This is a genomic window from Vibrio sp. ED004 (assembly GCF_023206395.1).
Lineage (GTDB): Bacteria > Pseudomonadota > Gammaproteobacteria > Enterobacterales > Vibrionaceae > Vibrio.
The window spans coordinates 1,787,638-1,902,980 of sequence record NZ_CP066149.1 but is presented as its reverse complement, the minus strand read 5'-3'; the positions used below and the strand labels follow the sequence as shown (position 1 = coordinate 1,902,980).

General features: G+C 45.0%; 93 protein-coding genes, 3 pseudogenes and 1 riboswitch (2 of these 97 only partly in view). Of the genes and pseudogenes, 37 read left to right on the top strand and 59 right to left on the bottom strand.

Features of this window, described 5'->3' with window-relative positions; genetic code table 11:
• Window positions 1–590: the 3' portion of a YicC/YloC family endoribonuclease gene (locus tag ITG10_RS08590; RefSeq protein WP_017629498.1), read on the top strand. The gene continues 277 nt to the left of window position 1, outside the view; the window shows 590 of its 867 coding nt (coding positions 278–867); its start codon lies off the left edge, out of view; its stop codon occupies window positions 588–590.
• Window positions 591–856: 266 nt separating this feature from the next.
• Here the strand turns inward: ITG10_RS08590 and ITG10_RS08585 are convergent, their stop codons facing one another.
• The 3 genes from ITG10_RS08585 to ITG10_RS08575 form a co-directional block, all read right to left on the bottom strand.
• A complete protein-coding gene (locus tag ITG10_RS08585) occupies window positions 857–1,069 on the bottom strand; it encodes a cold-shock protein (protein WP_017071067.1) in 213 nt (70 codons plus the stop codon).
• Window positions 1,070–1,382: 313 nt separating this feature from the next.
• Complete coding sequence (locus ITG10_RS08580; RefSeq protein ID WP_026084101.1) at window positions 1,383–1,808, bottom strand: phosphate-starvation-inducible PsiE family protein; 426 nt, start codon at window positions 1,806–1,808, stop codon at window positions 1,383–1,385.
• A 211-nt stretch (window positions 1,809–2,019) separates the two neighbouring features.
• Window positions 2,020–3,390 carry an NCS2 family permease gene (locus ITG10_RS08575; protein WP_017629496.1) on the bottom strand — a complete coding sequence of 457 codons (1,371 nt, stop codon included), beginning with the start codon at window positions 3,388–3,390 and terminating at the stop codon, window positions 2,020–2,022.
• Between the two features lie 58 nt (window positions 3,391–3,448).
• Window positions 3,449–3,548, bottom strand: a riboswitch (purine riboswitch).
• Between the two features lie 324 nt (window positions 3,549–3,872).
• On the opposite strand from ITG10_RS08575, the gene gmk reads away from it, so the two are divergent.
• From gmk to recG, 4 genes are all read left to right on the top strand, one after another.
• Window positions 3,873–4,496 (top strand): guanylate kinase, encoded by a 624-nt coding sequence (gene gmk / locus ITG10_RS08570; protein ID WP_017629495.1) that lies wholly within the window; start codon window positions 3,873–3,875, stop codon window positions 4,494–4,496.
• A gap of 279 nt (window positions 4,497–4,775) precedes the next feature.
• Window positions 4,776–5,048: a DNA-directed RNA polymerase subunit omega gene (rpoZ, locus tag ITG10_RS08565; RefSeq protein ID WP_009848003.1), complete on the top strand. Its 273-nt coding sequence runs from the start codon at window positions 4,776–4,778 to the stop codon at window positions 5,046–5,048.
• Between the two features lie 39 nt (window positions 5,049–5,087).
• Window positions 5,088–7,214, top strand: coding sequence for a bifunctional GTP diphosphokinase/guanosine-3',5'-bis pyrophosphate 3'-pyrophosphohydrolase (gene spoT, locus ITG10_RS08560; protein ID WP_017629494.1), 2,127 nt, complete (start codon window positions 5,088–5,090; stop codon window positions 7,212–7,214).
• Window positions 7,215–7,490: 276 nt separating this feature from the next.
• A complete protein-coding gene (recG, locus tag ITG10_RS08555) occupies window positions 7,491–9,569 on the top strand; it encodes an ATP-dependent DNA helicase RecG (RefSeq protein ID WP_017629493.1) in 2,079 nt (692 codons plus the stop codon).
• A 251-nt stretch (window positions 9,570–9,820) separates the two neighbouring features.
• On the opposite strand, the gene envZ is transcribed toward recG, so the two are convergent.
• Both envZ and ompR read right to left on the bottom strand, forming a co-directional pair.
• Window positions 9,821–11,119: a two-component system sensor histidine kinase EnvZ gene (gene envZ, locus ITG10_RS08550; RefSeq protein ID WP_026084100.1), complete on the bottom strand. Its 1,299-nt coding sequence runs from the start codon at window positions 11,117–11,119 to the stop codon at window positions 9,821–9,823.
• Window positions 11,120–11,287: 168 nt separating this feature from the next.
• Entirely contained in the window at window positions 11,288–12,007 is a 720-nt protein-coding gene (gene ompR / locus ITG10_RS08545; protein WP_008218409.1) for a two-component system response regulator OmpR, read from the bottom strand.
• 442 nt (window positions 12,008–12,449) lie between these two features.
• Here ompR and greB point away from each other — a divergent pair, with 442 nt between their 5' ends.
• Both greB and ITG10_RS08535 read left to right on the top strand, forming a co-directional pair.
• The gene (gene greB, locus ITG10_RS08540; protein ID WP_017629491.1) at window positions 12,450–12,932 is read left to right on the top strand and encodes a transcription elongation factor GreB; all 483 of its coding nucleotides are present in this window, start codon (window positions 12,450–12,452) and stop codon (window positions 12,930–12,932) included.
• A 664-nt stretch (window positions 12,933–13,596) separates the two neighbouring features.
• Window positions 13,597–15,927: a Tex family protein gene (locus ITG10_RS08535; protein ID WP_017629490.1), complete on the top strand. Its 2,331-nt coding sequence runs from the start codon at window positions 13,597–13,599 to the stop codon at window positions 15,925–15,927.
• A gap of 252 nt (window positions 15,928–16,179) precedes the next feature.
• Here the strand turns inward: ITG10_RS08535 and ITG10_RS08530 are convergent, their stop codons facing one another.
• Window positions 16,180–16,653 (bottom strand): hypothetical protein, encoded by a 474-nt coding sequence (locus tag ITG10_RS08530; protein ID WP_017063078.1) that lies wholly within the window; start codon window positions 16,651–16,653, stop codon window positions 16,180–16,182.
• A 339-nt stretch (window positions 16,654–16,992) separates the two neighbouring features.
• Window positions 16,993–17,769 carry a pimeloyl-ACP methyl ester esterase BioH gene (gene bioH, locus ITG10_RS08525; RefSeq protein ID WP_017629489.1) on the bottom strand — a complete coding sequence of 259 codons (777 nt, stop codon included), beginning with the start codon at window positions 17,767–17,769 and terminating at the stop codon, window positions 16,993–16,995.
• Between the two features lie 93 nt (window positions 17,770–17,862).
• Between bioH and ITG10_RS08520 the strand changes: the two genes are divergently transcribed.
• From ITG10_RS08520 to cysQ, 4 genes are all read left to right on the top strand, one after another.
• Window positions 17,863–18,576, top strand: a complete 714-nt coding sequence (locus ITG10_RS08520; protein ID WP_017629488.1) for a ComF family protein — start codon at window positions 17,863–17,865, stop codon at window positions 18,574–18,576.
• A 109-nt stretch (window positions 18,577–18,685) separates the two neighbouring features.
• A complete protein-coding gene (gene nfuA, locus ITG10_RS08515; protein WP_026084098.1) occupies window positions 18,686–19,270 on the top strand; it encodes a Fe-S biogenesis protein NfuA in 585 nt (194 codons plus the stop codon).
• Between the two features lie 298 nt (window positions 19,271–19,568).
• Window positions 19,569–20,120: an ADP compounds hydrolase NudE gene (gene nudE, locus ITG10_RS08510; protein WP_017629486.1), complete on the top strand. Its 552-nt coding sequence runs from the start codon at window positions 19,569–19,571 to the stop codon at window positions 20,118–20,120.
• Between the two features lie 34 nt (window positions 20,121–20,154).
• A complete protein-coding gene (cysQ, locus tag ITG10_RS08505; protein ID WP_017629485.1) occupies window positions 20,155–20,982 on the top strand; it encodes a 3'(2'),5'-bisphosphate nucleotidase CysQ in 828 nt (275 codons plus the stop codon).
• 130 nt (window positions 20,983–21,112) lie between these two features.
• On the opposite strand, the gene ITG10_RS08500 is transcribed toward cysQ, so the two are convergent.
• The 12 genes from ITG10_RS08500 to gspC form a co-directional block, all read right to left on the bottom strand.
• Window positions 21,113–21,892, bottom strand: a complete 780-nt coding sequence (locus ITG10_RS08500) for a type II secretion system protein N (protein ID WP_017629484.1) — start codon at window positions 21,890–21,892, stop codon at window positions 21,113–21,115.
• A 1-nt stretch (window position 21,893) separates the two neighbouring features.
• Window positions 21,894–22,382 carry a type II secretion system protein M gene (locus ITG10_RS08495; RefSeq protein WP_017629483.1) on the bottom strand — a complete coding sequence of 163 codons (489 nt, stop codon included), beginning with the start codon at window positions 22,380–22,382 and terminating at the stop codon, window positions 21,894–21,896.
• Window positions 22,383–22,402: 20 nt separating this feature from the next.
• Window positions 22,403–23,632, bottom strand: a complete 1,230-nt coding sequence (gspL, locus tag ITG10_RS08490) for a type II secretion system protein GspL (protein ID WP_017629482.1) — start codon at window positions 23,630–23,632, stop codon at window positions 22,403–22,405.
• Window positions 23,601–24,650: a type II secretion system minor pseudopilin GspK gene (gene gspK / locus ITG10_RS08485; protein WP_017629481.1), complete on the bottom strand. Its 1,050-nt coding sequence runs from the start codon at window positions 24,648–24,650 to the stop codon at window positions 23,601–23,603. Before gspK ends, gspL begins: the two co-directional genes overlap by 32 nt.
• Complete coding sequence (gene gspJ / locus ITG10_RS08480; RefSeq protein WP_017629480.1) at window positions 24,634–25,383, bottom strand: type II secretion system minor pseudopilin GspJ; 750 nt, start codon at window positions 25,381–25,383, stop codon at window positions 24,634–24,636. Before gspJ ends, gspK begins: the two co-directional genes overlap by 17 nt.
• Window positions 25,370–25,765, bottom strand: coding sequence for a type II secretion system minor pseudopilin GspI (gene gspI, locus ITG10_RS08475; RefSeq protein ID WP_017629479.1), 396 nt, complete (start codon window positions 25,763–25,765; stop codon window positions 25,370–25,372). Before gspI ends, gspJ begins: the two co-directional genes overlap by 14 nt.
• Window positions 25,752–26,345, bottom strand: coding sequence for a type II secretion system minor pseudopilin GspH (gspH, locus tag ITG10_RS08470; RefSeq protein WP_017629478.1), 594 nt, complete (start codon window positions 26,343–26,345; stop codon window positions 25,752–25,754). The genes gspI and gspH overlap by 14 nt, the downstream gene beginning before the upstream one ends.
• A 78-nt stretch (window positions 26,346–26,423) precedes the next feature.
• Window positions 26,424–26,867 carry a type II secretion system major pseudopilin GspG gene (gene gspG, locus ITG10_RS08465; protein WP_004741459.1) on the bottom strand — a complete coding sequence of 148 codons (444 nt, stop codon included), beginning with the start codon at window positions 26,865–26,867 and terminating at the stop codon, window positions 26,424–26,426.
• A gap of 88 nt (window positions 26,868–26,955) precedes the next feature.
• Window positions 26,956–28,176 carry a type II secretion system inner membrane protein GspF gene (gene gspF / locus ITG10_RS08460; protein WP_017629477.1) on the bottom strand — a complete coding sequence of 407 codons (1,221 nt, stop codon included), beginning with the start codon at window positions 28,174–28,176 and terminating at the stop codon, window positions 26,956–26,958.
• Between the two features lies 1 nt (window position 28,177).
• The gene (gene gspE, locus ITG10_RS08455) at window positions 28,178–29,680 is read right to left on the bottom strand and encodes a type II secretion system ATPase GspE (RefSeq protein WP_017629476.1); all 1,503 of its coding nucleotides are present in this window, start codon (window positions 29,678–29,680) and stop codon (window positions 28,178–28,180) included.
• Complete coding sequence (gspD, locus tag ITG10_RS08450; RefSeq protein ID WP_017629475.1) at window positions 29,680–31,704, bottom strand: type II secretion system secretin GspD; 2,025 nt, start codon at window positions 31,702–31,704, stop codon at window positions 29,680–29,682. The genes gspE and gspD overlap by 1 nt, the downstream gene beginning before the upstream one ends.
• Window positions 31,705–31,745: 41 nt before the next feature.
• Entirely contained in the window at window positions 31,746–32,669 is a 924-nt protein-coding gene (gene gspC, locus ITG10_RS08445; RefSeq protein WP_128644319.1) for a type II secretion system protein GspC, read from the bottom strand.
• A gap of 288 nt (window positions 32,670–32,957) precedes the next feature.
• Here gspC and hslR point away from each other — a divergent pair, with 288 nt between their 5' ends.
• The 4 genes from hslR (at window position 32,958) to ITG10_RS08425 (ending at window position 38,332) form a co-directional block, all read left to right on the top strand.
• Window positions 32,958–33,344: a ribosome-associated heat shock protein Hsp15 gene (gene hslR / locus ITG10_RS08440; protein ID WP_017629473.1), complete on the top strand. Its 387-nt coding sequence runs from the start codon at window positions 32,958–32,960 to the stop codon at window positions 33,342–33,344.
• Window positions 33,345–33,362: 18 nt separating this feature from the next.
• Entirely contained in the window at window positions 33,363–34,256 is an 894-nt protein-coding gene (gene hslO / locus ITG10_RS08435; RefSeq protein WP_017629472.1) for an Hsp33 family molecular chaperone HslO, read from the top strand.
• Window positions 34,257–34,593: 337 nt separating this feature from the next.
• On the top strand, window positions 34,594–36,219 hold the full coding sequence (pckA, locus tag ITG10_RS08430; RefSeq protein ID WP_017629471.1) for a phosphoenolpyruvate carboxykinase (ATP): 1,626 nt from the start codon (window positions 34,594–34,596) through the stop codon (window positions 36,217–36,219).
• Between the two features lie 169 nt (window positions 36,220–36,388).
• A complete protein-coding gene (locus tag ITG10_RS08425; RefSeq protein WP_248386826.1) occupies window positions 36,389–38,332 on the top strand; it encodes an AsmA family protein in 1,944 nt (647 codons plus the stop codon).
• A gap of 55 nt (window positions 38,333–38,387) precedes the next feature.
• Here ITG10_RS08425 and ltrA read toward each other — a convergent pair.
• The 4 genes and pseudogenes from ltrA to ITG10_RS08400 form a co-directional block, all read right to left on the bottom strand.
• Window positions 38,388–39,667: pseudogene (gene ltrA / locus ITG10_RS26465) on the bottom strand (group II intron reverse transcriptase/maturase).
• Window positions 39,668–40,493: 826 nt separating this feature from the next.
• Window positions 40,494–41,429, bottom strand: a complete 936-nt coding sequence (locus ITG10_RS08410) for a bifunctional GNAT family N-acetyltransferase/hotdog fold thioesterase (RefSeq protein ID WP_017633229.1) — start codon at window positions 41,427–41,429, stop codon at window positions 40,494–40,496.
• A gap of 16 nt (window positions 41,430–41,445) precedes the next feature.
• A complete protein-coding gene (dtd, locus tag ITG10_RS08405; RefSeq protein WP_017633228.1) occupies window positions 41,446–41,880 on the bottom strand; it encodes a D-aminoacyl-tRNA deacylase in 435 nt (144 codons plus the stop codon).
• Window positions 41,852–42,793 carry a virulence factor BrkB family protein gene (locus ITG10_RS08400; protein WP_128644449.1) on the bottom strand — a complete coding sequence of 314 codons (942 nt, stop codon included), beginning with the start codon at window positions 42,791–42,793 and terminating at the stop codon, window positions 41,852–41,854. Before ITG10_RS08400 ends, dtd begins: the two co-directional genes overlap by 29 nt.
• Window positions 42,794–43,014: 221 nt before the next feature.
• Between ITG10_RS08400 and ITG10_RS08395 the strand changes: the two genes are divergently transcribed.
• Complete coding sequence (locus ITG10_RS08395; protein ID WP_026084486.1) at window positions 43,015–43,656, top strand: DUF2959 domain-containing protein; 642 nt, start codon at window positions 43,015–43,017, stop codon at window positions 43,654–43,656.
• Between the two features lie 30 nt (window positions 43,657–43,686).
• Entirely contained in the window at window positions 43,687–44,217 is a 531-nt protein-coding gene (locus ITG10_RS08390) for an AAA family ATPase (protein WP_017633225.1), read from the top strand.
• A gap of 736 nt (window positions 44,218–44,953) precedes the next feature.
• Here the strand turns inward: ITG10_RS08390 and ITG10_RS08385 are convergent.
• The 3 genes and pseudogenes from ITG10_RS08385 to typA all read right to left on the bottom strand — a co-directional run bounded on the left by ITG10_RS08385 (window position 44,954) and on the right by typA (window position 49,692).
• Window positions 44,954–46,379, bottom strand: a pseudogene (locus ITG10_RS08385) (IS66 family transposase).
• Window positions 46,380–46,441: 62 nt separating this feature from the next.
• Window positions 46,442–47,035: a transposase gene (locus tag ITG10_RS08380; protein ID WP_248386808.1), complete on the bottom strand. Its 594-nt coding sequence runs from the start codon at window positions 47,033–47,035 to the stop codon at window positions 46,442–46,444.
• 821 nt (window positions 47,036–47,856) lie between these two features.
• Entirely contained in the window at window positions 47,857–49,692 is a 1,836-nt protein-coding gene (typA, locus tag ITG10_RS08375) for a translational GTPase TypA (RefSeq protein WP_017059220.1), read from the bottom strand.
• A gap of 563 nt (window positions 49,693–50,255) precedes the next feature.
• Here typA and glnA point away from each other — a divergent pair.
• The 5 genes from glnA (at window position 50,256) to ITG10_RS08350 (ending at window position 57,908) form a co-directional block, all read left to right on the top strand.
• Window positions 50,256–51,665, top strand: coding sequence for a glutamate--ammonia ligase (glnA, locus tag ITG10_RS08370; RefSeq protein WP_017631962.1), 1,410 nt, complete (start codon window positions 50,256–50,258; stop codon window positions 51,663–51,665).
• Between the two features lie 229 nt (window positions 51,666–51,894).
• A complete protein-coding gene (locus ITG10_RS08365) occupies window positions 51,895–52,452 on the top strand; it encodes a DUF4124 domain-containing protein (RefSeq protein WP_017631963.1) in 558 nt (185 codons plus the stop codon).
• Between the two features lie 168 nt (window positions 52,453–52,620).
• Window positions 52,621–53,697 (top strand): nitrogen regulation protein NR(II), encoded by a 1,077-nt coding sequence (glnL, locus tag ITG10_RS08360; RefSeq protein WP_017095622.1) that lies wholly within the window; start codon window positions 52,621–52,623, stop codon window positions 53,695–53,697.
• 110 nt (window positions 53,698–53,807) lie between these two features.
• On the top strand, window positions 53,808–55,211 hold the full coding sequence (gene glnG / locus ITG10_RS08355; RefSeq protein WP_017631965.1) for a nitrogen regulation protein NR(I): 1,404 nt from the start codon (window positions 53,808–53,810) through the stop codon (window positions 55,209–55,211).
• A gap of 108 nt (window positions 55,212–55,319) precedes the next feature.
• A complete protein-coding gene (locus tag ITG10_RS08350; protein ID WP_017631966.1) occupies window positions 55,320–57,908 on the top strand; it encodes an EAL domain-containing protein in 2,589 nt (862 codons plus the stop codon).
• 92 nt (window positions 57,909–58,000) lie between these two features.
• Here the strand turns inward: ITG10_RS08350 and hemN are convergent, their stop codons facing one another.
• The 5 genes from hemN to ITG10_RS08325 form a co-directional block, all read right to left on the bottom strand.
• Window positions 58,001–59,392, bottom strand: coding sequence for an oxygen-independent coproporphyrinogen III oxidase (gene hemN, locus ITG10_RS08345; RefSeq protein WP_017631967.1), 1,392 nt, complete (start codon window positions 59,390–59,392; stop codon window positions 58,001–58,003).
• Window positions 59,393–59,675: 283 nt separating this feature from the next.
• Complete coding sequence (locus ITG10_RS08340) at window positions 59,676–60,164, bottom strand: DUF2489 domain-containing protein (protein WP_017631968.1); 489 nt, start codon at window positions 60,162–60,164, stop codon at window positions 59,676–59,678.
• A gap of 6 nt (window positions 60,165–60,170) precedes the next feature.
• Window positions 60,171–60,728, bottom strand: a complete 558-nt coding sequence (gene yihI / locus ITG10_RS08335; RefSeq protein WP_017631969.1) for a Der GTPase-activating protein YihI — start codon at window positions 60,726–60,728, stop codon at window positions 60,171–60,173.
• Window positions 60,728–61,366: a class I SAM-dependent methyltransferase gene (locus ITG10_RS08330; RefSeq protein ID WP_086050285.1), complete on the bottom strand. Its 639-nt coding sequence runs from the start codon at window positions 61,364–61,366 to the stop codon at window positions 60,728–60,730. The genes yihI and ITG10_RS08330 overlap by 1 nt, the downstream gene beginning before the upstream one ends.
• A 571-nt stretch (window positions 61,367–61,937) precedes the next feature.
• Window positions 61,938–62,555, bottom strand: a complete 618-nt coding sequence (locus tag ITG10_RS08325; RefSeq protein WP_017631971.1) for a c-type cytochrome — start codon at window positions 62,553–62,555, stop codon at window positions 61,938–61,940.
• 148 nt (window positions 62,556–62,703) lie between these two features.
• Here ITG10_RS08325 and yihA point away from each other — a divergent pair, with 148 nt between their 5' ends.
• Together yihA and ITG10_RS08315 are read left to right on the top strand one after the other, a co-directional pair.
• Window positions 62,704–63,363, top strand: coding sequence for a ribosome biogenesis GTP-binding protein YihA/YsxC (gene yihA / locus ITG10_RS08320; protein WP_017631972.1), 660 nt, complete (start codon window positions 62,704–62,706; stop codon window positions 63,361–63,363).
• A gap of 212 nt (window positions 63,364–63,575) precedes the next feature.
• Window positions 63,576–64,185: pseudogene (locus ITG10_RS08315) on the top strand (GTP-binding protein).
• A 507-nt stretch (window positions 64,186–64,692) separates the two neighbouring features.
• Here ITG10_RS08315 and polA read toward each other — a convergent pair.
• The 3 genes from polA to hemB all read right to left on the bottom strand — a co-directional run bounded on the left by polA (window position 64,693) and on the right by hemB (window position 69,725).
• The gene (gene polA, locus ITG10_RS08310) at window positions 64,693–67,491 is read right to left on the bottom strand and encodes a DNA polymerase I (RefSeq protein ID WP_248386807.1); all 2,799 of its coding nucleotides are present in this window, start codon (window positions 67,489–67,491) and stop codon (window positions 64,693–64,695) included.
• 679 nt (window positions 67,492–68,170) lie between these two features.
• Complete coding sequence (locus tag ITG10_RS08305) at window positions 68,171–68,605, bottom strand: GNAT family N-acetyltransferase (RefSeq protein WP_017631973.1); 435 nt, start codon at window positions 68,603–68,605, stop codon at window positions 68,171–68,173.
• Window positions 68,606–68,681: 76 nt separating this feature from the next.
• On the bottom strand, window positions 68,682–69,725 hold the full coding sequence (gene hemB, locus ITG10_RS08300; RefSeq protein WP_017060158.1) for a porphobilinogen synthase: 1,044 nt from the start codon (window positions 69,723–69,725) through the stop codon (window positions 68,682–68,684).
• Window positions 69,726–69,933: 208 nt separating this feature from the next.
• On the opposite strand from hemB, the gene ITG10_RS08295 reads away from it, so the two are divergent.
• Window positions 69,934–70,695 carry a TatD family hydrolase gene (locus ITG10_RS08295; protein ID WP_017631974.1) on the top strand — a complete coding sequence of 254 codons (762 nt, stop codon included), beginning with the start codon at window positions 69,934–69,936 and terminating at the stop codon, window positions 70,693–70,695.
• 315 nt (window positions 70,696–71,010) lie between these two features.
• Here the strand turns inward: ITG10_RS08295 and tatC are convergent, their stop codons facing one another.
• From tatC to rmuC, 7 genes are all read right to left on the bottom strand, one after another.
• Window positions 71,011–71,763: a twin-arginine translocase subunit TatC gene (tatC, locus tag ITG10_RS08290; protein WP_017631975.1), complete on the bottom strand. Its 753-nt coding sequence runs from the start codon at window positions 71,761–71,763 to the stop codon at window positions 71,011–71,013.
• A gap of 148 nt (window positions 71,764–71,911) precedes the next feature.
• A complete protein-coding gene (gene tatB, locus ITG10_RS08285) occupies window positions 71,912–72,319 on the bottom strand; it encodes a Sec-independent protein translocase protein TatB (RefSeq protein ID WP_017631976.1) in 408 nt (135 codons plus the stop codon).
• Window positions 72,320–72,322: 3 nt separating this feature from the next.
• Window positions 72,323–72,565: a Sec-independent protein translocase subunit TatA gene (gene tatA / locus ITG10_RS08280; RefSeq protein WP_017631977.1), complete on the bottom strand. Its 243-nt coding sequence runs from the start codon at window positions 72,563–72,565 to the stop codon at window positions 72,323–72,325.
• A 54-nt stretch (window positions 72,566–72,619) separates the two neighbouring features.
• Window positions 72,620–74,254 carry a ubiquinone biosynthesis regulatory protein kinase UbiB gene (ubiB, locus tag ITG10_RS08275; protein WP_017631978.1) on the bottom strand — a complete coding sequence of 545 codons (1,635 nt, stop codon included), beginning with the start codon at window positions 74,252–74,254 and terminating at the stop codon, window positions 72,620–72,622.
• On the bottom strand, window positions 74,251–74,856 hold the full coding sequence (locus tag ITG10_RS08270; RefSeq protein WP_017631979.1) for an SCP2 domain-containing protein: 606 nt from the start codon (window positions 74,854–74,856) through the stop codon (window positions 74,251–74,253). The genes ubiB and ITG10_RS08270 overlap by 4 nt, the downstream gene beginning before the upstream one ends.
• Window positions 74,857–74,954: 98 nt before the next feature.
• Window positions 74,955–75,734: a bifunctional demethylmenaquinone methyltransferase/2-methoxy-6-polyprenyl-1,4-benzoquinol methylase UbiE gene (gene ubiE, locus ITG10_RS08265; RefSeq protein ID WP_026012235.1), complete on the bottom strand. Its 780-nt coding sequence runs from the start codon at window positions 75,732–75,734 to the stop codon at window positions 74,955–74,957.
• Window positions 75,735–75,799: 65 nt separating this feature from the next.
• A complete protein-coding gene (gene rmuC / locus ITG10_RS08260; protein ID WP_017631980.1) occupies window positions 75,800–77,332 on the bottom strand; it encodes a DNA recombination protein RmuC in 1,533 nt (510 codons plus the stop codon).
• Window positions 77,333–77,470: 138 nt separating this feature from the next.
• On the opposite strand from rmuC, the gene ITG10_RS08255 reads away from it, so the two are divergent.
• Entirely contained in the window at window positions 77,471–78,376 is a 906-nt protein-coding gene (locus ITG10_RS08255; RefSeq protein WP_017631981.1) for a DMT family transporter, read from the top strand.
• A 123-nt stretch (window positions 78,377–78,499) separates the two neighbouring features.
• Here ITG10_RS08255 and ITG10_RS08250 read toward each other — a convergent pair whose 3' ends face one another.
• The 3 genes from ITG10_RS08250 to ftnA all read right to left on the bottom strand — a co-directional run bounded on the left by ITG10_RS08250 (window position 78,500) and on the right by ftnA (window position 80,844).
• Entirely contained in the window at window positions 78,500–79,693 is a 1,194-nt protein-coding gene (locus ITG10_RS08250; RefSeq protein WP_239847927.1) for an NAD(P)/FAD-dependent oxidoreductase, read from the bottom strand.
• Between the two features lie 231 nt (window positions 79,694–79,924).
• Window positions 79,925–80,248 carry a universal stress protein UspB gene (gene uspB, locus ITG10_RS08245; protein WP_009848060.1) on the bottom strand — a complete coding sequence of 108 codons (324 nt, stop codon included), beginning with the start codon at window positions 80,246–80,248 and terminating at the stop codon, window positions 79,925–79,927.
• Window positions 80,249–80,316: 68 nt separating this feature from the next.
• Window positions 80,317–80,844, bottom strand: coding sequence for a non-heme ferritin (ftnA, locus tag ITG10_RS08240; RefSeq protein WP_017066029.1), 528 nt, complete (start codon window positions 80,842–80,844; stop codon window positions 80,317–80,319).
• 187 nt (window positions 80,845–81,031) lie between these two features.
• Here ftnA and uspA point away from each other — a divergent pair, with 187 nt between their 5' ends.
• Window positions 81,032–81,466: a universal stress protein UspA gene (gene uspA / locus ITG10_RS08235; protein ID WP_017631982.1), complete on the top strand. Its 435-nt coding sequence runs from the start codon at window positions 81,032–81,034 to the stop codon at window positions 81,464–81,466.
• Window positions 81,467–81,518: 52 nt separating this feature from the next.
• On the top strand, window positions 81,519–82,397 hold the full coding sequence (locus ITG10_RS08230; protein ID WP_017631983.1) for a carboxylate/amino acid/amine transporter: 879 nt from the start codon (window positions 81,519–81,521) through the stop codon (window positions 82,395–82,397).
• 88 nt (window positions 82,398–82,485) lie between these two features.
• Here the strand turns inward: ITG10_RS08230 and ITG10_RS08225 are convergent, their stop codons facing one another.
• The 3 genes from ITG10_RS08225 to ITG10_RS08215 all read right to left on the bottom strand — a co-directional run bounded on the left by ITG10_RS08225 (window position 82,486) and on the right by ITG10_RS08215 (window position 87,252).
• Window positions 82,486–83,049, bottom strand: a complete 564-nt coding sequence (locus ITG10_RS08225) for a hypothetical protein (protein ID WP_017631984.1) — start codon at window positions 83,047–83,049, stop codon at window positions 82,486–82,488.
• A gap of 141 nt (window positions 83,050–83,190) precedes the next feature.
• Window positions 83,191–83,970 (bottom strand): class I SAM-dependent methyltransferase, encoded by a 780-nt coding sequence (locus ITG10_RS08220; RefSeq protein WP_017631985.1) that lies wholly within the window; start codon window positions 83,968–83,970, stop codon window positions 83,191–83,193.
• A 156-nt stretch (window positions 83,971–84,126) separates the two neighbouring features.
• A complete protein-coding gene (locus ITG10_RS08215; protein WP_248386823.1) occupies window positions 84,127–87,252 on the bottom strand; it encodes an EAL domain-containing protein in 3,126 nt (1,041 codons plus the stop codon).
• 125 nt (window positions 87,253–87,377) lie between these two features.
• Between ITG10_RS08215 and asnC the strand changes: the two genes are divergently transcribed.
• Window positions 87,378–87,842, top strand: coding sequence for a transcriptional regulator AsnC (asnC, locus tag ITG10_RS08210; RefSeq protein ID WP_008218581.1), 465 nt, complete (start codon window positions 87,378–87,380; stop codon window positions 87,840–87,842).
• Window positions 87,843–87,910: 68 nt separating this feature from the next.
• Here the strand turns inward: asnC and prlC are convergent, their stop codons facing one another.
• On the bottom strand, window positions 87,911–89,953 hold the full coding sequence (gene prlC / locus ITG10_RS08205; protein WP_017631987.1) for an oligopeptidase A: 2,043 nt from the start codon (window positions 89,951–89,953) through the stop codon (window positions 87,911–87,913).
• A gap of 280 nt (window positions 89,954–90,233) precedes the next feature.
• Between prlC and ITG10_RS08200 the strand changes: the two genes are divergently transcribed.
• From ITG10_RS08200 to ITG10_RS08175, 6 genes are all read left to right on the top strand, one after another.
• The gene (locus ITG10_RS08200; protein WP_017631988.1) at window positions 90,234–91,073 is read left to right on the top strand and encodes a 23S rRNA (adenine(2030)-N(6))-methyltransferase RlmJ; all 840 of its coding nucleotides are present in this window, start codon (window positions 90,234–90,236) and stop codon (window positions 91,071–91,073) included.
• 187 nt (window positions 91,074–91,260) lie between these two features.
• The gene (gene gorA / locus ITG10_RS08195; protein ID WP_248386806.1) at window positions 91,261–92,619 is read left to right on the top strand and encodes a glutathione-disulfide reductase; all 1,359 of its coding nucleotides are present in this window, start codon (window positions 91,261–91,263) and stop codon (window positions 92,617–92,619) included.
• Window positions 92,620–92,716: 97 nt separating this feature from the next.
• On the top strand, window positions 92,717–94,042 hold the full coding sequence (locus ITG10_RS08190; RefSeq protein WP_248386804.1) for a site-specific integrase: 1,326 nt from the start codon (window positions 92,717–92,719) through the stop codon (window positions 94,040–94,042).
• Entirely contained in the window at window positions 94,035–95,780 is a 1,746-nt protein-coding gene (locus ITG10_RS08185) for a phage integrase N-terminal SAM-like domain-containing protein (protein ID WP_248386802.1), read from the top strand. The genes ITG10_RS08190 and ITG10_RS08185 overlap by 8 nt, the downstream gene beginning before the upstream one ends.
• Complete coding sequence (locus tag ITG10_RS08180) at window positions 95,780–97,825, top strand: hypothetical protein (protein WP_248386801.1); 2,046 nt, start codon at window positions 95,780–95,782, stop codon at window positions 97,823–97,825. The genes ITG10_RS08185 and ITG10_RS08180 overlap by 1 nt, the downstream gene beginning before the upstream one ends.
• 2 nt (window positions 97,826–97,827) lie before the next feature.
• A complete protein-coding gene (locus ITG10_RS08175) occupies window positions 97,828–98,286 on the top strand; it encodes a hypothetical protein (RefSeq protein WP_248386800.1) in 459 nt (152 codons plus the stop codon).
• Between the two features lie 189 nt (window positions 98,287–98,475).
• On the opposite strand, the gene ITG10_RS08170 is transcribed toward ITG10_RS08175, so the two are convergent.
• The 7 genes from ITG10_RS08170 to ITG10_RS08140 all read right to left on the bottom strand — a co-directional run bounded on the left by ITG10_RS08170 (window position 98,476) and on the right by ITG10_RS08140 (window position 110,065).
• Window positions 98,476–99,867 (bottom strand): hypothetical protein, encoded by a 1,392-nt coding sequence (locus ITG10_RS08170; protein WP_248386799.1) that lies wholly within the window; start codon window positions 99,865–99,867, stop codon window positions 98,476–98,478.
• A gap of 2 nt (window positions 99,868–99,869) precedes the next feature.
• Entirely contained in the window at window positions 99,870–102,758 is a 2,889-nt protein-coding gene (locus ITG10_RS08165; RefSeq protein ID WP_248386798.1) for a type I restriction endonuclease subunit R, read from the bottom strand.
• A gap of 67 nt (window positions 102,759–102,825) precedes the next feature.
• Window positions 102,826–104,019, bottom strand: a complete 1,194-nt coding sequence (locus ITG10_RS08160; protein ID WP_248386797.1) for a restriction endonuclease subunit S — start codon at window positions 104,017–104,019, stop codon at window positions 102,826–102,828.
• A complete protein-coding gene (locus tag ITG10_RS08155; RefSeq protein ID WP_248386796.1) occupies window positions 104,016–105,587 on the bottom strand; it encodes a type I restriction-modification system subunit M in 1,572 nt (523 codons plus the stop codon). Before ITG10_RS08155 ends, ITG10_RS08160 begins: the two co-directional genes overlap by 4 nt.
• An 11-nt stretch (window positions 105,588–105,598) precedes the next feature.
• Window positions 105,599–108,076: a type I restriction-modification system subunit M gene (locus ITG10_RS08150; RefSeq protein ID WP_248386795.1), complete on the bottom strand. Its 2,478-nt coding sequence runs from the start codon at window positions 108,074–108,076 to the stop codon at window positions 105,599–105,601.
• An 82-nt stretch (window positions 108,077–108,158) separates the two neighbouring features.
• A complete protein-coding gene (locus ITG10_RS08145) occupies window positions 108,159–109,541 on the bottom strand; it encodes a DEAD/DEAH box helicase family protein (RefSeq protein ID WP_248386794.1) in 1,383 nt (460 codons plus the stop codon).
• Window positions 109,535–110,065 (bottom strand): hypothetical protein, encoded by a 531-nt coding sequence (locus ITG10_RS08140; protein ID WP_248386793.1) that lies wholly within the window; start codon window positions 110,063–110,065, stop codon window positions 109,535–109,537. Before ITG10_RS08140 ends, ITG10_RS08145 begins: the two co-directional genes overlap by 7 nt.
• A gap of 103 nt (window positions 110,066–110,168) precedes the next feature.
• On the opposite strand from ITG10_RS08140, the gene ITG10_RS08135 reads away from it, so the two are divergent.
• Both ITG10_RS08135 and ITG10_RS08130 read left to right on the top strand, forming a co-directional pair.
• A complete protein-coding gene (locus tag ITG10_RS08135) occupies window positions 110,169–110,498 on the top strand; it encodes a helix-turn-helix transcriptional regulator (RefSeq protein WP_248386792.1) in 330 nt (109 codons plus the stop codon).
• 304 nt (window positions 110,499–110,802) lie between these two features.
• Window positions 110,803–111,054: a DUF6482 family protein gene (locus ITG10_RS08130; protein ID WP_017631990.1), complete on the top strand. Its 252-nt coding sequence runs from the start codon at window positions 110,803–110,805 to the stop codon at window positions 111,052–111,054.
• Between the two features lie 76 nt (window positions 111,055–111,130).
• On the opposite strand, the gene ITG10_RS08125 is transcribed toward ITG10_RS08130, so the two are convergent.
• From ITG10_RS08125 to ITG10_RS08110, 4 genes are all read right to left on the bottom strand, one after another.
• A complete protein-coding gene (locus tag ITG10_RS08125; protein ID WP_017631991.1) occupies window positions 111,131–112,372 on the bottom strand; it encodes an NADH:ubiquinone reductase (Na(+)-transporting) subunit B in 1,242 nt (413 codons plus the stop codon).
• 200 nt (window positions 112,373–112,572) lie between these two features.
• Window positions 112,573–113,550, bottom strand: coding sequence for an SPOR domain-containing protein (locus ITG10_RS08120; protein WP_017631992.1), 978 nt, complete (start codon window positions 113,548–113,550; stop codon window positions 112,573–112,575).
• Between the two features lie 187 nt (window positions 113,551–113,737).
• Window positions 113,738–114,676, bottom strand: a complete 939-nt coding sequence (locus ITG10_RS08115; RefSeq protein ID WP_017060135.1) for an ABC transporter permease — start codon at window positions 114,674–114,676, stop codon at window positions 113,738–113,740.
• A 2-nt stretch (window positions 114,677–114,678) separates the two neighbouring features.
• A protein-coding gene (locus tag ITG10_RS08110; protein ID WP_008218600.1) for an ABC transporter permease crosses the window boundary here: on the bottom strand, window positions 114,679–115,343 show its 3' portion. 313 nt of this gene lie beyond the right edge of the window; 665 of the gene's 978 nt are visible here — the last part of the coding sequence; the start codon falls outside the window, past its right edge; the stop codon is at window positions 114,679–114,681.

The following is a 115,343-nucleotide window of genomic DNA, read 5'->3' as shown; positions in this document are numbered from 1 at the left end:
ACCAAGTAATGACCATGACTGGCGAAGAAAGCCGTTTGAACCCATTCCAAGTGATGAACTGGCCTGGTGTGATGGAAACTCCAGAGCAAGACATGGATGCCATCAACAAAGACCTGCTAGACGCATTCAACGATGCGATTGCCGAGTTCATTGATGCTCGTGCTCGTGAAGGTGAAAACATGAAGGCGCTAATCGTACAGCGCTTGGATGCGATCACTGAAGAAGTAGTGAAAGTTCGTGCACGCATGCCTGAAATCCTAGAATGGCAACGTGAGCGTCTGCTTAACAAGTTTGAAGAAGCGAAAATTGAGCTAGAAGGTTCTCGCGTTGAGCAAGAGCTTATCCTGCTAGCACAGAAGTCAGACGTAGCAGAAGAGCTAGACCGCCTAGACTCTCACGTGAAAGAAGCCAATGCAGTATTGAAGAAAGGTGGCGCATGCGGCCGTAAGCTGGACTTCATGATGCAAGAGTTCAACCGTGAATCAAACACGCTAGCGTCTAAATCTATCAGCACAGACATCACAGCTTCTGGTGTAGAGCTGAAGGTTCTTATCGAACAGATGCGTGAGCAAATTCAGAACATTGAATAACAGTCTTAGTGAATTAAAAATGAGCTCCTAGTTTTAGGGGCTTTTTTATGGATACAACAATGACAATCACGGTAAGCCAGTGAGCAAGTAATTACGCTGGAGATTGTTTAGAGCAAAAGATAGATACAGCTATAGATAGAACAGAGCGGGTGTAACAAAAGGATTTAAGCGTTTTTTGAAGGGGGTGTTACGGTGGAACTGAGGGGGATACTGATTTGAGAGAAAGTGACGCAAGTTGCTGTTGCAACCTGCGCCGACTTAAAATCTTATAGAGCTACAACGTTTGCAGCTTGAAGACCTTTTTGGCCTTGCTCTACTTCGAAAGACACTTGTTGGCCTTCTTTAAGAGTTTTGAAACCTTCAGAAGCGATAGCACGGAAGTGTACGAATACGTCAGCGCCGCCGTTGTCTTGAGTTAGGAAACCGAAACCTTTCTCTTCGTTAAACCATTTTACTACGCCGTTTACTTTGTTAGACATGATGTGTCCCTTATATAAAAATAAAAAATTAATCGCCAAAAAGTGCGATGCGCTGAAAGCTTGAATTATTTAATGTATCTATGAAGCTAAGGGAAACACTGAGAATAACAATGAAGCAATACTAAGGGTTTTACTTTACAACTGGATGTTTCATTTAATAACCCTGAAAACAGAGCGAGGACATTCTTGGTGATCCTAGCTAGGTTGTAAAGCGTTATTTAAAGAAAACGACGTTTTTTCGCTCAAGCTCCCCTTATTAAAAAACCCAGCGCTATCGCTGGGCTTCATTTATAAAGTCTTAACCTTCAAAGTTTTACTCATCTGGCTGTTTGGTTCGAAGATCCACATACGGCCAGTAATGGTGTCCAACACGAATTAATAGCGTTGCTGCGGCCAAAATAAATGCAGCTAAAGACAACCAAACGATCAATACCGCATCGAGTTCTTTCATGCCTAAAGTGATGTAACGAGCAATCGCCATCATAGCAATGTAGATAGGATACCTAACCGGGATCTTACCGTTCACCACAAACTGCTGAACCATGGCCAACACTTCGAGATAGATAAACATCAGCAGAATATCGGTCAGTTGCACTCGACGTTCAGCGAATACATGCATGAACTCTTCGACCATCGCGAACAGGGTCGCCAGCGTGATCGCCACCAGCAGCACCGCTTCCATAATGTGGAATACTTTTAAAAACGGCTTACTAAAAGATTTAGGTAAGTGAGAAGGCATAGTCACTCTTCAAAAAATAATTAATCCAGTCTCTACAATAGCATGCATCAATATAAGTCGCGTACTCTCAAAACATCGACTTTAGGATAACGCCACCAGTTACACGTCTAGAGACGGCAGATACAAAAATGGCTCCACATTCACTGTAGAGCCACCTATTAGTCTTTTACTTAACATCTGTTACTTAACAAACGCTACTTACCGAGCTGCCTTATAGCAGAATCAGATAAGTTAAGAACACCACACACAGTCCGTAGATAAGTGGGTGAACTTCTTTACGCTTGCCCGCGACAACCATGGTGAATGCGTAGCTGATGAAGCCCATCGCCATACCGTTCGCTGGTGAGAAACTGAGTACTGTGAACATGATGGTGAAGAAGGCTGCAATGCGTGACTCTTTCTTCTCCCAGTTGATCTGACCAAGACGGCCTACCATGTAGATGCCCACCACTACCATCGCAGGCGCAACCATAGCTGCCGAGAAGATAGAGAAGATTGGGTATAGGAATAGCGAGATTAGGAACAAGCCTGCAACCATCACTGCCGCTAAGCCCGTCTTCGCACCTTGAGAAGAAGCGATACCCGACTCAGAGAAAGCGGTGATTGATGTTGTACCAAGAATCGAACCAATCACGGTACCACCCGCATCCGCCACTAGAGCCGATTTTGCGTTTGGCACCTTACCGTCTTTATCGATGATACCCGCATCGCGGCCAACACCAACAATCGTGCTCAAGCCATCGAAGAAGTCGACAATCAGGAAGATAAGCACGATGAACAATAGGTCGAACATTTTCTCAGGTGTGAAAGCAGAGAAATCAAAAATAGCGCCGAAGCTGCCAGCCATGCTCGGTGGCATCGCAACTAGCTGCTCTGGGATTGGCGCGTTTGATGTACCCATGAATACGTCAGCAAGAATGGTCAACACGATAGCAGAAACGAACGAGATAAACGTCGCTAACTTAATGTCACGAACCATACAGCCAAGTGCGATAAAGATACTCACGTAAGCGATGATCACTTTTGGATCGGAAATGTCACCCAAGCCAACCAATACGAATGGGTTAGAAACGATGATGCCTGCATTCTTAAGACCCAAGAAAGCAATGAACAAACCGAGAGAAACGGTAATCGCCAACTTCAAATCTTCAGGAATCGACTCAATCATCGATTTGCGAATATTGGTTAACGAGAATGCGAGGTAAAGGATACCCGAAAGGAAAATACCAAATAGCGCTTCATTCCAAAGCACAGCTACCGAACCACTCAGCAACAAGCCTTTGAAGAAGCCGTTCATGCTCATGCCTGGCGCAAGCATTACTGGGTAGTTACCCCAAATACCCATGATTAGGGTTGCGATAGCCGCTGACAGAGCTGTCGCAGTAAACACGGCACCTTTGTCCATACCTGGAATATCACCCAGAATCGCTGGGTTAACCGCCAGAATGTAGCTCATTGCCAAGAAAGTAATGAAACCCGCGTACAGCTCAGTGCCAATCGTGGTTTTTCTTTCAGTGATTTTAAACATCGAATCAAGCGAGCCAGAGGTGTTCTGGGCTTTCAGGGTGGAATCGGTACTCACAACAAAACCTTTGCAATAAATTAAGAATTTGGTGATTCAAATGCTGTGAGAATAGAGAGGTCTCTACACTAAAAACTGTAGTCACCAAGGTAGGCTCGGTAGTAGAAACATCTAGTCCATATCACTAGATATATACAGCATTTAATCGTTTGCGCGGATTGTAAGGATTGAGATTAAAACTTCAACAAATTTTGTCCAGATCACATAAAAAAGTACCGATGACCAGTCATTACATTTCTACAAAGATCATCGAGAAGATCATTCCCTAATAAATAACGATCAAGCCAGTTGTTCTCAATCATCTAAATATGCTACTCTTCGCCTCCATTTTTCTGACCTAAATTTCACCAGTTGCTTCTATTAGTTTTACTCGTTATCCCTTTATAGACGTAACCATCGGTACAACAGTTAAGGTCAGTGCTATCTTTTATAGTGTCGGTTTATCGCCTTCACTCAATCCAACCAACAGTGGAAATATACAGATGGGCAAAGGTACTCTTTACATCGTATCTGCACCTAGTGGCGCAGGTAAGTCGAGCTTGATCTCAGCAATGCTAGAAACCAATCCAACCTACGCAATGAAGGTATCTGTTTCACACACCACTCGCGGTATGCGCCCTGGTGAAGAAAATGGTGTTCACTACCACTTCGTAGAGAAGCACCACTTCGAAGACCTGATCAATAAAGGTGAGTTCCTAGAGTACGCTGAAGTATTCGGCAACTACTACGGTACTTCACGCGTTTGGATTGAAGAAAACCTAGACCGCGGTATCGATGTATTCCTAGATATCGACTGGCAAGGTGCTCGTCAGATCCGTGAACAGATGCCTCAAGCGAAGAGTGTATTCATTCTTCCACCATCAAATGGTGAGCTAGAGCGTCGTCTAAACGTTCGCGGTCAAGACAGCGACGAAGTTATTGCGAAACGCATGAGCGAAGCAAAGTCTGAAATTTCTCACTACAGTGAGTATGACTATGTGATCGTGAATGATGACTTTGATGCAGCCCTAATGGACTTCAGAGCAATCATTCGTGCGGAACGTTTGAAAGAAGATAAGCAAGCAGCTAAATACAGCGGCATGCTTACAGCACTACTGGCGGAATAATCTCTGATACTAATCGTAGTAAACAACTGGTCATTCTAGCTTGTGAAAAAGCCTGATAACGTCGTTAGAATTTTTGATTGTAGGGTCACTACTTATCGAAAAATTCTTCCTTGTTCTCAAACTTTTTTCCGGCGCTATCTCTGAGCACTTATTTACTGTGATTGGTATAACTGGATTTTCCATTGAGATAAGTATACGGTGATCTAGAAAGTCTCTAGTTAAACTTGTATACTTTCTCGTCATCAAAAATTTATTAGTTAATTACTATTTGGAGTCCTCATGGCACGCGTAACTGTTCAAGACGCTGTTGAAAAAGTTGGCAACCGTTTCGACCTAGTTCTTATTGCGGCTCGCCGCGCACGTCAAATGCAAACTGGCGGTAAAGATTCACTAGTGCCTGAAGAAAACGATAAGCCAACGGTTATCGCTCTTCGCGAAATCGAAGAAGGTCTTATCACTAAAGACGTACTAGATGCTCGTGAACGTCAAGAGCAACAAGAGCAAGAAGCGGCTGAACTTGCAGCAGTAAGCAGCATCGCTCACACTCGTTAAGAACGTCATTCGAACTAATTAACCTTCCGGGCCTTTAATTTGTATCTATTCGATAGCCTCAAAGACGTTGCCCAAGAATACCTAACAGAGCCTCAAATTGAGGCTCTGCGTCAATCTTATGTGGTAGCGAGAGACGCCCATGAAGGGCAAACCCGCTCAAGCGGTGAACCATACATTATCCACCCTGTAGCTGTTTCAAGAATCCTGGCAGAAATGCGTCTGGATATCGAAACCCTACAAGCTGCTCTACTTCATGATGTGATTGAAGACTGTGATGTCACTAAAGAAGATCTAGAGGAAAAATTTGGCAATACCGTTGCTGAATTGGTTGATGGTGTATCTAAGCTGGATAAGCTTAAATTTCGTGATCGCAAAGAAGCGCAAGCAGAGAACTTCCGTAAGATGGTTCTCGCCATGGTGCAAGACATCCGCGTTATCTTGATCAAATTAGCTGACCGTACTCACAACATGCGCACGCTTGGGGCACTTCGTCCTGACAAAAAGCGTCGTATTGCTCGTGAAACCCTAGAGATCTATTCTCCACTAGCTCACCGTCTTGGTATTCATAACATCAAGACCGAACTAGAAGAGCTGGGCTTCGAAGCCCTCTACCCTAACCGTTATCGCGTACTGAAAAACGTAGTGAAAGCTGCGCGTGGTAACCGTAAGGAAATGATCCAACGTATCCATAGCGAAATCGAAGGCCGCCTTGAAGAAGTCGGTTTGCCTGCTCGCGTACTTGGTCGTGAAAAGAACCTATTCTCCATCTATAACAAGATGAAAACCAAAGAGCAGCGCTTCCACACCATTATGGACATCTACGCTTTCCGCGTAGTGGTTGATACCCCAGATACTTGTTATCGCGTACTTGGTCAGGCTCACAGCCTGTACAAGCCTCGTCCTGGCCGCATGAAAGATTACATTGCGGTACCAAAAGCCAACGGCTACCAATCTCTGCACACATCAATGATCGGCCCTCACGGGGTACCAGTTGAGGTTCAGATCCGTACTGAAGATATGGATCAAATGGCAGACAAAGGTGTCGCGGCGCACTGGTCTTACAAAGGCAATGGTTCACGCAGCAGTAATGGCACAACCGCTCAGGTTAAAGCACAACGTTGGATGCAGAGCTTACTTGAGCTACAACAAAGCGCAGGTAACTCATTCGAATTCATTGAAAACGTTAAGTCTGATCTGTTCCCAGATGAGATCTTCGTGTTCACGCCGAAGGGTCGCATTGTCGAACTTCCTGCTGGCGCAACAGCGGTCGATTTTGCTTACGCGGTGCATACCGATGTCGGCAACATGTGTGTAGGTGCTCGTGTCGACATGAACCCTTACCCACTCAGCAAATCGCTGAAGAACGGCCAAACCATTGAGATCATCAGTGCTCCGGGCGCACGTCCGAACGCAGCATGGCTCAACTACGTAGTGACATCTCGTGCGCGTACTAAGATCCGTCAGGTTCTGAAAACGATGCGCCGTGAAGAGTCGATTACGCTAGGTCGTCGTCTACTGAATCACGCACTTGGTGAACACTCTATTGCCGATATCGGCCAAGAGAACCTTGAGCATGTATTGTCAGACTTACGCCTAGATAACGTTGAAGACTTGCTCGCATCGATTGGTCTTGGTGAGCTGATGAGTATCGTTATTGCTCGTCGTCTACTTGGTGATGCTGACGAACTGACTGAAGTCGAAAACAACAGCGACACACCTAGGAAGAAACTTCCGATCCGTGGTGCTGAAGGTCTACTACTAACGTTCGCTAACTGTTGTCACCCGATTCCTGATGATCACATCATTGCCCATGTATCTCCAGGTCGTGGCCTTGTGGTTCACCGTGAAACGTGTCCAAACGTTCGTGGTTACCAAAAAGAACCAGACAAGTACATGGCGGTTGAATGGTCTGACGATTACGACCAAGAATTCACAGCTGAGCTTCAGGTTGATCTGCAGAACCACCAAGGTGCACTGGCTGAGTTAACTAACGTTATCTCAAAAACAGGCTCTAACATTCACGGTATTTCTACCGAAGAGCGTGATGGACGCTTGTACACAGTGACAATCTTGCTGACCACCAAAGATCGTGTTCACCTTGCGAGCATTATGAAGAAGCTACGTGTGATGCCACACGCGCTAAAAGTAAGACGTCGTAAGAACTAGATCTAAAAGAAGATAGATAAAGCAGATGAGAGATACGAGTCTCGAGATGCGAAGAGCAAAAGCTTTTCACTACTCACCCTTTCGTATTTCGAGTCTGCTTTAATTTTTTGTACTGCCCTGTTCTTTCATCCCCCGATAACTCCAAACTCCTATTTGCTCTTGATCTCTTCGAATCTCGTTTACCCGTATCCCGTATCTGCTTCTAAGCTTTATCCTGTACAAAAATCCAGTAAAATGCTTGAATAGATTATCTCTCTTACGTTTATGAGCCTTGTTATGTCACAGCTTTTATCTGCTATCCCTCTCAACTCTTTATCTGGAGTCGGCGCTAAAGTCGCAGAGAAACTGCAAAAGGTTGGGCTTAACAACGTACAAGATCTGCTATTTCACCTTCCTTTGCGCTACGAAGATCGAACACGTATCTACCCAATCGTAAAGCTGCACGCCGGCCTTTGGGCTGCTGTACAGGGCAAAGTAATGCACGTCGATACCATTTTCGGTAAACGTAAGATGCTTACAGTAAAGATCAGCGATGGTAACGGTACGATTACGCTGCGCTTTTTCAACTTTACTGCAGGAATGAAGAATAACTTTGCTGAAGGCAAACAAGTGCACGCCTACGGCGAGATCAAACGCGGTAATATGGGACTTGAGATCGTCCACCCTGACTACAAGTTCTTTGCCCCAAGGCAGCAGCCAGATGTTGAAGCTAACCTGACCCCGGTGTACCCAACCACTGAAGGGCTAAGACAAGTCACACTGCGCAACCTCACTGACCAAGCTCTAGAGCTAATCGACAAAGCTGCCGTCAATGAGCTGCTACCGTCTGGCCTATACGACCACCAAATCACCCTAACACAAGCACTGCATACCATTCACAGGCCTCCTCCAGGCATTGACCTAGAGCTGTTTGATGAAGGTAAACACCCTGCTCAACTGCGTCTGATTATGGAAGAGCTACTGGCTCAAAACCTGTCGATGTTGTCGGTTCGTAGCAAAGGACAACAAGACAAAGCGATGCCATTCCCTCCAGTGAACACCCTCAAAGATAAGCTGTTGGCTCAGTTGCCTTTTTCTCCGACCAATGCGCAAGCACGAGTGACCAAGGAGATCGAAGCTGACTTAGAAAAGCCACACCCTATGATGCGTTTAGTACAAGGGGATGTAGGTTCAGGTAAAACCTTGGTTGCTGCACTGGCGGCGGTTCGCGCATTAGAGCATGGCCAACAAGTCGCCTTGATGGCACCAACAGAACTATTGGCCGAGCAGCACGCTATTAATTTTGCTAACTGGTTTGAAGCAATGGGCATTCAAGTCGGTTGGCTGGCAGGTAAACTCAAAGGCAAAGCCCGTGAAACCGAACTGGCACGCATTGCTAGCGGCGAAGCGCAAATGGTTGTCGGAACTCATGCCTTGTTCCAAGAACATGTCGAATTCAAAAACCTTGGCTTAGTGATCATTGATGAGCAGCACCGATTTGGTGTCCACCAGCGTTTGGAGCTGCGTGAAAAAGGGGCAAAACAAGGCTATTACCCGCACCAGCTGGTGATGACAGCAACGCCAATTCCACGAACACTGGCCATGACGGCCTATGCCGATCTCGAAACCTCGATTATCGATGAACTGCCACCGGGTCGAACACCGATTCAAACCGTGGCGATTCCTGATACCAAACGGGATGATATCGTTGAGCGGGTGCGTAATGCGTGTCTTAATGAAGGAAAACAGGCCTACTGGGTATGTACGCTGATTGATGAATCCGAAGTATTGGAAGCGCAAGCCGCTGCTGATACCGCAGAAAAGCTGCAACGTAAGCTGCCAGATGTGAAAATTGGTCTGGTACACGGCCGAATGAAACCCGCCGAGAAACAAGCGGTGATGCAAGAATTCAAAGAGAACAAACTGCACCTATTGGTTGCGACTACGGTAATTGAAGTAGGTGTGGATGTACCAAACTCGAGCTTAATGATCATCGAGAACCCAGAACGTCTTGGCCTAGCACAACTGCACCAACTACGAGGCCGTGTCGGCCGTGGTTCGGTCGCAAGTCATTGTGTACTGCTGTATCATTCGCCGCTATCTAAAACCGCTCAGAAACGTTTAGGTGTACTTCGTGAAAGTAACGATGGCTTTGTGATTGCTCAGCGAGACTTAGAGATCCGTGGCCCAGGAGAACTGCTTGGTACCAAACAAACTGGCCTAGCCGATTTTAAGATTGCTGACTTGGTACGAGACCAACGTTTAATCCCTGAAGTACAGCGTATCGCACGTCATATTCACGATAGCTACCCAGAGAATGCTAAGGCGATCATCAACCGCTGGTTGGGTGAGCGTGATGTTTATTCTAAGGCGTAACTAGCAAAACTAACGTAATCCAAAACGCAAAAGGCTTCCCTCAAGGAAGCCTTTTTCGTGTGTGTTACTTCCATCAATCAAGAACGAGATTCCCTATTCGCTCGTTCCTCACGATAGAGAATGACGATCAAAGTAAACTGTCATCGTCAAAGTCCATGGTTAGCAATGCGTCATCCCCGAGAGGGAAGAATGACCGAGTCGGGGATCTCGAAACAGAAACCCAACCGACTCGCCAAACAATGAAACTTAGCTTACGGCTTCACAGGGAAACTGATCTGCGCTTTCAAACCGCCTTCACTGCGGTTATTCACTACCACCGCACCTTGATGCTGGCTGACGATACGTTTCACAATTGCCAAGCCTAAGCCCGTACCCTCACTTCCTCGAGCCGTATCACCACGAGTGAACGGTTCAAACAACTTACCGACTTGGTCTTGTGGGATGCCCGGACCATTATCTTCTACCGTCACCCAAGCTAACTTATTATCTGCAGTCATGCCGGTCGATACCTTGACCCAACCATTACCATAGCGCAGCGCGTTCACCACCAAGTTACTCACTGCACGCTTCATCGCGATCGGGTTGCCCAACGCAGGTTTCATGGTTTCTGGAATATCGGTTTCAATCTGGACCTCATAGCCACCTTCAGAGCTAGAGACCTCGCGCGCAATATCATCGACAAACACCGCTTGGAATGAATCACGATCGACTGGCTTTAAGTAATCCATGAACTGGCTGATAATCTCGTTACACTCTTCGGTATCACTGATTATCCCTTCGGCTAAGTAGGCATCCTCTGGGGACATCATCTCAGTCGCTAAGCGAATACGCGTTAACGGAGTACGCAAATCATGACTGATACCTGCCATCAACAATGCGCGGTCTTCTTCTAACTCTTGGATGCCTTTCGACATCTGGTTAAAGGCTCGAGTTACCGAGCGAATCTCTTGTGCACCTTGCACTGGCAATGGCGGTGGTATATCACCGCGCCCAACACCTTGCGCCGCTTTCTCTAGTTCTATCAACGGCCGGTTTTGCAAGCGAATAAACAACCAACCACCCGCGACAATCAACAACGCCATAATCAGGCTGTTACGAAATAGTGGTGCAAAGTCTTCTTCTTGCAACTCAGACAGAGGTATACGAATCAACGAGTTAGGAAGCTGAGCAATGTCCATCCACAGCACATAGCTCTCTTTACCTAGAATCAACCGCACTTCGGTTTCAGAGCCCAGCTCTTTGGTCATCTCCTCACTCATTAGGTCAATTGCGACCGCATGATAATACTCACCCGCAGCCTCGCTATCCTTGGCGTGAACCGTCACTCCGAGTTGCTCAAGCACACGCTGACGCAATGGTGCATCAATCTCGATATCACTACTGCCTTGGTCCAATACCAGGTTTAACTCGTGAGCCAAGATCTTATTAAACTGCTGCAAGCTCGGCATCAATGCGTAGTTAAACACGGCGTAATATGAAAAGATCTGGCTAGCAACCAACAGGGTTAAAAAGAGCACTATCGACTGAGTAAAGGAGCTACGTATGCGCATAGAAGACCTAAAGTGAAAGGTGGAGAAACAGAGACATAATAGAAACTATAACTCTAAACCATTGTGCTGAATACAAAACGGGCCATCACATATCAATGAGATGGCCCGTAAATAGAGAATTCTGAATTACAGAATCGATAAAGCGGCTTTTGAGCTTATAAAGCTAGATTACACAGCTTTACCATCTGGAACGAATACATAACCCAAGCCCCACACCGTTTGGATATAACGGGGTTTGCTTGGATCTTCTTCAACGAGACGACGCAGACGTGAAATCTGAACATCGATAGAACGTTCCATTGCTGAATACTCACGGCCACGAGCCATGTTCATCAGCTTATCGCGAGACATTGGCTCACGCGCGTTAGTGACTAGCGACTTAAGTACCGCAAATTCACCCGAAGTAAGCGGCATAGGCTCTTCACCGCGGAACATTTCACGCGTACCTAAGTTCAAACGGAACTCACCAAACTCAACCACAGACTCTTCTGTGCTTGGTGCGCCCGGAGCTTCAATCACTTGGCGACGCAGTACCGCTTTGATACGAGCAAGCAGTTCACGCGGGTTAAATGGTTTTGGCAGGTAATCATCGGCACCTACTTCCAAGCCCACAATGCGATCCACTTCGTCACCCTTTGCAGTCAGCATCAGGATAGGCAGCGAGTTGTTTGCGTTTCTTAGACGACGACAGATCGATAGACCATCTTCGCCCGGTAACATTAAATCCAATACCATCAAGTGAAAATTTTCACGGGTTAACAGGCGGTCCATCTGCTCACTGTTTGCCACGCTACGCACTTGAAAGCCTTGCTCTGACAGATAGCGCTCTAACAGTGCACGTAAACGAGCATCGTCATCGACCACTAAAATTTTGTAGTTTTCTTGCATGTAATGGTTCCACCTATTAAAGCTTAAACCTAAGGTTAAGCATTCTTGGTAAATGTGTATTAGGGCGTGTTGACCTTTCGTGGTTAAATTTTGTTCGAGATAAAAGCGTTTTAATCGCGGCGAGGGGGAAGTAGCCTAGTCATTCTAAACAAATCTCCCTCAACAACGAGTAAAACGCTTTTAGCCGAACCCTTCGGGCAACGTTTGCTGGTCATTTCTACTGCGTTATCGGCTTCTCATGTAGGCTAGCTACACATCAAAGCCTCTGCCTTGTATAAATACCCAGCAATTCGTTGCAAAATCAGCTCGAAAGATCAACACGCCCTAGTATAAGACATTAAAAATGTAACATTATTGGAGAAAAAGTCGCCTAAATAATTGTTAACGTATGTTGCCTTTCTATATATTCTATCTTAGATCATCATTTCATTAAGTCAGATTTATGAAAACCAAACTTATCACCCGAGAAGGTTATAACAAGCTCAAAGCAGAGCATGACCACTTATGGCACGAGAAGCGTCCTGAAATTACTAAGATAGTCACTTGGGCTGCAAGCCTTGGAGATCGTTCAGAAAACGCAGATTACACCTTCAATAAGCGTTTACTTCGTCAGATCGATCGCCGAGTACGTTTCTTAAGAAAGTTCCTACCTGATGTCACGATCGTTGATTACTCGCCACAACAAGAAGGTAAGGTATTTTTCGGGGCTTGGGTCGAAATTGAGAATGATGATGGGGAAATTAAGAAGTTTCGAATTGTCGGCCCAGAAGAGATCTACGGCGATGCTAAAGGCTATATCTCTATCGACTCACCAATGGCTAGAGCTCTGCTCAAGAAAGAAGTGGATGATGAATTTACGGTAAAAGCACCGGAAGGCGACAAAGAGTGGTTCATTAACTCGATTCGCTACGCAGACAACGAATAACCAAACTTAATAAATACTTAGCGATGAGCTGAGTGTTCAAGCAAACCCAAACTCCAGACAAAAGAAAACCCCGCTAGGCTTTCGCCTAGCGGGGTTAAGTCTCTATCGCAGCAATCCGGCTACTGTTTATCTCTTCGAGATAAGGTGCTCCCTGCATCTTTCCTTGATAGTGGCTAAATCCTTTAACCAATTTCCTTTTTGTTCATCGCCATCCTAGCGGTGTCCATTCTAGCCTGTCATCCTGACTGGCGAATCTCATCCAGAGATTATCACTTCCTTGCTGACCACTCATCCTAAGTAATCAAATCTTCATCCTGAAGATACCTAGTCCATTAGGCTTTTTCCTGTTCCTGCCAACTCCCTGTCGACAAGTTAAATATTACGGGAAATGGCGCTATTTCCTAGGTAGTCCCAAAAAACATTTCAGGTGAGAAATATGCCCTCAAACACCAAACTCAATAAAATCAGCACCTTGGGTATATTTCAAGACAATTTCATCGGTTTAAAGTGACTTAGTCGCACATCACTTGTAAGAGATCTCGCACAAAGTGGGTGTCACAAACGGAAATTCGACTTCTGACAGGATAATTACACAGCCAAAGCTAGAAAAAGCGTACGCTCACCCCCATGTAATTGTCACGATATTAAATAAGAGATTCATCGGATGAGCCAAGCTATCTGTCGACTGATTGCTGAAGAACTGAATGTTCGTTCAGAGCAAGTCACCGCCGCAGTAAACCTAATTGACGACGGTAACACCGTTCCCTTTATTGCCCGCTACCGTAAAGAGGTCACGGATGGCTTAGACGATACCCAACTACGTAACCTTGATAGTCGCCTTTCTTACCTTCGCGAACTTGATGATCGTCGCCAAACGATTCTTAAGTCGATTCAAGACCAAGGGAAACTCACGCCAGAACTTGAGCGTGATATCACTCAGGCTGACAGCAAGACTCGCCTAGAAGATTTATACCTGCCTTACAAACCAAAGCGCCGCACCAAAGGTCAGATAGCAATTGAAGCAGGCCTAGAACCACTGGCCGATACGCTATGGACTGAACCACAGCACGATCCTGAAACCGAAGCGGCCAACTTCGTTAGCAACGACAAAGGCATTGCCGATACCAAAGCCGCACTCGATGGCGCACGTGCGATCATCATGGAGCGCATTGCGGAAGACGCTAACCTGCTGGAAAAGATCCGCCAGCACCTAAACCGCAATGCAGAGCTTGGTGCTCGTGTTGTGGCTGGCAAAGAGAACGAAGGTGAGAAGTTCAAAGACTACTTCGAGCACAACGAAGCTCTGAGCAAAGTACCGTCTCACCGTGCGCTTGCAATGCTACGAGGCCGAAATGAAGGCTTCCTAACACTGGCAATGAACGCAGACCCTGAACAAGAAGAAGGTGTACGTGGTTCATACTGCGAGAACATCATCTCTGATCACTACGGCATTACCCTAAGCAGCGCACCAGCAGATGCATGGCGCAAGCAAGTGATCAGCTGGGCATGGCGCATCAAGGTTTCTATGCACATGGAAACCGAGTTAATGGGCGCAATGAAAGAGCGTGCTGAAATCGAAGCGATTGAAGTGTTCGCGACCAACCTTAAAGACCTGCTAATGGCTGCACCTGCTGGCCCTCGTGCAACATTAGGCTTGGATCCAGGTTTACGTACCGGTTCGAAAATCGCCGTTGTGGATTCAACCGGCAAGGTTCTAGCGACAGAAACTATTTACCCTCACCCACCACAAAAGCAATACGACAAATCGGCACACGTTGTTGAGCAGATGGTTCGTCAGTTCAACGTTGACCTGATTGCGATTGGTAATGGTACGGCTTCACGCGAAACCGATAGCTTTGTGGCTGATGTGATTAAGCGCGGCAACCTAAAAGCACAAAAAATTATTGTTAGCGAAGCAGGTGCTTCCGTTTATTCAGCGTCTGAGTTGGCGGCGAAAGAATTCCCGAACATGGACGTATCGATTCGTGGTGCGGTATCTATCGCTCGTCGTCTACAAGATCCATTGGCAGAGCTTGTGAAGATTGACCCTAAATCGATCGGTGTGGGCCAATACCAACATGACGTTAGCCAAACCATGCTTGCTAAGCGCCTAGATGCGATTGTCGAAGACTGTGTAAACGCCGTAGGTGTTGATGTGAATACCGCGTCTGCCGCACTACTGACTCGCGTAGCTGGCCTGTCTAGCACCATCGCTCAGAACATCGTGGACTTCCGTGATGAGAATGGTCGCTTCGAAGCTCGTACTACGCTGAAGAAAGTCGCTCGCTTGGGGCCAAAAGCCTTTGAACAGTGTGCTGGTTTCTTACGTATTATGGATGGTAAAAACCCGTTAGATGCATCATCGGTTCACCCGGAAGCTTACCCTGTGGTGAAAACCATCGCTGAGAAAAACCAGAAAGACATCAAGTCTCTGGTAGGTAACACCGACTTCTTACGTGGTTTGCACGCGGTTGATTACACCAATGAAAACTTTGGTGTACCAACGGTCACCGACATCATCAAGGAGCTGGATAAGCCGGGACGCGACCCTCGCCCTGAGTTCAAGACTGCAACCTTCGCTGATGGCGTAAACAGCGTTTCAGACCTAGAACCAGGTATGATTCTAGAAGGTGTGGTGTCGAACGTGGCTAACTTTGGTGCCTTCGTTGATATTGGTGTTCACCAAGATGGCTTAGTGCACATTTCAGCGCTGACCGATCGCTTTGTCTCTGACCCACGTGAAGTGGTTAAAGCTGGTGACATCGTGAAAGTAAAAGTGATGGAAGTAGATGTTCAGCGCAAACGTATTGCACTAAGCATGCGTATGAAAGACGAACCGGGACAAGACAACCGCGCTCAACGTTCAAGTGCACCTCGCACGCAAAACCGCTCGAATCAAAACTCACAAGGTGGCCAACGCCGTCGTGAGGAGCAACAACAAAATGCCGCAATGGGTGGTGCATTCGCTGCCGCTTTTGCAAAAGCGAAAAAGTAATCCATTAGCTCATCTAAAAAACGGATTAGCTTAAAAACAGAAAACCTGCATCCCTTAGGGTATGCAGGTTTTTTTATTATGTGTTCAAAAAAGACATCGAAGTTTGGTTGTATCCTTCATCTTTATACTCAAAATAATTGTAGCTGCAGCTAGGCAACAAGTAAGTTCAGCCCTATGAGCATAGGGGTTCTATGTGATTAGGGTGAACTTACGCAGTTAACAACGCTGCGGCTTCAAGTATGAAGAGTATAATCATAATACGACTAACATCTCTGATGGAGCATGAGGCGCAACAGCATGACCATAATGATACTTTATGACCTTACGTCGTTTCTCCATCTGTCCTTCCTGAATCGCCGCATCTAAAACATGCTTTGGCAGGCGGAAACGCATGGTATAGCCTTTGCCTTGATCAGCACTGTATGTTTTCAGTGCCAATAAGCTGAACAGCCTATCAAAAGGGTCTTGTGGCTCTTCTTGGCTAACCGAATTGGCCTCTGACTCGTTCTCCATTTCATAACCTGGATGGTCTGAAGGATCCCAAGCCGACTGCTGCCTTCGTTTATCGTCTGATTTTACCTTACGCTCTGCATTGGTTCTCGCCAATGCTACTGCGGGAGCAACAGGTTCTCGGACTCTATTATCACGCGCAACTTGCTCTGTTTGCACATTAACGGACGGGGCGATTAGTGGCACACTCACTGCAGTTGCAGGTGACACAATCATCGCGAACTCTCCTCAAGAATCGCCCATCACTATTGCCATAACACTGTTGTACCGAGAACGCACAACAGGCATAGCCCAACTTACCGCAATCAGCTCTGGAGAGAGTTAGGTCTGAGTATCATGCAACGCGTTGGTGTTATACCAATCGTAGTAAATAACTGCTCATCCTAGCTTGTTAAAACGCTCGATAACGGCGTTAGAACTTTTGATTGTAGAATAACTACTTATCAAAAAGCTCTGCCTTGTTCTCAAGCCTTTTTCCTACGCTATTTTTGAACACTTACTTACTGTGATTGGTATTAGGTTATATATCGACCAAGCCGGATATAAATTTAGCAATTATTTTTGTGCGAAGCTGACAAGCTCACTGCAAAAGGCATCCGCTTCGGTCATAAACGGTGCATGTGAAGACTGAGTGAAGATGTATTGCTCAGTATGAGGCAGAGCATTGCCCAAATCTTTAGCGACCTTGATTGGCACAAGCCCATCTAATCGGCCATACAAGCGAAGCATAGGCACTGAGATCTCAGGTAGCTGTTCACGCAGGTCAACATCAGACAGCATCTTTAAACCAGCCAATAACGAATCAGGATTTGGCAGTGGGCGAGACAACACCGCTTGCTTGAGCTGTTTTACATCTTGCCTTGCTGACGGGCTGCCCATGGCTTGCAATGCCATAAAGCGTTCGATGGTGGTTTGGAAATCTTCCACCAGCTGTTCGGTGAATGCGGTTAATACATTAGGTTGGATACCTCGCCATAATACTGGCTCTTTTGCGGCAGCAAATTTCGGCGAACTCGCAACCGTCACCAGTTTGCTCACGTAGTCTGAATGATGGAGCGCCATGTGCGTCGCCACCAAACCACCGAGTGACCAACCGACCCAAATCGCCTGCTTTGGCGCTTCGGCCAACAGTTGCTGAGCTATCTCTTCAAGATCTTGAGCGTGACAGTGAGAACTGTGTCCATACCCTGGCAAATCGACAACGTGTACTCGGAAATCGGCCTCTAATGCATTCACGGTTTGTTGCCATACCGCACCGTTCATTCCCCAGCCGTGAACCAGAACCAAATCGGGTCCCTGCCCTGAAACATGCCAATATAACGCGTCACTCATTCTCAATATTCCCTACTTTTTCCATCAGCGATAAACTGCGCTTTTCAGTATGGTGAGCAAAAGGAACACCATAACCCAAAAGCATCACGAGCTATGTTATCCGATTGGCTACAAAAACACACACCACGTCTGGTCACACCTCAATGCCACCTGTGTAAGCTAGATAAATGTCCTAGTGATACACATCCTCGATGGTGCAATCCTTGTCTCAAACTCTTTGAGCCAGTACCTCGCTGCCAACGATGTGGCTTAAAAACTGTCACCACCGTTGAGCAGTGTGGTGAGTGTTTATCAAAGCCACCACCTTGGCATCGCCTCTATTGTGTTGGCGATTACACCTTTCCAACCGCTGGTTATATTCAACAAATGAAGTACGCGGATAAGTTCTGGTTTGCTCGCGACTTGTCGAAAATATTAGCCTCACGTATTGAAGAGCCCGCGTCGTTGCTCACGAGTGTTCCACTGCATTGGCAAAGGTACATTGATCGTGGTTTTAATCAGAGCCAGTTATTAGCACGTTACACCGCTCATGAGCTCAACATCAAAAATGCCGTTTTATTTAGACGAACCCGCTCAACGATTTCCCAACAAGGGCTCACCAAGTCGGCAAGAAAAAGTAATCTGAAAGGCGCTTTCGTTCTGAAAAATTTAAACTTTTCAGCGACGGATTATTCGCACGTCGCGATAATTGATGATGTTGTAACCACAGGCAGTACTGTGTATCAATTATGCCAATTACTACTTGAAGTAGGGGTGAAAAGGATTGATATTTACTGCATCTGCCGCACTCCTGAGCCCTCTGGATAACTGGTGTGAGTCGCTACTTGTACAGCAATCCAACAAAAAAGGGCTGAATTACAAATCTGACAGGAGTAGAATGGCGCTAATAGCCTACAAATTTACTCAGGTATTCGTCGTGTCAAATATTACTATTACAGAAACAGCTCAAACTCATTTTGCCAATCTGCTGTCACAGCAGCCTGAAGGTACAAACATTCGTGTGTTCGTGGTAAACCCAGGTACACAAAACGCTGAGTGTGGTGTTTCTTACTGCCCAACAGATGCGATTGAAGCATCTGACACAGAGCTTAAGTTCGAAGCTTTCTCTGCATACGTAGATGAGCTAAGCCTACCGTTCCTAGACGAAGCTGAAATCGACTTCGTTACAGACAAAATGGGCTCTCAACTAACACTTAAAGCACCAAACGCTAAGATGCGTAAAGTATCAGACGATGCGCCGCTTCTAGAACGTGTTGAGTACGCAATTCAAACACAAGTTAACCCACAACTTGCTGGTCACGGCGGTCACGTTAGCTTAGTAGAAATCACTGAAGACGGTGCTGCTATCGTAGCATTCGGCGGCGGTTGTAACGGTTGTTCTATGGTTGATGTGACTCTAAAAGAAGGCATCGAGAAAGAACTTCTTCAACAATTCGAAGGTGAACTGACTGCTGTTCGTGATGCAACTGAGCACGATCGTGGTGAGCACTCTTACTACTAGTCACTGATTTAGTGTTAGTCGTTATTTGAAAGGTTGATGCGCAAGCATCAACCTTTTTTGTTTTCGGGCTGAGCATACACACTATAATCCAGGCTTCCTATGCGCTTGTATTCCTTATACTCCTCGCCGATATTCTCGCCTCGTTACCATCTTGAGTAAGGTATTCAAGTGATCGCAATCGGTTCCTGCTTCAATAATTCTCGGATATGAAAACTCGGATCTAGGAACTCAACGTCATTTCCCCTATATTAGAATGACTTTATAAGAAAGAATTCCAATGAGCTAAGGAGCGAGCGCAATGACAAAAAGGACCAAGCCAGAAATTTTGGCTCAGCAAACTGTCGCTCAATCAAAACTATTCTCTATCGAGTCTCTCGACTTACGCTTTTCAAACGGTGAAGAGCGCACTTACGAACGCATGAAGCCTAGCGGGCGCAACGCAGTAATGATGGTTCCTATTACTGAACAGGGCGATATTCTATTAGTGCGTGAATACGCAGCGGGTACTGAGCACTATGAGCTCGGCTTTCCGAAAGGACTGATTGATCCAGGTGAACAACCGAGTGAAGCCGCAGTTCGTGAACTCAAAGAAGAGATTGGCTTTGGTGCCAACAAGCTTACTCCATTAAAGGAAGTGATCCTCGCTCCCTCTTACTTTTCTAGCAAAATGACACTGTTTATCGCAGAAGACCTCTACCCAGAGAAGCTAGAAGGTGATGAACCTGAACCACTGGACATTGTGCGCTGGCCGCTTGCTCAAGCCGAAGAGCTATTAACGCATCTCGACTTCTGTGAGGCTCGCAGTATTACCGCCCTACTATTGACCCTTCGATCACTCAATAATAATTAAAGCCAAAGCGCACTCGAAGAGTAAGAGAATATTTATGCCAACAACAAAAGATTTGTCTCATCTCCTACCCTCTGTGATTGAGGTTGCTCGCTCTGCAGGCCAACTCATCTTAGAGATCTACGAAAAGAAAGATTACGAAGAGTTCACCAAGAGTGACGACACACCAGTCACCAGTGCCGATCTGGCAGCGCATAAGCTGATCTCGAAAAAGCTCAGTGAGCTAACCCCAGATATCCCGGTGTTATCTGAAGAAGCCGCTGACATTAGCCTAGAAAAACGCGCGCAATGGGATCGTTACTGGTTGGTAGACCCATTAGATGGAACGCAGGAGTTCATCGCAAGAAGTGGTGACTTCGCGACAATTATCGCCCTAATCGAGCATAACAAGCCAGTCATGGGTGTGGTGTATGCGCCTGTTTCTGGTGTGAGCTATTACGCTTACAGCGGCAAAGGGGCTTGGAAGATCCCAGACCTTAATGACAGCGTTAAAATCAAAACGCATCGTCATGAATTACCAAACCAATCTATTGCAATGGCGATCAGCCGCCGCCAAGACATCAACCGCATCACGAGCCGCATGAGCTCGGCTTGGAACTATGATTTGGTGCCTCTTGGCTCTGCCGCACTGAAAGCCTGTTTAGTCGCAGAAGGTGCAGTGGATTGTTATCTACGCCTTGGACCTACTGGCGAGTGGGATACCGCAGCAACCCAGTGCATTGTTGAGGAAGCTGGCGGTCGTATCTTGAGCACGCAATTAGAACCGCTCTCTTACAACGAAAGAGAGACGCTTGAGAACCCGAACTTCATTGTACTTGGTGACGCGGACTTACCTTGGGCAGAGATATTACAGAGTAAAGACTAGAGCCACTTAGTCTCATAACAAGTTGATATTCCAATAAAATGGGCACCTCAGTGAGGTGCCCATTTTTTTATCTTGCTCTCGGATAACTAGCGGATAACCAACGGATACCAACTCAGAAGTAGATACTGGGCTAGAAACGTCCTTGGTAGCTAAACTGGTACTTACCTTGGCTATCTGGGTTACCTAACCACTTAAGCTGACTCTGCATGGCTGGCGGGAACTCAGCCCCCGGTTTAAACCATGCTGCTGAGGTGTAGCTTTGATTAGGCGTAACACTCGCAGAGAACTCGCTATCTACTTGGTCACTCTTCTGAGTACCTTTGGCTTCAATAGTATTGTCTTCACAGGTAATATCGGCAATCACAGGGCCTAGGTCTAACGAACCCACTGGTGAGTCAACGGCTGCACCAGACCAAGCAAGCGTACCTTCTCCCGATTGACACCAAGGCTGAGTATGAACCGCATGTTTGATTGTCAGTTCAACTTGCCCACCAATTGAAATCGGAACAGGAATCGCTGGCGCATATTTCATCACGTTCATAGCAGGCATTGAAACCACTAAGTTCTCTGCATACGCGCCGCTCATGCTGTACCCAACACGCCCTTTTCCTGACAAGTTCATGTCGCTATTGCGACCAAAACGAACCGCTAGCTCTGCTTTGGCTTGGAACAGTTTAGATAACTGGAAGTCCCACTGTACTGAACCGTAATTGACACGCTGCCACACGACATTGTTGGCGCGACCTTGCCAAACCGTCCCTTCAACGCCTTCAATGTTCAAACCACGAACAACAGGTGCATGCTTAAGAGCAAACGAGGCCGGTAAGTGCAACAACAAGCTAACCGAGAAAAAGACAATAAAGATGCCACCAAAGAGCAAACCTAACTTCAAAGATAAACCGCGTTTCACATTAACCTCGTTTAAACTGTAGTCGGTTGACGTCAATAACCCCGGGGCTATCAGAACGATCAATGTCCATGAACTCAACCTCAACACCCTGCTTTTCTTTCAGGTATGTTAGCCAATCTACGAACTGATTAAAGGGGACAGGTTTAACCCATACTTGCAGCATCTCGCCACGTGGCTGTACGCGAATCAGCTCAATCTTAAAGCGACGCATAGAAGCAGGTACGGATTGGTTCAAAGGCTGGCTAGCACTGATGCCGCCACTGCCTCGTAGTTCAACTACTTCATTGGCTTTATTGGTTACCCAAGCCAGCAGTTGCTTCTCACTCTGAATGCGGCTTTGTGCGAGTTCAGCTCGCTGACTGAGTGGCTGTATTAGCCCCCAATAAACCACACCTACCACCAATAAAATTGAGCAGCCGACAACTAATCGCTGCTCCCTTTGACTTATTGAAGTCCACCACGCTTGGAGTGGCTCAATCATATTTCTCATCACTGATCTCCTTGCGCAGGTTACTGACGGGGTTTAAGAGTAAAACTACCAAACACAGCATCGCCATTACGATTCAATGGCCCTTGCTCAACGGTAAACTTCTCTTCGAGCTTCACTCTCGCGGTCTCAAAATGTTGGAAGTCAGAACTTTTAGCCTGTAGTCGAACCTCAGAACGGTTGCCATCGTAGCGAATGCTTTCGACTTCAATCGATTTCACCTGCCCTAAAGTTTCTGGCAACAAGGCTAGCCAACCAAGTAAGGAATCACCATCGCCTGAACCGCCATACTTCTTGGCTTCATCGTTCATCTGACGCTTAAGGTAGCTCACCGTTGGAATACGCTGTTTACCTGGCAATACCGTTCTAAAGATGCGCTCACTTTCCATTCTGTAAGCTTCGGCTTGCTCTTCATATTGTTGAACCTTCAACACCTGTTGAGTCACAATTACGGCCACCAGCAAACAAGCCGCAATCGCCACTTTTTGCCAAACACGCCAATATTTACTGAATGAAGATTTGGTTTTAAAGGTGCCAGTCAGTAAATTCACGCTGCTTGTGATCGCTTGTTGGCTCAGTAAAGACATCACCAACTCAGCCGGCTTAGCTTGCCACTCCATTCCACTTTGCTGCTGAACGTCGTCGCTCGGCATTGAGGTGTAACTGAAGATCGTCGCAGGCTTTTCTTCGTCATCAACGACAACCCAATCACTTTGCAAAAACATTGGAAGCCATGCTTCACTGATTGATACCGCCTGATAGTTGCCTTGGCGCAATAGCCAATGCTGGCCTATCTGCAACGCACTGATGCCTTGCTCTTCCAAAGGCACAGCTAGCGTGTCTGGTAATACCTTACGGAAGACAATATTGGCTTCGCGGAACTGATCTAAAGCTTGTTTTAGCCATTCACGTTCAACACCACACACGGTCGCATGAGTGGCGTCTTTATCTAAAATAGTCAGATGTAAGTCTTCGATATCTTGTGCAACTTCGTCTTCTAACAAAAACGGCAGCATAGAATCGAACTGGCGAGCAGCACCTTTCGGGATCTCAACACGCTTAATTAAGCATTCATTTCCCGGCAATAAAGCGATGCAGCTGCGCTTTTCAGCGTAAGGCGTTAACTCGTCAAGCTGCTCCCAGCTAGACAATTCGCCACTTGCTATCACTTCTTGTTGGCTTGTCGACCAAACTAACCACTGCACAGGGCTTTGTGGTTCGCTACTCAGTCGAACGGTCAGAAACTCGCTCACTGATTCCTCCAAAACGACGGCGTACAACCGTCACTGTTTCTCGATTACTACTATAGAAAAGCGTCCGTATACGTACACGTGACTGCTCAACTAATACCTCTGCATCTAGCTCAAAATAGGCGCTATCTACAGTTAAATATGCTTTGGCTTTTTTGCTAACTTCGCCACTGACACCAGCAATGGCAGACTCTTGCATAAAAGCATCCACCGTATCCCAACCATCAAATGGACGTTTGTCTATCAGCTGTTTCGCATCCGATTCACTTAAGCCCGGTGCGAACATCGCTTCCAATAGAGGCGCTTGCTTTTCCGTTAGTGTATTCACGTTCAAGCGGAAATCATCGCTAGGTAGAGCGCAAACAAATGGGCGAACCTTATTCATCACCTCACCCGTGACCTGATAAACCGCTCGTAACTCTGATTCGTCAGCCATTAGGCCATTAGCTGCCAAATAAGATGGCTTCATCGCCTCATAGGTACTGTCTTCTACGCCAGCTGAAGAGGTCGCTCGAGTGTCGCTATCAACAAACTCCCAGCTTGAATGCGCGATAACCTCAGCTTGATAGGGCTCTACGTCTTGGTTTTCCAATAAGGTCTGCCAAACTGTCACTAAATAAGGTGTCTGGTTGCTTGAAGTCGTCGCAACGCCAGCTAGCGCATTGAGATTAAAACACGCTTGAGCATCAACGATACGCCCCTTCACTTGGCCATAATCAAGTGGGTACACTTGTTCTTCTAACGCCCACGGTTGACTTAAGTTTACGGTATCACTGTCTTTGTAGCTTTGCCTAATACCGTCTTGCACAAGCGCTTCTACACCAATACTGTACCAATAAGCCTGTTGGTAGTTAAGCTGGTTACCAACGCGTTTAAACTGAGTAAACAGGCGCTCAGACATACTGCCAGCAATGGTTGCCATGATCGCCAGTAGCATCAAAATAATGATCAGCGCGACACCACGTTGTTTGCGGCCAAAAGCCGACCTTGTCGCTACAAGCTTGTTAGGTCGATGAGTCATTATTCCCCTCACTACCGCCTGAAGAGTCACTGCTTGAAGAATCATCAGCCTGATCTAGGGTCCCACCGGGAGTAAGATAAACACGTTCTATCTCACCATAGTCTTTCAGTGTCAGCTTGAGTCTCACCGCTTTAGGCAGTGACTTGTCGGTTTGCCACTCTTTGCCCCAGCGACTCCCATCATAAAACTCGATCTCAAAGCCTTCTACATCATCTAGCAGCGGAGTAATCACTCCTTCTTGGCCTGCAGGAGTATCGGGATAACGCCACCATACACGCTCAAGCGTCTCTTCTTTGATGCGGTAGCCAACCTTAGTGACTTCTCCGCGAGGAAACTGCTGTTGTGGATTATGCCAACCAAGACGAGTAAACATGATGCCAACACTGTCGGAATCGAGTAGATACTCTTTCACTAATATCAGCTTAGATGATGCTTCTTCACCATTGGTACGAAATTGTCGCACTGCCATCTGGCGAAAATCATTATCTAAAATGACTAAACTACGTTGTAGCTGATTCAAACGGGCACTGCGCTCGATTGATAGCTCGTTACTTCGTTGAACCTGATTCACTACCTGATAAGCCGCCATGCTCAATGTGGCAAAGATAGCGATCGAGACCAAGACTTCAATTAAGGTAAAACCTCTCCCTTTTGAAGATAGACCTTGTTTACGAGGCACACGTTTATTAAAGAACATGCTCTTAGTTGACCACACGCTTTTAGTTAACCACATAGCTTCGCACCGTAACGACTGGAGACGCTTGCTTACTGGTTGCTGCACTCACATCAAACGCCTTTAATAAATCATCGCTGGTATCAATCGGTGTGACCTTCCAGAACCACTCTCTTCCCGCTAGCTCTTGTGTACCCTGCGTTTTTTTAAGTTTCTCAGGATGCAGCATCACCAAGGCCATTTGATTATCAACAACCATAGCGGCGAAGGTTTTTTCTTCGAGATAACTGAGTGTATTAATGTGCTGGGTTACGGCACGAATCACACTGATCGCTGCGGTCGCAAAAATAGCGAGTGCAACCAATACCTCAAGCAGAGTCATTCCTCGAGAACCAAGAGTCATACCACGAGAGCGATAAGGAGAACGGTTATTCCTCTTCATCTTCTTCTCCCGGTTCAAGCAATCGAATGACACCATTATCTAACACGCGAATACGCCAACCATCTTGTACTGTGTCACCCGTATTTGGGTAGAAAGAGAGCGTAAAAGGTGTTGTTTCAGCACTCGACAAGATGTAGATCTGCGGTGGCTTCGGCTTCTTTTCCTCTTCAAGATCAGCAAACATATCTTCATCAAATAAGCTTCCCGGATTAAAAAGGCGATCGTCGTCTTCCCAAGCACCGCCACCAAGTGTCAGCGTCAGTGCGAGGTCTTCTGATAATTCAGTGGAAGAAGGGATCTTTTCGAACTCGGTTTCTTGCCAACCATCAGACTTCAAAGTCATCAGAACGTAAGTCGATTTCTTTTCATCAACACGAACGCCAAAATCCAAACCGCTCAAAATAGCTTCTTCATTGAGTAGCTGAACTCGTTGATAAAAACTTTGAGCGTATTTTTTGGCAACATCTTTACTATTGGTAGGAATGGTCGCGATCACCGCAACCGCCGTTACTGACAGTAATACCAGTACCAAAAGAATCTCAATCAAGGTGAAACCTGGCTGTGTTTGCTTAGTTTTCACCTTTAGACTCCATTTGTTTACGTCCTACCATCAATAACGAATCAAACAACAATAACGCATCAAGCAACAAGCTGAGGCTTATTGAAAGTCTTGCATGTTCCAGTTGCCGATATCCGCAGCAATACCTTCACCACCTTCTTGGCCGTCAGCACCAAGCGTAAAGATATCGATAGTGCCGTTATCGCCAGGGCTTAGGTATTGGTACTCGTTACCCCATGGGTCATTTGGCAGACGCTTGATGTAGCCACCGTCACGGTAGTTACGAGGCTCTGGGCTGCTTGGCTTAGAAACCAATGCATCAAGACCTTGATCCGTTGTTGGGTAAACGCTGTTGTCCAGTTTGTACATATCCAGCGCGTTCTCTAGCGCCACGATATCAGTGATGGCTTTTTGTTGGTCAGCCTTCTCTTTGTTACCTAATAGGTTAGGTACAACAAAGCTCGCCAATACGCCAAGGATAACCACAACAACCATCACTTCTAATAGGGTAAAGCCTGATTGTTTCTTCATTTTATTTTTCATTATTTTCTCCAAATTACAGACCGCGAGTTGAAGGTAATGATGTCCTTCTTCTCGATAATCCAAAAACTAACGTTTGATGAGCAATACGTTAACCGCTCATTAAATTGTTCATTTCAAGCATCGGCATCAGAGTCGCCATCACAATGAACAGCACTAAGCCTGCCATCAAAGCGATAAGAGCTGGGGTAAAGATACCCAAGGCAATGTTCACGGTCGACTCAAAGCTTTGGTCTTGGTTATCTGCCGCTCTTGTCAGCATCTGTTCCAATTGACCACTCTGCTCACCACTGGCAATCATATGCAGCATCATCGGTGGGAAGAGTTTGGTTTGATCTAAGGCTTTACGTAGGCTCGCCCCCTCTCTAACGCTATCCGATGCTTGTAATACTTGTTGTTTCACATGGTGATTCGACATCACGTCAACCGCGACCTTCATCCCTTCAAGGATAGGAATCGCACTCGAGGTACAAATAGAAAGTGTTCGTGCAAAACGAGAGGTATTGATCCCTTTTGCTATCTTGCCGATAAGCGGAATGCTCAATAATTTGCGATCCCAACTCATGCGAACGCCCGGCTTTTTCAGTGCGGTCTTAACCAGAACAATCACACCAATGATCAACAACAGTAATTGGATGCCCCAATTCTGGATAAATTCACTCGATGCCAATAAAAATTGTGTCGATTGAGGAAGCTCTTGGCCCATTTGGATGATCGGCTCGACGATTTTAGGTACCACGGTTGCCAACAGGAACGAAACAATCGTCACCGCAAACACCACCAGCACCACTGGATAGATCATCGCTTGTAGGAGTTTAGATCGCATTTTCTGACGGTTTTCCGCGTAATCAGCTAATCGTTCCAATACCGCATCTAAGTGCCCCGATTTCTCACCTGCCGCAACCATGGCTCTAAACAGCTCATCGAAGATATGTGGGTAATCAGACAGGCTGTCAGCTAGCGAGTAGCCCTCAGTAACTTTAGAGCGAACCGCCAATAGCATAGTTCGAATACGTGGCTTTTCAGATTGCTCAGCAACTGCCTTCAAGCACTCTTCTAGAGGCATACCCGATTGAACAAGCGTTGATATTTGACGAGTAATCAAGGCAAGGTCAGGCGTGCTGATACCTCGCTTAAAGCTAGTCGAAGGCTGTGACCCCTTCGCCGTTTTTGCTTTGGCTTCGGTCATTTCGACCGGCATCAAGCCTTGCTCTTTTAAGCGCTGGCGAGCCTGACGAGCGTTATCCGCCTCAATCGAGCCCTTTTTGCTTTTACCTTTAGCATCCAGCGCTTTGTATTCAAATGCCGCCATACTAGACTTCCTTGGTCACGCGCATCACTTCTTCTAGGGACGTTACCCCTTTCAGAACTTTGCTCAAGCCATCCTCTCGAATACTTGGGGTTGTGCCACGAATTGCTTTCTCAATCGCTTGTTCGCCCGCCTCGCTATGAATCAGCTCTTGAACCGACTCATCAACCATCAGAAGCTCATGAATGCCGGTACGGCCTCGGTAACCTTTATGGCTACAGTGCTCACACCCTTTGGCATGGTAAAGCGTCAGGCTGTCTTTTTTCTTCAGTCCAAACAGCTTCTTCTGCTCTTTGTCCGCTTCATAAGGTTCTTTACAGTCGTTACACAAGGTACGAACTAGGCGCTGTGCCAGAACACCAAGCAGTGAAGAAGATATAAGGAAGGGTTCGATGCCCATATCACGCAGACGCGTAATCGCACCTACCGCGGTATTGGTATGGAGAGTCGACATCACCAAGTGACCCGTCAAAGAGGCTTGAACGGCAATTTCTGCGGTTTCTAAATCACGGATCTCACCAATCATAACCACATCGGGATCTTGACGAAGAATGGCACGTAAACCACGAGCAAAGGTCATATCAACCTTAGGGTTCACTTGTGTTTGACCAATACCATCAATATCGAATTCGATTGGGTCTTCAACGGTAAGGATGTTGCGCTCGTTGCTGTTGAGCTCTTGTAGGCCGGCGTATAAGGTCGTGGATTTACCCGAACCTGTAGGGCCCGTTACCAAGATAATACCGTGCGGGCGTTGAATCAGTTTACGGAAGTTTTCGTGGTTCTCTGCCGTCATACCCAAACTGTGCAAGTCTAGACGAGTCGCGTTCTTATCCAACAGACGCATTACCACGCGCTCACCGTGTGATGAAGGCATCGTAGACACACGAACATCGACCGCTCGGCCACCAATACGCAAAGAAATACGACCATCTTGTGGCACGCGTTTTTCCGCAATATCTAACTTAGCCATAACCTTCACACGAGATACCAATAGCGGAGCCAGTTTACGGCTCGGCGCTAAAACATCACGCAACACACCATCAATACGGAAACGGATAGAAAGTGACTTCTCGAAGGTTTCGATATGAATATCCGAAGCACCTTCTTTGATCGCCTCACCCAACATCGCATTGATTAACTTGATGATTGGCGCATCGTCTTCTGACTCAAGCAAGTCTTCATCTTGCGGCAACTCTTCTGCCAACGAGAAGAAGTCGTCGTTGTCGGCACCAATGTCTTCCATTAGCTGACGCGCTTCCGACGAGTCACGCTGATACGCATCGGTCAGTTTTTTATCAAATTCGTCTGCGCTGATCGCTTGTGGCGTGAAGCCGTTTTTCACAACACGGCTGACTTCAATGATCGCCGCTGATTTCAGAGGCTCTACATAATAAAGTACCGGCGCACGCTCTGGGTGTTGATATTCCAACACCATCTTGTAGCGATTTGCAAAGCTAAACGGCAAGCGCTGATAAGTACGTGCCGCCCCTACCAATTCAGCCATTATTCTGTTTCCATTTGATCGATGAAGGCTTGGATTTCAGCCGGGTGATTCATATCAGCACCAAATTTAGGCAGTACTGGGATGTTATCGTCATCAAGCAATTTCAAACCTTGCTCTGCCTTGTACAACTGCTCAGCTCGAATGAAGTTGTATTTACGCTGAGTGATACCATCCGCCGTCATGCCATCACGAATGATGGTTGGCTTAATGAATACCATTAGGTTCTTTTTCTCAACCTGAGTACTGGTTGATTTAAACAGGTGCCCAAGTACTGGAATATCACCTAAGAATGGCACCTTAGACTCACTCTCTAATGCACGCTCGTCAATCAAGCCACCAAGTACCAGCATTTGACCATCTTGAACAATCACCGACGTATTCAATTGACGCTTAGCAAAACGCACATCAACCGCACCATTCGCGCCTAGTACGTTTGATACTTCTTGTTCAATATTGAGCTGAACTGAGTCGCCTTCGTTGATTTGTGGAACAACCTTCAGCTTGATACCCACTTCTTTACGTTCAACTGTTTGGAATGGATTATCGTTGCTTGAACCTGCGGTTGAACCTGTTAGAACAGGCACCTCTTCGCCCACAATGAATGACGCTTCGCCATTGTCCATTACCGTAATACTTGGAGAAGAGAGGATGTTTGAGTTTGAATCGGTCGCTACCGCACTAATAAGTGCAGTCCAGTCACCCATCACCACGCTCATAGCCGCGCCATTAACACCAGAAAGAGCTGACGCTAGTGTTGAATAGTCGCCCTGTTCGGTTGTCGTTTCATTACGCACAAACGCGCCATTATCATCATATACCGCAGTGGTCGTTTCAGTGTCTTTAGCCTCTTCCAGACCAACCATGACGCCACCGATCGATGCGCCTGTGTTTCCGTACTGAATCACAGCACCTGTATCAAGGTTACCCCATTGCACACCAAGGTTGATGCCGTCACCCTCTGCCATCTCGACAATCAAGGCTTCAATCAATACTTGAGCACGACGAATATCAAGCTGAGCGATCACATCTTGTAGCGCATTCATGATGTCAGGCTGTGCTGTGATAACTAAAGAGTTGGTATCACTGTGTGCAGAGATCATCACTTGGTTACGTTGCGATGAGCTACCTTTGGTTGATGACTGCTTCTCTGATTGCAGGTTGTCCGACACACCTTTCAGCACATCAACTAAATCTTCAGCTTTTGCATACTTAAGGTAAATAACTTGGTTGTTACCCTTAGTAGCCATTTCAACATCAAGTTGTTCGATAAGCTTTCTTAGACGACTGCGAACCTTAGGGTCACCCGAGATAAGGATTGCATTGGTGCGCTCATCAGCAACCAGTTTAGGTTGAAGGAAGGCAGGTGTATTCTTTGCGTCTGTGGTTTTATTCAGCGCATCAACAATGCGCACCATCTCGGCTGCTGAAGCATTCTTTAGCTCAACAACTTCAATTTCTTTGTCACCAGCTTGGTCAACACGCTTGATGATTTCCGCTAAGCGATTTACTACCGCCGCTCGGCCTGTAATAAGGATGATGTTGGCTGGGTCGTAGTGCACAACGTTACCCGCGCCTGCGTTGTCGTTCAATTGACGAAGCAAAGGAGAAAGTTCACGAACCGACACATTACGCACCGTCACAACTCGTGTCACGACGCTGTCGCCGTTGATTGAGTCACGGTCACCGACTACTGGAATTGCCGATGTTTTAGAGTCTTTGGCTTTGATGATCTTCAGAACACCCGAATCCATTTCAACGACCGCGTAGCCGTACACCTCTAAAACATTTAAGAAGAAGCTGTAATATTGCTCTTCATTAAGGACGTCGTAGCTACGTACATCGATTTTCCCGCGCACCGATGGGTCAACGATGATCGTCTTCTCAAGGTTACGACCAACGATATTAATAAACTCTTGAATATCAGTGCCCTTAAAGCTGGCACTAAAATCACTAGCGATGGCTGCGGGTGTGCAGATTAAGCTTCCTGCCAGTAACCATGCACTTTTCTTAAACCAATGCTTCACGTACTTCTCCTACACTTTCGTCCTTCATTAGACGCAAAGTTTTAAAATTCAATAAACACTTCATGTTGTTGCCCATCTCGCTCAACGACCAGGTTTAGCTCTGTCAGCTCTGAGATGGAACGGAATATGTTGCCCATAGCGGCGGGGTCTGTCAGGTCTTGCCCATTTAACTGAGTGGCAATATCTCCGTTTTGGAGCCCAACAGAGTTAAAAAGTTCTGAATCTTTGCCAGGGCTCACACGATAACCAATAACACTATCGTCGCGCTTCACCTGAGACAGGCGAACATATTGGAAGATTTGTTGCGGATCTTTCATTATCTTCGCTTTAATTTCATCCAACTTCTCTTCTGCAGAAGCGGGGTTATTACCACGAACAGATGAAGAAGCGCGAGGTGGCGCAGGGGCTGATACCGCTAGACGCTTGTACTCGATACCTTCAAGCATCAAGGTTTCATCACGACCTGAGTTATCAATGATCACGCGATCCACTAACACGGCTTTGAGCTTGGCTCTGGTGCCTTCTATCTCTTCGTTAATTCCGTAGGTTGCTTGCGTGCCGCGATTAGCAATCACAGCTAAACTTAATTTAGAATTCGAACTGGCAACTGCGCCCACCAACACCAGGTTCAATCGCGTCTTTGGTGCATCTTGGATCACTTGTTGCTCAACCACTGGAGCCGCAGTTGGGTTATAGGCACCAAAAAGGTTACTCTTCTGCAAAGATGAGATATCAAGGGTCGATTGAGGTGCAGAAGACGATGAAGCCGTTGCTTTCCAAGGCACGACTGTTTGCTCGGCAGGTTCAATAAACCACGCAAGCTGTCCTAAAATCCATGCAGAAGCTGCGATCAACACACAACACGTAGCTAGGCTCAGTTTCTGCTGAAGTACAAATCCATTCTCTAATAAGCGGCTCAACACAGGAGAATTTCCTATGCTATTTTTGAGCTCTAAAAAGTTCACTTTCCTTGCCCCTTTTCATGACGACAAACGCTGCAAATCATTAAACTTTCAGCTTTTTTATTCATTCGTTCGATACCGAGCTTATTTAAGCATAAGATCCTGAACTATATCATAGCAAATCTATAAATCGGCATAACATGGCTATTTTGTAATATGACTTGAAAAAAATGCCAACCGCCTCCACTTAAAGCTTCTACTTAATGTGATAAGCATCATCAAAAACATGTTGCGCACTGTTCATTACAGTTAAACCGCATTCATTTCTCACTTAATAAGGCACAGCCCTATATGAAAACTGCTAATGAAGCTGTCAGACTCGATAAATGGTTGTGGGCAGCACGCTTTTACAAAACCCGGTCGATTGCTCGCAACATGGTCGATGGTGGCAAAGTCCACTATAATGGTCAGCGCAGCAAGCCAAGTAAAATTGTCGAACTTGGGGCAGTGATTACACTGCGTCAAGGTAATGAAGAAAAGACGGTGACTATCGAGAAAATCTCTGCCCATCGCGGTGGAGCTCCGATCGCTCAAACCCTCTATGAAGAAACCACCGAGAGCTTGGCAAAAAGAGAAGAGTTTGCAAAACAGCGCAAACTGAATGCTCATAACCCAGCTCCAGAGCGTCGCCCTGATAAGAAGCAACGTCGTGACATCATCAAGTTCAAGCATCAATAAGCTAGAAGGAATAGCCAAATGGCAGACCCAATGTCTACAAGTAATGTTTTAAATCGCTACCTATTTGAAGATCTATCAGTACGTGGTGAATTGGTACAAATGGATGAAGCGTACCAACAAATTATTTCTAGCAAGGAATACCCAGCACCCGTGCAAAAACTACTGGGTGAGCTATTGGTTTCAACAACGCTACTAACTGCGACCCTAAAGTTTGAAGGTTCGATCACTATGCAATTGCAAGGTGACGGCCCAGTATCTCTAGCAGTTATTAATGGCGATCACGATCAGAAGATCCGCGGTGTTGCTCGCTTTGAAGGCGATATCGCTGACGACGCTGGTCTGCACGACCTGATGGGTAAAGGCCACCTAGTGATCACTATCGATCCTAAGAAAGGTGAGCGTTACCAAGGTATTGTTGGTCTTGAAGGCGACACTCTTGCTGAAGTACTTGAAGGTTACTTCGCTAACTCTGAGCAACTTAAAACTCGTCTATGGCTACGTACTGGCGAGCACGAAGGTAAAGCGCACGCTGCAGGTATGTTGCTGCAAGTTATGCCTGACGGCACTGGCACACCAGACGACTTCGAGCACCTAGAGCAGCTAACAGACACAGTGAAAAACGAAGAGCTATTCACTCTAGAAGCGAACGAACTGCTTTACCGTTTGTACAACCAAGAGAAAGTACAGCTGTTCACACCGCAACCGGTTGAGTTCTTCTGTGGTTGTTCTCGTGATCGCAGCGCGGCGGCTATCATTACCGTTGCTCAAGAAGAGATCTACGACATCCTAAGCACCGAAGGTAGCGTTGCTCTGCACTGTGATTACTGTGGCACAAACTACTCGTTCGACAAGAACGATGTTGATGCTTTGTACGCAGAAGCAGCAGATAAAGGCAGCAATACGGTTCATTAATTTACGGCGTACCAAAAACACGTAATTTACCCCAAAAAGGTCAGCACTCAGCTGGCCTTTTTTGTGATCAAAATAGCGCAAACTCCTTAACATTTCGTAATAAAATCACCGCTTAATTTTAATCAATTAATAATGTTCTCGCCCCTAGCGCAAAGGTTTGCGTACAGGATAGACTAGTTGGGCCAATATGTGACGAGACGCTTAAAACCCTAAGGTTAATATGGATATTTTTTGAGCTGTATCCCTGTTTCCCCCGAGTCTCGTTGCTAGCATGGTGAGCAGATAACAATAAAAAATTAATACAAAATCCCTACAAAATATCCTACAAGGAGCACCTATGACCGTTATGGAACATACTAAGGCTGCACAAATTGATCTAACTAAGCACGGACTGACTGGCGTTACTGAAGTTCTTCGTAATCCTAGCTACGAGCAGTTATTCGTTGAAGAAACACTGCCAGGTTTAGAAGGCTACGAAAAAGGCGTAGTAACGGAACTAGGCTCTGTTGCGGTTGACACTGGTATCTTTACTGGCCGCTCACCAAAAGATAAGTACATTGTTAAAGATGACACGACCCGCGATACCATGTGGTGGTCAGATCAAGGCAAAAATGACAACAAACCGATTACAACTGAAGTATGGAATGAGCTGAAAGAGCTTGTGACAACTCAGCTATCTGGCAAGCGCCTGTTTGTCATTGACGGTTATTGTGGTGCTAACCCAGATACGCGCTTAAGTGTACGTATTATCACTGAAGTAGCGTGGCAAGCGCACTTCGTTAAGAACATGTTCATTCGTCCAACTGACGAAGAACTAGCAACGTTCGAACCTGATTTCGTGGTAATGAACGGTGCTAAAACAACCAACCCTAACTGGGAAAAACAGGGGCTAAACTCTGAAAACTTCGTTGCTTTCAACCTAACAGAGCGTGTTCAAATCATCGGTGGTACTTGGTACGGCGGTGAGATGAAGAAAGGTATGTTCGCAATGATGAACTACCTACTGCCTCTACAAGGCATCGCTTCAATGCACTGTAGTGCAAACGTAGGCGAGAAAGGCGATGTAGCCATCTTCTTCGGCCTATCTGGTACAGGTAAAACAACGCTATCTACCGATCCTAAGCGTGAGCTAATCGGTGATGATGAGCACGGTTGGGACGACGACGGTATCTTCAACTTTGAAGGTGGCTGTTACGCGAAGACCATTCGTCTATCTAAAGAAGCAGAACCAGAAATCTACAATGCTATCCGCCGTGATGCACTACTAGAAAACGTAACGGTTCGTGGCGATGGTTCTATCGATTTTGATGACGGTTCTAAAACAGAAAACACTCGAGTTTCTTACCCGATTCACCACATCGACAACATCGTTAAGCCAGTATCAAAAGCAGGTCACGCTCAAAAGGTTATCTTCCTGACTGCTGATGCATTTGGTGTGCTACCACCAGTTTCTAAGTTGACTCCAGAGCAAACGAAGTACCACTTCCTATCTGGCTTCACAGCGAAGCTAGCAGGTACAGAGCGTGGTATTACTGAACCAACGCCAACGTTCTCTGCGGCATTTGGTGCGGCGTTCCTTACTCTTCACCCAACTCAGTACGCTGAAGTGCTTGTGAAACGTATGGAAGCAGCTGGCGCAGAAGCTTACCTAGTAAACACAGGTTGGAACGGCACAGGTAAACGTATCTCTATCCAAGATACGCGTGGCATCATCGACGCAATCCTAGATGGCTCTATCGACGAGGCTGATACTAAGGTTATCCCTATGTTCAACCTAGAAGTGCCACTAGCGCTACACGATGTTGACCCAGCGATTCTTGACCCACGCGACACGTACACTGACCCACTACAATGGGAAAGCAAAGCGAAAGATCTAGCAGAACGCTTCATCAACAACTTTGATAAGTACACAGACAACGCTGAAGGTAAGTCACTGGTTGCTGCAGGTCCTCAACTAGACTAACCCAACCATCTGCTCGGGCTTAGCCAAAAGCGAACGCCCAATTTAAAATGATATTTTTGTAGCAAGCCCCTCTTTTGAGGGGCTTTTTTGTTGATGCTTGACCCTTTTTGTTCCACTCTGTTTTAAGACTATTGAGATTTGAGGCTTTCAGGGAATGAAAAAGGTATTCATGGTGTTCGGCATTGTGTTGGCTATCGCCGTTGCGGTTATCGCAGCGTTGCTATTAAGCCTACAAACTCAATACCGCGCCGATGTTGCTAACTTTTTTATCAAGCATACGATTGAACAACCAGTGCTCATTGAAGATGTTGAGTATCAGGCGCCTTATCACATCACCTTAATGGGCATCGCCCAAAGCCAATCTGAAAAACAACCCCCTCTGTATATCGACAAGATCGATATCTGGTTCAGCCCAGACTCTGTTCTTGAAGCTAAGCTAGTGTTGGACTCCGTATTGATCAGCGGCCTGCAGTTAGAAGCCGACGATCTGGACACACTCAAACAGTTATTCACTCACCCAAACCTCAAGCTCCGTCAGCTAGCGATCAATAACCTAGATTTCTCGACTCCAGACTTTAATGCACGAGGCATCGACCTGCAGATCGCCGAACCCGAGTGGGATAACCAAAACTCACTGCTACCCTATGGCAAAACCCAACTTTCAGCCTCGCAGTTATATTGGCAAGGCGAAGCCTTCGATAACCTGTTGATTGACCTAGACCTCAAACCGAGTGACAGCACCCTTTATGGCGCTTCATTTGATTGGCGTGGTGCCAAGATTTCTGGGCAAGCTGAACAATATCAACATGACTGGTCATTGGTGAATGTGACGATTGATGGTTTGCGATTAAATGAAGAACAAACTCAAAGTCTATTGAACAAAGAATGGGATGTGGCAGGTATTCAGATTAACCACATCAACAGCTTAGATATGCTGCGTAGCGACGTAGAGTGGAAGGATGGTCACCTTGCAGCCTTTGATGCCTCACTAGAAAACATCCAACTGCCTTTTGAACTGTGGAAGCAACAGAAAGCCATTTTCTCTCTGCAAGCTGAAGGCGTCACCTTAGACAATGATCAATTCATCGACCCAAGCCTCAAGCTGAATCTAAACCCCAACCAAATTTTGGTTGAAGACTTCTATACACAATTCCTGCAAGGCAGTATTCAGCTAAATGGCAAAGTTACCCCTGACGCCATTGATTTGGCACAGCTTGATATTCAAGGCATCAAGTGGATTACCGAAAGCCAAGACAATCATCTACCCGCCGCACGCTTAATACCTTGGCTTTCAGAGCTTCAACAAGCCTCTATAAACCGACTGAATGTAGAACGCACCCAACTCATCCAACTTGCAGATAAACCTTACTGGCAGGTATCAGGGCTGCATGTCGAAGGGCATCACGTTCAACTGCTGCAAGATAGAAAGCTGGGTCTATGGCAAGGCAAATTGATGGCCAGCGCCAATGATGCCAGCTACCAAAATATCCTCAGCGCTCAACCTGTAGTTGAAATGAATAGCGAACAAGGAAAATGGACGCTGACACGTCTGTTTATGCCATTAAAGAATGGTTATGTTGAAGCCAATGCAACACTCGACTTTAACCAAATCAGCAAGCCGTGGAATATAGATATATCTGCCGATGGCTTGCCTATCTCGCCAATGCTGCAACAACTGGAATTACCGCTTGATGCAACCGGTTATGGCGAATTCGAACTTCAAGCCGCGGGTTTGTATGGTGACTCACTGATGCTTGGCTATTCAACCACAGGTCAACTCACTGGTAGCGTTCGCCAAGGCGTGATGACCTTTAACGACACGCTTTCTGAAACCTCAAACGATAACGTCTTCGAGATCCCAGAGCTCAATGCCAATTTTGACCGTGGCCGTTTCACACTCGAACCGATGCACATTATTGGTGCATCCGCAGCCGAGGAAGGTTCGCAAAGGGTTCAAACGTTAAATGGTGAAGTAACGGGAGAGCTCGACTTGCTTAAAACCGAGTTACACACGCTTTCTATTACTCTGTCCGATCCATGCCATCAAATCTCAGGAAAGCTCGACCAAGCTGAATATGCAGAGATTAATGACTGCCAACATCGAGTAGGGTGAGGCGTTACCGCCTCATCCCTCTCACAGAACCGTACGTACGGACCTCGTATACGGCTCATGCACACTTCCATTCAGCATATTGGCTGAACACATGCCCTGTCCTTATTGTTCCAAGATTTACCAACCCTTGGTCATTAAACCATTGATTTGGCATCGCATAGCTTGATAGGGGACTCGCTGCACTGACCCAACTTGTCATTGAGATATGTTGGAACGGCGGCTTATACCTAACTGTTTTAACCTTCGGTGTAACCGTTGAGGCTTCTTCCAAAGTTTCAACTGGATACTACGAAGTCTTCTTCGTAGCCACCCTGCTAACCTTGAGAACTCTCTGCTGCTATTGGTGATCCTGAAGTATTGACTGAACCCTCTTAACACTGGGTTTAAAGCTTTTATGACTTGCTCAAGTGGCTTACCGCACCTCGCTTTGTCAGTCGCTTTAACTTACTTTTGAACCCTTTCAGTTTCTTAGTTTGAATGCGGGTAAATTGACTCCCGATTTCTACACCTAAGAACTTCACGCCATCACGGCTGTGCGCTATATGTGATTTCGTCTGATTCACTGTGAGTTTAAGCTCTCCTTCTAGGATCTTCGTCGCTTGTGCAAGGGCATTCTCTGCTCCTGCCTTGCTACGACAAAAGATGAGTATGTCATCCGCATAACGAACGAGCCTATGGTCACGCTTTCGCATTTCCTGATCGAAACCATCAAGGTAGATATTGGCAATCAAAGGACTGATAACACCACCTTGTGGACTTCCTAGCTCTGTCTCCTGCCAACTACCGTCTATCATCACGCCACTTTTCAGAAACTGTTTTATCAGCTCTAACACGCTGCTATCTGTGACTCGCCTTCTGATGCTCTTGAGGATCAACTCATGGTCGAGTTTGTCAAAGCACTTCGACAAGTCCATATCTACGACGTGCTGTAATCCGTATCGGCGGATAAACATCGTGGATTTGTTGATTGCATCGTGACAACTTCGATTCGGTCTATACCCAAAACTTGATGGGTGAAATTGCTCTTCGAAGATGGGGTGAGGATATCATTGAGTGCTTGTTGGACAACTCTGTCCCTAACGGTTGGGATCCCAAGCAATCGTACCCCTCCGTCTTCTTTGGGTATCTCTACTCGTTTGACTGGCTGAGGTTTGTATTGCTTGGTTTTGAGTTCAGAGAGGAGTTGATCGAGGTTATCACTCAGATTTTCGGCGTAGTCGCTCAGGCTCTGCTCATCTATTCCAGCCGCGCCTTTCGCTTTCTTTACCTTTTAAACCCTTTATACAGCCTCTCTTTGTTGAGCAGATGACCATATAAACTGTAATAAACTCGCACTTTCTCTCCTTGGGTTGTGTGCTGTGTGGGGACAAGTGTTTCATGTCCAGTGTGGGTGTTATTTCTCTCTGCTATTCAGCCTTCTAGCTCAATGGCAATTTACTGAAGTGTGTCAGAGTTACTCCCCTATACGGTTTCTTAGCTCAGTATCTTGCTTCCACAATCAACCAAACTAGGAATACCCCGATAGCGATTCGGTTTGGGTATCACTGAAAAAAAAAAAACATCTGTTCATCACAGACTTAAAGTGTACTTCCTCCCTTCGCAGCACTGAGTGCTTTTGGCATTTCAGTGCTCCATCAGACTTGATGCTGATGGTCAGCTAAGTTTTCTCCTCCACACCATTACTGGGCTTCTCGGGCTTAGCCTTACTCACTACTACGGATTCATCTGCCACCTCGCACCAACACAGCTCTTAGCTTTCGCTTCGAGTTTGTGCTTCCAGACTTTTGGATGTGGTGTCAGGCTTCCCCAGTTACTGCACTGGCTCCCTGTTAACAATGCCACCCTCAAGCACAGCATAGGTCTGACTGAGTATAGGGCTTCGCGCTATTTCGGACGCTTACCCACCTATACTGCCGAAGCAGGTTTACTTGCGTTGTGTACTGTTAACTTCCTATCGCTTCCTTCAGACCCTGCCGTTAGCCAGCAACGCCCTTGCGATTCGGATTATCTTCCCCTCAGTCGGGGTGATTCAGGTTTCTTTCAACCTAACGGGTTTGCCAGCTTCGCTGGGCAAACAAAAAAGCGCCACTCCACAGGAGTAGCGCTTTCAATCGATAACTCAATCTACAATCAAGTAAGCGTTCATCAAGCAATAGTGACGTTATTCACTCACCTTGCTATCAGTCGATAGGATTTTCTTGTAGTCAGGGATCAGCATATAGGTTCCGGTAAACTCTACCGCTTCCACATCGCCACTATGAATGGTCACGTGAATAATAATGCGAGCCTTTCTTCCTGATGCGAGGCGGTCCAAATCACCACTGATACCGTCTAAAGAAGTAGAAGCGACAGGGTTTTGCTCGACCGGGTGACGGTAACGAATGTTACTGTCCGCTAGAACGATATCACCGGTTAGGCCACGTTCTTTCATCAGTAACCATGTCATCCCCCAACCCGTTAAGGTCGCCAGCGTAAAGGCAGAACCAGCAAACATGGTGTTGTGCGGGTTCAGGTTTGGATTCAGTTGGGCACTACACTCAAATTGGTAACCCGTATATTGGTTAATCTTGATACCCATCTTGTCGCTGATAGGGATCTGATGCTCCCAGCGTTGCTGCAGTTCATTACACCATTCAGGTTTGCGCAGTACGTCTGCCATTGGGTCAAGATGCTTAACCATCTGTTGGTGACGCACAGGGCCGCGTTGGTCGTTAATCTCACCGCGACGTTCAAAATCATTCTTCTCGTAGAATGAGATCGCATCTTCGCGTGCATTACACACCAAACGCTTAGCACCTTCTTGACGCGCCAGTGACTCTAGCGCGACTAAAATCAGTGAGCCCATGCCTTTGCTACGACGAGAGTTCTTCACCGCCATGTAGCGGATCTGACCTTCGAGATCGGGAGTGATATAAAGACGGCCGATCGCCATTGGACGACCTCGACCATCGACAATCATGCGATGGTGACTCATGCCATCATATTCATCACGCTCTGAACCTACAGGCATTCGCCATGGTTCGCGCAACATTTGCCAACGAAAATGGTAATACTTGTTTAGTTGATTTTCGGTGGTTGGAGTTATGAGTTTAAACATGCTTATTCCTTTAAGCCTAAACCTGCAGCCAGAATGTTACTGGGCCATCATTGACCAAAGACACTTTCATGTCGGCTGCGAATCGGCCACGTTCCGTTGGCAACACTGATTCACATTGGTCAGAGAAATAGTTGTAAAGACGTTCTGCATCTTCTGGGTGAGCACCGCGAGAAAAGCCTGCTCGTGTGCCTTTCTTGGTATCGGCTGGCAGAGTGAATTGAGATACCACTAATACCTTACCTTCTACCTGCTTCACGTTGAGGTTCATCTTATCGTCTTCATCTCCAAAGACACGATAAGTGGTCACTCGTTCCATCAAACGTTTGGCTTTGGCTTCGTCATCACCTTTTTCTACGCCTAACAGAACTAATAAGCCTTGCTCAATCTCACCAACTACTTCGCCATCAACACGGACGGTAGCTTCACTTACTCTCTGGATCAGTGCTATCACTGTTGTTTCCTTGCTCTGTGATTTTGTCGTTATCCGAAGAGTGTACCATTTCTTGCGTGTCACTCCACTGTTCGTGCTCACCGAGCGCCGCCGTCACCTCAGCACCAACCAACACGATCAGCCAACACAAATACACCCAGACAAAAAGAATCGGAATCGCCGCCAAAGCGCCATAGATCAGCTGATAAGAAGGGAATTGAGTAATGTAGGCCGCAAAGCCTTTCTTACTGAGTTCGAACAACAGAGCCGCAACCAGAGAACCTGCCGCTGCGTGAGAAAAATGTATCTTTTTGTTGGGAACCAACAAGTACAAACCGAAGAACGCAAAGAAAGAGAGAATCAAAGGCAGTTTGCGAATTACGGTATTAAAGGCGCCAGATACGACTTCATTTTGTAGCAGGCTTAACGATGTCACATACGAAGTGGCAGCAATGCTCGCCCCAACCAAGATAGGCCCAAGTGTTAGCACCATCCAGTACATAGAGAAAGACAACACTGCACGTCGCTTCTCATTGACACGCCAGATGTAGTTTAAGTTCTTATCGATGTTAGAGATCAGCATCAGTGCCGCTATAAACAAGAACACACTACCGACCGCCGTCATCTTACCCGTGTTAGCAACAAACTCGAGCAAGGCACCGTGCACTGCATCTCCTGACGCTGGGACAAAGTTGGTAATGACGAAGTTTTGAATCACGATCCCAACATCAGTAAAGATAGAGAATGACGAGAGGATAGAGAGCAAAACCGTCAACATCGGTACGATTGAGAGCAAAGTAATGTACGCCAAGTAACCCGCATTCACGTTGACTCTATCATGCGTCATTCGCGCCAAAAGATAGCGAGAAAAATGAATGCTGAGTGTGCCGACCTTTTTTATCTTCAACTTGTAACTCCCTTGTAACTCGTTCATAGTCCTAATTATTATTCCGACATATCAATCACAGTGAATAGATGTTCAATAATAGCGTAGGAAAAAGGCTTGAGAACAAGGCAGCCCTTATCCGCAAAGAATAGTTTTGATAAGTAGTTATTCTACAATCAAAAATTCTAACGCCGTTATCGAGGATTTTAACAAGCTAGGTTGAGCGGTTATTTACTACGATTGATATTATTTAACTATAGGAAACTAGGATGCCTTATTTAATAGTTATAGTCCTCTCTATTTTTACTCTTACTGGATGCCAGTCAGCTTATTACTCCGCAATGGAGCAAGTGGGTTACCACAAACGTGACATTATGGTCGACAGAGTAGAAGACGCGAAAGAGTCACAGCAGGATGCTCAGGAAGAGTTTACTAGCGCACTTGAAGCACTCAGCAGCCTGACTAACTTCAGTGGCGGCGACCTAGAAGACATGTACAACCAAATCAACGATAAATACCAAGACAGCGAAAAAGCCGCTCAAAATGTCAGTGATCGAATCGCGGCAATTGAAGATGTTTCGGATGCATTGTTTGAAGAGTGGCAGGGAGAGTTAGACCTCTACACCAGTGACTCACTGCGTCGCTCAAGCGAGCAAAAACTGCGCGAGACTGAGTCCTCTTACAAGACCATGTTGTCCGCAATGAAGCGTGCAGAAAAGAAAATGGATCCTGTGCTCAATACCCTTCGAGATAACACGCTTTACTTAAAGCATAACCTCAATGCGAGCGCGGTTGGTTCACTGCAAGGCGAGTTCATGAGCTTAGAAAAAGACATCGCCTACGCGATTAAGCAGATGAATGCTGCCATCGCAGAATCGGATAAATTCCTAGCTCAACTGAACCAGAAATAACATCATTAGAAACGCATTATATAAGCCCGTATGAACCCAATCATAATTACTGGCGGCCCTGGCGCCGGAAAGACAACACTAATTAATGCCTTGGGAGATTCGGGTTACCCAACCTTCGCCGAATCCTCTCGTCAGTTAATCGAGCAGCAAAGTCAGCTAGAAAACGGTATCTTACCTTGGCTAGACCTTCCGGGCTTTGCTGAGCTATGTTTGGATGTGATGGACGAGCAAAAAGACCAAGCCAATCAATATCCGATTGCCTTTCTCGATCGCGCCATTCCCGACATTTGTGGCTATTTAGCTCAGGCGAAACTAGATATAGATGCGACTTACCGAGAAGCAAGCCAAGGCTATCACTCACAAGTCTTGTTCTGCCGCCCAGAGGCTTCGATTTATGTGCAAGATGAAGTGCGCCCTTACCCATTTGAAGAAGCGTTAGAGATTCACCACACGCTAGTCGGCGTCTATCAAGCGCTAGGTTATGAGGTGGTTGAAGTGCCATTTATGTCGGTAGCAGAGCGAGTGCAGTTCGTTGAAAGCCAGCTAAGCATCAAAAGCTAGATTCCAGATATCTCGTCCCTCGATTCTGGAATGACGATTCGATGACAGGAAATGGATAAAGAGAACAGGCGACGAAGACACCCACCCTCTTAGTATCTGGCTACCTCCAGTCTAAACAAGCTTTTCGTATCCCGCACCTCGCTTATTCGTAACCACCAAACAAACACCTGTCATTCCCTACAGCGAGGCACGTATATGGACTCCCCTAGTATTGCAAGGAAACGAGTAAAGGTACGCAAGTGCACGTATATTCGGTTTCTTTATAGGGAGCTACCCCGAACCTCTATGGCTTAATCCACTCAGCAAAAGTTCTTATCGAGCGTGTGGTGTATTATCACCTTCGTCCCTCTCAGAGTTTCTCTTGCTTGCTATGCTCACTCTTTACCATAATTTACTTGCTTACATGGGGGATTGATGTCTCCCTTAACCTTATAAAATCAATTGTTAAGCGAGTAACGTTTCATTATAAGATCGATTGCTCTTCAGCATGGCACAAGCCATTCTGATCGTTTTGTTAGCAAGGGCGACAACTACTTGGTTAAACGACTTTCTTTCTAACAAGTTTCGTATCCAGCAACTTAAGCGATCTTCTTTATCTCGGATATTCGCTACCACTGCTCTTGCTCCATGAACGACAAGAGAGCGTAAGGTTTTATCACCTGATTTACTTATTCCGTGGTTTTTGTGTAACCGTTCACCAAGGCAACTTGACTTCTCATGACTGAGAGGAACGATACTACAGATTAAAAACGTTCGGGTACGGTTTCTTCTCAACAACAGAAGTGATGATTTCACTCAGAACTGACATTGCTGATAGACCGCGCTTTTTGCAGGTTTCGATAAGTGTATGAATACGGCTACGGAATTTATCGCCTGCATCTGAGGTCGTTCCGAAGCTGATTTTCCTTTGAATGACAAAACCTCTAATACATCGTTCAGCTTCATTATTGGTTAAGGGGATTGATGTTTTCTTGAGAAAAACCCACAAGCTCTCTCTATGTTTGAGCAGTAACTTGCATCGGCCCCGATACCGCTTGACCATGACATCTGTCCCTTTGCTCAACCAATGATCGAACGATTTTTGTAGCCTGTGCATTCGCCGCAAGTACAGTGAATAATCCAATTCACCTTGCTCATAACGATGCCGAGTATGGAAAATGGCGTTCGTTAACAAACAAAGATGTTTACCAATATAAGCAGTGTGGCCACCGCCACTATAATCCGCCATTTGCTGAAGGTTGCGCTTCACATGTGCCCAACATAACTGATGACGGTCTGCGGCTATCCAGTTATAGCTTGGACACTGGTCGCTCACCACAATGCCTGCATAGTCTTCATCAATGACCTTTTTCGCTGAGGAGGTCGAGCGCGAATAGAGTATTTGTTCATAGACAAGGTCATCACTTGCCACTAACCAACACCAACGCAGGCTCGTTTCATCATTTCGGTGATGAGAGGTTTCGTCAGCATGAATCAAAGGCGCTTTCTTTAACGCCTTTTTATCGCTTGATGCAATGGCGTTAACATTGAAGCGACTTTCGTTTGCGCTTCACTAATCGCGCCGACCGAAAAGGTTGTGCCAAGCTGTTCTTTGAGCAGTGATTGGATTTTCCGAACACTGAGGTGATATTGCCCCGCAAGAACCCCAATGTAACTTAATAAGTTCGGCCCTATAATCCCTTGAGATGCATCGTCAGGCTTTTGAGCCTTTACGGTTTCTTTGCAGTGCCGACATTGACCTGAAAACAAACGGTATTCGGTGATATCGACAGTGGGTTTTGGAATATCGAAGACCTGATGGCGATAGTATGGCCCACCTTGTACCTCAATGTCAGATTGAGCGCAGCAAGGACAAGTTTCAGGGAAACAGTCAATAATGACATCCGTTTTCTTTAACGGTGAGAGCTTTCGTTGATGCCCTGTGTGGCCTTGTTTAGCTCCTCTCGAATTGCGACCACCAGAGCTTTCAACTTTTTCCGGTCATGGCGATCTTTAGGATTGTCTGATGAAGGAGATTTTGAAGAGTTTTTGGAGCTAGTGGTTAGCTTATCTTCATAATGTCGGAGCTGTTCCCACAGCTCATCAATAAGCACCTTAGCCTCATTCAAATCCGAGACTTCAGGTGGTGCTTCTTGGTATTTAGGTGCTTTTTTTCTAGTCATGAAACTATGATGGCTTCCTAGAAGGATCACTCAATACTAAAAGTGGGATCAAGTGCGTAATGTCACACTTTTTGTGTCAATAGGGTTTGGTGAACACTTACGTTTTTGTTCTTACCACCACTGCCAGTATGAGCCGGAACTAAACCTAAGCTCGCACTAGCCCCTCGCCCATTTCTATAGGCCGAAGCGTCACCTAGGCGGGAAAAAATGGCACTTGCAATCACCCAACGTACACCTCGTAAAGTGATTAATAACTGGCAAGCGGGTATTTGCTTTGCAAAGTCTATAAGTTGCAATTCAACTCTCTCGATAGGCTCATCAAGACTTAGTAGCTGAGCATGTAATTCTCGGAGAACGAATCGAGTTGTCAGTGTTAATTCATTCTCTGCATCTTCGATAACGAGAGGGAGCGGTTCTCGCAGTTTATTGGCTCCTTGTGGGAAGGTAATTCCACATTCCGCTGCATAGCCACGGATCCGTAGACTTACTGCTGTGCGTTGTTTTATATAGCTTTGTCTTAAACTCAGCAGCATAGCGATATCTTGCTGCTCAGGTGTTTTTACTGGTACCGCATGAATATCGGAGCGTAAGGAAGCTTCGTAAATCGCGATAGCATCATTAGCATCGTTCTTATTACCACAGCGATATGGCTTCACTTTTTGGGAGGTATCATTTTGACGGTATGACCACGGCTTTGAAACGTTCGTCCCCAATAATGAGATGCCGCACAGGCCTCTATGCAAATGGTCGCGCCAGGGTGTTGGCTGATGACCGTTAGCATTTTCTTTTAGACATAGCTTGGTTCAACTTACGCTTTCCATGGCGGTTAAATACCGCGACTTGAAAGACGGATTTGGCTAAATCAATCAAGATTGTGTTAAATTTATTCATAGTATGGGCTCCTGTTTTGGTTCGCACCTGTAACTTTAGCTGACACTGTCAGTTAAGGTGGGGAGTCCATACCATTGAGCGTGATAGGAAATCTCTTCCACACTATAAAAAGATTCCTGATATCTCGTTCCTCGATTCTGGAATGACGATTCGATAAGTGGAAATAGATGAAAGACAACGGGTATCGAAGATATTCACCATCTTAGTATCTAGTTATCTCCAATTTAAACACGCTCTTCGTATCACGCATCTCGCTTATTCGTAACCTACCAAATAAACTTCCGTCATTCCCTACAGTGAGGCACGAGCGTGATAGGGAATCTCTTCCATGCCGTAAAAAGATTCCAGATATTTCGTTCCTCAATTCTGGAATGACGGTTTGATCACAGGAGATGGATAAAAGAGAACAGGCACCGAAAATAGTCACCCTCTTAGTACTTGGCTATCTCCAGTCTAAAGACGCTCTTCGAATCTCGCATCTCGTTTACCCGTATCCATCCTAATGCCATATAAAACAAAAGCCCTGAGCAGCTTGGCTACTCAGGGCTTTCTTATTTTACTTAGCTAAAAGCTAATCAGCTGGCAATTAAGCCTTAGCTGGACGTGCTGCACGCTTACGTTCGTTTTCAGTAAGAAGCTTCTTACGGATACGAATGCTTACAGGAGTTACTTCTACTAGTTCGTCTTCGTCGATGAACTCAAGAGCTTGCTCTAGAGTGTGACGGATAGGTGGCGAAAGAACCTGTGCTTCATCAGTACCAGATGCACGAACGTTCGTTAGCTGCTTACCTTTCAGACAGTTTACTGTTAGGTCGTTTGAACGGTTGTGAATACCGATGATTTGACCTTCGTATACTTCATCCGCGTGCTCAGCAAATAGACGACCACGTTCTTGTAGGTTGAATAGTGCGTAAGTCAGAGCTTTACCAGTAGCGTTCGAGATTAGAACACCGTTGTTACGTTGACCGATTACGCCGCCTTTGTGAGGACCGTAGTGATCAAATGAGTGGTAAAGAAGACCAGAACCAGACGTTAGAGTTAGGAACTCAGTTTGGAAACCGATAAGACCACGAGAAGGCATCATGAAGTCCATGCGAACACGGCCTTTGCCATCTGGAGACATATCAGTTAGCTCACCTTTACGTAGACCGATGTTTTCCATGATGCCACCTTGGTGCTCTTCAAGCACGTCGATAGTCACAGTTTCAAACGGTTCAGTTAGGTTGCCATCTTCGTCTTTCTTGATGATAACTTCTGGACGAGATACAGCTAGCTCGAAACCTTCACGACGCATGTTTTCGATCAGGATAGATAGGTGAAGCTCACCACGACCTGAAACACGGAAGCGATCTGGGTTATCAGTTTCTTCAACACGTAGTGCAACGTTGTGTACTAGTTCTTTCTCTAGACGCTCAAGGATGTTACGTGAAGTAACGAACTTACCTTCTTTACCCGCGAACGGAGAAGTGTTTACTTGGAACGTCATTGTTACTGTTGGTTCATCAACAGAAAGCGGAGTCATTGCTTCAACATTGTTTACGTCACAGATAGTGTCTGAAATTTTCAGCTCACCAAGACCAGTGATTGCAATGATGTCGCCAGCGTTAGCTTGCTCAACTTCGTGACGGTCAAGACCTAGGTAACCAAGAACTGTACCTACTTTACCGTTACGTTTTTTGCCTTCTGCATTGACAATAGTTACTTGTTGGTTTGGTTTAACAGAACCACGAGTAACACGAGCAACACCGATAACACCTACGTAAGAGCTGTAATCAAGTTGCGAAATTTGCATTTGTAGTGGACCGTCAAGGTCAACTGCAGGCGCGTCTACTGTATCAACAACAGCTTGGAACAATGGTTCCATGTTCTCGCCAGTTTCGCCTTCAGTCATTGTTGCCCAACCGTTTAGAGCTGAAGCGTAAACAACTGTGAAGTCTAGTTGCTCATCAGTAGCACCTAGGTTGTCGAAAAGGTCGAATACTTGATCCATAACCCAATCAGGACGAGCGCCTGGGCGGTCAATCTTGTTGATTACAACGATTGGCTTAAGACCGTGTGCGAATGCTTTTTGCGTTACGAAACGAGTTTGAGGCATTGGGCCATCAACTGCGTCAACGATAAGCAGAACAGAGTCAACCATAGACATGATACGCTCAACTTCACCACCGAAGTCCGCGTGTCCCGGGGTATCTACGATGTTGATGCGGTAATCATTCCAGTTGATTGCTGTGTTCTTAGCAAGAATGGTAATGCCACGCTCTTTTTCGATGTCATTCGAATCCATGACACGCTCTTCAGCTTCACCACGAGACTCAAGAGTGCCTGACTGTTGTAGCAGTTTATCAACCAAAGTCGTTTTACCGTGGTCAACGTGCGCGATGATCGCGATATTTCTTAACTTATCAATCTGTGGAGTAGACATGGATTCTCGATTCACTCATAAAAGTAGCCGTCACTTATCTCAAAAGTTTGGATAATAACCGCTAGCTTGATTTAAAAAACGGTCAATAATATACCAGATTCTAGACAAAAACCCAGAAATATGTGATCTGAACCAAGGCTTTTTTCTTAGTTAGCGATTCATATCCTCTTAACTTTGATTCAGTACAGTGTTGGGTAGCCCGATTCGTAGGATTCTAAAAAAGCATCACGCGCGAGTCACAAGCCAAATCTCCGGCAAAATGACAAAAGTGGATTGACAACTTAGGCAATTCATTGCTGAATGGTGTTCGCTTATTGTCTCATATTGGTGCACAGACAAACGATTGCACCAATAAAGTGCAACCAGAGATCATTTTGGTGCAAAAAGTAGATTAAGCAAAACTTAAAAACAGTTAAATCATTGAAATTAATGGAATAATTTTTTTGGCACGTTTTTGGCTATAGATAAATCAGCATCGATTAATGCACTTATAGACATTAATCAATGCTAGTTTCAACCGAATCGAGCTAATACCGAATTAATAACACTGGAGGTTATCCAAGATGTCAGTAGAAAATGTACTATCCCTGATCCAAGAGAACGAAGTTAAATTTATCGACTTACGTTTTACTGATACAAAAGGTAAAGAGCAGCATATCTCTATTCCTTCTCACCAAGTTGATGCAGACTTCTTCGAAGAAGGCAAAATGTTTGACGGCTCTTCAGTAGCTGGTTGGAAAGGCATTAACGAATCTGACATGGTAATGATGCCAGACGCAGCATCTGCTGTACTGGACCCATTCACAGAAGACGCAACGCTAAACATCCGTTGTGACATTCTTGAGCCTGCAACAATGCAAGGCTACGACCGTGACCCACGCTCTATCGCTAAACGTTCTGAAGAGTACCTACGTTCTACAGGTATCGCAGACACAGTTCTAGTTGGTCCAGAGCCAGAGTTCTTCCTATTTGATGACGTTAAGTTCTCAAACGACATGTCTGGTTCTTTCTTCAAGATCGACGACGTAGAAGCAGCTTGGAACACAGGTACTGACTTCGAAGGCGGTAACAAAGGTCACCGTCCTGGCGTTAAAGGCGGTTACTTCCCAGTAGCTCCTGTAGATTCATCTCAAGACATCCGTTCAGCAATGTGTCTAGTAATGGAAGAGATGGGCCTAGTAGTTGAAGCTCACCACCACGAAGTAGCAACTGCGGGTCAAAACGAAATCGCTACTCGCTTCAACACGCTAACAGCGAAAGCTGATGAAACTCAAATCTACAAGTACGTTGTACACAACGTTGCTCACGCATTTGGTAAAACAGCGACATTCATGCCTAAGCCACTAGTTGGTGATAACGGTTCTGGTATGCACGTTCACCAATCTCTAGCAAAAGACGGCGTTAACCTGTTTGCTGGTGATAAGTACGGCGGCCTATCTGAAATGGCGCTTTACTACATCGGTGGTGTAATCAAGCACGCTCGTGCAATCAACGCGTTTGCTAACCCATCAACTAACTCGTACAAGCGTCTTGTACCTGGTTTCGAAGCACCTGTAATGCTTGCTTACTCAGCACGTAACCGTTCTGCTTCTATCCGTATCCCAGTAGTACCAAGCCCTAAAGCACGTCGTATCGAGCTACGTTTTGGTGACCCAGCAGCTAACCCATACCTATGCTACTCAGCAATGCTTATGGCTGGCCTTGACGGCATCAAGAACAAGATTCACCCAGGCGAAGCTATGGATAAAGATCTATACGACCTTCCTGCAGAAGAAGCCGCTGAAATCCCAACAGTTGCTGAATCTCTACAAGAAGCTCTAGCAGCGCTTAGCGAAGACCGTGAATTCCTAACAGCTGGCGGCGTATTCTCTGACGACTTCATCGATTCTTACATCGCTCTGAAATCTGACGACGTACAACGCGTAAACATGGCTACACACCCACTTGAGTTTGAACTGTACTACTCAGTTTAATCTCTGGTAGAGATAAGCCATTTCTTACTGCAACCTTGTAAGAATCGCTAACTAAATATTAGGCTCGCCTCGCAGGCGGGCCTTTTTTATATTCTCCCTCCCCTAGCTTCCTCGTACCATATCTTAGCCAAAAGCCCTCAGAGGCTGTCGCGCTAAATACAACAAAATCAAAACCAATAAAACCAATGCCAAACGTGAAATCACCTAACGGTGGAAAGAGGCTAAAGATATGAAAAACATACTGTTCCTAATCGGGTTAACAGTCGCGTTCTCGTGCTCTGCTCAAACTGTGTATACCTGGGTCGATGAGGATGGCGTACTCCACTTTAGTGACACCCCGACAGATCAAAGCGCTAAGTCTCTTCGCCTGCCTGATGTACAAGCATCCGCACCCGCCCCTAAATTTGAGGCCTCGACTCCCGTTGACGCTGCAGCTTCAACAGCAACGCCCGCTCAAGCTCAACCACAAACCCAAACCAAAGAACGCGAGGCTCCAGCTCAGTTAACTCTCACCATGCTGACACCCATTCATGATCAAACCATCCGTAGCAACCGCGGTTTAATTCCAATACAAATCGAGCTTAACCGCAAACTCGGTATTGGGGAGCAGTTGCAATTGATGCTCGATGGCCGTCGTTACGGGGCTCCTCAAACCCAAGCTAACTGGGAATTAAAAGGTATCGATCGAGGTACTCACACCATTGCAATTCAAGCACATAGAAGCGGCAAGCTTATTGCATCTACTAGTCCAGTCACCGTGTATTTACATCGAGCGACGCTCAAGTAGGCCAATGTGTTAAAAGAGACTGAATTACCTCTACTTTTCACCTAATCGAAGCAGCTTTCAGCGACTCTAATGAATTATCTTTAGCTTCTGGTTGATATGCGCCATACTTGAACTTAGCTACGCACCAATTTGGTGCAGTGAGAAAAACACCAGTTCAAGGACGAAATAGTGAATCGATCAGCCAAAAGCGACAGCATAGATACACATCATCTTTCCAGCGCCATTCTCGACAATATGGTGACTTCGACATTGATGCTCGATGAGCAACTCTATGTGCGATACGCCAATCCGGCGGCTGAACAACTCTTTTCACAAAGCGCGCGACGCATTGTTGATCATCCACTGAGTCAGCTTATCCAACACGCCTCTCTTGACTTGGCACTGCTGACCCAACCGCTACAAAGTGGCCAAAGCATTACCGATAGCGATGTGACCTTCGTTGTTGATAACCGCCCTCTGATGCTTGAGGTAACGGTTAGCCCAATCTCGTGGCAACGTGAGACGCTGCTATTGGTTGAGATGCGCAAGATAGACCAGCAAAGAAGGCTCAGCCAAGAGCTTAACCAACACGCACAACAGCAAGCGGCTAAGCTGCTGGTGCGTGGATTAGCCCATGAAATTAAGAACCCATTGGGTGGTTTAAGAGGTGCTGCGCAACTGCTTGGAAAGATGCTCCCTGATCAGTCCCTGAATGAGTACACCCAGATCATTATTGAGCAAGCCGACCGCTTACGCGCTTTAGTCGATCGCCTACTTGGCCCGCAAAAGCCGGGAACTAAGTCAGAAGAGAACCTCCACCAGATACTCGAAAAAGTAAGGCAGCTGGTAGAGCTCGAATCGGGTTCGACGCTCGCAATCGAACGAGATTACGATCCAAGCCTACCTGCGATTTTGATGGATTCTGCGCAAGTTGAACAAGCCATGCTCAATATCGTGAGTAATGCAGCGCAGATTCTAAAGACTCAGGAATCTGGGAAAATCACCATTCGCACCAGAACGGTGCATCAAGCAAACATTCATGGGCAACGACACAAACTCGCTGCTCGAATTGAGATCAGCGATAACGGCCCGGGCATCCCCGACGAATTAAAAGACACGCTTTTTTACCCAATGGTCAGCGGACGAGAGGGTGGCACAGGCTTAGGGTTATCGATATCTCAAAACCTGATCGATCAGCACAACGGAAAAATTGATGTTGAGAGCTGGCCAGGTAACACCACATTCACGATTTATTTGCCGATATAAACGAAGCGACACTTCTCGATGAGAAAGTGAGCTTCATGGCAACGAAGAATACCGAACAATAAAAACAACAATGATTATCACAATAGATTTGGCTGCAAAGGAATTGAATTATGAGTAAGGGATACGTTTGGGTCGTCGATGACGACAGCTCTATCCGCTGGGTAGTAGAGAAGACACTTTCATCTGCGGATATAAAGTGCGAAACATTTGCTGATGCAGAGAGTGTGTTGCTTGCTCTTGAGCGCGAAACGCCAGACGTATTGGTGTCTGACATTCGCATGCCTGGTATTGACGGGATTGAGCTATTGCATCAAGTGCATCAACGTTCTCCCGATCTGCCAGTGATCATCATGACCGCGCACTCCGACCTTGATGCTGCAGTAAATGCGTACCAAAAAGGTGCCTTCGAATACCTACCAAAGCCGTTTGATATCGATGAGACACTCACGTTAGTAGAGCGAGCGATCGCACACAGCCAAGAACAAAAGCGCGAACAAGCCAGCGAAGTTACCGAAGAGACCAACGCACCCGAAATCATTGGCGAAGCACCGGCGATGCAGGAAGTTTTCCGGGCTATTGGTCGCTTGTCTCGCTCATCCATCTCCGTGCTCATCAACGGTGAATCTGGTACTGGTAAAGAGTTAGTAGCCCATGCCTTACATCGCCACAGCCCACGCGCAAAGAAGCCCTTTATCGCCCTCAACATGGCGGCTATTCCCAAAGACCTGATTGAATCAGAGCTATTTGGTCACGAGAAAGGTGCCTTTACCGGAGCCAACAGCGTTCGCCAAGGACGCTTCGAACAGGCCAACGGCGGCACCCTGTTTCTTGATGAGATCGGTGACATGCCACTCGATATTCAGACCCGTCTGTTGCGCGTGCTTTCTGATGGACAGTTTTATCGTGTCGGCGGTCATTCTGCGGTTAAAGTTGATGTGCGTATCGTAGCGGCAACCCACCAAGATCTTGAACGATTAGTGCATGAAGGCGACTTCCGTGAGGATTTGTTCCACCGACTCAATGTGATTCGAATTCACATCCCTGCACTGCGCGAACGCAAGCAAGACATTGAAAAGCTGACTCATCACTTCTTGGCATCAGCCGCTGAAGAGCTCGGTGTTGAAGTGAAAACCCTGCACCCAGAAACCATAATGAAGCTAAACCAACTCAATTGGCCGGGTAACGTGCGTCAGCTTGAGAACATTTGTCGTTGGTTGACCGTAATGGCGAGCGGCAGTGAGATACTCCCTTCGGACTTACCGCCTGAGCTGTTGGAAGAGAAAGTGGTGACCACTTCCGGCACTGGAGATAACTGGCAGCAACTGCTTGCGAATTGGGCAAAATGTGCGCTTGATTCAGGAGAAAAGGAGCTGCTGACTTATGCTCTGCCAGAGTTTGAACGTATACTGCTAGAGGCTGCACTCAACCATACTAATGGTCATAAACAGGATGCAGCGAAGGTTTTGGGATGGGGACGAAACACCCTAACTCGCAAGCTTAAAGAACTGTACTAGGCATTATATGACTCTCGATGCAGCTACTTTTTAACCAAAAAAGTGTCGCTTGGTTTGAATAGTGTCGGTACAATTACAGTACACTATTCACCAAAATTGTAGCTAAAGATGTCTTTGAAAACACAAATTACATTGAGAACCGCAGTGGTTCTGCCCTTCGTGATGATATTTCTGTTCACTATGGGCGTAATGGTTTTCACTCAAAAGCAAAGCTACAAAGAAATGGTGAGTGATATTAGTGCACGTCAGCTAGCATCACTCACTGACAACGTTCATCAAAGCCTTTCCGATTTTTTAGAAAAACCATTTCACGCGAACCTCTCCCTCAGCCACAACATTGGTTACCACAAGCTCTATCAGCCCGGTAATCTCAGTAAGGTTCAAGACTACATCCTTTATAAGTTTTCCGACCATTTCACTGCCGTGCCGCAGCTGGATGTGATCGGTTTCGGCTCTGAAGGTGGTAACTATGTCGGTTTTCGTAAAGAGGCCAACAACGGCTACACCTTAATGGTGCAAGATGAACGAACTCAAGATCAGCTCGTCATCTACCGTGGTAGCAAGATTAGCGAAGACATTCGTTCGGTCATTTCCGGATACGATCCAAGAGTCCGCCCTTGGTACACCCCAGTTGTTAATGAGAAAAAAGCACTATGGTCGCCAATTTACGCCAATGCGGATGAACGCCAAGAGATTACTCTTTCTGCCCTCGCCCCTATCTATTCCGACAATGAGTTTAAAGCGGTCATCGTCAGCGACATCAAGATCAATACCTTTAACGCATTCCTGAAGAACCTAAAAGACAAGACCGATGCTTCTGTCTACATCATCGATCAGCAACAACGCTTAGTCGCACACTCCGGTGGCGGCAGTGTGGTTTCATGGGGCACCGGTAAGACACATAAAGGCCAACGCTTATTAGCCACAGAAAGTGCCAACCCAGTAATAAGAGAAAGCGCTAATTACGTTGATCAACTGCATTTAATAAACGACATGGGCGTACAACGCTTCAGGTTCACATTGGATGGCGAGCAATACTTTAACCAAATAACACCTTATGAAGATAAACATGGCCTCACTTGGTTTATTGGTATGTCGATTCCAGAAAGTAACCTACTCGGTGAATTGCCGGAAAACCAAAGAGACAGTTGGCTGCTTGGACTCGCGCTTAGCTGCATTGGGATTATCGCAGGATTAATCGCTTTCAATCGTGTGACCCAACCCATCACCTCCACCTCAGATGCCGCAAAACGCCTTGCCAAAGGGGATTGGGACAGCAGTATGCCGAAATCGGGCAATATCTACGAAACCAGTATGTTGGTAGAAGCATTCAACGAGATGGCCAACAACCTGAAAGCGTCATTCCAGCAATTACAGTCACAACTGACCTATGACTCACTGACCAAACTCTACAGCCGAGAAGGCTTTATCGATGCAGCAAAGAAAAACGCAGCAACCGAAAAAGGCACGCTGTACTTGGTTGGTATCGATCGCTTCCGAGACATCAATGATAGCCTAGGTCACTACAATGGCGACCAACTGCTGATCATCTCTGCCGCTCGCTTGAGAGGCACGCTACCGTCAGATTACCTATTGGCACGCACGGGCGGTGATGAGTTCGCGATATACGCGCCTAACGTCACCCAAGAGGAAGACGTTCAACTGCTTGCTAACCGCTTGGTTCAAACCTTTGCTTCACCGTTTGCGATGGAATCTGAAAGTGTCGTGGTCAAGGTTTCGGTTGGTGTTGTACATGTATCAAACGATCAAGATATTACGTCGTGGCTTCGTAACAGCAGCATTGCACTCAGCAATGCCAAACAAGATAAAACACGCGTCAGCATCTATAGCCCTGAGATGGGCAACGCCTCTCGACACCGCACTAAGATGCTGGCTCGACTGAACAAAGCGATTGAGCTGCAGCAATTTGAACCCTTTTATCAGCCAATCATCGACCTAGAATCAGGCACCACCATAGGCGCTGAGGCTTTGGCTCGCTGGGTCACCGACGAAGGTATTATCTCACCACTGGAATTCATTCCACTAGCAGAAGAAACCGGGCTTATCTACGACATTGGTAAGCAGATCTTGCACAAGTCGTGTCGAGATACTGCAATTGCGATTGAGTCAGGAAAATGGAGCGAAGACTTCTCGATTCACGTTAACTTATCTGTCGATCAGCTCAGTGAAAGTGGGTTTATTGGTTTAGTGAAAAACACGCTAAGTGATACCAAACTACCGGCCAAAAACCTTACGCTGGAAATCACTGAGTCACGCATCATAGATAATGACCCAACCATCATCGACAACATGCTGACTCTCAAAGCCTTGGGGATCTCAATTGCGATTGATGATTTTGGTACTGGGTATTCGTCACTGGCCTACCTACACAAACTGCCATTTGATTGCTTGAAGATAGACCGCAGCTTTGTCAGTAAGCTTGATAAACAGAATCTAGATAGCTCTATCGTTGCAGCTATCGTCAACATTACCAAAGGCTTCAAGGTCAGCTTAGTCGCCGAAGGCGTTGAAACTCAGCGGCAAGCAGACCTACTTAAGCAGCTGCAATGCCCACAAGCACAAGGGTTTCTATATAGCCGCCCCGTGCCTTTTGACCAATGGCCAACCGATCTAAGCAATGCTCAACAGAGTGTCAAAATCAAACAGAATACCGAAGCCGAAGAGAGCATCAGTTAAACCAAGCTGACAGCCTCGAGAGAACAAACCACAGATACAAAAATGCCAGCAAGATGCTGGCATTTTTTATGTCTCTACTCTCAATCGAGCGATTAGATAACGCGAGAGAACTGCTGTTGGCGAGCCTTAGCGCGCAGGTATTTGTCAAAACACATACAGATGTTACGAATCAACAAACGGCCACGCAGAGTCACGCGGATCTCTTTGTCATCGACTTCAACCAACTCATCGTTAATGAAGGTTTGTAGAAGCTCTAAGTCTTCCTTGAAGTAACGATTAAAGTTAACCGAGAACTCAGATTCGATCATGGTCTTATCAAGCTTAAAGTTACAGATAAGCTGCTTGATCACTTCACGACGTAGAAGGTCATCGCTATCAAGTGCCACACCTTTCCAAAGTGCGTGGCGCAGGTCATTGACCTGAGCGTAGTATTTCTTCAGCTCTTTTTGGTTCTGTGCGTAAGCATCACCCACCATAGAGATAGCAGAAACACCAAAACCAATTAGGTCAGCTTCACCTTGGGTCGTGTAGCCTTGGAAGTTACGATGCAGGATGCCTTCGCGCTGTGCAACCGCGAGCTCGTCTTCAGGTAGAGCAAAGTGGTCCATACCGATGAACTGGTAGCCCGCACCCGTTAGAGTCTCAATAGTATCTTGCAGGATAGCCATTTTCTCTTTTGCTTCCGGCAGATCTTCATCTTTAATCTTGCGCTGCGCCGCAAACAGTTGTGGCATGTGCGCGTAGTTAAACACAGATAGGCGACCCGGCTTCATCTCAAGCACTTGCTTCAGCGTTTCAGCGAATAGCGCTTGGGTCTGCTTTGGCAGACCGTAGATCAAATCTAGGTTAGTCGAACGGAAGCCTAGCTCTTTAGCACGTTGAACCATCGCAATAATGAACTCTTCATCTTGCTCACGGTTAACCAGCTTCTGCACTTCTTTATTGAAGTCTTGAACACCGATACTCAGGCGGTTAAAGCCTTCGTTACGCAGGTGATCGAGAACATCGAGCTCAATCTCACGAGGGTCTACTTCGATACTGATTTCAGCATCCGCAGTGAAGTTAAACTCATCACGCAGAATCATCATCAAACGAGTGACTTGAGTCTTGCTCAAGAAGGTTGGTGTGCCGCCACCGAAATGCAGTTGAGTCACTTCGCGACCATTAAGCAGAGACGCACGCTGGCGGATTTCATGCTCAATCACATCTAGATACTCATCCGCTTTATGCGAGTGACGAGTAATAACCTTATTACACCCACAGTAGTAACAAAGCTTATGGCAGAACGGGATATGCACGTAAAGAGAGAGTGGACGCTCTGGGTATTGCGTACACGCCATGTCGTAATCAGCGACGGTAAACGCTTCATGAAACTCCAACGCAGTTGGGTATGAGGTGTAACGAGGTCCCGAATAGTTGTACTTGTTTAAGATCTCTTGATCCCAAACGATTTGCTGATTCGTTGTTACTGGCTTGCTCGACATAGCGGTACTTCCAATTTAGATCCGCGAGAACCTAAGGTCTCTCAAATCATTTTACATACATTAAAATATAGACGGGTTATTTTGCCACACGACTTGTAAGGTCGTTTCAAGACAAAATCTTTTTTTCAGATAAAAACTCAGAACTGCTAGCTTGATCACTAACAATGCACCGAAATACAGGGGTGCAAGAGGTAAGAAGGCTCATTCAGCACTCGGGATTAAAGATAATGAATCTTAAATACACCGTGTATTAAACGAGCCTCTATATTAATAGTCTTAGCGACTAGATCATCTGAATATTGATTTGGTTGTTGAGAGGTTTAACCTTCTCCTGCAACCTTTTCAAATCTTCGATAACCGCATCGTTCAAGCGAGTCTCTGCCTTGTGGCGTGTGAGATTCTGCTGCATGCGTTCTTTCTTCGTCAGTTCCTGTCTTTCCTCTCCGCGCGCCATATCTTTAACGATGTGGTACAGCTCAGAAAGAGCAGGATATTCAGAATCTAAATCGACACGCTCATCGCCCTGAACATTATCCATGATGATACACACTCGGATACTGATCTCAGGTAAATCACACTGGCCTTGAATGCCCGCTAAACACAAAGTATTTACGTTGTCGTAAATCGTCGCGTTACGTTTCTCAATGGCTAGTGCTTGATGCTGCTTTTGCAACTCCGTCTGCTTCTTCACTTGAAGTAGAAGGTAACCTGCGTAAGAGCCCAAGCCGAGAATGATAATTCCACCAGCAATTGCTAATAAGGTTACGTTCATTGGCTATTAACCTTTAAAGCTGTCTAAGTCGAAGTCTTCGAATTGAGATAACAAGTCTTCATCAGAGCTTGCTTTCTTCTTAGATGCAACTGGTGCTTCTTCGAAGATCTCTTCTTCGTCTTCTTCTGGCTCTAACAGACCTAAGCGGTCCATTAGGTGTTCGATGCGATCAAGCTTCTCGTCAACGAACTTCTGTAGACCTGCACCTAGGTTTTCACCATTTTCGAGGCGATCTAACAGCGTGTTCAGTTGAGCATCGTTCTCAAGCATCTCTAACTCTTGTTCGTTAGATAGCTTACGCTCTTGTTTCGTTGGCTTCTTCGCTGGTTCAATAATCAGCGGGATTTTTTTCTTGCTGCCTAAACGAGGGTCGCGAGCTTGTGCAGCTTTACGCTGTTTTGCTTCGCTACCATCTGAGTGACGGCTGCCAGATTTTAGGCCTTTGCGCTTTTTAACACGCTTACGTTCACGACCTTCAACATCAGATTCACTACGGTTACGAGTAACCATAGGTTCCGGAGCGCCAAGAGCTCCCGGCTTTCTTGATTTTTTACTACGAGCCATTACTGCACTTTCCTCAGTAAAATTACATCATTTCCAAAAAATTCTAGTTCGAGCTTATCCCGCTCTGCCAAAAACTGGAATGTTTGACGACTAAAGAAGACAACATGAGTCGGGTCATTCTTGTAGTGCCAACCAGCAAACGCATCTACGTCTATTACTAGCTTAGTCATAAGACCAATCCAGCCTTTGGGTTTAACTAAATTCAACCATTGCTGCCACACTTTGTCTGGGTGATAAAGATGTTCAATCACCTCCGTGGCAGTCATAAAGTCGTACGTTTTTTCCAACACAGAAGTCTCTGGGTGGTAATAGATATCGTACAACTCCATGGTGTGTCCGGCTTCTTCTAACATGATAGATAGCGTAGGGCCTGGGCCACAACCAAAATCCAACCCGTGTGAGTTAGATGAAATTTTGTCTGTTAGTGGATCCGCGATGCGAGATAAAAAGCGGCGATAGCCTGCATCACTAGGATCGTTCTCATGGAGATCATAGTGTGCTTTTTCTTCTTTTGCTTCTAACCTTTGTTCAGGTTTAACAAATACCAGTTCACATTGCTGACACTGCAGATAGGCTCTGCGTTTGTCTTCAAAATAGTGATTCACGCCTTGGTGATGGCATAAGGGACAAGTATACATAGCACATCCTTAAACAGGGATGCGAAACATACCAGAAACTGCGTTTATAGTGGAGAGGTATTGGGTGTTTTTTCATCAAATCAATAAAAAAAGCGATAGGAAAACCTATCGCTCTCTAAATCTGCCTATATCGGCCAAAATTTGCATACTCAACTTGGTACACAAATCTCCATTTGTTATTGGTGCTTTCCATGCCAAATTTGTTTGTTGTTCATCGTCCTGATGAGTTTTGGCTATCCTTTTCTAACACCTTGTTGCTGGGCTGTCCTAGCCTGATCCATTTCTGTCTATACCGTTAGACTAGATGATCATCCATATCTAAGTCAGCTCCTAGCTGATGGCGGTTACTTTACCGTGTTACAAAAAGACTACAATAGTGCGAGTTCACACTTTCGAACACAAATTGATCACACATAGATAAATCAGACATAAACGATTGATTCATAAATAGTGACAATCAAAAGAAACTAGCCAAAAAGAAAACGCCCCGACCATAATTGATCGGGGCGTCTCTTCAATCTCGCTCGAACGTACATTTCTTCACTCTGGCTAAGAGCAAGAAACCGACAAATTAGTGTAGACCACCAACGTACTTCGATAAGGTATCAATTTCTGCGTCTGTTAACTTTTTAGCTACATCACGCATCATCGCATTCATGTCGTTATTACGGTTACCATCGCGGAATTTTTCAAGTTGAGCCTTGATGTAATCTGCGTGTTGACCAGAAATCTTAGGGAAACCAGAAAGTTCGGTACCGTTACCACGAGGGCCGTGACAAGCAATACACGCCGTTAGGCCGCGTTCTGCGTTACCCGCCGTGTAAAGAACCTTACCTTCATCTACTACATTTTCAGGAGTAGAGTTACTAGAGATAGGTAGAGATGCGTAGTATGCCGCTAGGTCAGCCATATCTTCTTCAGATAAAGGCATCGCCATTGCACCCATTACAGGTTCGTAACGACCTTGCTTACCACCACTTGTCATACCTAGCTTAAGCTCTTTTAACTGCTTCTCTAGGTACTTCTCATGTTGACCAGCCAGCTTAGGGTACTGAGTGATCAGACTGTTGCCGTCAGCACCGTGGCAGGCAACACATGTTTGTGATTTGGCTTTACCAGCTTCAATACTACCTTGAGCCCATACTGAGCAGCTGGCTAAAAGACTCAAAATTAGCGCTAATTTCTTCATGACATTCCATTATAATTATCAAGCTTCCAGTACCACTCAATGTTGCCACTCATGGTACAATAGGCGACCTTATGCCGAGCACGGTTATTTTACACAAATTCACAAAAAAGTAATCAATCGACTACACAAAGTCGAGATGGAGTTAACAGTGAGCGTAAAAATTCATTATCAAAACACGCATTTCATTACCAGTGCACCTGATATTCGTCATTTACCAGAAGACGAAGGGATCGAAATTGCGTTTGCAGGACGCTCCAATGCTGGTAAATCTAGCGCACTAAACCGCGTTACAAACCAAAAAAGCTTGGCGAAAACCAGTAAGACACCAGGTCGAACTCAGCTAATTAACCTATTTAAGGTGACAGACGGTTGTCATATCGTCGATTTACCTGGATATGGCTTCGCTCAAGTACCACTTGAGATGAAGAAAAAGTGGCAGAAGTCGCTAGGTGAATACCTACAGCGACGTGAAAGCCTAAAAGGTCTAGTGGTATTGATGGATATCCGTCACCCAATGAAAGACCTTGACCAACAAATGATCTACTGGGCTATCGATAGTCGCATCCCAGTACAGGTTTTGTTAACAAAAGCAGACAAACTGAAAAGCGGTGCGCGTAAAGCACAGCTACTGAAAATCCGTAACGATGCAAAATCTTTCGGTGGTGATGTAGCAGTTGATGTCTTCTCTTCTATGAAAGGCATCGGCGTTGACCAACTACGTGCCAAGATGGATGAGTGGTTCGCACCAGCACTTGCAGACCAGCTTATCGATGAGTTAGCAGACGAAGAACACAACGATTCAGAGTAGTCTCTATATAGAGGGACTCGATCACGACTATCAAGTGATCGCACCTAATCAATACCCTGCCTTATATAGGTGGGGTATTTTTTTACCTATAAATTAGCGGGTTAAACTCAAAAACTAAGGATAAAAAACAAGATAAACCCGTTATAAGCAACAGAAGTGGACCATACTAAAAAATAGACTTTGATAAACAGAATATAGAGAAAGGAATACTCATGTGGAAAACACTCTTGACCGTAATGGCAATGATGCTAATACCTCTTACAGGCCACGCCTCTGAAGCAGAACCCACGGAAGCACCGCTGATCAACGTCGATATGACCTTAGACCTCGACGGTATGGAAAAGTACGCTCAGGAAGCAACTGAGTCACTCGAAGTGATATCACAATCTTTGCAAGCCATCGTCAACAACCCTAACCTCAGCGACGACCAGCAACTGGCTCTTAATCAAACGGTTGAAAGCATCAACAAGCTTGCAGACACAACCAAGACCTCGCTCAATCAACTCCCACAAGCCTTAGATCAATCACGCGTCACCTTTAAACAGACAAGCCAAACGTTGCTCGATGATATCCAAACCAAAATCATCATCGCGCTAGTTGCCGTTGTCGGTGTGATTATTATCGCTCTGACCGCTATTTACCTGCTAATCCTCAAACCCATGCAACAAACCTTAGTTAAAGCGACCAACAATATCTCCTCTATGGCGCAGTCTATCCAGGTCACTGCCGAAGCACTGAAATACAGCACCGAGAAGCAACAAGAAGCAACAAGAAATCATGGACTACATTGAGCATTCACCTACTCAATACTCTGATAAATAAGGCGTGAGCCATCAATCCTTTATCAGCAAGTTGTAAAATAAAAGTTATTTCAAATGATAAAACAATCAATTTAAGTGTGGATTTAAATTACCAATTGCTGATCAAATTCCAGATTTAGGACAAATTGAGGGTTAGCTAGAGTAGTAGAGAAAGAGTAATAAAAGGCACTAAAAAGAAGCGGATTTATAGAGGAATAGTAGGTTGGAAATATTTTTCTTTCGCACAAGAAAAAACGCCCCAGTCAAATGCTGACTGGGGCGGCTGAATCAGCCTAATCCAATAACGTGAAACAAAAGGTCTGAAAGATAGAACATCTTACCTCTGTACCCTACGAGATTTAATGTACAACAATTGCTCAGAAATGAAAACAACTTTTGTAGTTTTTTTTCATGAATGTTTTATTAAAACACCTAAACCCTTTTCACGATTCAACTTTATTCGAGACAAAAAAAAGCCAGTGTTTGTGCACTGGCTCATAATAATTTGCGTAATAAGGTCAAAAACTGATTAGTGGGCTTGATCCCAGTTGTCACCGTGGCCAGCTTCCGCAACTAGCGGCACTTCTAGCTCTGCAGCTGATTCCATCAATTCTTGTACTTTACTTTCAATTTCGGCTAAAGATGACTCTTCCACTTCAAATACCAATTCATCGTGTACTTGCATCAATAACTTAACTCGACCATCGCCTTCCGCTTGGATCCATTCATCAACCAATAGCATCGCTTTCTTGATGATGTCTGCCGCTGTACCTTGCATTGGCGCGTTGATCGCCGCACGCTCAGCAGCTTTACGACGCATGCCATTACGAGATTGAATTTCAGGAAGGTGCAAACGACGACCGTAAATGGTTTCAACGAAGCCCTGCTCTGAAGCAGCACTGCGCGTGTCTTCCATGTACTGCATCACACCAGGGTAGCGCTCGAAGTAAGTATCCATGTAGTGCTGTGCTTCGCCACGAGGAATACCTAGCTGCTTAGCCAAACCAAAGGCACTCATACCGTAGATAAGACCGAAGTTAACGGCCTTAGCACGACGACGTTGTTCCGTCGTTACATCCTCAATATTAACGCCGATGATCTCAGCTGCCGTTGCTGCGTGGATATCTTTACCTTGTTGGAATGCTTCCAGAAGCGCTTTGTCACCCGATAAGTGCGCCATGATACGTAATTCAATTTGAGAGTAATCGACCGCTAGAATCTTCCAACCGTGCTGTGCAACGAATGCTTGGCGGATGCGACGACCTTCATCATTACGAATTGGGATGTTCTGTAGGTTTGGATCAGTAGAAGACAAACGACCCGTCGCCGTTACCGCTTGGTGGTAAGACGTATGAACACGACCGGTTTCAGCGTTGATCATCTTCGGCAGCTTATCGGTGTAAGTTGATTTCAGCTTCGCAAGACCACGATACTCAATGATCAGCTTAGGCAGCGGGTAATCAAGCGCCAATTCTTGCAGCACTTCTTCATTGGTTGAAGGTGCGCCTGATGGCGTTTTCTTGATAACAGGCAAGCCCATTTTTTCAAAAAGAATCGCTTGCAGCTGTTTTGGCGAGTTCATGTTGAACTCTTGCTCTGCAATCTCGTAAGCTTTCTGCTCTAACTCATCAAGACGAACGGCAATCTCTTGCGATTGAGCGCCTAGCAACATGTCGTCGATGAATACACCTGTGCGTTCAATACGAGACATCACTGGAATCAGTGGTACTTCGATCTCTTCATAAATCGCTTTTAGTTTTTCATCTTGCTCGATGTTTTCCATTAAGCGGTTATGAAGACGCAGTGTTACGTCAGCATCTTCTGCAGCGTATGGAGACGCTTCACCCAGCTCAATCTGGTTGAAAGTAAGCTGCTTCTTACCTTTACCTGCGATCTGCTCGAATGAGATGCAGCTGTGCTGTAGGAAGCGCAGCGCTAGGCTATCCATATCATGCTTGCCACCAACACTATTGAAAACGTAAGACGCTAGCATGGTGTCGTGCTTGATGCCTTTCATCTCGATACCGTAGCGCGCTAAAACGCTCATATCGTATTTCAGGTTTTGACCGACTTTAGCTTGTGCGTCATCTTCAAGAACCGGCTTAAGCTGTTCAAGTACCCAATCGCGATCCAGCTGCTGAGGTGCATCTAGGTAATCATGGGCAACCGGTACGTAAGCGGCAACGCCTTCTTCAGTCGCGAATGACAGGCCAACGAGGTTCGCAACCATGTAATCTAGGCTGTCTGTCTCGGTATCGAAAGCAAACACTTCAGCCGCTTTCAATTTCTCTAGCCAAACATTGAATGACGCTTCATCGAGGATGGTTTCGTAGTTGCTGCGATCAATCGTCACGGCAGAGGTGTTCATTTCTACGGTAGAAGTAGTTGATGCCGTATTGCTACGCACTGCGCCCGACTTTTCATCCGCCTCAACCACACCACTGCCACCTTCAAGTAGCTCGTTCAACCAAGACTTGAAGACCAGTTGACCATATAGCTTAATCAGCTCATCCGTGTTTGGTTGTGCTTTTACAAGCGACTCAGGTGTCTCTTCTAACTCGACATCCAGTTTGATCGTTGCAAGCTCGTAAGACATCTCAGCGTTGTCTTTATTATCAATCAGCTTCTTAGCCATGGTTTTTGAACCACGGAAGCCAAGAGCGGCAATATCATCCAGGTTTTGATACAGCTTTTCGATGCTACCAATGCCTTGCAGCAGAGCAGTCGCTGTCTTGTCACCGACACCCGGAACACCTGGGATGTTATCGACTTTATCGCCCATCAGCGCAAGGTAGTCGATGATCAGCTCTGGCGGAATGCCAAATTTCTCAATCACGCCTTCACGATCCATTACCACGTTGGTCATGGTATTGATCAGAGTAACGTTGTCATCGACAAGCTGCGCCATATCTTTATCGCCAGTACTAATAAGCACAGGCATACCCATAGCAGAAGCTTGAGAAGCCAACGTACCGATCACATCATCCGCTTCAACGCCAGGAATAGAGATAAGTGGCAAACCCATTGCACGAATCACATTGTGCAAAGGCTCAATCTGGCAACGAAGATCATCAGGCATAGGTGGACGATTTGCCTTGTACTCTGGGTACATGTCATCACGGAACGTCTTTCCTTTCGCATCAAAAATTACCGCAATACGATCAGAAGCAAATTGACGCATCATGCTGCGCAGCATGTTAACTACACCGTAAACAGCGTTAGTTGGGATATCACCATTGCTCATTGTGCCAGGGTAAGCATGGAACGCGCGATATAGGTAAGAAGAGCCATCGATCAGAATCAATGGATTATCAGGAATACGAGCCATAATGTTTGTGTATCCAGTAAGTACAGAAATTATCTGTTAAGAATGCCACGTCTGTTGGTTGGATTCCACGTTGTCGATCTGTATCCGTTCACTCGGTTGTGTTCGTTATAATCGATTTGTTGTTATTTTTTGTTCTTAGACGCAAGCGTTCTGTGGATAACTCTGTTTATATTATTTACCCACCCTGTTGAGAACTACGGTGAACAACTCAAAAAACACCAATAAACAACTGAAAATAAAGAACAATTTTACAGATCGAACAGATGATCAACGATCTTTTCTCGATCTTGCGTTGTGGAAAAAAATGCTGATGGCGTTTTATTCATAAAAATACGTGCCACTAAATATGCATCTTGTTGAAATGGTAGGTATAAAAAAAGCGACACCCTAAGATGTCGCCTAGCAAAAACCAGTAAAGCCATTCAAATTGAATACCACAGCTTTACCTAAAAGCTATAAATTACACTGGAAGCAATGTGAGCAATGTCGTGTCAAAAAGAACTTAGTACAAGTTCGCGAGAATTCTGTTGGGTAACCAAGTAGATACTTGAGTACTTAACATCCTTGTGAACATTTCCTCATTCCCTAAGACGAAGTTAATAATAATGATTCTCATTTAATAGTCAACACTTAAATGATAATAAATCTCATTTAATTTATAAACCGTTAACAGCAGTGTTTAAATTTGCTTCAAAAAATGGATTCTATGGTCATTAATGTCTTCTTTTTCTTCAAATTTTTCGATTAGGTAACCGTTTCTCAATAACAGGCGCAACATTGCAGGGAACTGGTTACGAGACTTAACCTTTAACTGTCTGTAGCCCTGCTCTTTCGCCCACTGTTCCTGAACGTCTAATTGCGCCTGTGCAACGCCTTTGTTCCTCGCGAGCGGTGACACGCCACCAAACCAGCTGTAAAAAGTATCTTGATCCAATTCATAGCCGATCTTAAAACCGAGCAGCACGTCAGCTTCTTCGGCCACTAAGATAAGGTTCTTTTTCCCTACCAGCCGCTCTGAAAGAGAAGCGACACTCTCTTTTTTAGCGAACTCAGAGATCTGCTCGACCACAGACACCACTTCTTCTAACGAACCTTCACGCACGACAACTGACATCTTATTCATCCTTATAAACAAAAGGGCTGGCACAATGGCCAACCCTTTACTGATCACTTAAGTGAACTCTACACGATTACTTTTCTTTTAAGTGCTCTGCGGCTTGTGCATTGTCTTCTGCAAGCCACTCAGCCACATCTTTAGCGAAGTAAGTAAGAATGCCATCAGCACCAGCGCGCTTAAAGCACAGCAGTGATTCCATCACGGTTTCACGCTCTTTCAGCCAACCGTTTTGAATCGCTGCTTTATGCATCGCATACTCACCAGACACTTGATATGCAAATGTCGGTGCTTGAAGTTCATGCTTCACACGACGCACGATATCTAGGTAAGGCATGCCAGGCTTAACCATCACCATGTCGGCACCTTCATTAAGATCCATCGCGACTTCGTGAATCGCTTCATCGCTGTTCGCAGGATCCATCTGGTAGTTCTTCTTGTTACCACCTTTCAGGTTCGACGCACTGCCGACGGCGTCGCGGAATGGACCGTAGTAGCACGATGCGTATTTCGCAGAGTACGCCATGATTTGAGTATGAATATGACCCGCTTCTTCTAACGCTTCACGGATCTTACCAATGCGACCATCCATCATATCTGACGGTGCAACCACGTCAGCACCTGCTTCAGCGTGTGATAATGCTTGCTTGATCAAGACTTCAGTCGTCTCGTCATTCATCACGTAACCATCTTCATCGATGATGCCGTCTTGGCCGTGAGTGGTGAACGGGTCTAGTGCTACGTCAGTAATAACGCCAATGTTTGGCACATGCTCTTTTAGTAAACGTACAGCGCGCTGCACCAAACCTTCTGAGTTATGAGCTTCAGCTGCGCATAAACTTTTAGCATCTTGGTTCACGACTGGAAATAGAGCAATCGCAGGAACACCCAGCTTTGACAGGTAATCTGCTTCCTCGAGCATGTAATCGATCGACAAGCGTTCAACACCCGGCATTGACTCTACAGGCTCGCGGCGGTCTTTACCCATCAGGATAAACATTGGGTAGATTAGATCATCCACAGACAATTGATTTTCTGCCATTAGGCGACGGCTAAAGTCGTGCTTACGCATACGGCGCATACGGCGACCTGGGAATTGACCTTGAATTGAAACAGACACTAGATTCTCCTTGCCTAGTCTAAGCACCGAAATACTTAGATATGAAAAGTGCTAAATACAGGCAAAAGCATATCACTGATGGCTCAGGACGCTAGCAGTAAAATATGAAACCCACTCAAAAACAGGGATAAATGGCAAAAAATGACCTTCTCCTCACACTGCCGTATACTCATGACAACTCCGTAAAGACCGCTTTCAGGACAAAACAATGATCGACACCCATGCTCATATTTACGCGAGCGAATTCGATGAAGACCGCGAACAAGTTGTGCAACGTGCACTGGATCAAGGGATTGATACCATTCTATTGCCGAACATCGATTTAGAATCTATCGAACCAATGTTAGCGACGGAAGCTCAGTTTCCTGATGTGTGCCGTTCAATGATGGGCTTACACCCTTGTTATGTGGATGCGAATATCGAACAAACCCTCAAAACCATTCGAGCTTGGTTTGATAAGCATGACTTTATCGCCGTGGGTGAGATTGGTATCGACTTGTACTGGGATAAAACCTTCAAGGCTGAACAAGAGATGGCGTTTGTGACTCAGTTACAGTGGGCAAAAGAGCTCGATCTACCCGTGGTGATCCACACGCGCGACTCCATTGAAGAGACACTTGAGCTACTGAAACAAGAGCAAGATGGCAGCTTACGTGGCGTATTCCACTGTTTTGGCAGCAGCTTAGAAGAAGCTCAAGCGATCAACGCGCTCGGCTTTCATCTTGGATTAGGTGGTGTTTCGACCTTTAAGAATTCAGGGATGGATAAAGTGATCCCACATCTGGATATGAACTACGTCATCCTAGAAACAGATTGTCCCTACTTGGCACCGACGCCAAATCGCGGCAAACGCAATGAGCCTGCTTACACAGAATTGGTCGCAAAGCGCATCGCCGAACTGCGTGGAATTACCCTTGAAGAAGTCGAAAACATAACCACGACAAATGCTAAGTCATTGTTTAATTTATGATAAATCTATTAATAAGATAATTTTATGAATTTATAGCCGATTTATTTGTTAAAACAAAGTGATGTGTATAGTATCAACTACCTGCATATGGAGGTAGTTGATTATGTGTGACCATTCACAACACTTACAACGTCAGCATCGAACCCTATGGCATAAAATTTTGGGCATTAAAGAGCTCTATATATGTCAGAACTGTGGCTATCAGTTAAAGATTCGATAAACGGACATAATAAAAAAGCGGCCTAAGGCCGCTTTTTTATTATGTGATTTTTGCTTTAAAACACGCTCGAACGTGCGCTCAAAGAATCTTGCGAATCAAGACTCGGCTTCTTCTTCGTCAGCATCTGGCTTACGCACATAGAAGCGCGCAAAGAACAGACCAATCTCAAACAGAATACACATTGGAATCGCCAACAGTGTTTGTGAGATCATATCTGGTGGTGTCAGCATCATACCGATGATGAAAGCACCCACGACAATGTAAGGACGCTTTTCAGATAAAGCCTTCGGCGTTGTCGCTCCAGTCCAACACAACAAGATAATCGCGACAGGCACTTCAAAAGCAATACCAAACGCAAAGAACAGCGCGAGTACAAAATCGAGATAGCTCGATATGTCTGTTGCGAACTCTACCTGCCCCAAAGAGATAGCTGTGAAGAAGCTAAATACCAGCGGGAATACCACGAAGTAAGCAAACGCTACACCACAGTAAAACAGCAAAGAACTTGATGCCAAAAGCGGCATGATCAAGCGCTTCTCATGCTTGTATAAACCCGGAGCAACAAACGCCCACACCTGATACAAAATAAACGGCACCGCGACAAAAATAGACGCGATTAAGGTTAATTTCAGTGGTGTGAAAAATGGCGATGCAACATCCGTTGCGATCATCGTCGCCCCTTCAGGTAGACGATCTACTAAAGGTGCTGATACGAATTCATAAATATCATTAGCAAAATAAATTAGCCCGATAAACACAACCAGAACCGCGACAATCGCGCGCAATAGGCGATTACGTAGTTCCAGAAGGTGGCTAATTAAAGGCTGTGTCTGCTCAGTCGAAGACATGTCAAACCTCTTAAACAGGAAGATCGAAAAGGAGCCGCGCACCTATCTATCCAATTGAATTGGTATCCACTTGAATAGTTATCTATTTAAATAGTTGTCTATTTAAATATCTAGCTACTTAGGTATCAGACGACTCCTCCTTGCGAGACTATTCGGCTTTCTTATCTGACGGTGCTGAAGCTTCGCTGCTAGTCTGATTGGTTTCAGGCTCAGCAGTTTCCGTGACACTAGGTTTAGTCTCACTTGGCTTATCAGACTCAGGCTTAGCATACGGGCGTTGAACCTCAGCAGCGGCCTGCTTAAGTTCATCGACTGACGCTTTAAGGTCTGGAGATAAATCTTCCATACCCATTTGTTCCGCCTTACGTAGGTTTTCTTGTAGCTCTTGCACCTTAAGCTCGTGAGAAAGTTCATCTTTCACACTGTTTGCCATACTTTTCGCTGCACCCACAAACTTGGATACGCTGCGAATCGCAACAGGCAAACGCTCAGGGCCTAGAACCACTAACCCAACGACAGATATTAATACCAGTTCCCAAAAACCGATATCAAACACGATTTACGCCTGCTCTTTGTCTTTCTTTGTTTCAGCAGTCGCTTCTGTCTTCTGCTGTTCAATATTCTTTGGTTCGAAGTCTGCATCTTTCTTATCTGCAGGCTTGTCTTCATCGCTCATCGCTTTTTTGAAGCCTTTAACCGCTGAACCTAAGTCACCACCCATGCCGCGCAGTTTCTTTGTTCCGAATAGCAAAATTACAATTACAGCAATGATTAGAAGTTGCCAAATACTGATACCACCCATTGTCATTGTCCTCGGGTCTGTCTACACATAAAAAATATTAAGAGAGTCTACTGTCTAACGACGGTAAGCTCGCCAACTAAGCAACCAAAATGTGACACCTGCGATGCCACAGCCCATAGATAGCTGCTCATAAGGGCTTGAAACTAATATTGCGGAGCATACGACTAAAGTGGCTCCAACACCAAACAAAAACTTTCCAGTTGCTTGTTGGCGCTTACTATCTCTATAGCCTTGATAAAGCTGATCCATTCTATGGTTCATCGCTTTACCTTGGCGCAAGCTGTCATAAAGTAGCTCTGGCAGCTCTGGCAGTTTTTCTGCCCAGAATGGTGCGCGCTCTTTTACTGCGTTGATCACAGCTTGCGGCCCCACCTGATTCATCATCCAGGTTTCAAGGAAAGGCTTAGCCGTTGCCCACAAATCAAGCTGTGGATACAACTGGCGACCTAGGCCTTCCACATACAACAAGGTCTTCTGTAGAAGCACCAACTGAGGTTGAACCTCCATGTTGAAACGTCTTGCTGTATTAAATAAGTTTAGCAACACATGGCCAAATGAGATCTCGCCAAGTGGTTTTGCAAAAATGGGTTCACACACCATGCGAATCGCGAACTCAAAGTCGTTGACGTTGGTGTCGTGTGGCACCCATCCCGAATCAACGTGCAGCTCGGCGACTTTACGGTAATCTCGGTTGAAGAAAGCCAGCAGGTTCTCTGCTAAATAACGCTTATCTTCGCTGTTGAGCGTGCCGACAATGCCACAATCCAAACCTATCCACTGCGGGTTATCTGGGTTTTCTGGGTTAACGAATACGTTGCCAGGGTGCATGTCTGCATGGAAAAAGCTATCACGGAACACTTGGGTGAAGAATACCGTCACACCACGTTCGGCCAGCAATTTCATGTTAGTACCGTTGGCGTTTAGCGTTTCAATATCTGAAACCTGAATACCATAGATTCGTTCAGACACCATCAAGGTTTCACTGCTTAAATCAGGGATAACCTCTGGAACATACAGCTCTTCACTGCCTTCAAAATTACGTCGCAGTTGAATCGCATTGGCCGCCTCACGGCGCAGGTCTAGTTCATCCAGTAAGGTTTTCTCGTACTCGTGAACGACTTCAACAGGTTTCAAACGACGTGCTTCAGGAAGCGACTTAGCGACTATACGCGCCATTCGGTGCATCAGTTTTAGATCTGCATCAATCACCGGGCGAATATCAGGGCGAATTACCTTGAGAACAATCTCACGGCCACTCTCTTTGAGTTTCGCAGTATGCACCTGAGCGATAGAAGCAGAAGCCAGAGGCTCGATATCAAAGTCGGTAAACCAGTTATCTAAGCTGCCACCGAGCGCCTTTTCCATATCTTGCTTAGCCAGTTCACCATCAAATGGTGCAACTTGGTCTTGCAACAGCGCCAGCTGATCCGCGATATGAGGAGGGAACAGATCGCGACGTGTCGACATCATCTGCCCAAACTTGATCCACACAGGGCCAAGTTCTTGCAGCGCGAGACGTAAGCGATGACCCAACTCTTTATCTTGATGCTTATTTTTAAGCCAAAACAGAGACTTTCGCGCCAATAAAGGGGCTTTGGTCAATTGGTGCTCTGGCATCAATTCATCAAGGCCATATTCCAACTGTACCTTGATAATATGATAAAGACGTTTCAGTTCTGTTGGGGTCATGCTTTCTCCAACAGAGCGTTCAACTTAGCTTCAAGGCGTGCTGCTGAGCTTTTTACGTCATCAACCTGATCGCAAAAATGCGCCACTTCTAATGGTGCTGGCGCAATCTTCCACTCTTCAGTTAATACCTGAGCAAGGTGGTTTTGATGCTTAGTTGCTTGCTTAGCCACAAGACCGCCAACATTCTTAACGCCTTGTACCAAGGTATGCGCAACCACATCACCCGTCACACGAGACAACCACTCTTCCAAGTCTGGCTTGCAGTCTGTCATCAGTTGAGCAAATTTCTGAGCCAGTTGAATATCACCTTCTAAGATCAGCTTATCTTGCTTGATCAGCTTGGTGATGTTCGATTGCTCACGCAGTTCAGGTAACACCGACAGGTTCAAAGATAGGTAGCAGTCAGGCTGCCCTTCGTATTCTGACAACACATCAATCTGTTGGCTGAAAACGAAAGTGAGTGTTTTATTCAACTCTTTCAAATTGACTTGAATGATCTGCCCCTTTAAACGAGACAAACGACGAACCAAAGCTGGATCATCGTTCACGAAAGTATTTAAAGAGGTTTCAATAACCGCGGTTACCAATGGATCAAATGGCATGACTGTCCTTACCTTTGAAAACGGATAAGCCTTAACCTATCCGTTCTATCTTTATTCTTATTGTTTAGCACGCTCAGCGAGCCTGCTACCAAGATCGACTAGAACTTGTAACCGCGGTGCAGCGCAACAATGCCGCCCGTTAGGTTGAAGTATTTTGTATTTTCAAAGCCCGCTTCTTGCATCATGCCTTCCAAAGTCTCTTGATTTGGGTGCATACGAATAGATTCTGCAAGGTAACGGTAGCTGTCTGCATCGTTAGCAATCAGCTCACCCATTTTTGGCAACAGGTGGAAAGAGTATGCATCGTAAACCTTTGATAGTGGCTCAAGCACTGGCTTAGAAAACTCAAGAACCAACAGACGGCCACCCGGCTTAAGCACGCGGTACATAGAACGCAGCGCTTGGTCTTTATCGGTTACGTTACGCAGACAGAAGCTGATGGTAATGCAATCGAAGTAGTTGTCTGGGAAAGGCAGTTCTTCAGCGTTCGCTTGTACGTAGTGTACGTTGCCAACAATGCCGCTATCACGCAGCTTATCACGGCCAACATTCAGCATTGAATTGTTGATATCAGCAAGAACCACGTGGCCTTTTTCACCAACGATACGCGAGAATTTCGCAGTAAGGTCGCCAGTACCACCACCAAGATCTAGGATACGCTGACCAGGGCGAACGCCACTGCAATCAATCGTGAATCGCTTCCACAAGCGGTGAACACCACCCGACATTAAGTCATTCATGATGTCGTATTTAGCGGCTACAGAGTGAAATACCTCTGCTACTTTCGCGACTTTTTCGTCTTTCGCGACTGTTTCGAAACCAAAGTGTGTGGTTTCTGACTCTACTGCTGAATTTGTCTGCACGCTTGTGTCCATAATGCTGTTATCTACCATGGTAAGTTCTCATCGACAGCACGCTCCGTGTTTAGAGGCGCTGCGGCCGATTAGTTTACTTTATCCTCAGCGGGTTGTCTTTCTACTAAGGAGGCATTTTCTGAAAAAGCCTCATTTTGCGCCATTTCGGCCAAACCAATCGAGATAGGTTTCTTCACCTCAACCCCGAGTTGCTTGAAGCTTTCGGCCTGACGAATCACGTTGCCACGGCCTGTTACTAGCTTATTCATGGCACCTTGATAGCTTTGGTTGGCTCTATCTAACGAACTACCAAGACCTTCCATATCATCGACAAACAAACGCAGTTTGTCGTAAAGCTTACTTGCACGCTCTGCGATGACTTGAGCGTTCTGGTTCTGCCTTTCATTACGCCACAGGTTATCAATGGTACGCAGTGCCACCAGCAAGGTCGTAGGGCTGACCAAGATGATATTTTGCTCCATCGCGTCTTTCACCAAGCTAGGGTCGGCTTGAATAGCGACTTGGAATGCAGGCTCGACCGGAATAAACATCAACACATAATCCAAGCTTTGGATGCCTTTAAGTTGATGATAATCCTTCTGGCTCAGCCCTTTGATGTGTGCTCGCAATGACACCAAGTGATCACGCAGTGCAGCATCACGCTGTTGATCGGTTTCAGCATTGAAATAACGTTCAAACGCCACCAACGCCATCTTCGAATCCACCACCACTTGCTTATCTTGTGGCAGGTGGACTATTACATCGGGTTGATAACGCTTGCCCGCATCATTTTGTAGGTTCACTTGGGTTTGGTACTCATGCCCTTCTCGCAAGCCTGATTCAGCAAGCACACGCGCTAGCACCACCTCACCCCAGTTACCTTGCTGCTTGTTATCACCCTTAAGCGCCTGAGTCAGGTTAACCGCTTCACGCGTCATGCTTTCGTTAAGACGCTGCAGGTTTTTCAGCTCATGCACTAAGGTGTGGCGCTCTTTGGCTTCTTGGCTAAAGCTGTCATTAACCTGCTTCTTAAACCCTTCTAATTGTTCTCTCAACGGCGACAACAAGCCTTCTAGGCTCTGCTTGTTCTGTTGGTCAACCTTAGCGGTTTTGGTTTCAAACAGCTGATTAGCAAGATGCTCGAACTGTTGCTTCAAGCGTGATTCCGCTTGCTCTAACAGTTGCAGCTTTTCACTGTTGGCGAGGTTTTCCTGATCGTGCCTTGCTTCTTGCTCGCGAAGTTCGGCTTCCAATTCAGATTTATGGTCTTTCAGCACATTGATCTCATCGGCATACTGCTGACGCTCTTGCTTCACCGCTTCAAAGTAGCGAAGCTTCTCCATCGCAGCCATCACCTTGCCGTGCGCTTGCTTAAGTTCGAATGCGGCCTTGTCTCGGTCGTCATCCAACTCATCAAGTTCTTGTTGCGCCTCTGCGAGTGATGATTTGAGCTGAGACTGCTGAGATTCATGCAACAAACGATCGGACTCTAGTTGCTGCTCGAGCAATCGCTGCTGAAAAGAGAGCTTCTGTTTAACCCACCAACCCACGACACCGCCACTGACGAGCGCGCCAGAAATTGCAGCAATAAGCGTTGCCTGATGTTCGATAATCCATTGCATGATAATGATTTAGCCTAATTGGAAATAACTCATTAAATGGTATTTTGATACTGGATAAATGTCCAGTTTGCCGTATTAAAATTCGACAGATAGACTAAGCGCTCCGTATTCTGTCCCATCAAATTAGAATGAGTTGCTATGAACGAACGTCGTGCCTTGGGCTTTGGTCTTTCCGCAGTACTACTGTGGTCAACGGTCGCTACTGCTTTTAAGCTGACCCTTGCTGAGTTTTCACCGATTCAAATGCTGACTATTGCCAGTATTGTGTCGTCGATTGCGCTGATCGCCGTTTGCGCCTTTCAAGGTAAGCTTTCTCAGCTAAGTACTACGTTTCTTTCAAACCCTTGGTATTACCTGCTGCTCGGTTTGGTTAACCCATTGGCTTACTACCTGATTCTCTTCAAAGCATACGACCTACTGCCCGCTTCTCAAGCTCAAGCGATTAACTACAGCTGGGCTATCACCCTAACTTTAATGGCAGCGGTTTTTCTGGGACAAAAGATTCGTAAACAAGATTGGATTGCGTGTACCTTCAGCTACGCAGGTGTCGTGGTCATCGCCACTAAAGGCGACGTGTTAGGCATGCAGTTCGATAGCCCACTTGGTGTGGCATTAGCTCTACTTTCAACTCTACTTTGGGCGGGCTACTGGATTCTCAACACCAAAAACAAGGCTGACCCTGTGGTAGGTGTACTGCTTGGATTCTTAGTGGCGTTGCCATTCGCGATTGGTTTAACCATTTACGAGGGCGAAAGCTTTAGCAAAATCACGGCAAAAGGTTGGATGGCGGTGACTTACGTTGGCCTATTTGAGATGGGTATTACCTTTGTCTTGTGGTTATCAGCACTCAAGCTAACCAACAACACAGCCCGTATCAGCAACCTGATTTTCGCATCACCATTTATCTCGTTGATGCTACTTTCAACCATTATCGGCGAAGAAATCCACCCCGCGACACTGTTTGGTTTGGTACTGATCATTGCTGGTTTGGTGATTCAACAGATCAAGTTCTCAAAAAACAAGACCGTTGCTAATGAGAACTAAAAGCGTCGATTGACTGCGAAAACCATCAACTTAATTACTTTTGACTCTGAATTAGATACAAAAATGGCGAGTCATATGACTCGCCATTTTTATGTAATCTGAACTAATGGATAAGCGAAACGCTTACACCCACTGACCTGCTGCAAAGCCAGAACTCCAGCACCATTGGAAGTTGTAGCCACCCAACCAGCCCGTCACGTCCATCACTTCGCCAATGAAGTAAAGGCCAGAAACGCTCTTACACTCCATGGTTTTTGAAGATAGGTGGTTAGTATCGACGCCGCCTAAAGTCACTTCTGCAGTTCGATAGCCTTCAGTACCATTAGGTGCGATTTTCCAGTTCTCTAGATGCTCGACAATGTCATTCAACTGCTTTTCGTTGAACTGCTTAAGCGGTTTGTCTTCCAGCTCTTTACGATCAATCAATACCTCTACAAAGCGCTTTGGTAGTGCTTTTGCCAAGGTGTTCTTCAAGCTCTGGTTTGGGTGTTTCTCGCGAGAATTCGCCAACAACTCGGCCACATCAACCTCTGGTACTAGGTTGATTGAAACCGACTGACCCGCTTTCCAAAACGAAGAGATTTGCAGTACTGAAGGACCAGATAGGCCACGGTGTGTAAACAGCAGTGCTTCTTTGAACAAGGTACCATCTTGCGCGGTGATCTCTGCAGGAATCGCGATACCAGAAAGCTCAGCGAAATCTTCTTTGTCTTCTTTATGCAGCGTGAACGGCACTAAACCCGCTGTGGTCGGCATGACTGATAAACCAAATTGCTCTGCAATCTTGTAGCCAAATGGGGTTGCGCCTAGCTTAGGCATCGACAAACCACCTGTCGCAACAACTAGCGAGTCACACTCAACTTCGTCGGTATTTAGGTGCATCTTGAAGCCAGAATCGGTCTTTTCGATTGAGTGAACATCACAACGGTAGCGCTGTTCAACTTTCGCTTGCTTACACTCATCAAGCAGCATACTCACGATGTCTTTTGCCGTGTGGTCGTTCACACAGAACAGTTGGCCGTGATCGCGCTCTTCGAACTCAATGCCGTACTTGCTCACCATCGAGATAAAATCCCAGTTGGTGTATTGAGATAAAGCAGACTTCACGAAGTGAGGGTTGTTACAAAGGAAGTTGTTCGCTGACACGTCATAGTTAGTGAAATTACAACGACCACCACCTGAGATTAAAATTTTTCTGCCTGGCTTTTTCGCATGATCAACCACCAGCACTCGTCGGCCGCGTTTACCAGCTTCCGCAGCACACATTAAGCCTGCGGCGCCCGCACCAATCACGATTACATCAAATTTTTCACTCATTGTGGTTCTGCTTTCTTCACGTTTGCATCACGAGTACACCCTGTTCTCGAAATGCCATCAATAAAAAAGGATGTGCATAAACAGCACATCCTTACTAATTGCTCGCTATTTTAGCGGCAATTTTCAACTTTGCAATTGATGTTCAATTGTACAAATCGCAGACAGCTGCGATTACGCTTCTGAGCTTAACGAACGAACAACCGACGCTCTATATCACACGTACTGGATCACCTAGACGATGAACGAGGACAATAACGTCACACCAAGCAGAGCTGAAGAGAGTATGAATAACTGTCTTACACGATCACACTTGGAAGTGAACACTTCGTCATGGTGATGGTGATACTCTTTGCTTTTGATGTAACTAAACAAGCGGACTTGTTTGGTCATATTGCCATGAGTTGTGAAGAACCCACCTCCGTCTACTTGTTGATAAAGTAGAGGATGTGCTTCTCGCATAATATAAATCAGTGTTCTTAGCGCAGTAAAATAACGCGCCCAGTTCACACAAGTCACAACCATTAGTGCAAATAGAATAGTGTCGCCGCTGATCATCCTTTCCTCCCTACATCTTCATAAGAAAACTCAAAAGAAAAAGATAATCAGTGTCTTTCTCGTACTACCTAAACGGCAGGAGCTTCCATAATTGAAGATGAACCATCTTTTGCCAATTGCGCTAGGTCTTTATCAATAAAGAACAGTGCTTTACCGTCTTCACCAACAAGTTCTAGCTTATCCAATACACCTTTAAACAACTTCTCTTCTTCGTGTTGCTCTGCAACGTACCATTGCAGGAAGTTAAAGGTTGAGTAGTCTTGTGTGCTGAAAGCAACGTGAGCCAGTTTGTTGATCTTTTCAGTAATCATCTGCTCATGTTCATAAGTTTCACGGAACACTGCACCAAGGCTTTCGAATTCGTGTTTTGGCGCTTCAATCGCACCTAGAATCGGCATTGCACCTGTCTCACTTACGTAAGTGAAAAGACGCTGCATATGTTCCATTTCTTCTACTGCATGAACACGCAGAAACTCGGCTGCACCTTCAAATCCTTTGTCTTCACACCAAGCACTCATTTGTAAGTATAGATTGGATGAGAAAAATTCTAGGTTAATTTGATCATTCAGTTGCTCAACCATAGTTTTTGACAGCATTTAAGACTCCTAATTACTTCCTCAATTTTCTCTACTATATCACTATTTTATTAATATCTCGCAGAGCATTAGTTAACCAATTTTGAATCATCACTACGCAAGACAGTGGATATGAGATCACTTCAGCAAAAAAAGCCATCGCATAGTGCTAATCTTTAATCAGACAATGAATAAAGGAGGTAGCGATATGAGTTACAAACATATTTTGGTCGCAGTCGATTTATCAGATGACAGCAAATTAATTGTGGATAAAGCGGTAGCATTGGCAAAGCCATTGGAAGCCAAAGTCTCTTTTATCCATATCGACATTAACTACGCAGAGCTCTATACCGGCCTGATTGATATCAACATGGCAGAAACCCAACACAACGCGATGGAAGCCTCTCGTATTCAGCTGCAAAACTTTGCCGAACACGCTCAATACCCAATCACTCACACCTTAGTAGGCAGTGGTGACCTGAGCCACGAGCTGTGTGACACCATCAATGAGTTCAATGTGGATTTAGTGGTTTGCGGTCACCATCAAGATTTCTGGAGCAAGCTGCTCTCTTCAACACGCCAACTGATCAACGCCTCACCGGTTGATATGCTGGTCGTGCCTCTAAGAGATTCAGAAGACTAATGATTTAAGGTTAGGTAACATACAGCTCATATCTTATTAACGAAGTTTTACTATGAGCTATTTAGCTGGTGTTACCCTCCTATGGGCCTTCTCTTTTAGCCTGATCGGCGTCTACCTTGCGGGTCAGGTTGATTCTTGGTTTTCAGTACTAATGCGCGTTGCCCTTGCGGGTATCGTGTTCCTTCCTTTCCTTAAATTCCGTGGTGTGTCACGCAAACTGATCGGAAAATTGATGGCGATTGGTGGTATCCAGCTTGGCCTGATGTACTGCTTCTACTATCAATCTTTCTTGCTACTATCAGTACCGGAAGTCCTTCTGTTTACTGTCTTTACCCCAATCTACGTCACCCTGATTTATGACTTTCTCAAAGGGCAGTTCTCACCTTGGTATTTAGTGACGGCTGCGATTGCAGTATTGGGCGCGGTATTCATTAAGTTCGCAGGCATCAACGACAACTTTTTAGTCGGCTTCCTTGTCGTGCAAGGTGCGAACCTATGTTTTGCTATCGGTCAGGTTGGCTACAAGGTGGTGATGGAGAATGAACCCACTGAGCTGCCTCAACACACGGTATTCGGCTACTTCTACTTAGGTGCTTTGTGTGTAGCTTCAGTTGCTTTCATGCTTTTGGGCAACCCTGAAAAACTGCCAACCACCACACTTCAATGGGGAATCCTCATCTACCTGGGTTTAATCGCTTCAGGTTTGGGTTACTTTATGTGGAATAAAGGCGCATGCATGGTGAATGCAGGTGCGCTTGCAGTAATGAACAACATCCTAGTGCCTGCTGGCTTGGTGGTGAACATCCTGATCTGGAATAGAGACGTCGACTTGGTTCGACTGTCGATTGGTGGCGGGGTTATCTTGCTTTCATTGTGGGTCAACGAAACTTGGGTGAAAAAGCGTGTCGCGAGATCTGCTAACAACGCTTAATCGGCCTGATTGAATCGATTTTGAGTTATCCCAAAAAGCAAAAGAGCGACCTTAGGTCGCTCTTTTTAATTGGATGATATCATTGCAATCAGTGAATATGGTTCACGGCTATTGATGGGCTTTCTGTGAAAACAACGTCGTCAAGTTGTAAGTTGATGCGTTCCAATTTGCTTTCCATCTTCTGACTCTTCTTAAACAGCTTTTGTTGCTTCTTAATCATCTTCGCCAGTTTCTTATTGTACTTCTCTTGCTTCTTCGCAGCTTTCTTCGCTCGCTTAAGCTCTTTTTTCTCACCACTGTTTGCCATGATTTTTTTCAACTTGGCTTTTTTCAATGATGGTTTCTTAGCAATACTAGTAACGCTAGGGTCAAACATTTGAACGGCTGAATCAGGCGTATCCACAACCTCAGCCAGTGTTATTTCAGGCTTAGGCAGCGTTTCAGCCAACAGACCACACGCAACTTTCTCTTCGACAGGTTTGTTTTGACAGCCAATTGGTGGAATTGCGGTTGGTTTGCATAGGTTCGCTTCGTCCGCCGATGAACGTGCACAAGAGCGGCACACAAACTTTGGTTCTGTAACCAAGCTGTGGATCTCGCCTAGGTGTTCGGTAATATCTCGACGGTTTAACTTACAAAAGCGTTTAGCCATGCTACAACTCCAGCTAAGAATAATAATGATTCTTAGTTAGATATACATCCGTAACGCGACTATCGCAAGTGTTAAATGGTGATTTATCGTATTTATGACGGGAAATTTTCTTAGCGTGTTGCTAAGTTATTGATGCTTTACTTAAGTCATTGATGCTTTCACATAGACGTCAAAACGGTTCTTTTTGGTTTCGATCGCCATACTCGGTTTTTGCTCGTCTAGCCAAGCTGCGTAATCGGGTCTTTTCACCACAACTCGCTTTGATGCCAGTTTCATTGCAGGCGCCAATAGAGCATCAGCATCTAAATCTGCACCGACCAAAGATTGGAATACGCGCATCTCTTTTTTGACCAGAGCTGATTTCTTTTTGTTCTCAGGGTGCGGATACATTGGATCGAGATACACCACATCTGGCTGCTCGAAGTTAGGGTCATTGCTAAGCTTATCTAACGCATCATGGCTTGAAGCGTGAATCAACTTCATACGTTCGCTTACCCAACCACCGATGTCTGGGTCTTGCTGGGCGCGTTGTAAGCCATCGTCCAACAAAGCTGCCACCACAGGGTGACGCTCTACCATTTGTACTTTACAACCGAGAGAGGCCAATACAAACGCATCGCGACCTAAGCCAGCGGTACCATCAAGAATGGTTGGCGTTGCACCTTTATTTAAACCTGCCGCCTTGGCGATCGCCTGACCTTTACCACCACCAAACTTACGTCTGTGACCAACCGCGCCGCCAACTAAATCAACAAAGATAGCGCCAAGTTTTGGTTCGTCCACTTTGCGTAACTCAAGTCGCTCGTCAGTCAGCACCAAAGCAAACTCGCTGTTTTCATCATGAGATAAATTCCAACGGGTCGCTAAGTCATTTAAATGATCGATTTGGGTAGCATCTTCGCAAATCAGTTGTAGTTGCAAGGTCGTCTCCAACAGACAGTAGTATTCAAAACAAAAGAGGCAACCAGTTTACCTGATTGCCTCAACAATACATATTAACGGAACAAACTATTCGTTCTGAAAGCCATTAGCGCTGCAAGTGGCTAGTGCTAAAGAATGTTCATCGTGTCGCTTGGTTTACTTAATTGGGAGCTCTAGCGCTCGCTCTTTTTGTAACTCTTCAACCAGTTCCGCAAGCGGCTTAGGTCGGCCAATAATGTAGCCTTGTGCGTAGTTCACACCGAGCTCAATCAGCTTGTCGATTATCTGGGTGTTTTCAACAAATTCAGCCACCGTGTATTTGCCCATTTGCTTGGCTAAGTCATTGATCGAACGAACCATCACATGATCCATCTCGTTAACATCAATATCACGCACAAACAGACCATCGATCTTCACGATATCAACCGGAAGCTTCTTCAAGTAACCAAACGACGATAGACCAGAGCCAAAATCATCCAGTGCAATCATACAGCCTAGCTCTTTAATACGAGTGAAGAACTTGATTGCCTGCTTCATGTTACTCATCGCAGCCGTTTCAGTGATCTCCAAACAAATCTTATCGCACGGTATCGACGAGTTGCTCAAGCTATCTATCAGGAACTCAACAAACTCTCGATTACCCATCGAGTGACCAGAAAGGTTGATTGAGCACATTCCTAGCTCACCAATCAGATGTGGGCGTTGCTCTAACCAGTTAAGCGTTTGACCCACCACTTGGCGGTCAATCAAATGCGCGATGTTGTAGCGCTCTGAAGCGGGCATGAAGATCCCCGGAGAGATGTATTCCCCTTTGATGTTCTTGATTCGCACCAAGATCTCAAAGTGCATTTTCTCGCTTTCTTCGTCTAAGCCAAGAATACGCTGTGCAAACAACTCTAAGCGATCATTGGCTAAGGCTTCATGCACTAGGTTCACGCACTCCATCTCTAGGTGACGACGTCGCAGGTCTTCATCATCTTGATGGTAAAGGTTATAGCGGTTACGGCCTTCTTCTTTGGCCGCATGACACGCCGCATCAGCTTGAGCATGCACCATCTGCGGTGAAGCTGCAGTATGGTCAATCAATCGGATGCCAATAGAACAAGTCAGATTGAGGCGAATGTCATCCCACAAGAATGGATTCTCACTCATCATCGAAATAATACTGCGACACACATTCACGGCGTCTCGCTCAGTACAGTCTTTGATAAGAACCGCAAACTCGTCTCCACCCATACGCGCCAATACCGCATTGTATGGCAGCACATCTTCTAATAATTGCGCACTAAATAAGATCGCGGCATCGCCCGCTTCATGTCCTGCGGTGTCGTTCAAAACTTTCAATTGGTCCAGATCTAAGAACAACATCGCATGGGTGCGCATATGGCTCTCAACCTCTTTAAGCGCCTTTTGCAGCTCTTGTTCAAAGTGGTTGCGGTTAAAGGTGTCAGTCAACAGATCGTACTGTGCTTGATACTCTAGCTTTTCAGACAACTCGTGCGTTTCGGTGATGTCTTCACCCACAATCAATAGCTGATCCGATTCCACCAGCGGACGGATATTTTCTCGAATCCAGATCGTGCTGCCGTCAGCATGACGATACTCAATATCACGACGCCACACACCACGAATCTTGTGTTGTGGTTGCAGCAGGATATGACGAGGAATCATCGCATTCTCGTCAACATAGAACTCTCTAGGGCGATGGCCTAATAGCTGATCCAGTGGGTAACCCAATAATTCTTCGGCAAACTGGTTCACTTGCTGAATGCGGTTATTACCATCGAGGGTAATCATCATCACGGGTTGTTTGTCGTAATAGAGTTTTAGGTTCGCTTCACGTTGGAACAGCTTATTTTCTGCAAGCTTACGTGAGGTGACATCGCGCGCTTCAAAGAGGAACTGAATGTCGTCTTCTTCCGTGCCCGGCATTGGCTTCAGTGAAATATCCAAAACCATCGCACCACGGTCACGACACCACACCTCAGCCTCAAACCTCAGAGCCGGATGCTCTCCTTTTTCAGCGAAGTACTCTCTCAACACCTCACCAGCGGAATCTTCCCAGTGTTGATGTTGTTGAAGCGGCGTTCCCAATTTATAGCCTTGATTGTAAAGCAGCTCATGCAGCTTGCTGTTACTCGACAGCAATACGCCGCCTTTATCAATGATGCCCATAAATTGCAGGCTCTGATCGAATATCGACTCAAGCAATCGTTGGCTTTGACGACTGGCACGTTCGCTCTTCTTCAGGCGGTTAAGGTAATACACCAACACCGCGATAACACACGACATGCTCAAGAACATTAAGCCGATGGTGCGAATTTCATCACGGTAGCGCATTAAGAATGACTTGGGCTTGTTGAGGAATGTCACCGAGGCTTCATTTTCAGCACCCAGATCCCAACGAGAGATCTGTTGATAATCGAGTTTGATTTCCGGAGCGCCAGCCACCACTAACGGTAATGGCTCATTAGGGTGATTCAACACATTCAATAGCACGCGACCTGTGTCTCGGCCTTGCGTTTCGCCACTTTGAATCACACCACCAATCGCACCAAAACCAAGCCCTAAATCGTGCACCATATACAGTGGCATTTGGGTTTTGATGTTCAGCTGTCGCCAATCTTCATCGCTGCTCACTCTGCCTTGAGCATCGCGGTAATAGGCCCAAAATAGCAAGCTCTTACCTAGATCTGCACGTTGAGAAAATTCCATTAGTTCTTGGTAAGAATCCGGCACATAGTGCTCAACGAGGTCAGAAAAATCCGGATGAGTTTTGATGAACAGATCGATTTGAGAACGAATCGCCTCACCCGTGACCGAGTGATCGGTAACGATGTAGATCTTCTTTACGGTCGATTGAAGACGCTTAACCAGCTCGATATTGCCCACTAAGTCGATATCTTCAGTGATGCCCGTCGCGTTCAAACCTTCAATCATTTCAGGGGAGAAATTGTTGATGCCACCAAAGATGACAGGTGTGCCCTTGAGATCAGGCGCAAGACGCTTCATTAGATTAAGCGCGTTGTTGTCACTAACAACAATCGCTGCAAACTCTTCATGCTGTAGCTTGGTATGATAAAGCTGATACACGCGCTCTAGGTATTCTGGGTTTTGAGTGCGTTTACTATCGAGATAAACAACACGGTAAGACAGCCCATCACGATCGAGCTCGTCTGATAATCCTTTATGAAAATCATCCGTCCAGAAAAAACCTTGATGGTAGGAGTGGATCACCAATACATCTTTTGTCTGCGCCGAAGCAAATACGCTCCAACACATCGCAATAAATAACACCCAAAATCGCACTGAATTCACCCTAACATCATCGTTGCTGCTAATATTATCACCCTTGGCTATGATATGTACTCTAGCCAATATAATTTCATTAAATCTAAGGGTTAAGCATGTCCACAACCACCGCTCGTCTCGATGACCTAGACCGTGCCATTCTGAAAACCTTAATGGAAGATGCTCGTACGCCTTACGCCGAGATGGCCAAGCAGTTTGACGTAAGCCCTGCGACCATTCACGTCCGTATCGAGAAAATGAGATCGGCCGACATTATTGAGCGTACCGAGGTTGTGGTAAACACCAAAAAGCTAGGTTACGACGTGTGTTGCTTTATTGGTATCAACCTCAATGCTGCCAAAGATTATCACTCGGCAATCGCCAAGCTGAACGCCTTAGATGAGGTGGTTGAGGCGTACTACACCACTGGTGCTTACAATATCTTTGTAAAGCTGATGTGTAAATCGATTGAAGAGCTGCAGTTTGTATTGATCGATAAGCTGCAAGCGATCGATGAGGTGCAATCAACCGAAACTCTGATTTCATTGCAGAACCCTATCAACCGCAATGTGAATCCATAATCGTTTGATAAATAGATACAAAAAGAGCCTCACAAGGAGGCTCTTTTTACATTCTGATCAGCTCAATATTAAGCGCTGATACCCGCATGACGCAGCATCGCATCGATTTGTGGCTCACGACCACGGAAGCGTTTGAACAGCTCCATCGGCTCTTCACTGCCACCCATCTCAAGGATGTTGTTCAGGAAGCGATTACCGGTTTCAGTGTTGAAGATACCCTCTTCTTCAAATGCTGAGAACGCATCGGCTGAAAGCACTTCTGCCCATAGGTAGCTGTAGTAACCCGCACTGTAGCCACCCGCAAAGATATGACCAAAACTGTGCGAGAAACGGTTCCAATCAAGGCTTGGCAGTACCGACACCTTAGATTTTACGTCGGCTAGCGTTTCTAGTACGCGAGCACCCACTTCTGGGTCATATTCTGTGTGAAGCGTAAAGTCGAACAAACCAAGCTCTAGCTGACGCAGGATAAACATCGCAGATTGGAAGTTCTTCGCTGCCAGCATCTTCTCTAGCATCTCTTTTGGTAATGCTTCACCCGTTTCGAAATGACCAGAGATAAACGACAGCGCTTCTTCTTCCCAACACCAGTTTTCTAGGAACTGACTTGGTAGCTCAACCGCATCCCAAGGTACACCATTGATACCCGCAACTGCACCCGCTTCTACTTGCGTTAGCATGTGGTGGATACCGTGGCCAAACTCGTGAAACAGAGTCACGACTTCATCATGAGTAAACAGTGCTGGCTTATCACCAACTGGCTTGTTGAAGTTACACGTTAGGTAAGCGACGGGTGTTTGTAGCTCGCCAGATTCAGTAATACGACGACCACGACAGTCATCCATCCAAGCGCCGCCACGTTTGTGCTCACGTGCGTATAAATCTAGGTAGAAGCTACCGCGCAGTGCACCTGTTGCATCAAAGATATCAAAGAAGCGAACTGACACATGCCATGTGTCGACGCCTTCACGCTCTGTTACCGACATACCAAACACACGGTTTAATACCTCAAACAGGCCTGAAACCACGTTTGATTCAGGGAAGTAAGGACGAAGCTCTTCATCAGAGATCTCGAATAGGTTCTGCTTTTGTTTTTCGCTGTAGTAAGCGATGTCCCACAGGTTTAGCTCAGAAACACCAAACTCTTTCTCTGCAAACTGACGCAACTCTTCAACCTCACGCTCACCTTGTGGTTTTGCTTTTACTGCTAGGTCGTTTAGGAAGCCAAGAACCTGATCTGGCGTTTCAGCCATTTTAGTCGACAGTGATTTTTCGCTGTAAGTGCTGAAACCTAGCATGCGAGCGATCTCATGACGCAGTTTAAGCTGCTCTGTGATGATCTCAGTGTTGTCCCACTTACCGGCATTTGGACCACGATCCGAAGCGCGCGTTACGTAAGCTTCGTACAACTCTTTACGTAGTTCTTGGTTATCACAGTAAGTCATCACAGGTAGGTATGATGGGATATCTAAAGTCAGTAGGTAACCTTCTTGCTCTTTAGACTCCGCTGCCGCTTGAGCAGCTGCCAGTGCTGATTCAGGCATGCCTGACAGTTCAGCAACATCAGTAATCTGCTTGCTCCAACCCATGGTTGCATCAAGTACGTTATTTGAGAATTGAGAACCTAGCTCAGACTGGCGCTTGCTGATCTCGCCGTAGCGGTGCTGCTCGTCTGCTGGCAAGCCAATGCCTGACAGTTCAAAGTCACGCAGTGCATCGGTAATGGTTTTCTGTTGAGCTCGGTTTAATGCCGAGAAGGCTTCGCTCGCCTTGATCGCTTTGTATGCCTCAAACAAGCCTTTGTGTTGGCCAACCCAAGTGCCGTACTCAGACAGTACTGGTAGGCAGCTCTCATACGCTTCACGCAGTTCGTCGCTATTCACAACAGAGTTCATGTGGCTTACTGGTGACCAAATACGTCCTAAACGATCATCCACTTCTTCAATCGGAGCAACTAGGTTGTCCCAGCTTGGTGAAATATTACCTTCAAGTACTTGTTCTATCTTGTTGCGACACGCTTCAATCACTTGCTCAACCGCTGGCTTAACGTGCTCAGGTTTGATTTGCGAAAACGGAGGTAAGTCCGTGAAGGTTAATAGCGGATTAGACATATAAACATTCCTTTGGCTTTAGAGACTTTCGTCTTTTTTGTAATGAGGTCGTCTTACAGTCATCAGGCTCAGGTTCGCCCTAAAAAAATCACCTGCGAATAGTTATTAAATAGTGCCCAATAAGGCAAATTTCAATAGTAGAACCAATAACTAACCACATATTGCGAACGACTGTTCCTGAATTGTTCGAGAATTTATGGTCCATTGAGGGTTATAATGGTCTGATTAACCCCACCTACACTAACCACACTCTAAATCGAGAGTGTTACGAGAGTTTAATTTGTTAAGTTATCGCCACAGCTTCCACGCAGGTAACCATGCCGACGTAGTAAAGCATATCGTACAGAGCCTTATTCTTAATTCTTTGAAACAGAAGGATAAGCCTTTTGTTTATCATGACACTCACTCTGGTGTAGGTCGTTACGACTTAACGCATGAATGGTCTGAAAAAACCGGTGAATACAAACAAGGTATCGCTCGCGTTTGGGATCAGCAAAATCTTCCTGAAGACATTCAAAGCTACCTTGAGTCTATCTCAACACTAAATAACGGCGACAAGCTACGCTATTACCCAGGTTCACCACGTGTTGCACGTGCCCACCTGCGCGACCAAGACCGCATGGTACTGACCGAGCTTCACCCAGCCGATCACCCGCTGCTTGAGCAAGAGTTCCACCGCGATCGTCAGGTATCTATCTACAAAGAAGATGGTTTCCAACGCTTAAAAGGCAGCCTGCCACCAAAAGAGCGTCGTGGTTTGGTACTTATCGACCCGCCTTATGAGCTAGCAAGAGAGTACCGCGATGTGGTGACTGCGATTGCTCAAAGCCATAAGCGCTGGGCAACCGGTATCTACGCAATTTGGTACCCGGTAGTAAACCGTTGTGACATCGAAGATATGATCGAAGGCCTTGAAGGCTTAGGCATCAACAAGATTTTACAAATCGAACTTGGCGTATCACCAGACACCAACGAGCGTGGCATGACAGCATCAGGCATGATTGTTATCAACCCACCTTGGAAGCTAGAAAGCCAAATGAACGAGATTCTTCCATTCTTGAAGGAAGCAATTGCACCGGCAACCGGTCACTTCACAGTAGAGTGGATCGTACCCGAGTAATCTCGAATTCACATCATAGACTGAAGAATCTTCAACAGACTGTGATGTGGACGAATAAATTTTAAACAGGGAGATTGAGTTCAACCGATCTGCCCTCAATATAATAATTAGACAATTTAAGAATCTATAGGACGTAGGTATCCAGTGCTCTCACTGTGACTACAACCTTCAATAAATGGAGAAAGTAATGGCGACTCATTTTGATTACATCTGTATCGGTGGCGGTTCAGGCGGCATCGCATCAGCAAACCGCGCTGCTATGCACGGTGCAAAAGTTGCACTTATCGAAGCTCAAGACCTTGGTGGTACTTGTGTAAACGTTGGTTGTGTTCCTAAAAAGGTAATGTGGCACGGCGCTCAAGTCGCTGAAGCAATCAACCTATACTCTGAAGACTACGGCTTCGACGTTGACGTAAAAGGCTTCAACTGGAGCAAACTGGTTGAAAACCGCCAAGCGTACATTGGTCGTATCCACCAATCTTACGATCGCGTACTAGGTAACAACAAAGTAAACGTAATCAAAGGCTTTGCTAAGTTCGTTGATGAGAAGACTGTTGAAGTTAACGGCGAACACTACACTGCAGATCACATCCTGATCGCGGTAGGTGGTCGTCCAACGATTCCAAACATCCCAGGTGCAGAATACGGCATCGACTCGAATGGCTTCTTCGATCTGATGGAGCAACCAAAACGCGTTGCGGTTATCGGTGCTGGCTACATCGCGGTTGAAATTGCTGGCGTTCTAAGCGCGCTTGGCACAGAAACACACCTGTTCTGCCGTAAAGAATCTCCACTACGTAGTTTCGATCCAATGATCATCGAAACGCTAGTAGAAGTAATGGAAACAGAAGGTCCAACACTTCACACGCACTCAGTGCCTAAAGAAGTGGTGAAAGAAGCAGACGGCACGCTGACTCTGCACCTAGAGAACGGCAACACTCAAAACGTTGACCACTTAATCTGGGCTATCGGTCGCCACCCAGCGACTGACGCGATCAACCTAGCATCAACTGGCGTTGAGACTAACGACCGTGGCTACATCAAGGTAGATGAATTCCAAGCGACTAACGTTCCTGGCATCTACTGTGTTGGTGACATCATGGAAGGCGGTATCGAACTAACTCCTGTAGCTGTTAAAGCAGGTCGTCAGCTTTCTGAGCGTCTATTCAACGGTCAAACCAACGCTAAGATGGACTACAAGCTTGTACCTACTGTTGTATTCAGCCACCCACCTATCGGCACGATCGGTCTAACGACTCAAGAAGCTGAAGAGCAGTATGGCAAAGACAACATCAAGGTTTACACATCAGGCTTCACTGCGATGTACACAGCTGTAACCAAGCACCGCCAACCTTGTAAGATGAAGCTAGTATGTGCTGGCGAAGAAGAAACAGTAGTCGGCCTACACGGCATCGGCTTCACTGTTGATGAAATGATTCAAGGCTTCGGCGTTGCAATGAAGATGGGCGCAACCAAAGCAGACTTCGACTCTGTTGTGGCAATTCACCCAACGGGCAGCGAAGAGTTCGTTACCATGACAGGTTAGTGTAGGAAAAGCATCCTACACACATAAGTAAATCTGGAAAATAACCGATCACTGACTATGCTCAATGCATTGCCAGTGATCTTTTCTAGGTATATTTATGTCATCACTCATACATTCAAGCGATATTTTCAAAGAAACAAAGTTACACACATCAAGCAATGGAGTTCTCCACTGCTCTCCCCTCAAAAACAATATTGGTTCCTTGCCGACTCTATTTACAAAAGAAGGCATCTTTAACCATGAAGCTAATAGCTACCTTTTCTATCTAAAAACGGTAAAAACCGCACGAGACCTATCACCTTGCGCTCAAGCTCTACACGCTTATTATCAATTTATTGAAGACAATGATTTGGCATGGGATAAGTTTCCGCCAGTCAAGAGGCTCAAACCCACTTACCTTTTTCGCTCTCACTTATTAAAAAAAATCAAGAATGGTGAATTGGCACACAGCACTGCCAGTGTTCGTATGAACCAAATCGTCAATTACTATAAGTGGCTAATGCATGATGGTTACTTACGCGTAAAGAATGAAAAGGAAGCACCGTTTAAGATGGAGTTTGTATCCGTCCAAAAGACTGGAATGCTGGCTCACATATCACCAACGTTCACCGTTGAAACAAGCGACTTGCGAATAAAAATACCGAAGGACACCAGCAGTAATAACATTCGACCTTTATCACCACTCACTCGTGAATCACTAAATATCCTGACACAGCACCTACCTAGCGCATCCGAAGAATTACGCTTTCAAGTGTTAATATCTATTGATACGGGAATGCGCATTCAAGAGGTCGCAACACTTTCCCTTGATGCTCTTGATACCGCAACCCTTCTTGCTGAAAGCGAGCATCGTTACGAAATAGTTTTATCCCCTCAATCAACAGGCGTGCAAACCAAATATTTAAAACAAAGACGTGTAGAAATCTCAGCAGAATTATTAGCATCGCTAAATGAATACCGCACCTCTGAGCGCAGAATAAAACGAGTGAATAAACTCAATATCAAACTAGACGAACTGCCAGAGAATACCGTTTCATTAAAAAAGAATGCAATTGAAAGGCTTGAGCTATGCGAACGCCATGAGCCACTTTTTGTTAGTGAACAAGGCAATCCTGTAACCGCTAAATCTATTGAAGCAAGGTGGACAGAGCTAAGAACATATATCAAAAAAACACACCCTGAGTTCACACATCGTTTTCACGACTTGCGCTCTACCTATGGCACATATCGATTAAATGACCTACTTGGAGCAGGTTTATCACCAATGGAGTGTATGGAACTTCTCATGGGGTGGATGGGACATAGAAATGAATCAACCACTTGGAAGTATCTGCGTTACTTGCAACGCAAAGAAGCGTTTAAAGTTAAATTTGGCATTTTAGATAGCATAATGCACGAAGCGCTTGGAGGTGAGGATGAGTAATGTTTCTTATCTACATGGTTGGAAGCCAGAGCTTTGCTTTCAACTAAATACAACAGATAACCATCTTGCTGACTTTAATCGTTTTCTGGTTAAGCACCTTCCTGCTACCAAACAATTACAGCAAGGTGGTCAGTTTGAGGATGCGAATCGTGAAGGTTTTATTCTTCAAATTAAAGAGCATTTTAGTGAAAAAATAGCGGAAGGTGAAAGTCATAATACTCTATATCATTATTTCTCTCGAATTTCTCAATACCTTCGTTGGTGTGATTCAAACCATACAACTTCCTTTACACAACGTTCGCTAGAAGCCTATATGAAGCATCAACACGCTAGAGTAATGTTAGGGGAAATAAAAAGCTCTACCTATGTTACAACCCACTCGAACTTATTAGTCTCATTTCGTGATTTTTTAGATTTACCATCAAGTTATTTCAATAACATAGCGATAACAGATAGAAGCGATCAAGAATCTTTCGAGGCTTATACTCGTAGTGATTTAAATCAACTGCTTCCTTTCTTGCGTAGTCTATTCAAACAAACCTATAGTCAATTTATTGAATCACCAGAGATACATATCAAAGCTTATAAAAATCGCCCTTCCATGACATTTGAGTGGCAAGGTCAGGTCTATAAGTTATGTGGTGGTATAACAAAAATGATGTGCGCAGGGACATACCTCTTATCTTATTACACCTATGCCAATACCAGTGACTTATTTCAACTACCACAGCCTGTTAGTGCTTCAACATCCATTGAGGAAACGTGGTACACCATGCCTGCTTTTAAACGCAGAGCATTCAAAACAATTCAAGTTGAAGTGGGTGAGCATGGTCTTGATATCCCTAAATATGCTATGAGTTTTTTCGAAAAACTGCTTAATGCTTCACGCCTAATATCAACGAAAAAAAAGGCAACATTGCTTCAGACAGTAGCAGTTCAAGAAGCAGTACCGATGAAAAAAGGAATACTCCAAGCTTTCTTAAAACGTTGGGTTGAAAAGCACTTTACCTTCACCGACCAAACAGGAAGAAAATTACGCCCAACCATCAGTCGATTTCGTGAAACAGGCGCTCAAATTACTGCTTTTCATCAAGGTGAAATGATGAATGACATCATGCTAAGTAATACTCCTAATTCAAGAAGGAGAAACTATAGCGAAGGAAATAAATTAACCAATAACGGCATGATGCAAGATGCTATGGCTATTCGTGAAGAAGAGGTTAAAAAAGGAATTAACACCAAGCAAGCACAGGCTAGCTTAGGCATAGATGTTTTGGTCATTGAAGAAGAAAACAAAATCAATTTACCCGATTTAAGTCGCACTCCCAGCGGAGGAAGCTGTGCCACTCCTTTTGGCGATAAGTCCCAGAAATACACCAAGAAAGCCATGAAACAAGGGCTATTGAGTGAAGATGAAAAGTTAGCTTGTGCTGATTTACTCGGTTGCTTCGGTTGTCCAAGCCAAGTCATTGTTCAATCACTTTCAGATATTTGGTGTCTACTTAGTTTTAAAGCCTGTATTGAAGAGTCTCTTTACCTACACCTTGATGCCAACCACTACCGCCAAAACTTTGAAAACATCGTGACGTTCATAGAAGAAAAAATCTTACCTAACATCAACAAAAAAATACTTAAGCAAGCGGAAGCCAAGCTTCATGATGAGGGTTATCACCCTATTTGGGATGATGCAGATTCAGTTGTTGGCTTAATTCCACCGCATTCTCAGGAGTTATCATAATGAATACTGAACACTTATATACTGCGGATTTCCCTGAAGAACATAAAGTGCAAGTTGTAGATATCGTTACTCTATATCACGAAAAACGATTTGAAGAACTCGATGCCGTTGTCATTTGCAAAGATAAGGAAGGTAACGTAACAGCCACTTTTGGTCAGAGTGACTGGGACTGCTTTCCTTTCTCCCGTAAAAAAGTGAAGAATAATCTTAATTTCTCATACCTTGATTCATCGCCTGAACTGCAACGTGAACTCAAGGTATTCACCTTTGGTTGGCTTTTTAATATCAGTCCGAAAAAAAGAAAAGCTCTGAAGTTCTCAGGCGCACATGCTCGACTATCACAAATGAAAAATGTTTATCTGTTCTTGATGCATCAAAGACAAACATCGCTAGCAAGCTTATCCTCCGCATCACTCAAGCTAAAACTCGATAATAAACTTCAAAAACTAGGCTTCGCTCAAAACACTCTTGAAAAAATATTTGTTGCTATTAATGGAGTAATAAATAATTCAGGTTGGCATAAAGTAGCGCTAGGTATCGAACCATTAAAGTCAAATAAAGAAGCTAAAAGACTAAGTGATAAGGATGAACAACAAACCTTAGTTATTCCTGATCGTTTATGCAATGCCATCTACGGCAAAGCGATAGCACTAATTGAAAGAGCTTTGCCTCATGCTCAATTAATAGCAGATACTGAGAATGCGCTACAAGATAACTATATGGAGGCTAAGAAGATTTTAGACGAAAAAATCAAGCAAGGTCATTCTTTTACCTTTATGAATAACGATGGAAGTATTAATAACCGAAAATACACTACAGCCATTCAAGATAGTCGATTTTACAAATCTAGCTCTCTTATTGTTCCGCTAGCAGAGATGCTTCCTGATATTTCACTTAGCAATGCTACAGAATTTAAGCGCTACCTTGGACTACTAATTACTGCCAGTTATATTGTGTGCGGTGGCTTCAGTGGGATGCGAGATTCAGAGCTTGATAAACTCACAACAAACAGCTATTACAAAGATACTCTGAGTGGTCGTGTTCACCATATGCTTCAATCTCATACCTTTAAGCTAGGAGAAAAACGTGAAACATGGGTGACAGCACCTTCTTCCAAAACAGCAATTGACTTAATGGCTACTCTAACAAAACGATGGAGAAATAAAGTTGCATATCCCGATAAAAAATACACAGATTCATTATGGGTAAATCAAGGTGCTCGTTCAGTACCACCAAGACTAATAACTGACTGGAATGAACGATTAAAGCGCTTTTGTCAGCACTTTAATTTCGTAGTCACAGAAAAAGACTATCAAGAATGCTTAGAATCTAACCCTCGCTCATTAGATAAAATTAAGAAGTTCGTTATTGTCGATAAACGTTGGCCTTTGAGTTCTCACCAGTTTAGACGTAGCCTCGCATTTTATTGCATCAAAAATCGCTTAGGGACATTGGTTGCACTCAAGCAACAATTTAAACACCTGTATCTTTCAATGACAGAGTGGTACACCAACGGTGGTAGGCTAGCAAGCTTGCATGATTTAAAAGTGGATACCAAAATACAACAAGCACTCGAAGAGATTAATGCTGAAACTACTGCCAACAAAATATTCAAACAGTGGCACTCTGACGAAACGCTATCAGGCACTCATGGCAAAGCGATAATGAAAATGCGAGGGGATGTGCCGAGCATTTATAGCTCATGGGATGTTATCTATAAAGCCGTACAAGAGGGCAAATTAACACTTCATGGCTCAATGCATAGCTACTGCAAAAGCGGGTATGACTGCGATATGGATGGTGTAATTGCCCCTCAATTTTGCGTAGATTGCGACTCTGGCAGCAGCATTATTGATGAACAACAGGCGAAATGGTGGCAGAAAAAACATCGCAGATTATCGGCTTACATGGCGTTGGGTGAAGATATCTCGGTAACAGACAGAAGCCACTATATTACGCAAATTAGGGCGGCAGAAAACGTGATGCGAGACTTTGGGATGGCATTTACGGCCTTTGAAGCAGAACTAACCGTGAGGGTGATTTAAGGATGGGGAAAGGTGAAAATACACTCCTTGCGCTAGAGGCCGCTTTAGACCGAATAGCTCAAGGAAAGCCCAAGCGTATACCGGCTCACCGTAAGCTCAGTGTGAGAGCTGTTGAGGAAGAAGCTAACCTAGGTAATGGCAGCGGCTATTACTACCCAGAATTTGTAGAAAAGGTTAAACAAAGTAAAGCTAAAGTTGCGGCAGGCAAAGGTGAAATCATCCAGCCAGAGATCCAGACGGTACGAGTAAAACTAAGCGAACAGAAACGTATCAAGGAAAACTTTAAGGCCAAGTATAAGGCTGAGAGAGATAAATTAGCACTGTTTGCAGCTTCACAGCACCACCTTAACGACAAGTTGGTTCAAGCATTGGCTCATATAGAAGATTTGGAGTTTGAAAATTCCCAATTACGTGAAGAGTTAGCTCAACTAAAGCGAAGTAAGGTTGTTTCGATTAAGTAATCGTTGAGTTGAGGGATATTTAAAGCTTTCTCTTAATGTGGTCGATAAGGTTTTTCTTGTCGACCTCACTCAAATGTTCTATCAAACAAGTAAGCTCTGCGGAGTCAGCATCCTCACAAAAAGTAACTCAATGGCATTCTGAATCCAACCCGAACACTAATAAACAGCACTTACACCTTTAATTACTCGCTAAAACTCTGCACTGGCTTCAGCAGGTTTATTGTCTAACTTAAGATGCTCCCAATCACTTTCATCGGAATAATCTTTCCCCCGAGCTTTAACATCATACATTTCATACCCTCCAAGTCCCGACTCACCAATCACAAGCGGGTGCTTAACTTCAAAATCCACGTAGATTGTATCCCCATAAAACATTTTATCTGGGTCATTTGAGCCTGAAAGAGTACAAGAGTACTTAATGTAGAGTCCATCTCCGGATACCCACCGGTGCGAGACTTTATGTAGATCATCAACGTCGTCAAAATGAGCATTGGTTATCGCCATCTCTGAGTTAACGGCATCAGCCTCTATCATTTCTGAATATACAGTATCCCAAAGCTCCTCAATTGCTTCTTCAGCCACACTGTCTAAATCTTGGAGCTGTAATGAATACTGATCCAAAGTCATTTGGATATGCTCGAACAACCAACTTGAGTCATAGTGATCTTCATTTTCAGATTCAATCACATCGTTCAAGCAATCAAATAAAGTTTCCGAATCGTAAGAGAGGTACTTTATCTTTTTTATATTCTTGGCTGTGAATGATTCATCTTTGATCAATTGTTCAAAACTTTGGTAGCCGAAGGTTGCAGCTATGATTTCTGACAAATGGAATAACGAGTACCGCTTTTCATCATCATTCAAGCTATCCGAAAGAGTATTCATATATTGGTAAGCTAGAGGGAGTTGCAGAGTAAGAAGTTCATTTTCATGCTCAGCTTTCGATTTATCGAAAGCGAATGTCGCCTTCTCTGCATCTTGAAGCTTTTTAGCTTCTTTTCGAGCCAACACCTCATTGGCTAACTTCAGTTCCTTAACTTTTTCTTGTGCCTCAAGGTACTTCTCTTGAATGAGGTTCTTTCTAGCTTCTGTGGCGGCTGCACCTTCTTGCAATTTTTTGGTCTCCGCAACTGAGTTTTCTATCTCAGCACGAACTTCATCTTCCGCAACTTTGTTCTGTAAATTGGCTTTTGCTTTGGCCTTAACTAAACGCCCCCTAGCATCTTCTTTATCGACATCCTGATCAACAGTCAGAGAATACCTCAAACCTGCACTGTGCTTTTGAACCTGTTGGATAGCTATATGTAAATAAGGACTTAAAAACATATAGATACTTGAGATAGCTAACGGCCACCATATTGTGCTGACGGAATTTTCATGCCCGATAGAAATCCATGCAATTGAATCTTGAAACACTGATATACGAGAGTCTACACTTTGCATTCCAAAGAAAAGCAAAGCTAATTTATCCCAATTACATAGTACCCAAGACACCAAAAAGGCACCGAAAAATGGACTAGCTAAGCGACTATTGATGTTATTGGTAATCGATCCCAAAATATCTTTTATTGTTTCCGTCATATCTAAAACCCACCAATAAACGTATCGACAAACCCTTTAAACTTCTCAGTCAACCGACCAACAATCTTTTTACGTTGCAGTATCGTAGGCTTGGTTTGCAGTGTTCCTGCAAAGTCATCACGTAGTGGCATCTCTTCGCTAAGCTCATAACGGTTAACCAAGATTTCTAACTTATCTGTATCTAGGTTTTCTTCAGTTGCCATGCTTTCTAGAGCTTCTCGCTTCTCTTTTTCCCAGAAGAATTCAAACTCTTCTTCAACATCAGCGTGAGCAGGAATTCCGTCAAGATGATCATTCATGAACTTCTCGATCAGAGCTTTCTTGCTGAGTAACGTAGGGTCAGAGGCAATCAAGTTCGCGATAACCTGACGCTTACGTTCTTTCTCGTCAGTACTCTCTTCTTCATGTAGTTCACGCAGTAAGTGAAGAATGTAACCAACATTGACTTCATCACGGTGCATCAACTCAAGTTCAAAGTCGACGTCATCAAGTATTGATACTTTCTCTTTGGTTGAATTCTCACGTAACTGCCGGCTCAAGTCGGCATATTTACTGGTGAAGTCCTGAAACTCTTGATCGCTCATTGCGGTCGAGTCCATATCGAAATCAGCGAAATTACCCAGCATATTTTTAAGACGCATCAACTCGCGGAACTGCCTAACAAACAGAGCCTGAGCCTCTTCATCAGGAAGATCATCAACTGAATCAACTGTTGGCGTAATTGCCATTAACGCTTCATAAGCTTTATCAAAATCTGCTAACAGATCTTCAAATGGCGGTATAACAATAGATTCATTCGGCTGTTTGTTAGAGAACAACGTAAAGGCATCATCTGCTGCTTTCTTCAAGTTGCGGAAACAGACCACATTACCGTGAGATTTGGTTTCATCTAACAGGCGGTTAGTTCGAGAGAATGCTTGAATGAGTCCGTGATTCTTTAAGTTCTTATCTACATATAGCGTATTAAGTTTTGGAGCGTCAAAACCCGTTAAGAACATGTTTACGACAAGAAGAATATCGATCTCTTTGGCTTTCACTCGTTTAGAGATGTTCTTGTAGTAGTTATAGAAAGACTCACTATCTTTGGTTGTGTAGCTTGTGCCGAACATCTTGTTGTAGTCGCCGATGAAAGACTCAAGCTTATCTCGGCTGTGCAGTTTTACTGCGTCACCATCATTAAGATACTTCGCTGCGGCTTCTTGAACCTCTACTGCATCACCATTACCTAGCTCGTACTCTTCCTCTTCATTGGCTTCATAGCTAAAGATGGTCGCTACTTTAAGGTTGTGCTTACCTTCCGCTTTCTTCTTAGCAAGCAGTTCATAGTACTGAACCAACTCAGGCACACCAGATACACAGAACATCGCGTTGTAATCGCGACTGTGCGTCTTTCTTCGGTGATGAGCAATAATGTAGTCGGTAATCTTATCAAGACGCGCAGGAGAGCTTAGAAGCTCTTTGGTGTCGATATCTTCTACTTCAATATCAAGGTTGTTGTTCGAGCCATCTTTGTACTGATAGCGCCCCACATACTCAATGGCAAACTTCAGAACGTTATTGTCACGAATAGCATCAACGATCACATAAGGGTGTAAACATTCGTCAAAAAGGTCTTTTGTGGTTTTCTTAATGGACTTTTTAGCCACTGCGTTTTTGGCAAAGATTGGCGTCCCCGTAAAACCAAACAACTGAGCGCCTTGGAAGAACTCGGTGATGTTCTGGTGCGTATCACCAAACTGGCTGCGGTGACACTCATCGAAGATAAAAACAATACGTTTATCTTGTAGCGCCTCCATCTCATTTAAGTAGCGCTTTTTAGTCACCACGTTATTGAGTTTTTGCAGTGTCGTAACGACAAGTTTGCTGTTGCGGTTTTCGTTAATCTTTTTACCTTTAATTGGCTTATCTATTAACTGATGAAACAGCATATTGGTATTGTCTGTACTATCGACACAACCTTTGGCAAAGGCATTAAATTCTAACGCTGTTTGGTAATCGAGATCTTTACGGTCAACAACAAAAACGACTTTATCGACTTCACTTAATGAAGTCATAATCTGCGCAGCTTTAAAAGACGTCAACGTTTTACCTGAACCGGTGGTGTGCCATATGTAACCGTTCAAGTCTGTAGTTTTGACTTGCTTAATGATCTCTTCCACTGCATAAAACTGATACGGGCGTAGCACCATTAAGAACTTACCTGTCTCGTTCAAAACGATGTATTTCGTCAACATGGCCGTTAGGTGCGACGTTGTGAGGAAAGCACTAGCAAAGCTCGGGAGCGGGCTGATTCTCTTATTATCAAAATCCGTCCAATCAAAAGTTTGCTTAGCGGACATCTCGCTATTATTAGAGAAGTATTGAGTGTTAACCCCATTAGAAATCACGAACAGTTGAATATAGTTGAACAGACCGTGGTTGGCATGATACGAGTGCTTTTGATAGCGTTTAACTTGATTAAACGCTTCTTTTAACTCTGTGCCTCGTCGTTTGAGTTCGATCTGTAATAAAGGAAGACCATTTACCAATATGGTCACGTCATAACGATTGGTGTAGATACCCTTCACCGTAATTTGCTGGGCAACCTGAAAGGTGTTTTTACTGGCATCATCAAACAACAACGTAAGGTGTCGGCTATCTCCATCATCCAAGGTAACATCGAGCTGGTCGCGTAATGTTTTTGCTTTGGTGAAGATATTTCCCTTCTCTAGCTTACCCAATACCTGACGAAACTCAGTGTCTGAAAGCGTACATTCATTCACTTTCTCAAGTTGCGCCTTTAGGTTCGCTTCAAGCGCTGTATTATCTTTTAACGTAACGGCCTCAAAGCCTTGAGTGCCAAGCTGAGCAATTAAGTTATCTTCTAGTTGTTGTTCTGATTGATAAGCCATGTGACGATTTAATTTCCTTGGATACCTTTATGCATAGCCCTAACTGATAGGGCTATGCATAAAGGAGTTACACAAACATCTGCTGAAGTAGGCCTGTTTTGAACCGCTCTGTTTGTTCTATTTGTTTCGCAACACCTTCTATTTTGCGATCGATAGATTGGAGGAACTGAGTAATTTTCTTCTGTTCATCAGCACTTGGCATTGGAAGCTTAATCTCTCCTAACGCCTTGAATGACAGAACTACCTGAGAAGTGCCAACTGCATATTTACCAAACACATTCGAATAATACCTTGCTAAATATACAAAAAACTTGTTCTGACCATTTTTCATAGAGAAGACTGGATAGTAATGACTAATTATTCCTGTAACCCCAAGAGCATTCTCGTTAAAGAAAAACAGGCGGTCATCGCTACGAGAACGATAAGTGAGGAAGCCTTCAGGGAGAACATGATATCCAATGTTAGAACGTTCAGTGATTCTTCCCGTAACATAATATTCCGATTGCTTCATAAGGCCACCTCGAGATGAAGTTAGTACCTCATATTCATTTTCTGTAGTCGTCTTTTCTTTTCGCTCTTCGAGAGCATTAGATAGACGAACTTCAGTCCATTCCGGAAACTCATTCCCATCTCGGTCTGTAAAGCGTACTTTCTGAGTAAAAACCTGTTGCATCATACCTTTCTGATATTCTTTAAGTAGGCGATGCTTTTCTTTTAGTTGGTCAATTTTACGGTCTATAGTTACAATAAAAGCAGCAATTTTTTGTTGCTCTTTAACTGAAGGTAAGACTACCTTCAAGTTCTCAAACTCTTTTTGCCCTAAAGTTTTGTTTCGCCCAGCTCCTCCAGGAGAGGCTAACTCAAGCAACTGCTTCCCTCTACCAGTCATAAACTTATAAAGCAGGTATTTAGCATTTGCTTTATCAGCGTCAACTCTGAACATGGGAAAACGATGAGAGGCAATTTTGCCAACTTCCGACACCGTTGTAATAGCAACAGCCTGCTCCCAAGCAAAAACTATATTTACAATGAACAAATCAGAATCTAACCAAAACACCCTTTTATTTCCGATAGTAGCTTTGGTGGATGGCTCTTTGTAGAAAATTCCTTTGCCCCATGAACGAATACCAATTTCGGTATATTCGCACTCATCCTCAAGTAATACAGGTTTTACATATCGCTCTAAAAAATCTGAAACTTTATAAGCTTGGTAGTCACTCGAATCAAATTCAGGGAATCTTAGTGCTTGAGATAGGCTCATTTCTCACTCTCAAAGGGAGTAACAAGTCCCAGTTCATTACAAAACATCTCAATCTTTGCATCAGTCGCACTCATGGCTTTATCATTCTCAATTAGCAACCTAGAAATGCAATCAAGATCAACAGGATCGCTTTCTTCAAATGTGTCGACGTAGCGTGGGATATTGAGGTTGTAATCATTTTCCTTTAAAAAAGACTCTGTTGCTACAAAAGCATATTTATCTATGGCTTTTCTTTGCACAACCGCCTTAAGAATTTTATTTACATCAACGTCACGCATAGCGTTACCATTAACACTCTTTTGGTAATGTTGACTGGCATCAATAAACAAAATATTGTCTTTATTTTTTCTATTTTTCTTCAGTAAAAGAATACATGTTGGTATCTCAGTCCCGAAGAATATTTTCGAGGGCAAACCAATTACTGCATCTAAATAATTTTTCTCTTTGATTAGATGCTTCCGAATATGCCCTTCTGTCGCGCCACGGAACAACACACCGTGAGGCAATACCACAGCCATCGTGCCATCGTCGTCAAGTTGATGAACCATGTGCTGAACAAAGGCAAAATCAGCCTTACCTTTCGGAGCTAACTTACCGTAGTCAGAAAAACGTTCATTGTTCAGATGTAGAGGGTTCGCCGACCAACCAGCAGAGAATGGAGGGTTAGCCACTACTGCGCTGAAGCGTTGCTCAATATGCGCTGGAGCTTCTAACGTATCGTCATTCTGAATGTCGAAGCGATTGTAATGAACATCGTGCATGATCATGTTCATACGAGCTAAGTTATAAGTACTTGGGTTTTGCTCTTGCCCGTAGAACTTTAAGTCTGGGTTGTTGGCTTCTTTAGCAACACGCAATAGTAATGAGCCAGAACCACACGTTGGGTCATAAACAGATTTTAAATTCGGGTTATCAAGTGTTACAAGCTTAGCGAGCAGCTTAGAAACCATTTGTGGCGTATAAAACTCGCCAGCTTTTTTACCCGCTCCACTGGCAAACATACCAATTAGATACTCGTAAGCATCACCAAGAATATCAATCTCACTATTTTCTAAGTGGAAGTCGATGTTATCTAGGTGCTCAAGCACTTTAGCAATTAGTTTATTACGGGCATCTGGCGTTTTGCCTAACTTATTTGATGTTAGGTCGAGCTCATCAAACAGGCCGTTAAAGTCATCCGCGCTGTCTGCGCCCATCGTGCTTTGCTCGATGTCATTCAAAACATCGCGTACATCGTCAAGAATGAACTCACCATTAGCACCAGCTTCAGCAACCACATGAAACAGCTCTGATGGCTTGAAGAAATACCCTAGTTTATCTAGCGCTTCTTCTTGAACCGCTTCTAAGTATTCTTGACCTTCTTCGCTCTTTTCATCGATTTGAGCGAACTGAATACCATCTTCTGACAGCAATTCATCTGCATAGCGGTTCAGCTTATCTGAAAGATATTTGTAGAAGATTAGACCAAGGATGTAATCACGGAAATCATCGGCAGACATGTTGCCACGAAGAGTGTTCGCGATGTTCCAAAGCTGTTTCTTTAGTTCTTGTTGATGCTGTTCGACCATTTAGGGAAACTCTAATTTGATTGTTGAAATTGAACTCTAAGGTGATCCCACATCTCTCGACCACTAAGCTGGTCGGTGGATCCTGTCGGAGATCTTACATAAAACGTATTTTCTTTACCTAAAAAACAAGGTTGATTTGCTCGACTGCATTTTACCACCAAGACGGGTGATTCTTTGATTATTTCAAGGTCAATTTGAATAAATGTATAGAAGCTCTCCCCTATCAGAGACTTCACCTTATTCTTGAAATGAAGTAAAAACTTATCCGCAGAGCCACTGTGGAACCTTGAAAACTCTTCCTCTAGCCCAGTAATTTTCTGATCATCATCGACTCCAACGAAAAGTACCCCTCCACTAGAATTCAAAAAACCTGCTATCGTTTTCAAAGAAGATATTTCTAACTTTAACTCTTTGATTGGCTTATATGCCTTATTGTTTTTACATTGCCTAACATCCAATGAAAAAGTTTCTTTGAACTCTGTTGTTGAGTTTTCACCCACCCGAATTAGCTGTAACAATTGCTCTTGATAGTTTGCCTCTTCAACATACTGAGCGGTGGTATCTAACCGAATTAGTAATTCTTTAGAGAACGTAGGTTTAAAGATGATATCTTCTTTATATTCAGCAAGCTTTTCCAAAATGGCACTCAAAGCTTGATTGGACTCAACACATGTATTCTGAACCTCTAAAGGAGGAACAGAGGCTATCAAATTGCTCTTTAAAGACTCTAAGTTGAAAGTTTTCATTGCGCCTCCCACCTTAGCAGCGCAATCTATTAGAATCATTTGACCGACTTCAGAACGAAAAAACAGTTCTAGATACAATGAGTCAACTCTATTTCTGTTAAAGACGAAAACACAGTCACCATCTCTTGCCTCTTCCATAGAGTTAGCATGTACCTTAACTGTCTTCCCAACCGTTTTAGAGATTACAAGCGTGTTATCTAAATCTTGGTTATCCGAATCTTTTCTATAACGAAAAGAATGAAGAGTATATGGAAGCAATAAACAAGCTTCATACTCCTGTAACTGCTCCTTGAGCCCTCGCAAGTAAACAGATTGAGGTGAAGCATCAACATATCTAGATATATTGAGGTTGTAATTTTGGTCTGCAATCTCTGATATAGAAGCCAAATGGGAAAATTGGTCTATATTCTCCCGCTTTGAAACTGCGTTAAGGATTCTCTGTAAGTCTTCTTCACGAAGATAATTGGCATGTTTTCCCTTCTCAAAATGCTGACTCGCATCAACAAAAAGTACGTTATCATCGACTTTTCTACTTTTATTGAAAACCAGAATACACACGGAAATCCCCGTCCCAAGAACGATGTTGGAAGGCAAACCAATCACCATATCCAGATAGTTCTTATCCTTTATTAAGAACTTACGAATATCGCCTTCAGCCGCACCCCTAAACAATACGCCATGAGGTACAACTACGGCCATTGTGCCGGTATCGTTCAGCTGGTAGAGCATATGCTGGATAAATGCGTAGTCTGCTTTAGTTTTTGGTGCTAGTTTTCCAGGCTCAGAAAAGCGAGGGTCCGGCATATGGAGGGAAGTAGGCGACCAGTTCATCGAAAATGGAGGATTAGCAACAATAACATCAAAACGGAGATCTAAATGCTGTGGAGCATGTAAAGTATCCTCATTTTTAATATCAAAGTGATTATAATCAACCCCATGCATAATCATATTCATACGCGCTAAATTATATGTTTTAGGGTTTTGCTCTTGCCCGTAGCATCTTACATCGACGTTTTTTGACTCTTTAGCTGCTTTAAGAAGTAACGAACCGGAGCCACAAGTCGGGTCATAGACAGTATCTATATCGTTATTCCCAATAGTCGCTACCTTAGCAACTAATTTTGATAACATCTGTGGCGTATAAAACTCGCCAGCTTTTTTTCCTGAACCAGCGGCAAGCATCCCTATCAAATATTCGTAAGAATCTCCTAAAACATCATAATCACTACTTTCGAAATTAATATTACCTATATGCTCAAGAGTTAAAGAAATCAGTTCATTACGATCCTGTTCTGTCCGCCCCAAACGGGTCGATGTAAGATCTAAACCATCAAACAAACCATAAAAGTCTTCTTCACTAATAGTCCCAACAGTGCTCTTTTCAATGTCCTGAAGGGCTTTATTAACATTCGCAAGAATAAAGTCACCTTTCGTGCCTGCTTCTGCTAGTACATGAAACAGTTGAGAAGGCTTACAGAAATAACCCAACTCATGAAGTGCTGTTTCACGAAGCGCCTCTAGCTCTTCTTTTCCCTCTTCACTTTGTTCATCAATTTGAGTGAAACGGAGCCCATCTTCTGAGAGCAATTCATTAGCGTAACAATTTATTTTATCTGACAGGTGCTTATAAAAAATCAACCCTAAAATGTAGTCACGAAATTTATCTTCAGGCACGTAACCACGTAGATGATTTGCTATCTGCCATACTTGTCGATTTAGTTCTTGTAAGTGCTGGTCAACCATGAGAGCTCAATTACATATAATTTAGTTGGCGGCATTGTAACTGAAATAAGCATTGAACTAGAGTGCATAGATCATTTTTAAACTACGAAGCGGCTAGAAAGGCTGAGATGACGCGCTGCTTAAAAGCTCCCAATCGAAGTTCATCGAGCGTACTAAGAGATCCGGTTGAGTTAAGTTCGGTGCTGATAGCGCTACTCCAAACCAACTTTGAGTTCACTTCTTCTCGTTCTTCTAAGAGACCATGACCAGTTAGGCAAGTACGTTGAGATTCTGACTCAAACTCTATCAACCTCTCTATTTTCGCAAACATACAAGAGTCAGGAATATCTTGCTCAATACGCTCTGAAAACTCTATAAGGTTTTGCTCTGCAAAAGTGTATAGCCACGCTTGTTGGTTTATGCCGCTATTTACCCTAAGGATGCGTCCAAGCACTTGTCTAAAATAGAGCTCAGTTTTGACAGAGCTCATATGACAACAAACTTGAAGTCTAGGAATATCTGTACCTTCACTGATCATCCCTACACTGACAATCCATTGAACATCACTTTGACGATAACGTTCTATTTCAGTTAAAGGTTCTTCATGACGGTAAGTAACTATTGAGACTGTTTGATCGTACTTTTGAGCGAGTATCTTCTGAATTGATTTTGCATGCTGAACGGATGAAGCAACAACTAAACCTCCTGCGCCTGGCGATTGGGTGCGGATTTCTGTGAGCTTTTTACAACCGAGCCCAAGTAGGTATTCCATAGCTTCTTGGTTATGTATGACACTTTGATATGAAGTTTTTGTTTGCTTAAGCATTTCTAAGATTGAAGAAAACGATTCAACTTTCTCATCACTGGTCACTGAAAGATGTTCGTTATCAACCAACACCAACTTTGGAGATCGGCAAACCTTATCGACAATTGCTTGCTGTAAGGTGTATTGATAATCAACGAGGATTTGACCTTCAGGGTCACTATATTCAGACATTACTATTGGTAGAGAGTCTGAACGCCATGGAGTACCTGACATAGCAAATGTGTAGGTCGCGAGCCCTTGAATCTTAGTAAGTACTTGCTGGCCCCAAACGTTCGCATTTTCAAGTTCAGACCCAGAGCAATGGTGGATCTCATCAAATACAACAAATACTCGATGGTTACGTAACGCCTTCCAAAAATCATCATTAAGGAATTGAATAGATTGATATGTTAACGACTGCCCAATAGAGCCTAATCCACCATTAAAAGTGCAATTCAGAATCTGAGAAAAGGTTCTTTTAATTCCATCAGAAACCGTTAAAGATGGAGAAAAGCACAATACAAGATCAACCAGACCTTCGTTAAGCAACCTTGATGCAACTGTTGCAGCGAGCACAGTTTTACCAGCGCCAGGAGTTGCTTGGCAGAAGAAGTGCTGTTGATTTTCCCTAAATTTCTGTAACGCTTTCTCAGAACATTCTACCTGCCACTGTCTTAACACGGTTGGTCGCTCTCAGATAGAGTTTTAAGAACATTCTCTAGCCCATTCATCTTCCCAAGCAATTGTGCTGAACGTTCTCTTGCTTGCTGTAACAGTGGAACTAACCGACTCTCAAGTTCAGGGAAGCGGCACCTTAATGAATGGTATTCATCTATTTCACCAAGCACGATCTCCAATTCACCTTTGTATTCGTTGCTCTCTCGGAATAGCACAGAGTAATCCGATGTAGATTGCTTTACCGAAACTTCACGTTCAGATTTTCTTCGAGGCACCACTTCAAGTTCTATAAATTGTTCGGTTTGAAAATACCTTTTGTTCCTTCCTTCACCCTCGCTTCGAAGCCAACCCCTTTGTTGATATTGCCATATTTGGCGATAAACCTTCTTCCGAGCTTCATCAAGATTCTGTGTAGCACACCCATCATTTAATGAGACATCCCTTGCCTCTATAACAGAAAAACCATCCATTCTTTTTTCAATCAACAACTTGTGCATTACTGCACTGATTTTTATAGAACGTTTCATGTACCAGTTATACCAATCAAAATACTAAGGATTGCTTAGTATACAGAAATCAGTAAAACTAAGAAAATCTTAGTCACATAGAGCCAATTAGTATGAATCATAAATGTCGATCGACAACCCTATTCCAATGCGGCTCAAAGAGGTACGCAAAAAAGCAAAGATCTCCCAAAAAGAATTGGGAGTGCGTATTGGTATCGATGAAAGTTCGGCTAGTGCGCGAATGAATCAGTACGAGAAAGGAAAGCATACGCCAGATATCAGTACATTGAAGAAAATGGCTAACGAGCTGGGTGTGCCTTTAAATTACTTTTTTTGTGAGGATGAAAGTTCAGCTGAACTGGCTTGCTTGATTGCGAAGATGAATGAAGAAGAAAGAAACAAGCTAACAGCACAGATAAAAGCAGCTAACCTTAAAACCCCAAAAGAGAATTAGAAATAGCTAATGCATCGATATTTTTCTGGAAACAGATACTATCTAAACTCAATTTTTAGGAAAAATAGCGAAAGATAGCTGTTTTTCTGGAAAAGACTATCACGCCTTATCATTTAAACCTTTCCAGATTTATTTCAGAAACCACCTGTGTTGGTAGTCCCTAACTATGCGTTAATCAACGCCTTTAGTTGATACTTTAAGAAGCAGTCCTTGGGGCTGCTTTTTTTATGCTCGCTTTGAACCTTGGTTCTCGATTCGACGTAACACAAATATCCACCTATCTAGAACAGCAATGGAGTTTGTGATGAATCTACTAATTGAATCATTTGAAGGCGGGATTTACTTGGCTTACCAAATCGTTGGCGAGCAAAAGCAGTTAATTAAGGACGACCACCAGCACCCAATGAAGTTTTTGAGTGTTAATCAAGCACGTGACCACTTTAGTGATCAAGGTGTGGCGTCGGCAACCCTCATTCATAACAGCGCTTATGACGAAATGTGTGGCGAGCACTGCGGCAGTACACAACCGTTCGAGATTGATTTGAAGTGGAGTTAAATCAACTTCAAATCAATCGTGATAAAAATGGAAAGGCTTGCACTACCGCAAGCCTTTTTCTTTGGGGTCATATTTCTTATCGAGCTATGCGTTTTTGTCTTCGCTTGATGTTTTGCTCTTTCACGACAAAGTCGAACAGCGGAGCAAACAGGTTAGCAAACAAGATAGCGAGCATGATGCCCTCTGGATAAGCAGGATTGAGAACTCGGATACCGACAGTCATCACACCAATCAAGATCCCGTAAGCCCACTTACTCTGATTGGTAAACGCGGCAGAAACTGGATCGGTTGCCATAAAGAAAGTACCAAAGGCCACACCACCCAACACGAAGTGCCAGTAGAACGGCATCGAAAACATAGAATTAGTCTCTGAACCAATCCAGTTCATCAAGCTCGATGTCGCCACAAGGCCGACAATCACACCCGCTACAATGCGCCAAGACGCTATCTTCATCACAATCAGAATTACACCGGTCAACATAATCAGCAGTGAAGACACTTCGCCCATTGAGCCCGGAATATTACCAATGAAGGCATCCATCCAAGTGATCGCCTCACCAGTCATGTTGTTGATGAGTGACGAACTACCGCCTTCATACCATTGGCTAAGCGGTGTCGCTCCTGAATAGCCGTCAGCGGCAACCCATACTAAGCCACCCGACATGTTGGCAGGATAAGCGAAGTAAAGAAATGCTCGACCTGCGAGCGCAGGGTTAAGGAAGTTTCGCCCAGTACCACCAAACAACTCCTTGGCAACGACAATACCGAAGGTGATACCTAGAGCTGCTTGCCATAGCGGAATCGTTGGCGGAAGAATTAATGCAAAGAGAACCGAGCTAACAAAGAAGCCTTCATTAACCTCGTGCTTTCGCACAACTGCAAATAAGACTTCCCAGAAGCCACCAACCACAAACACTGTGGCATAAACAGGAACAAAGTAGAGAGCACCGAGAAACATCTGGCTTCCCCAACCACTGGAAACTAACGCTTCAGCACTACCAAACGCCCACGATAAGCGCCAACTGCTGTCGATGATGGAGGTAAGTTCAGCGCCAGAATAGGTAGCAGTCAAACCCATCACGGCTTGATGACCTACGTTATACATACCCCAGAACATTGCGGGAAAAGTTGCTAGCCACACCAGAATCATGATGCGTTTGAGATCTATACTGTCTCGAACATGGGTTATGCCGCGGTTCACGTTCCCGGGCGTGTAAAAGATGGTCGCAAAAGCCTCATACACAGGGTAGAGCTTTTCGTACTTGCCACCCGCTTCGAAGCGCGGAGCCACGTCTTCTAATCGTTTTTTCAAACTCATAATCTCAATCACCTTATTGTTTGAGTTATGGTTTTCTACGCATCAACGGCTCTATTTGAACAATTTCTAACGATATTTAATCAAATTCGTTTTGAAGAATTGAACATCAATAACTTAGACCAACATTGAAAAAGAAAGATCTAAAAACAACAAAGCCCCAGCGATGGCTGAGGCTTGTTTGGTATTACTGCATGTCGGAGTTACTTCACACACATCACGTTAAGCAGTGAAGACCCTTTCAATTGGTTTACGTTACCGTTGGTAAACAGACCTTTCTTACCTGCGCCCCAATAAGGTAGGTGCATTGGCCAATTCTGTTTCTCCATTACCTTCGAACCTAAGATGCTCTGCCACTGCTTTTCAGTCATCAGCTTCATGTTGACCTGCTTACACACTAACTCAGCGCTAGCGTAATCTAGGCGACTCCAAGGCTTGCCTTGTTCCATATAAAACTGTTGTTGGTGTTCAAGAAGGTAAGGGATCGCATATTGAGAGCCTGCAACATTGGCCGTCACACGAATTTCGATATCAAGATCGTTGTCTGAACTTGTGCCACTACTTGGGAAGGCTTGAATTGCAGCAGCGCTGGTTGCCGCTTGAGCTGCAACAACAGGTTTCGGTGCTGGCTTAGCGACTGGTTTTGGCTTTGCCGGAGCTTTAGGCTTAACCGCTTTGGATTCGACGGCTTTAGGTGCTGCTGCTTTTGCAACGATAGGTTGTGATGAAGTTTTCGACTTATCAACCATACGAATAAAAGCTTCACCATAACCAGGTACCTTACGTACTTGAGCTAAGTCTTTTCTCGCATCAGAGAAGGTAGAGTAAGGGCCGATTAAGCAACGGTAGTCACCACCTTCAGGCTTCATCCAAACATTAGTCGAGATCTTTTCATATAGAGGTTTTGCACGGCTCAGTGACAAAGGCTTGTTCAGCAGGCCACATTGAACCCAGAACAGTTCGTTGTCTGAATGACGTTTAGGTGCCTTACTGCCCCAAACACCTTTACCAATCGGACATGACTGCTCTAGCTGTGGTAATTGATTGGTGCTTGCCTGAGTTGCATCACATAGAACCGATTCTGCACTAACTTGGCTCGATACCAAAAGGGATGCAGCGATAAGCCCCATACGATAATTTCTCATCACAGCACGACATACAGCATTCATTGTCAATTTCATAACCACCACTTAAACCCTTACGGGTTAATTATTACCGAATCAATGTCGATAAAACATGAATTCCATTTTAAGTATTATTGACAGTATCAATGATACTAAGTTCCAGATCCATTAAGCAAAAAAAGAGCCGTAATTGCTTACGGCTCTTAGTTTAGTGACTTTTTTTTCTAAAAATCAAACCGCGCTATCACCCTTTATAAATTTTAGGGTTAAACACGTCACGTAACCAGTCGCCTAGTAGGTTAATAACTAGAACTAATGTTACCAAAAGCACACCTGGGAATGCTGTGATCCACCATGCTCCAGAGAAAATGTAGTTAAAACCAGTACTGATCAGGGCACCTAGTGATGGTTGGTCTACCGGAAGACCTAAGCCAAGGAAAGAAAGTGCCGCCTCTGACATGATGGCATTTGCCACCTGTACCGTAGAGATAACCAAAATCGGTGATAAACAGTTAGGCAGAATATGACGGAACATGATGCGAGGCGCTCTGAAGCCCATCACACGAGCCGCTTCTACATACTCTTTCTTCTTCTCTGCCAATACCGATGCACGAATTGTACGCGCATACTGAGGCCATTCGGCAATACCGATGATCACCACCAGCATAACAACGGCATATTGCGCGTAGAAGTCACTGCCGAAACTTGCCTTAAAGATAGCCGAGACAATAATCGCTACCATCATGGTTGAGAACGAAAGCTGAACATCGGCAAAACGCATCAAGAAGCTATCGATACGGCCACCGAAGTAACCCGCAGACAGACCAATGATGATACCTAGAGTCAGCTGAAGGCCAACCGCTAAGAAACCAATCGTCAATGAAAGACGAGAGCCGTAAAGCATCGTCGATAGGATGTCACGACCTTGCTCATCAGTACCCAGTAAGAAACGCTCTTCGCCGTCTTCCATCCAAGATGGTGGCAGCTCTGAATCCATGATGTCGATAGACGTCACGTCGTACGGGTCTGTTGGCGCTAAAATCGGTGCCGCGAGAGCCATCACTAAGAATGCAGCAAAGATAGCAAAGCTGACCATTGCCACTTTGTCGCGTAAGAAGTAGTACAGAATGTCTGACTGCTTGAATCGCTCCCAACGAGATGGAGCTGTTGTTGTTTGTTCCATGATTATGCTCCTTTCCCTGTGATGTTCACTGTTGGGTTAATGATGCCGTAAAGCAGGTCAACAATGGTGTTCGTTACTACGAAGATAAGACCTACGAAGATAACGTATGCGGTAATCAGTGGAGTATCCACTCGGTTAATCGCTTCAAGGAATAGGAAGCCGGTACCCGGCCACTGGAATACAGTTTCAGTAAGAATGGTGTAAGCCACCATAGTACCGATTTGAACGCCACCTACCGTTAGTACAGGTAGCATTGTGTTCTTCAAAGCGTGTTGGTAGTAAATCTTGTTCAGCGCTAGGCCTTTCGCTTTACCAAACTTGATGTATTCAGAGCTAAGAACCTCTAGCATTTCAGAACGCACTAGACGAATGAACAGAGGCAGCATGATAGATGCTAGAGCAATACTCGGCAGCACTAAGTGCGCAAGGCCATCTATCGTTAAGAAGCCAGACTCCCAACCAAACCAGTTTGCGGTCTCACCGCGTCCAAACGACGGCAGCCAACCTAACTCAATAGAGAATACATACATCAACATGATTGCGGTTAAGAAAACAGGCACAGAAATGCCGATACTACTGCCCGCCATCACCAGTTTAGTGAAGAAGCTTTTTGGGTGTATTGCAGAATAAACGCCAAGTGGAATCGACAAACAAACAATGATCAAAG

Coding starts and splice junctions, on each gene's coding strand:
- ITG10_RS08585 (WP_017071067.1), bottom strand. CDS start 1,069: ATGTCTAACAAAGTAAACGGCGTAGTAAAATGGTTTAACGAAGAGAAA.
- ITG10_RS08580 (WP_026084101.1), bottom strand. CDS start 1,808: ATGCCTTCTCACTTACCTAAATCTTTTAGTAAGCCGTTTTTAAAAGTA.
- gmk (WP_017629495.1), top strand. CDS start 3,873: ATGGGCAAAGGTACTCTTTACATCGTATCTGCACCTAGTGGCGCAGGT.
- rpoZ (WP_009848003.1), top strand. CDS start 4,776: ATGGCACGCGTAACTGTTCAAGACGCTGTTGAAAAAGTTGGCAACCGT.
- recG (WP_017629493.1), top strand. CDS start 7,491: ATGTCACAGCTTTTATCTGCTATCCCTCTCAACTCTTTATCTGGAGTC.
- envZ (WP_026084100.1), bottom strand. CDS start 11,119: ATGCGCATACGTAGCTCCTTTACTCAGTCGATAGTGCTCTTTTTAACC.
- ompR (WP_008218409.1), bottom strand. CDS start 12,007: ATGCAAGAAAACTACAAAATTTTAGTGGTCGATGACGATGCTCGTTTA.
- greB (WP_017629491.1), top strand. CDS start 12,450: ATGAAAACCAAACTTATCACCCGAGAAGGTTATAACAAGCTCAAAGCA.
- ITG10_RS08535 (WP_017629490.1), top strand. CDS start 13,597: ATGAGCCAAGCTATCTGTCGACTGATTGCTGAAGAACTGAATGTTCGT.
- ITG10_RS08530 (WP_017063078.1), bottom strand. CDS start 16,653: ATGATTGTGTCACCTGCAACTGCAGTGAGTGTGCCACTAATCGCCCCG.
- bioH (WP_017629489.1), bottom strand. CDS start 17,769: ATGAGTGACGCGTTATATTGGCATGTTTCAGGGCAGGGACCCGATTTG.
- ITG10_RS08520 (WP_017629488.1), top strand. CDS start 17,863: ATGTTATCCGATTGGCTACAAAAACACACACCACGTCTGGTCACACCT.
- nudE (WP_017629486.1), top strand. CDS start 19,569: ATGACAAAAAGGACCAAGCCAGAAATTTTGGCTCAGCAAACTGTCGCT.
- cysQ (WP_017629485.1), top strand. CDS start 20,155: ATGCCAACAACAAAAGATTTGTCTCATCTCCTACCCTCTGTGATTGAG.
- ITG10_RS08495 (WP_017629483.1), bottom strand. CDS start 22,382: ATGAGAAATATGATTGAGCCACTCCAAGCGTGGTGGACTTCAATAAGT.
- gspK (WP_017629481.1), bottom strand. CDS start 24,650: ATGACTCATCGACCTAACAAGCTTGTAGCGACAAGGTCGGCTTTTGGC.
- gspJ (WP_017629480.1), bottom strand. CDS start 25,383: ATGTGGTTAACTAAAAGCGTGTGGTCAACTAAGAGCATGTTCTTTAAT.
- gspI (WP_017629479.1), bottom strand. CDS start 25,765: ATGAAGAGGAATAACCGTTCTCCTTATCGCTCTCGTGGTATGACTCTT.
- gspG (WP_004741459.1), bottom strand. CDS start 26,867: ATGAAAAATAAAATGAAGAAACAATCAGGCTTTACCCTATTAGAAGTG.
- gspF (WP_017629477.1), bottom strand. CDS start 28,176: ATGGCGGCATTTGAATACAAAGCGCTGGATGCTAAAGGTAAAAGCAAA.
- gspE (WP_017629476.1), bottom strand. CDS start 29,680: ATGGCTGAATTGGTAGGGGCGGCACGTACTTATCAGCGCTTGCCGTTT.
- hslR (WP_017629473.1), top strand. CDS start 32,958: ATGAAAACTGCTAATGAAGCTGTCAGACTCGATAAATGGTTGTGGGCA.
- hslO (WP_017629472.1), top strand. CDS start 33,363: ATGGCAGACCCAATGTCTACAAGTAATGTTTTAAATCGCTACCTATTT.
- pckA (WP_017629471.1), top strand. CDS start 34,594: ATGACCGTTATGGAACATACTAAGGCTGCACAAATTGATCTAACTAAG.
- ITG10_RS08425 (WP_248386826.1), top strand. CDS start 36,389: ATGGTGTTCGGCATTGTGTTGGCTATCGCCGTTGCGGTTATCGCAGCG.
- ITG10_RS08410 (WP_017633229.1), bottom strand. CDS start 41,429: ATGTTTAAACTCATAACTCCAACCACCGAAAATCAACTAAACAAGTAT.
- ITG10_RS08400 (WP_128644449.1), bottom strand. CDS start 42,793: ATGAACGAGTTACAAGGGAGTTACAAGTTGAAGATAAAAAAGGTCGGC.
- ITG10_RS08395 (WP_026084486.1), top strand. CDS start 43,015: ATGCCTTATTTAATAGTTATAGTCCTCTCTATTTTTACTCTTACTGGA.
- ITG10_RS08390 (WP_017633225.1), top strand. CDS start 43,687: ATGAACCCAATCATAATTACTGGCGGCCCTGGCGCCGGAAAGACAACA.
- typA (WP_017059220.1), bottom strand. CDS start 49,692: ATGTCTACTCCACAGATTGATAAGTTAAGAAATATCGCGATCATCGCG.
- glnA (WP_017631962.1), top strand. CDS start 50,256: ATGTCAGTAGAAAATGTACTATCCCTGATCCAAGAGAACGAAGTTAAA.
- ITG10_RS08365 (WP_017631963.1), top strand. CDS start 51,895: ATGAAAAACATACTGTTCCTAATCGGGTTAACAGTCGCGTTCTCGTGC.
- glnG (WP_017631965.1), top strand. CDS start 53,808: ATGAGTAAGGGATACGTTTGGGTCGTCGATGACGACAGCTCTATCCGC.
- ITG10_RS08350 (WP_017631966.1), top strand. CDS start 55,320: ATGTCTTTGAAAACACAAATTACATTGAGAACCGCAGTGGTTCTGCCC.
- hemN (WP_017631967.1), bottom strand. CDS start 59,392: ATGTCGAGCAAGCCAGTAACAACGAATCAGCAAATCGTTTGGGATCAA.
- ITG10_RS08340 (WP_017631968.1), bottom strand. CDS start 60,164: ATGAACGTAACCTTATTAGCAATTGCTGGTGGAATTATCATTCTCGGC.
- yihI (WP_017631969.1), bottom strand. CDS start 60,728: ATGGCTCGTAGTAAAAAATCAAGAAAGCCGGGAGCTCTTGGCGCTCCG.
- ITG10_RS08330 (WP_086050285.1), bottom strand. CDS start 61,366: ATGTATACTTGTCCCTTATGCCATCACCAAGGCGTGAATCACTATTTT.
- ITG10_RS08325 (WP_017631971.1), bottom strand. CDS start 62,555: ATGAAGAAATTAGCGCTAATTTTGAGTCTTTTAGCCAGCTGCTCAGTA.
- polA (WP_248386807.1), bottom strand. CDS start 67,491: ATGGCTCGTATTCCTGATAATCCATTGATTCTGATCGATGGCTCTTCT.
- ITG10_RS08305 (WP_017631973.1), bottom strand. CDS start 68,605: ATGTCAGTTGTCGTGCGTGAAGGTTCGTTAGAAGAAGTGGTGTCTGTG.
- ITG10_RS08295 (WP_017631974.1), top strand. CDS start 69,934: ATGATCGACACCCATGCTCATATTTACGCGAGCGAATTCGATGAAGAC.
- tatC (WP_017631975.1), bottom strand. CDS start 71,763: ATGTCTTCGACTGAGCAGACACAGCCTTTAATTAGCCACCTTCTGGAA.
- tatA (WP_017631977.1), bottom strand. CDS start 72,565: ATGGGTGGTATCAGTATTTGGCAACTTCTAATCATTGCTGTAATTGTA.
- ubiB (WP_017631978.1), bottom strand. CDS start 74,254: ATGACCCCAACAGAACTGAAACGTCTTTATCATATTATCAAGGTACAG.
- ITG10_RS08270 (WP_017631979.1), bottom strand. CDS start 74,856: ATGCCATTTGATCCATTGGTAACCGCGGTTATTGAAACCTCTTTAAAT.
- rmuC (WP_017631980.1), bottom strand. CDS start 77,332: ATGCAATGGATTATCGAACATCAGGCAACGCTTATTGCTGCAATTTCT.
- ITG10_RS08255 (WP_017631981.1), top strand. CDS start 77,471: ATGAACGAACGTCGTGCCTTGGGCTTTGGTCTTTCCGCAGTACTACTG.
- ITG10_RS08250 (WP_239847927.1), bottom strand. CDS start 79,693: ATGAGTGAAAAATTTGATGTAATCGTGATTGGTGCGGGCGCCGCAGGC.
- uspB (WP_009848060.1), bottom strand. CDS start 80,248: ATGATCAGCGGCGACACTATTCTATTTGCACTAATGGTTGTGACTTGT.
- ftnA (WP_017066029.1), bottom strand. CDS start 80,844: ATGCTGTCAAAAACTATGGTTGAGCAACTGAATGATCAAATTAACCTA.
- uspA (WP_017631982.1), top strand. CDS start 81,032: ATGAGTTACAAACATATTTTGGTCGCAGTCGATTTATCAGATGACAGC.
- ITG10_RS08230 (WP_017631983.1), top strand. CDS start 81,519: ATGAGCTATTTAGCTGGTGTTACCCTCCTATGGGCCTTCTCTTTTAGC.
- ITG10_RS08225 (WP_017631984.1), bottom strand. CDS start 83,049: ATGGCTAAACGCTTTTGTAAGTTAAACCGTCGAGATATTACCGAACAC.
- ITG10_RS08215 (WP_248386823.1), bottom strand. CDS start 87,252: ATGTGTTGGAGCGTATTTGCTTCGGCGCAGACAAAAGATGTATTGGTG.
- asnC (WP_008218581.1), top strand. CDS start 87,378: ATGTCCACAACCACCGCTCGTCTCGATGACCTAGACCGTGCCATTCTG.
- prlC (WP_017631987.1), bottom strand. CDS start 89,953: ATGTCTAATCCGCTATTAACCTTCACGGACTTACCTCCGTTTTCGCAA.
- gorA (WP_248386806.1), top strand. CDS start 91,261: ATGGCGACTCATTTTGATTACATCTGTATCGGTGGCGGTTCAGGCGGC.
- ITG10_RS08190 (WP_248386804.1), top strand. CDS start 92,717: ATGTCATCACTCATACATTCAAGCGATATTTTCAAAGAAACAAAGTTA.
- ITG10_RS08185 (WP_248386802.1), top strand. CDS start 94,035: ATGAGTAATGTTTCTTATCTACATGGTTGGAAGCCAGAGCTTTGCTTT.
- ITG10_RS08180 (WP_248386801.1), top strand. CDS start 95,780: ATGAATACTGAACACTTATATACTGCGGATTTCCCTGAAGAACATAAA.
- ITG10_RS08175 (WP_248386800.1), top strand. CDS start 97,828: ATGGGGAAAGGTGAAAATACACTCCTTGCGCTAGAGGCCGCTTTAGAC.
- ITG10_RS08170 (WP_248386799.1), bottom strand. CDS start 99,867: ATGACGGAAACAATAAAAGATATTTTGGGATCGATTACCAATAACATC.
- ITG10_RS08165 (WP_248386798.1), bottom strand. CDS start 102,758: ATGGCTTATCAATCAGAACAACAACTAGAAGATAACTTAATTGCTCAG.
- ITG10_RS08160 (WP_248386797.1), bottom strand. CDS start 104,019: ATGAGCCTATCTCAAGCACTAAGATTCCCTGAATTTGATTCGAGTGAC.
- ITG10_RS08155 (WP_248386796.1), bottom strand. CDS start 105,587: ATGGTCGAACAGCATCAACAAGAACTAAAGAAACAGCTTTGGAACATC.
- ITG10_RS08150 (WP_248386795.1), bottom strand. CDS start 108,076: ATGGTTGACCAGCACTTACAAGAACTAAATCGACAAGTATGGCAGATA.
- ITG10_RS08140 (WP_248386793.1), bottom strand. CDS start 110,065: ATGAAACGTTCTATAAAAATCAGTGCAGTAATGCACAAGTTGTTGATT.
- ITG10_RS08135 (WP_248386792.1), top strand. CDS start 110,169: ATGTCGATCGACAACCCTATTCCAATGCGGCTCAAAGAGGTACGCAAA.
- ITG10_RS08130 (WP_017631990.1), top strand. CDS start 110,803: ATGAATCTACTAATTGAATCATTTGAAGGCGGGATTTACTTGGCTTAC.
- ITG10_RS08125 (WP_017631991.1), bottom strand. CDS start 112,372: ATGAGTTTGAAAAAACGATTAGAAGACGTGGCTCCGCGCTTCGAAGCG.
- ITG10_RS08120 (WP_017631992.1), bottom strand. CDS start 113,550: ATGAAATTGACAATGAATGCTGTATGTCGTGCTGTGATGAGAAATTAT.
- ITG10_RS08115 (WP_017060135.1), bottom strand. CDS start 114,676: ATGGAACAAACAACAACAGCTCCATCTCGTTGGGAGCGATTCAAGCAG.